This is a genomic window from Variovorax sp. GW821-FHT09B05, assembly GCF_059418265.1.
This window is the reverse complement of sequence record NZ_JBWKPN010000008.1, coordinates 335,357-417,858: the sequence shown is the minus strand read 5'-3', so window position 1 is coordinate 417,858 and position 82,502 is coordinate 335,357. Positions and strand designations below refer to the sequence as shown.

At 70.1% G+C, this 82,502-nt stretch carries 80 protein-coding genes and 1 pseudogene (1 of these 81 cut by a window edge); 33 read left to right on the top strand and 48 right to left on the bottom strand.

Annotated elements, in window-relative coordinates; all coding sequences use genetic code 11:
* Positions 1-95: 95 nt before the first annotated feature.
* From AC07RM_RS22835 to AC07RM_RS22825, 3 genes and pseudogenes are all read left to right on the top strand, one after another.
* Positions 96-2,123 carry a transglutaminase TgpA family protein gene (locus AC07RM_RS22835; protein ID WP_495335962.1) on the top strand — a complete coding sequence of 676 codons (2,028 nt, stop codon included), beginning with the start codon at positions 96-98 and terminating at the stop codon, positions 2,121-2,123.
* A gap of 57 nt (positions 2,124-2,180) precedes the next feature.
* A pseudogene (gene mltB, locus AC07RM_RS22830) lies at positions 2,181-3,266 on the top strand (lytic murein transglycosylase B); the annotation flags it as partial.
* Positions 3,267-3,456: 190 nt separating this feature from the next.
* Positions 3,457-4,098: an HD domain-containing protein gene (locus AC07RM_RS22825; RefSeq protein WP_495335961.1), complete on the top strand. Its 642-nt coding sequence runs from the start codon at positions 3,457-3,459 to the stop codon at positions 4,096-4,098.
* Between the two features lie 16 nt (positions 4,099-4,114).
* On the opposite strand, the gene AC07RM_RS22820 is transcribed toward AC07RM_RS22825, so the two are convergent.
* The 16 genes from AC07RM_RS22820 to glpD form a co-directional block, all read right to left on the bottom strand.
* The gene (locus tag AC07RM_RS22820; RefSeq protein WP_495335960.1) at positions 4,115-4,606 is read right to left on the bottom strand and encodes a hypothetical protein; all 492 of its coding nucleotides are present in this window, start codon (positions 4,604-4,606) and stop codon (positions 4,115-4,117) included.
* Positions 4,603-5,691 carry a beta-ketoacyl synthase N-terminal-like domain-containing protein gene (locus AC07RM_RS22815; RefSeq protein ID WP_495335959.1) on the bottom strand — a complete coding sequence of 363 codons (1,089 nt, stop codon included), beginning with the start codon at positions 5,689-5,691 and terminating at the stop codon, positions 4,603-4,605. Before AC07RM_RS22815 ends, AC07RM_RS22820 begins: the two co-directional genes overlap by 4 nt.
* 7 nt (positions 5,692-5,698) lie before the next feature.
* A complete protein-coding gene (locus tag AC07RM_RS22810) occupies positions 5,699-5,971 on the bottom strand; it encodes an acyl carrier protein (RefSeq protein ID WP_495335958.1) in 273 nt (90 codons plus the stop codon).
* The gene (locus AC07RM_RS22805; RefSeq protein ID WP_495335957.1) at positions 5,968-7,125 is read right to left on the bottom strand and encodes an ABC transporter permease; all 1,158 of its coding nucleotides are present in this window, start codon (positions 7,123-7,125) and stop codon (positions 5,968-5,970) included. The genes AC07RM_RS22810 and AC07RM_RS22805 overlap by 4 nt, the downstream gene beginning before the upstream one ends.
* Before the next feature lie 6 nt (positions 7,126-7,131).
* Positions 7,132-8,040 carry an ABC transporter ATP-binding protein gene (locus tag AC07RM_RS22800; RefSeq protein WP_296723490.1) on the bottom strand — a complete coding sequence of 303 codons (909 nt, stop codon included), beginning with the start codon at positions 8,038-8,040 and terminating at the stop codon, positions 7,132-7,134.
* Complete coding sequence (gene darH / locus AC07RM_RS22795; RefSeq protein ID WP_495335956.1) at positions 8,040-9,053, bottom strand: BtrH-related acyltransferase DarH; 1,014 nt, start codon at positions 9,051-9,053, stop codon at positions 8,040-8,042. Before darH ends, AC07RM_RS22800 begins: the two co-directional genes overlap by 1 nt.
* Positions 9,050-9,445 carry a DarG family dialkylresorcinol biosynthesis protein gene (locus tag AC07RM_RS22790; RefSeq protein WP_208508520.1) on the bottom strand — a complete coding sequence of 132 codons (396 nt, stop codon included), beginning with the start codon at positions 9,443-9,445 and terminating at the stop codon, positions 9,050-9,052. Before AC07RM_RS22790 ends, darH begins: the two co-directional genes overlap by 4 nt.
* A gap of 32 nt (positions 9,446-9,477) precedes the next feature.
* Entirely contained in the window at positions 9,478-10,620 is a 1,143-nt protein-coding gene (locus AC07RM_RS22785; protein ID WP_495335955.1) for a beta-ketoacyl-ACP synthase III, read from the bottom strand.
* Positions 10,610-11,593 carry a dialkylresorcinol condensing enzyme gene (locus tag AC07RM_RS22780; RefSeq protein WP_495335954.1) on the bottom strand — a complete coding sequence of 328 codons (984 nt, stop codon included), beginning with the start codon at positions 11,591-11,593 and terminating at the stop codon, positions 10,610-10,612. The genes AC07RM_RS22785 and AC07RM_RS22780 overlap by 11 nt, the downstream gene beginning before the upstream one ends.
* Before the next feature lie 234 nt (positions 11,594-11,827).
* Positions 11,828-13,558, bottom strand: coding sequence for an ABC transporter substrate-binding protein (locus tag AC07RM_RS22775; RefSeq protein WP_093354765.1), 1,731 nt, complete (start codon positions 13,556-13,558; stop codon positions 11,828-11,830).
* A 101-nt stretch (positions 13,559-13,659) separates the two neighbouring features.
* Positions 13,660-13,968 (bottom strand): DUF2160 domain-containing protein, encoded by a 309-nt coding sequence (locus AC07RM_RS22770; protein WP_093354762.1) that lies wholly within the window; start codon positions 13,966-13,968, stop codon positions 13,660-13,662.
* 13 nt (positions 13,969-13,981) lie between these two features.
* Positions 13,982-14,794, bottom strand: a complete 813-nt coding sequence (locus AC07RM_RS22765) for a carbohydrate ABC transporter permease (RefSeq protein ID WP_296777404.1) — start codon at positions 14,792-14,794, stop codon at positions 13,982-13,984.
* Positions 14,791-15,681 (bottom strand): carbohydrate ABC transporter permease, encoded by an 891-nt coding sequence (locus AC07RM_RS22760; RefSeq protein WP_203201731.1) that lies wholly within the window; start codon positions 15,679-15,681, stop codon positions 14,791-14,793. Before AC07RM_RS22760 ends, AC07RM_RS22765 begins: the two co-directional genes overlap by 4 nt.
* Positions 15,678-16,757 (bottom strand): ABC transporter ATP-binding protein, encoded by a 1,080-nt coding sequence (locus AC07RM_RS22755; RefSeq protein WP_490878028.1) that lies wholly within the window; start codon positions 16,755-16,757, stop codon positions 15,678-15,680. The genes AC07RM_RS22760 and AC07RM_RS22755 overlap by 4 nt, the downstream gene beginning before the upstream one ends.
* Position 16,758: 1 nt before the next feature.
* Positions 16,759-17,832: an ABC transporter ATP-binding protein gene (locus AC07RM_RS22750; protein WP_495335953.1), complete on the bottom strand. Its 1,074-nt coding sequence runs from the start codon at positions 17,830-17,832 to the stop codon at positions 16,759-16,761.
* Positions 17,832-19,526: a glycerol-3-phosphate dehydrogenase gene (glpD, locus tag AC07RM_RS22745; protein WP_398501307.1), complete on the bottom strand. Its 1,695-nt coding sequence runs from the start codon at positions 19,524-19,526 to the stop codon at positions 17,832-17,834. Before glpD ends, AC07RM_RS22750 begins: the two co-directional genes overlap by 1 nt.
* A 157-nt stretch (positions 19,527-19,683) precedes the next feature.
* Here glpD and AC07RM_RS22740 point away from each other — a divergent pair, with 157 nt between their 5' ends.
* Together AC07RM_RS22740 and glpK are read left to right on the top strand one after the other, a co-directional pair.
* Positions 19,684-20,469, top strand: coding sequence for a DeoR/GlpR family DNA-binding transcription regulator (locus AC07RM_RS22740; RefSeq protein WP_093354748.1), 786 nt, complete (start codon positions 19,684-19,686; stop codon positions 20,467-20,469).
* Between the two features lie 7 nt (positions 20,470-20,476).
* On the top strand, positions 20,477-21,976 hold the full coding sequence (glpK, locus tag AC07RM_RS22735) for a glycerol kinase GlpK (RefSeq protein WP_495335952.1): 1,500 nt from the start codon (positions 20,477-20,479) through the stop codon (positions 21,974-21,976).
* A 15-nt stretch (positions 21,977-21,991) separates the two neighbouring features.
* Here glpK and AC07RM_RS22730 read toward each other — a convergent pair whose 3' ends face one another.
* A complete protein-coding gene (locus tag AC07RM_RS22730; protein WP_256223038.1) occupies positions 21,992-22,408 on the bottom strand; it encodes an SH3 domain-containing protein in 417 nt (138 codons plus the stop codon).
* Positions 22,409-22,619: 211 nt separating this feature from the next.
* Between AC07RM_RS22730 and AC07RM_RS22725 the strand changes: the two genes are divergently transcribed.
* Both AC07RM_RS22725 and AC07RM_RS22720 read left to right on the top strand, forming a co-directional pair.
* Complete coding sequence (locus AC07RM_RS22725) at positions 22,620-23,096, top strand: hypothetical protein (protein ID WP_495335951.1); 477 nt, start codon at positions 22,620-22,622, stop codon at positions 23,094-23,096.
* A 106-nt stretch (positions 23,097-23,202) separates the two neighbouring features.
* On the top strand, positions 23,203-24,894 hold the full coding sequence (locus AC07RM_RS22720; RefSeq protein ID WP_495335950.1) for a phosphoethanolamine transferase: 1,692 nt from the start codon (positions 23,203-23,205) through the stop codon (positions 24,892-24,894).
* A gap of 25 nt (positions 24,895-24,919) precedes the next feature.
* Here the strand turns inward: AC07RM_RS22720 and AC07RM_RS22715 are convergent, their stop codons facing one another.
* The 5 genes from AC07RM_RS22715 to AC07RM_RS22695 form a co-directional block, all read right to left on the bottom strand.
* Entirely contained in the window at positions 24,920-25,462 is a 543-nt protein-coding gene (locus AC07RM_RS22715) for a prolyl hydroxylase family protein (protein ID WP_431509473.1), read from the bottom strand.
* Between the two features lie 29 nt (positions 25,463-25,491).
* Positions 25,492-26,448 (bottom strand): alpha-E domain-containing protein, encoded by a 957-nt coding sequence (locus AC07RM_RS22710; protein ID WP_093354738.1) that lies wholly within the window; start codon positions 26,446-26,448, stop codon positions 25,492-25,494.
* A gap of 23 nt (positions 26,449-26,471) precedes the next feature.
* Entirely contained in the window at positions 26,472-27,968 is a 1,497-nt protein-coding gene (locus AC07RM_RS22705; RefSeq protein ID WP_296794232.1) for a circularly permuted type 2 ATP-grasp protein, read from the bottom strand.
* A gap of 88 nt (positions 27,969-28,056) precedes the next feature.
* A complete protein-coding gene (locus AC07RM_RS22700; RefSeq protein WP_093354733.1) occupies positions 28,057-28,914 on the bottom strand; it encodes an oxepin-CoA hydrolase, alternative type in 858 nt (285 codons plus the stop codon).
* 145 nt (positions 28,915-29,059) lie between these two features.
* A complete protein-coding gene (locus AC07RM_RS22695; protein ID WP_495335949.1) occupies positions 29,060-31,537 on the bottom strand; it encodes a DNA internalization-related competence protein ComEC/Rec2 in 2,478 nt (825 codons plus the stop codon).
* A gap of 121 nt (positions 31,538-31,658) precedes the next feature.
* Here AC07RM_RS22695 and AC07RM_RS22690 point away from each other — a divergent pair, with 121 nt between their 5' ends.
* The 7 genes from AC07RM_RS22690 to AC07RM_RS22660 all read left to right on the top strand — a co-directional run bounded on the left by AC07RM_RS22690 (position 31,659) and on the right by AC07RM_RS22660 (position 41,280).
* Positions 31,659-35,219, top strand: coding sequence for a transglutaminase family protein (locus tag AC07RM_RS22690; RefSeq protein WP_495335948.1), 3,561 nt, complete (start codon positions 31,659-31,661; stop codon positions 35,217-35,219).
* A gap of 143 nt (positions 35,220-35,362) precedes the next feature.
* The gene (locus AC07RM_RS22685) at positions 35,363-38,218 is read left to right on the top strand and encodes a circularly permuted type 2 ATP-grasp protein (protein WP_495335947.1); all 2,856 of its coding nucleotides are present in this window, start codon (positions 35,363-35,365) and stop codon (positions 38,216-38,218) included.
* Between the two features lie 65 nt (positions 38,219-38,283).
* The gene (locus AC07RM_RS22680) at positions 38,284-39,069 is read left to right on the top strand and encodes a basic amino acid ABC transporter substrate-binding protein (protein ID WP_495335946.1); all 786 of its coding nucleotides are present in this window, start codon (positions 38,284-38,286) and stop codon (positions 39,067-39,069) included.
* Between the two features lie 15 nt (positions 39,070-39,084).
* A complete protein-coding gene (locus AC07RM_RS22675; protein ID WP_296777359.1) occupies positions 39,085-40,140 on the top strand; it encodes a transglutaminase family protein in 1,056 nt (351 codons plus the stop codon).
* Positions 40,137-40,595, top strand: a complete 459-nt coding sequence (locus AC07RM_RS22670) for a RidA family protein (protein WP_057595370.1) — start codon at positions 40,137-40,139, stop codon at positions 40,593-40,595. Before AC07RM_RS22675 ends, AC07RM_RS22670 begins: the two co-directional genes overlap by 4 nt.
* Entirely contained in the window at positions 40,559-40,936 is a 378-nt protein-coding gene (locus AC07RM_RS22665; RefSeq protein ID WP_366928589.1) for a c-type cytochrome, read from the top strand. The genes AC07RM_RS22670 and AC07RM_RS22665 overlap by 37 nt, the downstream gene beginning before the upstream one ends.
* A 14-nt stretch (positions 40,937-40,950) precedes the next feature.
* Complete coding sequence (locus AC07RM_RS22660; protein ID WP_395351449.1) at positions 40,951-41,280, top strand: Rieske (2Fe-2S) protein; 330 nt, start codon at positions 40,951-40,953, stop codon at positions 41,278-41,280.
* A gap of 29 nt (positions 41,281-41,309) precedes the next feature.
* Here the strand turns inward: AC07RM_RS22660 and AC07RM_RS22655 are convergent, their stop codons facing one another.
* Both AC07RM_RS22655 and AC07RM_RS22650 read right to left on the bottom strand, forming a co-directional pair.
* Positions 41,310-41,492, bottom strand: a complete 183-nt coding sequence (locus AC07RM_RS22655; protein WP_143129335.1) for a hypothetical protein — start codon at positions 41,490-41,492, stop codon at positions 41,310-41,312.
* A 150-nt stretch (positions 41,493-41,642) separates the two neighbouring features.
* Positions 41,643-43,223, bottom strand: a complete 1,581-nt coding sequence (locus AC07RM_RS22650; RefSeq protein ID WP_495335945.1) for a serine hydrolase domain-containing protein — start codon at positions 43,221-43,223, stop codon at positions 41,643-41,645.
* Between the two features lie 239 nt (positions 43,224-43,462).
* Here AC07RM_RS22650 and AC07RM_RS22645 point away from each other — a divergent pair, with 239 nt between their 5' ends.
* Positions 43,463-45,208 carry a GMC family oxidoreductase gene (locus AC07RM_RS22645; RefSeq protein WP_495335944.1) on the top strand — a complete coding sequence of 582 codons (1,746 nt, stop codon included), beginning with the start codon at positions 43,463-43,465 and terminating at the stop codon, positions 45,206-45,208.
* Here the strand turns inward: AC07RM_RS22645 and AC07RM_RS22640 are convergent.
* From AC07RM_RS22640 to AC07RM_RS22605, 8 genes are all read right to left on the bottom strand, one after another.
* Positions 45,099-46,133, bottom strand: a complete 1,035-nt coding sequence (locus AC07RM_RS22640) for a LacI family DNA-binding transcriptional regulator (RefSeq protein WP_057595376.1) — start codon at positions 46,131-46,133, stop codon at positions 45,099-45,101. The genes AC07RM_RS22645 and AC07RM_RS22640 overlap by 110 nt on opposite strands.
* Positions 46,130-47,128: a 2-hydroxyacid dehydrogenase gene (locus AC07RM_RS22635; RefSeq protein WP_495335943.1), complete on the bottom strand. Its 999-nt coding sequence runs from the start codon at positions 47,126-47,128 to the stop codon at positions 46,130-46,132. Before AC07RM_RS22635 ends, AC07RM_RS22640 begins: the two co-directional genes overlap by 4 nt.
* Before the next feature lie 5 nt (positions 47,129-47,133).
* Positions 47,134-48,087: a sugar kinase gene (locus AC07RM_RS22630; RefSeq protein WP_479670285.1), complete on the bottom strand. Its 954-nt coding sequence runs from the start codon at positions 48,085-48,087 to the stop codon at positions 47,134-47,136.
* A 17-nt stretch (positions 48,088-48,104) separates the two neighbouring features.
* A complete protein-coding gene (locus AC07RM_RS22625; RefSeq protein ID WP_495335942.1) occupies positions 48,105-48,848 on the bottom strand; it encodes a sugar phosphate isomerase/epimerase family protein in 744 nt (247 codons plus the stop codon).
* The gene (locus AC07RM_RS22620; RefSeq protein WP_495335941.1) at positions 48,848-49,600 is read right to left on the bottom strand and encodes an amino acid ABC transporter ATP-binding protein; all 753 of its coding nucleotides are present in this window, start codon (positions 49,598-49,600) and stop codon (positions 48,848-48,850) included. Before AC07RM_RS22620 ends, AC07RM_RS22625 begins: the two co-directional genes overlap by 1 nt.
* Before the next feature lie 19 nt (positions 49,601-49,619).
* Positions 49,620-50,417 (bottom strand): transporter substrate-binding domain-containing protein, encoded by a 798-nt coding sequence (locus AC07RM_RS22615; RefSeq protein WP_057595381.1) that lies wholly within the window; start codon positions 50,415-50,417, stop codon positions 49,620-49,622.
* A 75-nt stretch (positions 50,418-50,492) separates the two neighbouring features.
* A complete protein-coding gene (locus tag AC07RM_RS22610) occupies positions 50,493-51,146 on the bottom strand; it encodes an amino acid ABC transporter permease (protein ID WP_057595382.1) in 654 nt (217 codons plus the stop codon).
* A 27-nt stretch (positions 51,147-51,173) separates the two neighbouring features.
* A complete protein-coding gene (locus AC07RM_RS22605) occupies positions 51,174-51,845 on the bottom strand; it encodes an amino acid ABC transporter permease (RefSeq protein WP_057595383.1) in 672 nt (223 codons plus the stop codon).
* 177 nt (positions 51,846-52,022) lie between these two features.
* On the opposite strand from AC07RM_RS22605, the gene AC07RM_RS22600 reads away from it, so the two are divergent.
* Complete coding sequence (locus tag AC07RM_RS22600) at positions 52,023-53,735, top strand: hypothetical protein (protein ID WP_495335971.1); 1,713 nt, start codon at positions 52,023-52,025, stop codon at positions 53,733-53,735.
* A gap of 147 nt (positions 53,736-53,882) precedes the next feature.
* On the opposite strand, the gene AC07RM_RS22595 is transcribed toward AC07RM_RS22600, so the two are convergent.
* Positions 53,883-54,419 carry a cysteine hydrolase family protein gene (locus AC07RM_RS22595; RefSeq protein WP_495335940.1) on the bottom strand — a complete coding sequence of 179 codons (537 nt, stop codon included), beginning with the start codon at positions 54,417-54,419 and terminating at the stop codon, positions 53,883-53,885.
* Positions 54,420-54,572: 153 nt separating this feature from the next.
* Between AC07RM_RS22595 and AC07RM_RS22590 the strand changes: the two genes are divergently transcribed.
* The gene (locus AC07RM_RS22590) at positions 54,573-55,688 is read left to right on the top strand and encodes an MBL fold metallo-hydrolase (RefSeq protein WP_093354686.1); all 1,116 of its coding nucleotides are present in this window, start codon (positions 54,573-54,575) and stop codon (positions 55,686-55,688) included.
* A gap of 20 nt (positions 55,689-55,708) precedes the next feature.
* On the opposite strand, the gene AC07RM_RS22585 is transcribed toward AC07RM_RS22590, so the two are convergent.
* The 7 genes from AC07RM_RS22585 to AC07RM_RS22555 all read right to left on the bottom strand — a co-directional run bounded on the left by AC07RM_RS22585 (position 55,709) and on the right by AC07RM_RS22555 (position 63,477).
* On the bottom strand, positions 55,709-55,897 hold the full coding sequence (locus AC07RM_RS22585; protein WP_093354683.1) for a hypothetical protein: 189 nt from the start codon (positions 55,895-55,897) through the stop codon (positions 55,709-55,711).
* Positions 55,897-58,305, bottom strand: a complete 2,409-nt coding sequence (gene parC / locus AC07RM_RS22580) for a DNA topoisomerase IV subunit A (RefSeq protein ID WP_495335939.1) — start codon at positions 58,303-58,305, stop codon at positions 55,897-55,899. The genes AC07RM_RS22585 and parC overlap by 1 nt, the downstream gene beginning before the upstream one ends.
* 46 nt (positions 58,306-58,351) lie before the next feature.
* Complete coding sequence (locus tag AC07RM_RS22575; protein ID WP_431509495.1) at positions 58,352-59,470, bottom strand: Kelch repeat-containing protein; 1,119 nt, start codon at positions 59,468-59,470, stop codon at positions 58,352-58,354.
* A 64-nt stretch (positions 59,471-59,534) separates the two neighbouring features.
* A complete protein-coding gene (locus AC07RM_RS22570; RefSeq protein ID WP_495335938.1) occupies positions 59,535-60,455 on the bottom strand; it encodes a lytic transglycosylase domain-containing protein in 921 nt (306 codons plus the stop codon).
* 11 nt (positions 60,456-60,466) lie between these two features.
* A complete protein-coding gene (locus AC07RM_RS22565; protein WP_296777294.1) occupies positions 60,467-62,461 on the bottom strand; it encodes a DNA topoisomerase IV subunit B in 1,995 nt (664 codons plus the stop codon).
* A 147-nt stretch (positions 62,462-62,608) separates the two neighbouring features.
* Positions 62,609-63,061: a DUF2846 domain-containing protein gene (locus AC07RM_RS22560; protein WP_093354670.1), complete on the bottom strand. Its 453-nt coding sequence runs from the start codon at positions 63,059-63,061 to the stop codon at positions 62,609-62,611.
* Positions 63,058-63,477 carry a hypothetical protein gene (locus AC07RM_RS22555; protein WP_296794180.1) on the bottom strand — a complete coding sequence of 140 codons (420 nt, stop codon included), beginning with the start codon at positions 63,475-63,477 and terminating at the stop codon, positions 63,058-63,060. The genes AC07RM_RS22560 and AC07RM_RS22555 overlap by 4 nt, the downstream gene beginning before the upstream one ends.
* A 188-nt stretch (positions 63,478-63,665) precedes the next feature.
* Between AC07RM_RS22555 and AC07RM_RS22550 the strand changes: the two genes are divergently transcribed.
* From AC07RM_RS22550 to AC07RM_RS22525, 6 genes are all read left to right on the top strand, one after another.
* Complete coding sequence (locus AC07RM_RS22550; protein ID WP_296777288.1) at positions 63,666-64,895, top strand: MFS transporter; 1,230 nt, start codon at positions 63,666-63,668, stop codon at positions 64,893-64,895.
* A gap of 33 nt (positions 64,896-64,928) precedes the next feature.
* Positions 64,929-65,069: a hypothetical protein gene (locus AC07RM_RS22545; RefSeq protein WP_172705632.1), complete on the top strand. Its 141-nt coding sequence runs from the start codon at positions 64,929-64,931 to the stop codon at positions 65,067-65,069.
* A gap of 31 nt (positions 65,070-65,100) precedes the next feature.
* The gene (locus AC07RM_RS22540; protein ID WP_495335937.1) at positions 65,101-65,682 is read left to right on the top strand and encodes a class I SAM-dependent methyltransferase; all 582 of its coding nucleotides are present in this window, start codon (positions 65,101-65,103) and stop codon (positions 65,680-65,682) included.
* Between the two features lie 91 nt (positions 65,683-65,773).
* Positions 65,774-66,664: a 4-hydroxy-tetrahydrodipicolinate synthase gene (dapA, locus tag AC07RM_RS22535; RefSeq protein WP_495335936.1), complete on the top strand. Its 891-nt coding sequence runs from the start codon at positions 65,774-65,776 to the stop codon at positions 66,662-66,664.
* 159 nt (positions 66,665-66,823) lie between these two features.
* Entirely contained in the window at positions 66,824-67,906 is a 1,083-nt protein-coding gene (gene bamC / locus AC07RM_RS22530) for an NlpB/DapX family lipoprotein (protein WP_093354660.1), read from the top strand.
* A 5-nt stretch (positions 67,907-67,911) separates the two neighbouring features.
* Positions 67,912-68,688 (top strand): MBL fold metallo-hydrolase, encoded by a 777-nt coding sequence (locus AC07RM_RS22525; protein WP_495335935.1) that lies wholly within the window; start codon positions 67,912-67,914, stop codon positions 68,686-68,688.
* Positions 68,689-68,796: 108 nt separating this feature from the next.
* On the opposite strand, the gene AC07RM_RS22520 is transcribed toward AC07RM_RS22525, so the two are convergent.
* The 3 genes from AC07RM_RS22520 to AC07RM_RS22510 form a co-directional block, all read right to left on the bottom strand.
* On the bottom strand, positions 68,797-69,063 hold the full coding sequence (locus AC07RM_RS22520; protein WP_495335934.1) for a hypothetical protein: 267 nt from the start codon (positions 69,061-69,063) through the stop codon (positions 68,797-68,799).
* Positions 69,064-69,163: 100 nt separating this feature from the next.
* Positions 69,164-69,679, bottom strand: coding sequence for a hypothetical protein (locus AC07RM_RS22515; protein ID WP_495335933.1), 516 nt, complete (start codon positions 69,677-69,679; stop codon positions 69,164-69,166).
* Positions 69,669-70,811 (bottom strand): JmjC domain-containing protein, encoded by a 1,143-nt coding sequence (locus AC07RM_RS22510; RefSeq protein ID WP_495335932.1) that lies wholly within the window; start codon positions 70,809-70,811, stop codon positions 69,669-69,671. The genes AC07RM_RS22515 and AC07RM_RS22510 overlap by 11 nt, the downstream gene beginning before the upstream one ends.
* Positions 70,812-70,825: 14 nt before the next feature.
* Here AC07RM_RS22510 and AC07RM_RS22505 point away from each other — a divergent pair, with 14 nt between their 5' ends.
* Positions 70,826-71,350, top strand: a complete 525-nt coding sequence (locus tag AC07RM_RS22505) for an FKBP-type peptidyl-prolyl cis-trans isomerase (RefSeq protein WP_398500582.1) — start codon at positions 70,826-70,828, stop codon at positions 71,348-71,350.
* Between the two features lie 78 nt (positions 71,351-71,428).
* Here the strand turns inward: AC07RM_RS22505 and AC07RM_RS22500 are convergent, their stop codons facing one another.
* From AC07RM_RS22500 to coaBC, 4 genes are all read right to left on the bottom strand, one after another.
* On the bottom strand, positions 71,429-71,929 hold the full coding sequence (locus tag AC07RM_RS22500) for an outer membrane lipoprotein (protein ID WP_057595940.1): 501 nt from the start codon (positions 71,927-71,929) through the stop codon (positions 71,429-71,431).
* Between the two features lie 194 nt (positions 71,930-72,123).
* Complete coding sequence (gene dut, locus AC07RM_RS22495) at positions 72,124-72,570, bottom strand: dUTP diphosphatase (RefSeq protein WP_057595939.1); 447 nt, start codon at positions 72,568-72,570, stop codon at positions 72,124-72,126.
* The gene (locus AC07RM_RS22490) at positions 72,567-73,031 is read right to left on the bottom strand and encodes a hypothetical protein (protein ID WP_208513326.1); all 465 of its coding nucleotides are present in this window, start codon (positions 73,029-73,031) and stop codon (positions 72,567-72,569) included. Before AC07RM_RS22490 ends, dut begins: the two co-directional genes overlap by 4 nt.
* Positions 73,031-74,254: a bifunctional phosphopantothenoylcysteine decarboxylase/phosphopantothenate--cysteine ligase CoaBC gene (coaBC, locus tag AC07RM_RS22485; RefSeq protein WP_057595937.1), complete on the bottom strand. Its 1,224-nt coding sequence runs from the start codon at positions 74,252-74,254 to the stop codon at positions 73,031-73,033. The genes AC07RM_RS22490 and coaBC overlap by 1 nt, the downstream gene beginning before the upstream one ends.
* A gap of 179 nt (positions 74,255-74,433) precedes the next feature.
* Between coaBC and pyrG the strand changes: the two genes are divergently transcribed.
* From pyrG to AC07RM_RS22450, 7 genes are all read left to right on the top strand, one after another.
* Positions 74,434-76,116, top strand: a complete 1,683-nt coding sequence (gene pyrG, locus AC07RM_RS22480; RefSeq protein WP_208513325.1) for a CTP synthase — start codon at positions 74,434-74,436, stop codon at positions 76,114-76,116.
* Entirely contained in the window at positions 76,113-76,403 is a 291-nt protein-coding gene (locus AC07RM_RS22475; RefSeq protein WP_296777275.1) for a DUF1330 domain-containing protein, read from the top strand. Before pyrG ends, AC07RM_RS22475 begins: the two co-directional genes overlap by 4 nt.
* A gap of 28 nt (positions 76,404-76,431) precedes the next feature.
* Positions 76,432-77,715, top strand: a complete 1,284-nt coding sequence (gene eno, locus AC07RM_RS22470) for a phosphopyruvate hydratase (RefSeq protein ID WP_093354635.1) — start codon at positions 76,432-76,434, stop codon at positions 77,713-77,715.
* A gap of 116 nt (positions 77,716-77,831) precedes the next feature.
* The gene (gene ftsB, locus AC07RM_RS22465) at positions 77,832-78,110 is read left to right on the top strand and encodes a cell division protein FtsB (RefSeq protein ID WP_495335931.1); all 279 of its coding nucleotides are present in this window, start codon (positions 77,832-77,834) and stop codon (positions 78,108-78,110) included.
* A 55-nt stretch (positions 78,111-78,165) separates the two neighbouring features.
* A complete protein-coding gene (pnuC, locus tag AC07RM_RS22460) occupies positions 78,166-78,786 on the top strand; it encodes a nicotinamide riboside transporter PnuC (protein ID WP_495335930.1) in 621 nt (206 codons plus the stop codon).
* Complete coding sequence (locus tag AC07RM_RS22455) at positions 78,783-79,478, top strand: AAA family ATPase (protein WP_495335929.1); 696 nt, start codon at positions 78,783-78,785, stop codon at positions 79,476-79,478. Before pnuC ends, AC07RM_RS22455 begins: the two co-directional genes overlap by 4 nt.
* A 121-nt stretch (positions 79,479-79,599) precedes the next feature.
* Complete coding sequence (locus AC07RM_RS22450) at positions 79,600-80,595, top strand: hypothetical protein (protein WP_495335928.1); 996 nt, start codon at positions 79,600-79,602, stop codon at positions 80,593-80,595.
* A gap of 9 nt (positions 80,596-80,604) precedes the next feature.
* Here AC07RM_RS22450 and AC07RM_RS22445 read toward each other — a convergent pair whose 3' ends face one another.
* Positions 80,605-81,390 (bottom strand): helix-turn-helix domain-containing protein, encoded by a 786-nt coding sequence (locus AC07RM_RS22445; RefSeq protein ID WP_495335927.1) that lies wholly within the window; start codon positions 81,388-81,390, stop codon positions 80,605-80,607.
* Positions 81,391-81,484: 94 nt separating this feature from the next.
* Here AC07RM_RS22445 and AC07RM_RS22440 point away from each other — a divergent pair, with 94 nt between their 5' ends.
* Positions 81,485-82,276, top strand: a complete 792-nt coding sequence (locus AC07RM_RS22440; protein ID WP_495335926.1) for an SDR family oxidoreductase — start codon at positions 81,485-81,487, stop codon at positions 82,274-82,276.
* A gap of 30 nt (positions 82,277-82,306) precedes the next feature.
* A protein-coding gene (locus tag AC07RM_RS22435; RefSeq protein WP_495335925.1) for an NAD(P)-dependent oxidoreductase crosses the window boundary here: on the top strand, positions 82,307-82,502 show its beginning. 674 nt of this gene lie beyond the right edge of the window; the window shows 196 of its 870 coding nt (coding positions 1-196); its start codon is at positions 82,307-82,309; its stop codon lies beyond the right edge, outside the window.

Below are 82,502 nucleotides of genomic sequence, written 5' to 3'. Positions count from 1 at the left end.
CTTTTCTTTGGTTACTTTCTTTTGGCGAAGCAAAAGAAAGTGACTCGCCCGCCGGGGCGAGACCCGGCCAACAGCCTTCATAAGAAACCAACCTCATGAAGAAGCTAACGATGGCCACATTGCCAAGAGACACAAGAGACACCCTCTTCCTCCTGGCAGTCATAGCCCTCATCATCCTCCCCCAGGTAGACCACCTCCCCTGGTGGTGCACCACCCTCACCACAGCAGTCCTGATCTGGCGCGGCACCCTCGCCGTCCAATCCAAACCCCTCCCCTCCCGCTGGTGGCGCATCGCCCTGCTCGTGGTGACGGTCGCCGCCACCTTCGCCACCCACCGCACCCTGCTGGGCCGCGACGCCGGCGTCACGCTGATCGTGATCCTGCTCGCACTCAAGACGCTCGAGCTGCGCGCGCGCCGCGACGCCTTCGTCGTCTTCTTCCTGGGCTTCTTCGCGATGCTCACGAACTTCTTCTATTCGCAGTCGCTCGCCACCGCCATCACGATGCTGCTCGCGCTGCTGGGCCTGCTGACCGCACTGGTCAACGCCCACATGCCGGTGGGCCGGCCGCCGCTCGCGCAGGCGGCGCGCACCGCGGGGTGGATGGCGCTCGCGGGCGCGCCGATCATGTTCGCGCTGTTCCTGCTGTTCCCGCGCTTCGCGCCGCTGTGGGGCACGCCCGGCGACGCGATGGCCGGCCGCAGCGGGCTGTCGAACACGATGCGCGTGGGCACCATCGCCGAGCTCGCGCTCGACGGGCGCGTGGCAGCACGCATCAAGTTCGACGGCAACCGCGCGCCGCCGCAGAGCCAGCTCTACTTCCGCGGCCCGGTGCTCGCGCAGTTCGACGGCCGCGAATGGACCGCGCTGCCGTCCTGGCGCCGCGGCGCGGCCAGTTCCGAGCTGCGCACCAGCGGCGAGCCGCTGGGCTACGAGGTCACGCTCGAGCCCAGCAACCGTCCCTGGCTGCTCACCCTCGACGCCGCACCGCGCGCGCCCGAACTGCCGGGCTACGAGGTCACGGGCAGTTCGGACCTGCAATGGTTCGTGAACCGGCCGCTGTCGGACCTGGTGCGCTATCGCGCCCAGAGCTACACGCGCTTCGAGAGCGGCCCCGCGAACAGCGCGAACACGCTGCGCGCCTACCTCGCGCTGCCGCCCGCCTCGAACCCGCGCACCGCGGCACTCGCGCGCGAGATGCTCGCCGACCCGGCCCTGGCCGGTGCCGCCACGCCCGCGCTGGTGCAGGCGGTGCTGCGGCGGCTGCGCACCGGCGGCTACAGCTACACGCTCGAGCCCGGCGTCTACGGCAACGACACCGCCGACGAGTTCTGGTTCGACCGCAAGGAGGGCTTCTGCGAGCACATCGCCTCGGCCTTCGTGGTGCTGATGCGCGGCATGAACGTGCCGGCGCGCATCGTCACCGGCTACCAGGGCGGCGAACTCAACGGCATCGACGGCTACTGGGTGCTGCGCCAGAGCGATGCCCACGCCTGGGCCGAGGTCTGGGAGGCCGGCAAGGGCTGGGTGCGCGTCGATCCCACGGGCGCGGTGGCACCGGGACGCGTCGGCCAGTCGATGCGCCTCGTGCAGGCGCCAGGTCTGTTCGCGGGCGCCGTCATCGCGATGAGCCCGACCTTCGCGCAGAACCTGCGCGCGACCTGGGAGGCCGTCAACAACGGCTGGAACCAGTGGGTGCTCAACTACACGCAGAGCCGCCAGCTCGACCTGCTGAAGAACATCGGCTTCGAGGCGCCGAGCCTCGAGGACCTGGCCTACGTGCTGCTCTATCTGCTGGTGGGCGCGAGCCTGGCCGGCGCGCTCTGGACGTTGTGGGAACGCAGCCAGCACGATCCCTGGCTGCGCCTGCTCGGCCGTGCGCGCGCGCGGCTCGCGAAGGCCGGCCTCGCCGTGCCCGACACCGCGCCGCCGCGCCAGATGGCGGCGCTGGCCGAAGCCTTCTTCGGCATCGATGAAAGCGCGCCGCTGCGTGACTGGCTGCTGAAGCTCGAGGCCCAGCGCTATGCACCGGACGGCACCGGCACGCCGGCCGCGCTGCGCGCCGAGTTCCGTCGCCTGCCATGGCCTGCGCGCAAGGCCGGGCCCGCACTGCAACCCGGCTGAACGCAACCACATGTGTCGCCCGCCGGCCCTCGCGCGGCCGGGCGGCACAATCGGCCGATGCGATCCTCCCTTTCCACGCGGCATCAGCCGGTCCGCGCCGCTGCCCTCGCCCTTCTTGCCGCCTGTGCCGCCGGGCTCGCCACGCAGGCCGCGGCCCAGCCCCGCCCCGCGGTCAAGGCCGTGGTCGGCAGCACGCCCTACGCCACGCGCGACGACGCGATGCGCTTCGCCGACGAGGTCGCGGCGCGCCGGGGCCTGGACCGCCAATGGGTGCGCGCCACCATCGGCGGCGCGCGCTTCCTGCCCAACGTGCCGCGGCTGATGCTGCCGGGACCGGTGGGCACGGTGAAGAACTGGCAGGTCTACCGCAGCCGCTTCATCGATGCCACGCGCATCGCCGCGGGCGTGCGCTTCTGGCGCGCCAATGCCGACCTGCTCGCGCGCGCCGAGGCCACCTACGGCGTGCCGCCCGAGATCGTCGTGGGCATCGTGGGCGTGGAGACCATCTATGGCCGCAACATGGGCAACTTCCGCGTCATCGACGCGCTCGCCACCTTGGCCTTCGACTTCCCGCAGGGCCATCCGCGCGCGGCCGAGCGGCAGGCCTTCTTCCGCGGCGAGCTCGAGAGCTTCCTGAGCACCGAGAGCCGCACCGCCGACGACCCGATGGTGCCGCTGGGCAGCTACGCGGGCGCGATGGGCATGCCGCAGTTCATGCCGAGCAGCATCGCCAAGTACGCAGTGGACTTTGACGGCGACGGACGCATCGACCTGGTCAACAACACGGCCGACGTGATCGGCTCGGTGGCCAGCTACTTCAAGGCCTTCGGCTGGCAGCCGGGCATGCCCGCGATCTACCCGGTGCGCTTCGACGAGTCGCGGCTGCGCAAGGACATCCTGCTGGCGCCCGACATCCTGCCGAGCTTCAGCGCCGACAGCTTCGTGGCCGCGGGCGCGGTGCCAGACGGCGAGGGCCAGCGCCATCGCGGCCTGCTTGCGCTGATCGAGCTGCAGAACGGCGCCAACGCCGCGCCGACCTACGTGGCGGGCACGCGCAACTTCTACGTGATCACGCGCTACAACTGGAGCAGCTACTACGCGATGTCGGTGCTCGACCTCGGCAACGAGGTCAAGGCGGCGATGGGCTATGCGCCGGCGCCGCAGCCGGTGCTGGCGCCGGCCCCCGCGCCGCTGCGCTCGCAGCCGAGGCTCGATGCGCAACCGATGCCGCTGCCCCTGCAATCGACGCCGACCGAGCCGACGGCCTCGCAACCGCTGTCGCCCGCCTCCTCGCCGCGGCAACCGATGCCGCTGCCGCAGTGAGGGCCACGCGATGACGCCCTTGTCGAGCGCGGCCCTGCGGGCGAACTGGCACGCCGCCTGGCGCGCGCTCGGCATCGCGCAACCCGGCACGCCCGAGCGCGATGCGCTGTGCGACGAGCTGCAGCGCCGCTACGCCGAGCCGCAGCGCCACTACCACACGCTGCAGCACCTCGGCGAATGCCTGGCCTGGTTCGAGCGCGAGCAGGCCGCCGCGCAGCGGCCCGGCGAAGTGGCGCTCGCGCTGTGGTTCCATGACGCAATCTACGACGTGCATGGGCACGACAACGAGGCACGCAGCGCCGCCTGGGCGCTCGAGGCGCTGCGCAGCTTCGAGGCCGGCGAGGACGCGGCGCAGCGCGTGCACGAACTCGTGATGGCCACGCGCCACGATGCCGTGCCCGAGGGCCGCGATGCCGAACTGCTGATCGACATTGACCTCTCGATCCTCGGCGCCGAGCGCGCGCGCTTCGATGAGTACGAGGAGCAGGTCGGGCGCGAATACGCCTTCGTGCCGCTCGAGATCCGCCTGCCGCGCCGGCGCGCGATCCTGCAACGCTTCCTCGACCGCGACGCGATCTACGCCACGCCGCGCATGCACGCCCTGCTCGAGGTCTGCGCGCGCGAGAACCTGCGCCGGTCAATCGCGGGCTGAGCGCGCCGCCGATATCTCAGGCCGGCAGCAGCCGCCACCATTCCGAGCGCATCGGCAAGGCGCCACCGGCCTCCTCGACCTGGCCCAGCAGCAGGCCATCGGCCCCCGCGCCATGCACCACCAGTCGCAGCAGTTGCGCCGCATCGCGGTTCAGCACGAAGCTGCCGTCGCCGCGCCAGCCCAGGCAGCGGCCGACCTCGGCCAGCGCCAGCGCGGGCTGGCTCTGCATGAAGGTGAAGGGCATGGTGAGCCCCGCATCGAGCTGCTCGAGCCCGGTGCAGGTCGCGGCCCAGGGCCCGCGTCGGCTGCCGACGCGCAGGCGTGCACCGGCGGGCAGCGCGGCCTCGCCGGCCGCGTCGATGCAGCGCAGCGCGCCATGCATCGCGAGCTCGGTCCAGGTGCCGACGCGGCGCGGCCGGTAGCCGAGCCGCTGCACGAGCTGCGCGTGCCAGTCGTCCGGCAAGGGGTCGGCACCGACATGCGCGACGACGCGCCAGCCCTCGATCATGGCGCGCCCTCCCCCGCATCCTCGAGCACCAGCGCCGCATGGCCGCCACCGAAGCCCAGCACGTTGAACAGCAGATGCCGCAGTCCGTGCGGCGCCGAGGCACTCAGCGCCAGGCCCAGCGCCGCGTCGGGCGCATGCGTCGCCACCGGCCAGGCGCCGTGCGCGATGCAGCCGGTCAGCAAGGCCAGCTCGGCCGCGCCCGAGGCGCCGAGCGTGTGGCCGATCGCGGTCTTGAACGACACCAGCGGCGGCAGCGGATCGAACAGCGCGCGCAGCGCCTGCGCCTCCACCGCATCGTTGCCGGGGCTTCCCGCGGCCTGCACCTTGACCAGTCCGATGTCGCGCGGCCGCAGCCCGGCCTGTGCGAGCGCGGCTTCGCACACGGCACGCACCGCGCCCGCCTCGTTGCCCGCGGGGTTGCTGCCGTCGACCCTGTTCGCGCCGCCCGCAATGCGCCAACGCGCGGGCCGCGTGCGCAACTGCAGCGCCGCGAAGGCCTCGCCGAGCACCAGCCCGTCGCGGCCGGCGCCGAAGGGCCGCGCGCCATCGGGCGACAGCAGCTGCATCGCGCCGAAGCCCGCCACGGTGAAGCGGTTGTCGGGCTCGGCGCCGAGCACCAGCGCCTCCTCGGCCCCGCCGCCGCGCAGCAGATCCGAGGCCGCGAGGATCGCATTGAGCGCCGAGGTACAGGCCGTCGACACGGTGAAGACCGGGCCGCGCCAGGCGAGCGCGCCGGCCACGATCTCGGCGAAGTCGAGCAGGTCGCCGCCGAGCCGGCGGTCGTCCTTCTCGTGCTCCATGTGGCCGATGTCGAGCGAGGACGAGGCGACGAACAGCGGCGCGTCGCGCGACACCGCGCCGCCCGCGCGATCGGCCTGCGCCACCACCGCGCGCACGCGCCGGCGCACGCGTTCGTCCCACCCGCCATCGCTCGCCGACAACTGGTAGACCGGCCACTGCGCCTGCGCCGACACGGCCACCGGCACGGGCCGCACGCCGCCCGCGCGCAAGCTGGCGATCGCCGCGTCCAGATCGTCGCCCAGCGCGCAGGCCAGCCCCACGCCGCCGAGGTACACCGCCCTCATCGTGCGTTCATGCCCTCTGCTCGCGCAGCAGGTGCTCGGCCAGGTGCGCGACCGAGCTCAGCGCGCGGCGCGTCTCCTTGCTGTCGGGCATGCGCACGCCGAAGGCCTGCTGGATCGCCATCGACACCTGCAGCGCATCGAGCGAGTCGAGGTCCAGCCGCGCCTCCGGGCCGAACAGGGCCTCGTCGTCCGACAGGCCGCCGGGCGGCGGCTCCTTCTCGACGGCTTCGAGCACCAGCGTCTTGAGCCGGGCGATGAATTCGGGAGTGACGGGGTTCATGGCGTGCGCCTGCGAAAGAGAAAGACCGCGAGCACGAACATGGCGGCCGCGAACACCACCAGCCGCCCGACCTGCGGCAGCGTGTCGGCCACGCCGCCGCCGCGCAGCAGCACGGTCAGCAGGGCCTCGAGGCCCCAGTTCATCGGCGAGAGTTCGACCAGCCGCTGCATGAAGCCCGGCATCACGAACTTGGGCACCATGATCCCGCCCGCGGCCGCCATCAGCACGTTGACCATCGGCCCGATGGTGGCGGCCTGCGCATGGCTGCGCACCGCGCAGGCCAGCGCCAGCGAGAGGCTCACGGCCGCGAGGCTCACCGCGCCCAGCGCGACCAGCAGCGCGCCCCAGTCGATGCCCGCGAGCGACAGCGCGTCGCCGCCGATCAGCGGCATCAGCCAGATGCCCGCGGCCAGCATCAGCAGCGCCTGCACCGCGTTCACCGCGAGATAGGGCAAGGCCTTCGAGGCCAGCAGCATGGCGCGCGACACGCCCAGGCTCTGCAGCCGGCCCAGCGCGCCCGAGCCGCGCTCCTGCACCAGCAGGCTCGAGAGCGAGGCCACCACGAAGAACATGCCGAACACCAGCCAGGCCGGCACGTTCTGCTGCACCGAGGTCGGCCGCGGCCCGCTGCTCGCGAAGCGCTCGGCCTGCACCAGCGCCTGGATCGACGCGCCCTGCGCCGGCCCCGCGGTGCCCGGCACCTGCAGCGCGAGCCGCGCCTTGAGTTCGCCCGAGGCGCCGACCAGCTCGGCACGCAGCGCGTTGTGCAGGTTGCTGTCGATGCCGGGCTCGGTCAGCAGCTGGATGTAGGGGCGCGTCGAGAGCGCCACCGATTCGAGCTCGTCCGACAGCCCCGGCTGCAGCACGATCACGTACTTGAGCTCGCCGCGCCGCAGCCGCGCCTGCCAGTCGGCGCCCAGCGGCTCGGGCGCGCCATGGGCCTTGCGCCACAGCTGCAGCAGCCACTGCGCGGGCGTGCCGTTGTCGCGCACGTCGACCGCATAGTTCAGCGCGGCCAGCGGCGGGCGGTAGATGTCCTTGAGCGTGAGCGACATCAGCACGATGAAGATCATCGGCATCAGGAACAGCGCGGCCAGGCCGTGCATGTCGCGCCGCAGCGCGAGCAGTTCCTTCTTGATCAGGGCCCAAAGCATCGGTCGTCAGTCCCGCAGCGAGCGGTGGGTGAGCGCCATGAACAGCTGCTCGAGGTCGTGGCGGCCGAACTCGGCATGGCGCACCTCGATGCCCGCGGCCTCGAGCGCGGCCAGCACCGGGGCCGGACCGGTGCCCGGATGCAGGTGGATGCGCCAGTGCACGCCGCCCTGCTCCACCGTGCCGAAGCGCGAGAGCATTTGCGCATCGAGCCCGTCGGCGGCCAGCGTGAGCAGCATCGCGTTCTTCGACAGCAGTTCCTCGAGCGAACCCTCGCGCAGCACCCGGCCATGATCGAGGATCGCCACGCGGTCGGCGATGGCCTCGATCTCCTCCATGTAGTGCGAGGCGTAGATCACCGCCGCGCCCGCGCGCGCCAGACCCTTGATCGCGTCGAGCACGAAGGCGCGCGACTGCGGATCGACGCCGACGGTGGGCTCGTCGAACAGCATCAGCTCGGGCTCGGGCAGCAGTGCGATCGCGAGGTTGAGCCGGCGCTTGAGGCCACCCGAGAGCCGCTCGGCGCGCGTGCCCGCGAAGGCCTCGAGCTGCGCGAACGCGAGGCAGGCCGCGATGCGCTCGCGCTTGCGCGCGCCCGCGAGCCGGCCCGCGGCAGCGAAGCAGGCCAGGTTCTCGGCCACGGTGAGCATCGGGTAGAAGGCATGGTCCTGCGGCGCCACCGCGATGCGCGTGGGCGCCTGCGCGCGCACCTGCGCGAGCGGCACGCCATCGATGCGGATCTGGCCCGACTGCACCGCGAGCGCGCCCGACAGGTGCGAGATCAGGGTGGTCTTGCCCGCGCCGTTGGGCCCGAGCAGGCCGAGCACGCAGCCGCGCGGCACGGCCAGCGACACCGCGTCGAGCGCGTTCGCCTGGGCGTGCGGGTAGCGGTGGCTCAGTCCCTGCAGTTCGAGCATCAGGACACGGCGGCCTTGAGGTCGCGGAAGAAGCTCTGCTCGCGCTGCGCCTGCTCGCGCAGCAGCGCCGCGAGCGTCGCCGGATCGACCGCCTCGCGCCCCTTGACCATGCGCGCGGCCTTGAGCGCGAAGGCGCGCCAGTCGTCGCCGATGGCCGTGAGGCGGTCGGACATCTGCAGCAGCTGCGGCTTGCCGAGCAGCGCGGCGGCCTCTTGCAGGAAGGCCGCGTAGATGAAGCGGAAGCCGGCGCCGCCGGTGCCGATCTCCTCCTGCATGCGCACCAGGTGGCCGATGAAGGCCACGGTGCGCGGATCGGCGGGCGCGAGCTTCGCGATGCGGCCGGCCAGGGTGCGCATGCCGCGCACGCCGACGATGGGCACCGGCGCGAGCATGTTGCGCACGGTCTTCAGGATCGCCTTGCGCACCGCGCCCGCGTCGACCGCCTTGCGCTCGATCGCCTGCGGGTAGTACATGAGCCCCTTGGGCGCGAGCACGCCCTTGGCGAAGCGCGCGCGCGCCAGGTCGGCGCTGGCGCAGCGCACCGGCTCCTCGAACACCGGGTCGCTGATCAGGTACTCGTCGCCCTCCTTGCCGTAGACCAGCAGGTTGTGCGCATTGAAGTGGAAGCGCATGTTGGGCGGGAAGTACGGCAACCAGTAGACCGAGGTCTGCAGGCCCACGAGGTGGCCGTCGGCGAGCAGCGCGTCGAGCCGGCGCTGGCCGTCCTCGGGGCTTCTGAAGGTCTCGAAGCAAAAGCGCGCGGCCATCGGCGCGAGCAGGCCCTTGATCATCGCGCGCGGCGGCATGCGGTAGGAGATCAGCGGCAGGCCCGAGAGCTTGATGAACGGCAGGTAGGCGAACGACAGGCCCGAGGACAGTCCCAGCGCCATGCTCTCGGTCATCGCGGGCACGCCGTGGTGGCGCATCAGGCTCGAGATCACGCCGCTCTCGCAGTGGGCGGCCTGGCTGTGGCGGAAGCCGCTTTCGGCGACCGGTGCGGCGATGGCATTCATGGCAGTTCCTTGAGCGCGGCGACGGACAGGCCCAGCGCCTGCGCATAGCGCGCGAGCTGGTCCCCGGAGAGCGCCGCGAAGTGCCGCGGCTGCAGGTGGCGCCGCACGCGCCATTGCCAGAAGCCGCTGGTCTGCGACAGCAGCGCGACGTCCATGCGGCGGTCGTACATCCAGTATTCGAGCGGCGAGGCCAGGCCCTGCGCCACGCGCTCGCGCGCGGTCGCGGCCTGCGCCACCAGCGTGTCGACCGCATGGGTGGTGACGATCTCCTCGGCCTCCCAGCCGCGCGAGGTGGTCGTGACCACGCGGCCCTGCGCATCGCGCGCGTACATCAGCTTGGCGTGGCCCGCGAGCGTGGCATTGCCTTCCTGGGGAACTGCGTCGAGGTCCATGTCAGCGTCTCTCCTTCGCCATCGGCTTCGTGTCAGACGGCCTCGAGGTAGATGAAACCGCTCGAGAAGCGGCCGCTCTCGGGCACGAACATCAGCAGCTTGTGGCCGGGTCGGATGCGGCCCGAGCGGAACAGCTCGTCGAGCATGATGTAGGGCGAGGCGGAACCGGTGTTGCCCTTGCGCACCAGGTTGCTGAACCAGCGCTCGCGCGGAATCGCGAAGCCCATCTGCTCGAGGCAGCGCGCCACCGGCTCCACGAAGTAGCTCGACGACAGGTGCGGCAGGAACCAGTCGACGTCCTCGGGCCGCAGGCCGCGCTTCTCGACGATGGCCGCGAGCGGCTCGCCGAGCGTGGCGCGCACGATGTTCTCGTTGAGCAGCCGCACGTCCTGCTTGATCGCGAAGGTGGAGTCGCGGTGCCAGTCGCGCGGCGCGGTGCGGGCCCAGCCGGTGAGGCTGCCGTCGGCATTGCGGTCGGCGCCGGCATACATGCACACCGGCAGCTCGTGCGCGGCCGACGAGAGATCGATCCACTCGACCTTGAGCGACAGCGGGCCGCGCGGAGTGCGCTCCAGCAGCACGGCGCCCGCGCCGTCCGACAGCATCCAGCGCAGGAAGTCCTTCTCGAACGCGATCTCGGGATTCGTCTCGAGCAGGTCGATGCGGTGCTCGATCTCGGCCTCGAAGCGCGAGCCGCGCATCAGCGGCGAGGCCAGCTCCGAGCCGGTGGCCACGGCGCGCTCGGCATCGCCCGCGCGCACCGAGAGCCAGGCGTGCTTGAGGGCGGTGGCGCCGGCCAGGCAGATGCCCGCGCAAGCCACCACCTCGAGCCGCGGCCAGCCGAGCTCGCCGTGCACCATCACCGCGTGGTTGGGCATCAGCTGGTCGGGCATCGAGGTGCCGGTGACGAGGCAGTCGATGCGCCCCAGTTCCTCGGGCGTGCCCAGGTTGCGGATCGCCGCGGCGGTGAGCTCGGCATTGCTCATGGCCTGCAGCCCGGTCGCGCGGTCGATCGCGTAGTGGCGCGACTGGATGCCGTTGCTGCGCAGGATCAGGCGTCGCGCACGCGACACCCGATCGCCGACGCGGCCCAGGACTTCTTCGATGTCTTCGTTGCTGACCGGAGCAAAAGGCAGGAAGGCGGCGGTACGGGTCAGGAAGACATCAGTCGTCATAGAGATGGGAACGGTCCGTGGCCGAGCCGGAGGGCCACTCGAAATGGGCGGTCATTCTAGTCAGCCACCCTCGCAGCAGAGGGCGCAGCAGCGCCTGCAGCGTGAGGCTCACCGGGACCACGGTGACGATCAGCGCGAGCAGGAACAGCACGTACAGCAGCAGCAGCGGCTTGCGCTGCCAGGCCCCGGGGCCGCCGGCGGCCATCAAGAGCTTGCCCCAGAGGAAGAAGCTGCGCGTGCCGGCCTTCTCGCTGACCAGCAGCCGCGCATTGGCGTTGACCGCGCCCAGGCCCGCGAGCAGCGGCTCGGTGCCGCGCTCGAGCCCCTGGTGCAGCGCATCGCGCAGCGCGCGGCCGAAGCGCACGGTGCGCGCGATCTGGCCCGGCTCGAGGCCCGCGTCGGGCATGCCCCAGAAGCCGCGCTTGCGGCCCCAGACCAGCCAGGCCGGGGTGGTGAAGAAGGTCGCGAGCGTGGGGCCCGGATCGGTCAGCACCACGTTGTCGATCAGCCGCGCATCGATGGCGGCCAGCAGGCCCTTGAGCTTCTCGTGCGCGAGGTGCCACATGTTGCGGCAGGCAATCACCGTGACCACGGGCTTGCCCTGGAGCAGGCGCGCCGCCACCGGGTGCTTGAGGAAGGCCGTGATCGGCTGCGAGGGCGCGAGGAACCACACCTGGTAGGGCAGGATCACGAGGTCGAAGTCCTCCTCGCCCGTGAGCGCCAGCGGCTGCAGCGCGGGCGGCTTCATGTGCGCGGTCTCGGGGAAGGCGTCGAAGAAGCGGATGAAGCCCCAGGGGAACGGAAAGGGCCGCACCGGCCGCAGCGTCTCCACGTGCACCGCGATCGCCGGGTCGTCGCGCAGCGGCGCCACGATCCGCTCGGCGACGCTGCCGAGCTGGCCGGTCTGCGAATAGTGGATCACGAGCACGCGCTTGGCGATAGGCGGCGCGACGGCCTCGGAAGGGCTGGACAAGCTGGAATTCACGGGTGGGCGGTTCGAAGGGCCGTCGAATGTACGCGATGCCCCGGCATCGCGCATCTGCCATAGGTCATGCATCGAAAGGATGCGGCCAACCGGCGACGCGCGGCGTACGAGGACTCGTAGGCCCCGGGGCCGCATGCCCGGCGCGCATGCAAAAAAGGGGCCGCGCCTCGCGGCGCGGCCCCTTCCGGTAAGGTTCGGGCAGGATTCGGGCGATCGTCCCGATCAGCGGACCTTGCCTTCCTTCCAGGCCGTCAGCAGCTTGTTGTAGTCGATGGTCTCGCCCTTGGGCTTCTCGTTGGCCAGCTTCTTCCACGGCGCGTGGTCGTCGCTCAGGTACTTGGCCGGGTCGCCCTTGGGATTGAGCTTGGGCGCGCACTTGGCCATGCCGGCGCGCTCGAGGCGGGCCATCACGTTGTCCATCTCGTCGGCCAGGTTGTCCATCGCCTTCTGCGGGGTCTTCTCGCCGGTCACGGCCTCGGCCACGTTCTTCCACCACAGCTGCGCCAGCTTCGGATAGTCGGGCACGTTGGTGCCGGTCGGGGTCCAGGCCACGCGCGCCGGGCTGCGGTAGAACTCGATCAGGCCGCCGTACTTGTTGGCGTTCTGCGTGAAGTAGTCCGAGCGGATGTCGCTGTCGCGGATGAAGGTCAGGCCGGTGATCGACTTCTTCAGCGAGGTGGTCTTGGCGGTGATGAACTGCGCGTAGAGCCAGGCCGCGGCCGTCTTGTTGGCATCGTGGCCCTTGAAGAAGGTCCACGAGCCCACGTCCTGGTAGCCGTTCTGCATGCCCTGCTTCCAGTACGGGCCGTTCGGGCCGGGGGCCATGCGCCACTTGGGCGAGCCGTCCTCGTTGACGACCGGCAGGCCCTTCTTGGTCATGTCGGCGGTAAAGGCCGTGTACCAGAAGATCTGCTGCGCGATCTGGCCCTGCGCCGGCACCGGACCCGATTCGCCGAAGGTCATGCCCATGGCTTCCTTGGGCGCGTACTTCTTCATCCAGTCGATGTACTTGGTGAGCGCGTACACGGCGGCCGGCGAATTGGTGGCACCACCGCGCGACACGGAGGCACCGGTCGGCGTGCACTTGTCGGCCGCCACGCGGATGCCCCATTCGTCGATCGGCATGCCGTTCGGGATGCCCTTGTCGGCCGCGCCGGCCATCGACAGCCAGGCATCGGTGAAGCGCCAGCCCAGCGACGGGTCCTTCTTGCCGTAGTCCATGTGGCCGTAGATCGGCTTGCCGTCGATGGTCTTCACGTCGGTGCTGAAGAACTCGGCGATGTCCTCGTAAGCGCTCCAGTTCAGCGGCACGCCCAGGTCGTAGCCGTACTTGGCCTTGAACTTGTCCTGCAGGTCCTTGCGCGCGAACAGGTCGGCGCGGAACCAGTAGAGGTTGGCGAACTGCTGGTCGGGCAGCTGGTAGAGCTGGCCGTCGGGCGCGGTCGTGAAGCTGGTGCCGATGAAGTCCTTGAGGTCGAGGCCGGGGTTGGTGAACTCCTTGCCCGCGCCGCCCATGTACTCGGTCAGCGACATGATCTTGCCGTAGCGGTAGTGGGTGCCGATCAGGTCGGAGTCGGAGACCCAGCCGTCGTAGATCGACTTGCCCGACTGCATCGAGGTCTGCAGCTTCTCGACCACGTCGCCTTCCTGGATCAGGTCGTGCTTGACCTTGATGCCGGTGATTTCCTCGAAGGCCTTGGCCAGCGTCTTCGACTCGTATTCATGGGTGGTCAGCGTTTCGGAAACGACCGACACCTCCTTCACGCCCTTGGCCTGCAGCTTCTTCGCGGCCTCGATGAACCACTTCATTTCCTCCATCTGCTTGTCCTTGGACAAGGTCGAAGGCTGGAACTCGCTGTCGATCCATTTCTTGGCTTCGGCCTCCCCGGCCGACGCACCGTGCGCGGCGAACATCGCAGCCGCCAACGCCAACGCTGTGTAGCGCATCTTCATGAACGTGTCTCCTCGGTTGATTGCTTCCCCGGCTTTGTCGATCGCGGCTCCGGGGAGGCGGAGAGCCGGATTCGTTGTGGAAAGAAGAAGGCGCGTCGCGTTCAGCCCTTGCGCAGGATCAGCGCGAGCAGCGCCATCGACAGCACGAAGCTGATCCAGACCGAGGGCTCGGCCTCGAGGCTGAACCAGGCCTGGAACTTGTCGGCCAGGCCGACGAAGGCCAGGTTGACGTAGGCCGCCGACAGCAGGCCGATGAACAGCCGGTCGCCGCGCGTGGTGGCGATCGGCAGCCAGCCACGGCGCAGCGTGGTCGGCGACTTGAGCTCCCACACCGTCATGCCGGCCAGCATGAGCACGATGCAGATGAAGAAAACGGCCACCGGGGTGGTCCAGACCATCCAGTCGAACATCTCTGTTGTCTCCTCAGACGCGGCCCATCGCAAAGCCTTTTGCGATGTAGTGACGGACGAACCAGATCACGATCGCACCCGGCACGATGGTCAGCACGCCGGCCGCCGCCAGGGTCGCCCAGTCCATGCCCGAGGCGCTCACGGTGCGCGTCATCGTCGCCACGATCGGCTTGGCGTTCACGCTCGTGAGCGTGCGCGCCAGCAGCAGTTCGACCCAGCTGAACATGAAGCAGAAGAAGGCCGCCACGCCCACGCCGGCCTTGATCAGCGGCAGGAAGATGGTGAGGAAGAAACGCGGGAACGAGTAGCCGTCGATGTAGGCCGTCTCGTCGATCTCGCGCGGGATGCCGCTCATGAAGCCTTCGAGGATCCAGACCGCGAGCGGCACGTTGAACAGCAGGTGCGCGAGCGCCACGCCCAGGTGCGTGTCCATCAGGCCGACCGTGCTGTAGAGCTGGAAGAAGGGCAGCAGGAACACCGCGGGCGGCGTCATGCGGTTCGTCAGCAGCCAGAAGAACACGTGCTTGTCGCCGAGGAACGAGTAGCGCGAGAAGGCATAGGCCGCCGGCAGCGCCACGGTCAGCGAGATCACCGTGTTGATCGCCACGTAGATCAGGCTGTTGATGTAGCCCGAGTACCAGGACTCGTCGGTGAAGATGCGCGCGTAGTTGGCCCAGGTGAGCTGCTGCGGGAAGAACGAGAAGCTCGAGAGGATCTCCTCGTTCGTCTTGAAGCTCATGTTGATCATCCAGTAGATGGGCAACAGCGCGAACAGGATGTACAGCACCAAAAAGATGCTGCGCTTGTGGAACCGCTTGTCGTTCATTGTTCTTTCTCCACCTCTTGCGTACCCACCCGCTGCATCCAGTTGTAGAGCACGAAGCACAGCAGCAGGATGATGAGGAAATAGATCAGCGAGAACGCCGCCGCCGGCCCCAGGTCGAACTGGCCCACGGCCTTCTGCGTCAGGTACTGGCTCAGGAAGGTGGTGGCATTGCCCGGCCCGCCGCCCGTCAGCACGAAGGGCTCGGTGTAGATCATGAAGCTGTCCATGAAGCGCAGCAGCACCGCGATCATCAGCACGCCGCGCATCTTGGGCAGCTGGATGTAGCGGAACACCGCGAACTTGCTGGCGCCGTCGATGCGCGCGGCCTGGTAGTAGGCGTCGGGGATCGAGCGCAGGCCGGCATAGCACAGCAGCGCCACCAGCGGCGTCCAGTGCCAGACGTCCATCACCAGCACCGTGAGCCAGGCGTCGGTGGCGCTGCCGGTGTAGTTGTAGTCCACGCCGAGTTTCTGCAGCGCATGGCCCAGCAGGCCGATGTCGGCGCGGCCGTAGATCTGCCAGATGGTGCCGACCACGTTCCAGGGAATCAGCAGCGAGAGCGCCACCACCACCAGCACGGCCGAGGACTTCCAGCCCTTGGCCGGCATCGACAGCGCGAGCGCGATGCCCAGCGGGATCTCGACCAGCAGCACCGCGAGCGAGAAGCCGAGCTGGCGCCACAGCGCCTGGTGCAGCTCGTCATCGCGCATCACGGCGGCGAACCATTCGGTGCCGACGAAGACGCGGCGCTCGGGCGAGATGATGTCCTGCACCGAGTAGTTCACCACCGTCATCAGCGGCACGATGGCCGAGAAGGCGACGCAGATCAGCACCGGCAGCACGAGCCACCAGGCCTTCTGGTTGATCGGTTTGTTGGTGGCGTTCATGCGACCAGCTCCTCGTCCTTGTAGTAGCAGGTGTGCGCATCCAGCACGCGCAGCCACACCGTGTCGCCCACCGCGGGCGGCTGCTCGTCGGGATGCAGGCGCACCTTGAGCGGGCTGCCGTCGCCGCCCTCGGTACGGGCACTCACCATCGTGTAGGTGCCCACGTCCTGCACCTGTGCCACCGTCGCGGGCACGGCGCCGCCGGCGCCGGCCGGGGCCAGCCGCAGGTACTCGGGACGGATGCCGATCTTGAGTTCGCCCGCCGGCAGTTCGCGCGTGGGCACCAGCGGCGTGCCCGCCACCTCGATGGTGCCGTTGGCGCTGCGGGCCGCGAGGAAGTTCATGCCCGGCGAGCCGATGAAGTGGCCGACGAAGGTGTGGGCCGGGCGCTCGAACAGCGCGTCGGCGCTGCCCACCTGCACCGCCTTGCCGCGCGTCATCACCACCACCTCCTCGGCGAAGGTCAGTGCCTCGACCTGGTCGTGCGTGACGTAGATCAGCGTGAGCTTGAGTTCGCGGTGGATCTGCTTGAGCTTGCGCCGCAGCTGCCACTTGAGGTGCGGGTCGATCACGGTCAGCGGCTCGTCGAACAGCACCGCCGAGACGTCGCTGCGCACCAGGCCGCGGCCTAGCGAGATCTTCTGCTTGGCATCGGCCGCGAGGCCCGCGGCGCGCTGGTTGAGCTGGCCGCTCATGTCGAGCATCTCGGCGATCTCGCCGACGCGCTTTTTGATCTGGTCGGCCGGCATCTTGCGGTTGCGCAGCGGGAACGCGAGGTTCTCGGCCACGGTCATCGTGTCGTAGATCACCGGGAATTGGAACACCTGCGCGATGTTGCGTTCCTGCGGCGTGGCCTGCGTCACGTCGCGGCCGTCGAACTTGACCGTGCCCTGCGAGGGCACGAGCAGGCCCGAGACGATGTTGAGCATGGTGGTCTTGCCGCAGCCCGAGGGGCCGAGCAAGGCGTAGGCGCCGCCGTCGCGAAAGCTCATCTTGAGCGGCAGCAGCGCATAGTCGCTGTCCTGCGTCGGGTTCGGGCGGTAGGCGTGGGCCAGGTCGAGGTCGATGCGGGCCATCTCAGTTTCCTTTGCGCCATGCCGGCGCGCGCGCCAGCTTCTCGCCGGCATCGAACACATAGGCCCGCGCCGCGCTGAAGTACAGCGTGATCGAGGCCCCCAGCTCGAAGCGGTGCACGCCGGTGAGCTGCGCCACCAGTTCGCCGACCGCGGTCTCCACGTGCACGAAGGTGTCGGAGCCCGAGATCTCCGCCAGCTCCACGGTGCCGGGCAGCGCGATGTCGCCCTCGCCCGCTTCCACTCCGAGCGCGCTCGCGCGCAGCCCGATGGTGACCGCGCCCGCCACCGACTCGGGCAGCGCGAGCGCCAGCGCCGGCCCGCGCGCCAGCTGCACGCTGCCCGCGGCGGCGGTGCCGGCCAGCAGGTTCATCGGCGGATCGCTGAAGGCGCGCGCCACGCGCAGCGACTGCGGCGCATGGAACACCTCGGCGGTCGGGCCGTACTGCAGCAGCTCGCCGGCATCCATCACCGCGGTGTAGCCGCCGAGCAGCAGCGCCTCGCCGGGCTCGGTGGTGGCGTAGATCACGGTCGAGTCGCCGGCCGCGAACAGTTGCGTGAGTTCCTCGCGCAGGCCTTCGCGCAGCTTGTAGTCGAGGTTCACCAGCGGCTCGTCGAGCAGCATCAGCGGTGCGTTCTTGGCCAGCGCGCGCGCCAGCGCCACGCGCTGCTGCTGGCCACCCGAGAGCTCCTGCGGATAGCGGTCGAGGAACATGCCGATGGACAGCTTGTCGGCCAAAGCGCGCACGCGCGCGTCGATGTTCGATTCGCCGCGCAGCTTGAGCGGCGAGGCGATGTTGTCGGCCACCTTCAGCGAGGGATAGTTGATGAACTGCTGGTAGACCATCGCCACGTTGCGTTCGCGCACCGGCATGCCGGTGACGTCCTGGCCGTCGACCAGCACCCGGCCCTCGGTGGGCGTGTCGAGGCCGGCCATCAGCCGCATCAGGCTGGTCTTGCCGGCCTGCGTGGCGCCGAGCAGCACGGTCACCGCGCCGCTCTTCGGCGCGATGCTCTGCTCGTAGAGCCAGGTTTGCGCGCCGACCTTCTTGGTCACGCGCTCCAGTGACAGCTGCATCAGCCTTCCCTCCCTTGCATGTCCAGAATCTCGCGCTGCGCGTCCAGCCAGTCGGCCACCTGCCGGCGCTGCTGCGGCGTGTAGCGCAGCCCGAGCTTGGAGCGGCGCCACAGCACGTCGTCGGCGCTCACCACCCATTCGTCGCGCTGCAGGAAGCGCAGCTCGCGCTCGTGCAGGCCGGGCGCCACCTCGGCGCCGAGGTCGGCCATCGATGCCGCATCGCCGAGCAGCTCGCCGATGCGCGCGCCGTAGGCACGCGCGAGCCGGCGCGCGAGCTTCGCGTCGAGCCAGCCGTAGCGCTGCTGCACGGCGGCCAGGAAGCGCTCGAAGTCGCCGTCGGGCCGCTGCGCCGCGCCGATCCAGGCCGACAGGTCGCCGCCCGCGAGGAAGGCGCCCTCGGTCCAGGCCGGGCGCTGGCTGTTCGGCTGGCCCAGCATGCGGCCGACCTCGTCGGCGGCGTCCTCGGCCAGCTTGCGGAAGGTGGTGATCTTGCCGCCCCACACCGACAGCAGCGGCGCGGCGGCGGTGTTCGACTCGAGCATGTAGTCGCGCGTGACCGCCGACGGATCGCCCGAGGCATCGTCGAGCAACGGGCGCACGCCCGAGTAGGTCCACACCACGTCGCTCGGCGCGATCGGCTGCTCGAAATAGCGGCTGGCCTGGGTGCAGAGGTACTCGACCTCCTCGTCGGCGATGCGCGCCGCGCCCGGGTCGTCGCCATGCAGCTCGATGTCGGTGGTGCCGATCAGCGTGAAGTCGTCCTGGTAGGGGATCGCGAAGATGATCCGCTTGTCGGGGTTCTGGAAGATGTAGGCGTGGTCGTGCGCGAACACGCGCGGCACCACGATGTGGCTGCCCTTCACGAGCCGCAGGCTCTTGGTGGCCAGTGCCTCGCCGTTGGCGGGCTTCGCCACGCCGCGCAGGAAGGATTCGGCCCAGGGCCCGGCGGCATTCACGACCGCGCGGGCGCGTACCGTGCGGTGCGTGCCGTCGGGGCCCTCGAGCACCGCGGTCCAGCCGTCGGCCTCGCGCCGCGCATGCACGCAGCGGGTGCGCGTGAGCACCTCGGCGCCGCGTGCGCGCGCATCGAGCGCGTTGAGCACCACCAGCCGCGCGTCGTCGACCCAGCCGTCCGAATAGACGAAGCCGCGCTTGAACTGCGGCTTGAGCGGCGCGCCCGCGGCATGGGTGCGCAGGTCCACGCCGCGCGAGGCCGGCAGCACCTCGCGTTTGGCAAGGTGGTCGTAGAGGAACAGGCCGATGCGGATCATCCAGGCCGGGCGCATCGAGGGGTCGTGCGGCATCACGAAGCGCAGCGGCCACATGATGTGCGGTGCGCTCTTGAGCAGCACCTCGCGCTCCTGCAGCGCCTTGCGCACCAGCGAGAACTCGTAGTACTCGAGGTAGCGCAGCCCGCCGTGGATCAGCTTGGTGGAAGAAGACGAGGTATGGGAGGCGAGATCGTCCTTCTCGCACAGCACCACGCGCCAGCCGCGGCCCGCGAGATCGCGTGCGATGCCGCAGCCATTGATGCCGCCGCCGACGATCAGCACATCGCAGTCGGTGGCCGGTGCCGGCGGATTCTGGGAGAGATCGCTCACTGGAATGCCACCCGTCCTTTCGCCCGTCTCTTGTTGTTTCGATGCGTGACCAAAGTCACCGAAGGCGGCCATTGTATTTTCGGTTTTTTTCATTTGAGTTCCTTATGGCGCGATTTTCCTCCGAGTTTTCCCTTAGAGATGTTCGTTTTTTTTCGTTCTATAAAGTGACGCGCCCAACGCCGGGTCACCGGCCACCCCGTGTTTTTTTGCGTACTCTCGGCTTACTTTCATTCGTTCTCGCCCCCACTCAGTGAATTCCAACCCTCGCCAGATCAATCTCCTCGACACCGTGCGCGCGCGCGGCTCGGTCACGGTCGAACAGCTCGCCGACATGCTCGGCGTGACCCTGCAGACCGTGCGGCGCGACGTGCAGCGGCTGGCCGACGAAGGCCTGCTGACCCGCTTCCACGGCGGCGTGCGCGTGCCGAGCTCGACCACCGAGAACATCGGCTACCAGCAGCGCGAGACGCTGCATGCCGACGGCAAGGCGCGCATCGCGCGGCGCGTGGCCGAACTGGTGCCGAACGACTGCTCGCTGATCCTCAACATCGGCACCACGACCGAGGCGATCGCGAAGGCGCTGATGCGCCACAGCGGCCTGCGCGTGATCACCAACAACCTGAACGTGGCGACCATCCTGAGCGGCAACAGCCAGTGCGAGGTGATCGTGGCGGGCGGCTCGGTGCGCGCGCGCGACCGCGCCGTCGTGGGCGAGGCCACGATCGATTTCATCCGGCAGTTCAAGGTCGACATCGCGCTGATCGGCGTGTCGAGCATCGAGTCCGACGGCTCGCTGCGCGACTTCGACCTGCGCGAGGTGAAAGTGGCGCAGACCATCATCGCGCAGGCGCGCGAGGTCTGGCTCGCGGCCGACGCGAGCAAGTTCAACCGTCCCGCGATGATCCAGCTCGGTACCCTGTCTCAGATCGACCGCCTCTTCACCGATGCGGAACCGCCCGATCCCTTCCCGACGCTGCTGCGCGACGCGCAGGTGCGGCTCGAGATCGCCCGGCCCCATCAGACCCCGAAGGAATGACTCCCGCATGACGACCACCTACCTGCTCGCCCTCGACCAGGGCACCTCCAGCTCGCGCAGCATCGTGTTCGACCGCGGCGGCCACGTGGTGGCCATCGCGCAGAAGGAACTCAAACAGATCTATCCGCAGCCGGGCTGGGTCGAGCACGATCCGCTCGAAATCTGGGACAGCCAGCTCGCGACCGCGCGCGAGGTCATCGCCAAGGCGAAGCTGCGGCCCGAGGACATCCATGCGATAGGCATCACCAACCAGCGCGAGACCACCGTGCTGTGGAACCGCAAGACGGGCAAGCCGGTGCATCACGCGATCGTGTGGCAGGACCGGCGCGCCGAGCCGCTGTGCGCGCAGCTGCGCGAGGAGGGCCTGGCCGACACCATCCGCGAAAAGACCGGCCTCGTGATCGATGCCTACTTCTCGGGCACCAAGCTGCGCTGGCTGCTCGACAACGTGCCCGGCGCGCGCGAACAGGCCGAGCGCGGCGAGCTCGCCTTCGGCACCATCGACAGCTGGCTGATGTGGCAGCTCACGGGCGGACGCAAGCACGTGACCGACGTGAGCAATGCCTCGCGCACCATGCTGTTCAACGTGCACGGCAACCAGTGGGATGCCGAGCTGCTGGCGGCGCTGCGGATTCCCGCGGCATTGATGCCGGCGGTGCAGCCCTCGGCTTCGCACTTCGTCGACACCGACGCCGCGCTGCTGGGCCGCTCGCTGCCGGTGGGCGGCGTGGCCGGCGACCAGCAGAGCGCGCTGTTCGGCCAGGCCTGCTTCGAGGCCGGCATGGCCAAGAACACCTACGGCACCGGCTGCTTCCTGCTGATGCACACGGGCGAGGCCTTCCAGCCCTCGAGCAACGGCCTGCTCGTGACCAGCGCGGCGCAGACCGGCACGCAGCCGCAGTACGCGATGGAAGGCAGCGTGTTCGTGGGCGGCGCCGTGGTGCAGTGGCTGCGCGACGGCCTCAAGGCGATCAAGGGCAGCGCCGAGGTGCAGTCGCTGGCCGAGAGCGTGCCCGACGCGGGCGGCGTGATGATGGTGCCGGCCTTCACCGGCCTGGGCGCGCCCTACTGGAACGCCGACGCGCGCGGCACCATCACCGGCCTCACGCGCGGCACCACCGTGGCCCACATCGCGCGCGCCGCGCTCGAGAGCATCGCCTACCAGAGCGCCGCGCTGCTGCAGGCCATGAGCCGCGACGCGGTGGCCGCGGGCGGCAAGCCGGTGGCCGAGCTGCGCGTCGATGGCGGCGCCAGCGTGAACGACCTGCTGATGCAGTTCCAGGCCGACCTGCTGGGCATCCCGGTGGTGCGGCCCGAGGTGGTCGAGACCACCGCGCTCGGCGCGGCCTACCTCGCGGGGCTGTCGACCGGCGTCTACGGCGACGTCGGCCAGCTCTCCAAGCTGTGGAAGGTGGAGCGCCGCTTCATGCCCACCATGGGTCGCGCGCAGGCCGAGGAATCGATGGCGCGCTGGGAGCGCGCGGTGCGCCAGGCCACGCAGGCCTGAGCGCCTGGGCCGGGCTTACCAGCCCCAGGTGAGGCTGGTCGCGACCCAGCCGACCGCGCCGCCCTCGTGGCGCACCTTGGTCCACTTGCCGCGCCGCTCGAGCGTGCGCAGCACGTCGCCATAGCCGGCCTTCTTCACGATCGGGCTGCGCGCGCCCGGCGCGCGCCGCAGGTTCGCCACCTGCGCCTTCACCACGCGGTGCGGCACCTTGTTGGTCATCGAGCGATAGACCCAGGCGCGGTCACCCTCGAAGTCGCGCACCTGCAGCCAGTCGCCCTTGCGCTGGAGCACCTGGAACGGATAGCCGTGCGTCACGGTCCAGTGCGCGGGGTTGCCCACGCCCGGTCCGCTGCGCAGATTGAGCGTCTTGACCGCGGAGCTGACCATCTCGCGCGCCCACGCGGCCGGGGCCGAGACGAGCAGCAGGGTCATGACGAGGAGGAGTGCGGGCAGTCGGCTGAATCCGTTCATGGAGGAGGGTTTCCTTTCTCGAGCGCAAGGGTTTTCCAGAGGGCCGGCGAGGCCGGCGCGAGCCTTTCTGGGCCGCGTGCGCCGCAGAAGTTCCGCGACCGATCGATGGCTGGTCGATACTTGCGCGATGCCTCCGCCTCCCAGGAATCATCGAAACGACCGTGCGCGGCGAGTGCCGCGCCCCCTTGCATGGGCCGCCCCGGCCGCGCTGCTCGCCCTCGGCCTGCTCGTGTCGGGCTGCACCGACGGCTACCCGAGCGAGGATGCGCCGAACGTGCGCCACATGACGGGCGACCAGCACCTGCGCGCCCTCAACGGCTACCTCGCGCTCGGCGCGACCGCGAGCGGCACCGTGCACCGCAAGCTCGTGAGCCAGGACGACTGCCACGTGGTGCTCAAGAAGCGCCGCGAGGCCGGCCAGGTCCAGCGCATCGTGATCCCGCTGCTCGAGACCAGCGTGGAGATCGCCACCCAGCCCACCGGCAGCGGCCTGCGCGTGAAGCTCGCGCAGCACCTGGACGACGGCGAGCGGCAGGTCCGGCTCAAGCTCGACCTCGATCGCTGGATCGATGCGGTCGCCTGGCGCTCGCACTTCCAGCAATTGCAGATGAACTGCCGCGAGATCAGCGAGGGCGCCGCGGCCGCGTAGCCTTCCTCGGGGGCGGGCGAAGTCCTCGCGGACGGCGGGGGCACTGCCGGCGACACCGGCCCGGAGCGGCAGAATCCGCCCGCGACCCATCCTTCGTCTGCCCCGCTTGACCCAGCCGCCCGCCCAAGCCCCCGACCTGCTCCAGGCGCCGGCCATTCCCTCCCCCGATACCGCGCGCAGCAACGGCCTGCTCGCCTGCGGCGTGGTGGCCGCCACCCTGCTCGCGATGATCGTGCTCGGCCACGACGGGCGCCGCATCGCGCAGCTCGCGGTGCTGGCGCTGCCGATGGTGCTGTGGCTGGCCTGGCCGGTGCGCAGCGCGCGCGTGCGCCGCTGGCGCACCGTGCTGGCCTGCGCCTGGACCCTGGCTTTCGCCTTCGACGGCGCCTTGCGCGCCTACCTGCTCGACACCTACCAGGCCGCGCCCGACGGCGCCATGGTGCTGAGTGCCGCGGCCAACACCAATGCGCGCGAGAGCGGCGAGTACCTGCAGATGCACTGGCGCTCGGCGCTGCTGTGGAGCGGCGCGGCGGCCGCGGCCGCCCTGCTGGTGGCGGCCTTCGCGCGGCGCGGCGCCACCGCGGCGAACGACGGCCCGCGCACGCGCCCGCCGGCCTGGGCCACCGCGCTGATCGCGTTGCTGCTGCTGGTCGCCTGCGTCGGCTACGCCAGCAAGCCCTGGCGCCGGCTGCACCCGGTGGCCTTCTGGTCGCAGTGGGCGCAGTCGGTGCATGCGCTGCGCGGCCTCTGGGCCGACCAGGAACGCACGCGCAAGCAGATGCTCGCGCGCGCCAAGACCATCGCGCCCGTGGTCGAGCGCGCGGGTCCGTCGACCGTGGTGCTGGTGATCACCGACAGCATCAACCGCGACAACATGGGGCTCTACGGCTATGGCCGTCCGACCACGCCGCGCCTGCTGGCCCACAAGGCGCAGGCGGGCGCGCACATGGAGGTGCTGCGCAACGCCTGGTCGGTCGATGCCACCACCGTGCCCGCGCTGCGCAACATGTTCCACTTCGGCCTGCCCGAGAGCGAGAACCCGCCGCACCTGATCGCGCTCGCGCGCGCGGCCGGCTACAAGGTCTGGTGGATCAGCAACCACGACGACCTCGCGATCGAGCAGCAGCATGCGCGCTACGCCGACGTGGTCGACATGGTCAACCGCACGCCGGGCCGCGCGAGCGCCTCGCTCGACGGCGAGATCCTCGACTGCATGCAGGAAGCGCTGGACGACACCAGCGCCGAGCGCAAGCTGATCGTGGTGCACCTGATGGGCGCCCATCCGCACTACAGCCTGCGCTTTCCGCCCGACGCCAATCCCTTCGACGACAACATCGACGCGGTAGAGACCGGCCTGGTGAAGAACGGCCGCTCGGCCTGGGTGCGCCACTACCGCCACGAATACGACGCCGCCCTGCTCTATCACGACTTCGTGGTGTCCGAGCTGCTGCAGCAGACGCGCAGCGCGGGCTTGCCGCAGGAGCACCGCGCCTGGATGTACCTGTCGGACCATGGCCAGGAAGTGGGCCACGGCAGCGACCGCGCGGGCCACAGCCCCGCGACCGCCTCGGGCTATCGCATCCCGACCGTGATCTGGCGCCATCCGCAGACGCCGTTCGCGGGCCACACGCCGCAGCAATCGGCGCAACCGTTCCGCGCCGACTGGGCCGGCTGGACGCTGATGAACCTGCTCGACATCCGCTGGAACGGTCAGCGGCCCGAGCGCGACGTGCTCGGTGCAACCTACCGCTGGGAAGCGCCCGCGCTGCCGGTGGCGGTGGAATCGTTCGAGCGCTGAGCTCGAAGCGGTGGCGGCGGTGCGCTCAGGCCGCGCCGTACATCACGTCGGAGCGCAGCACGTACTTCGTGCCGGCCTCGATCGCCGCGCCCTCGTGCCAGGTGTCGTGCACGAACAGCAGCGCCGCGCCGGCCTCGGGCTTCACGCGGAAGTCGCGGAAATCGGTGTCGCCGCCCGTGAAGCCGTCGTTGAGATAGACCAGCAGCGTGAGCCGGCTCGTGCGACCGTCCTCGTGCCAGGGGCCGTCCTTGTGCATCTTGAAGCGCTGGCCCGGCAGGTACTTGTAGAAGCGCAGCTCGCGCGGCAGCGCCAGCGCCGATTCGCCCTCGAGCTGCGGCAGCTCGACCTGGCGAAGGCGCTGCCAGATCAGCGCCACCCATTCGGGCGCCGCGAGCATCGCGCGCTCGTTGTTGCGGATCGCGGGCATGGCCTTGGGGCCGTCGGCGGTGCGCACGCCGGCCGCCGCGAAGCCCTCGCGCTCGGCCAGCGCGATCAGCGCCGCGCATTCGTCGACGCAAAGAAATCGCTCGACCGAAAACGCGCGCGGCGAATGGACCACGAGGTTCATTCGCCGCTTTCGCTTCGGGAGGTCGCCGTTCAGTGCGCCGGCACCAGGAAGTCCTGGCTGATGCGCACGCCGAGTTCGTTCACGCGGTCGAGGAACTGCGTGAGGTAGGCATGCAGGCCAGTGGCGAGGATCTCGTCGACGCGCGCGTACTGCAGGTCGGCCAGCAGCTTGCCGGCGCGGCGCTGGGTTTCGGCGCTCTGCTCGTTCTGCACCTTCGCGAGGTTGGCCACCACCTCGGCCAGGCTCGCGTGTAGCGAGCGCGGCATGTCGGCGCGCAGGATCAGCAGCTCGGCCACGCGCTCGGGCTTGATCACGTCGCGGTAGACCTTGCGGTAGACCTCGAAGGCCGAGACGCTGCGCAGGATCGCGCTCCAGTGATAGAAGTCGTACTCCTGGTCCTCCTCGGTGGCGGCACCGAAGAACTCGCTGTTGAGCGCGTGGAACTTCACGTCGACCAGCCGCGCCGTGTTGTCGGCGCGTTCGAGGAAGGTGCCCAGGCGCGAGAAGTAGAAGGCCTCGTCCTGCAGCATCGTGCCTAGCGTGACGCCGCGCGAGAGGTGCGAGCGGAACTTGACCCATTCGAAGAACTGGCCGGGATCGCGCTCGAAGTCGCCCGCGCGCAGCATGCGGTTGACCTCGAGCCAGGTGGTGTTCTGCGTTTCCCAGGCCTCGGTGGTCAGCGCGCCGCGCACCGCGCGGGCGTTCTCGCGCGCGGCCTTGAGGCAGGAGACGATCGAGGACGGATTGCTCTCGTCCTTGACCATGAACTCCATCACCTCGTTGGGCGCGATCTGGTCGTACTTCTGGTTGTAAGAGGGCAGCAGCTCACTGATCGAGAGCACGCCCTGCCAGCCGTACTTGGCAACCTCGGCCGACTGCGGCAGCAGCGAGGTCTGGTAGTTGACGTCGAGCATGCGCGCGGTGTTCTCGGCGCGCTCGGTGTAGCGGGACATCCAGTAGAGGTGGTCTGCGGTGCGGGACAGCATGTGGTTCTCCGGGCTTCTTGCACTCAGGCCGACTGGCTCTGCGACTGGGACTGCGTCTTCGGCTTGGCCGTGCGGTCGGCCTCGAGGATCCAGGTGTCCTTGGTGCCGCCGCCCTGCGAGGAATTGACCACCAGCGAGCCTTCCTTGAGCGCCACGCGCGTGAGGCCGCCGGGCACCATCTGCACCTCGCTGCCCGAGAGCACGAAGGGCCGCAGGTCGATGTGGCGCGGCGCGATGCCGGCATCGACGAAGGTCGGCGAGGTCGACAGGCTCAGCGTGGGCTGGGCGATGTAGCCGTCGGGCTTGGCGATCACGGCCTTCTTGAAGTCCTCGATCTCGGCCTGCGTGGCGGCCGGGCCGATCAGCATGCCGTAGCCGCCGGCGCCGTGCACTTCCTTGACCACCAGGTCCTTCATGTTGTCGAGCGTGTACTGCAGCTCGTCCTTGTTGCGGCACATGTAGGTCGGCACGTTCTTGAGGATCGGCTGCTCGCCGAGGTAGAACTCGATCATCTTCGGCACGTAAGGATAGATCGACTTGTCGTCGGCCACGCCGGTGCCCACGGCATTGCAGATCACGACGTTGCCGTCGCGGTAGGCGCGCATCAGGCCCGCACAGCCCAGCGTGGAGCTCGGGCGGAACACCTCGGGGTCGAGGAAGTCGTCGTCGACGCGGCGGTAGATCACGTCGACGCGCTTCGGTCCGCGCGTGGTGCGCATGTAGACGAAGTTGTCGCGCACGAACAGGTCCTGCCCCTCGACCAGCTCGACGCCCATCTGCTGCGCGAGGAAGGCGTGCTCGAAGTAGGCGCTGTTGTACATGCCGGGCGTGAGCACCACCACCGTGGGCTCGGCCGTCGCGGCCGGCGCGCTGGCGCGCAGGGTCTCGAGCAGCAGGTCGGGGTAGTGCGCCACCGGCGCGATGCGGTTCTGGTTGAACAGCTCGGGGAACAGCCGCATCATCATCTTGCGGTTCTCGAGCATGTAGCTCACGCCGCTGGGCACGCGCAGGTTGTCCTCGAGCACGTAGTACTCGCCGTTGCCGCTGGCGTCGGGCGCGCGCACGATGTCGATGCCCGAGATGTTCGAGTAGACGTCGTGCGGCACGCTCACGCCCATCATCTCGGGGCGGAACTGGGCGTTGTTGAGGATCTGCTCGGCCGGGATGATGCCGGCCTTGATGATTTCCTGGTCGTGGTAGACGTCATGCAGGAAGCGGTTGAGCGCCGTGACGCGCTGCACCAGCCCCTTCTCCATGCTGTCCCACTCGTGCGCCGGAATGATCCGGGGCAGCAGGTCGAACGGGATCAGCCGCTCGGTGCCCGAGCCGTCCTCGTCCTTGGCGCCGTACACGGCGAAGGTGATACCGACCCGGCGGAAGATCATTTCCGCCTCTTCGCGCCGCGAACGCATCACCTCGCCGGGTTGCTTCGCCAGCCATTGGTCGTATCGCTTGTAGTGCTGCCGGATCGCGGCTCCCGCATAGGGGAGCTGCTCATACATCTCGTCGAATTTGTGCATGGAACGACCAATCTCCTTGAGCCATAGCTTAGCAAGTTCGAGGCCAGTAGAACCCCTGATGCCAAGCCCGCCAAGGCGACGGTCGGATTTATTCGCGCACTTCGGGAACAGGTTCCGCGTCGGCCGCGCGTTTCTTGCGCGGCGACAGGAAGGCCTTGATGCGTTCCCCGCTCTCCTCGCCATAGAGGCTGGCGACCGAGGACTCGCGCTCGGCATCGAGCTGCTCGCGCCGGCTGCGCCCGCGCGCCGCGTGCACCAGCTGCTTGGTGCGCGCCTGCGCCTCGAACGGGCCGCGCGCGAGCCGCTGGGCCCACGCGATCGCCTCCGCGCAGGCCTCGCCGGGCGGCACCACCTTGTTGACCACGCCCCAGCCGTGCAGCCGCCGCGCCGTGCAAGGCTCGTCGTCGAGCAGCAGCTCGAGCGCGGCCTGCGGCGGCAGCGCGCGGGCCAGCGAGTCGGTGGCGCCGCCGTCGGGCGTCAGGCCCATGCTCACGAAGGAGGTGAAGAACTTCGCGTCCTCGGCCGCCACGACCAGGTCGCAGGCCAGGGCCAGCGAGAAGCCGCCTCCGGCCGCCGCGCCCTCGACCGCGGCGATGACCGGCTGCGGCGCCGCCTCGATCGCGAGGATCCAGTCGTGCAGCGCCGCCAGGTGCTCGTGCTGCTCGGCGGCCGGCAGGCGGCGCTGCCGCGACAGGCGCCGCAGGTCGCCGCCGCCGCTGAAGTGTTCGCCCTCGCCGCACAGCACGATGGCGCGCACGGTGCGAAAGCCAGCGGCGTCGCGCATGACCTTGGCCGCGGCGCGGTAGACCGAGGGACTGAGCGCGTTGCGCGCGCCGGGGTTGCTGAGCGTCAGCACCAGCACCGGGCCGTCGCGGTGCGTCTTGAGCCGCGCGGCGGAACTGGTGCCGACGTGGCTGCTGGTGATGGCGGGGACGGCGGCGGTCATGGCGCGGTGCCCGCGGGCGAGCGCGGGAAGAAAGCCTGGCGGTGGTGCGATTTCATGGGTCCCCTGCGTCGTTGTCTTTCGCTACAACGCATGGGACGCCGCCGCGCCCGACCTGGCAAGGGTTCGTCCGGAAAATTTTTAACAACTAGTTCACAGTTTTAACCTCAACGGCCGGCGGGTGCTGCCAGTAGCGCGGCGAGCGTTCGCGCTCGCAGTCCACCTCGGCCGGGCGGGCGCTGGTCCAGTGCGCGGCGCCGCAGCGCACGTTCTCGACCAGGCGCACGTCGCGCTCGGCATGGCGCGCCACCACCTCGGGCACCGGGTGGCCGAAGCGGTTGCGGTAGCCGGCCTGGACCAGGCCGATGCGCGGGCGCACCGCATCGAGGAAGGCGGCGCTCGACGAAGTCTTGCTGCCGTGATGCGGCACCAGCAGCACGTCGGCGCGCAGCCGTTCAGGCACGCGCTCGAGCAGCGCGGCCTCCTGCAGCCGCTCGATGTCGCCAGCCAGCAGCGCGGTCGCGCGGCCGTTGCCGATGCGCAGCACGCACGAGACCGCGTTGGGGCGCGTGAAGAACAGGTAGTCGCCGGCCTGCGGATGCAGCAGCTCGAACTCCACGCCATCCCAGGTCCAGCGCCGGCCCGCCTCGCAGCGCCGCGCGGCGCGTTGCGACTGCAGCGGGTGCCCGGCCTCGATCGAGCTCAGCAGCTCGGCGCGCGGATGCATCGCGAGCACGGCGCTCGCGCCCCCGGTGTGGTCACTGTCGCGGTGGCTCAGCACCAGCAGGTCGAGCCGCTCGCCCAGCGCGCGCAGCAGCGGCACCAGCACGCGGTGGCCGGCGTCGCTCTCGAGGCTGTAGCGCGGGCCGCTGTCGTAGAGCAGGCTGTGGTTCGCGGTGCGCACCAGCACCGCGTTGCCCTGGCCGACGTCGGCCGCGAGCAGTTCGAACTCGCCGAGGGCGGGACGCGGCGGCTGCCACAGCAGCACCGGCAGCAGCAACGGCAGGCCCAGCGCGCGCAGCGACCACGGCAGCCGCATCGCGACCAGCACGCCGCCCGCCACGCCGCAGGCCGCCAGCCATGCCGGCGGCGCGGCCATCGAGACGCTGGCGAACGGCAGCGCCGCGAGCCATGACAGCAGCAGCCCGAGCCCCTGCACCGCGCGCGCCGCGAGGTCCCACAGCGGCGCGGCGACGGTGCCGAGCATCGCCAGCGGCGAGATCACCAGCGTGACCCAGGGAATCGCGACCAGGTTCGCCACCAGCCCGACCAGCGACACCTGCTGGAACAGCAGCAGGCTCAAGGGCGTGAGCGCCAGCGTGATCGTCCATTGCTCGCGCAGCAGCCGCCACAGCCGCGCGCGCAGGCCCGGGCGGGTGTCGCCGGGCCAGCCCGCATCGGTGGCGAACAGCACGCCCACTGCCACGAAGCTGAGCCAGAAGCCGGCCTGCGTCAGGGCCCAGGGATCGAGCGCGACCACCACCGCCGCGGTCAGCAGCCAGCCGTGCGGCCAGGGCCAGCGTCGCCCCGTGAGGCGCAGCAGCGCGACGGTCGCGAGCATCCAGACCGTGCGCTGCGAAGGCACGCCCCAGCCGCTGAACAGCGCATAGAGCGTGGCCAGCAGCACGCCGCCCACGAGTGCCGCGCGCTGTGCCGGCAGGCGCAGCATCAGCCGCGGGCTGCGGCGCCAGAGCGCGCCGACGATGTGCGCGGCAAGCCACGCGAACAAGGTCACGTGCAGGCCCGAGATCGACATCAGGTGGGCCACGCCGGTGGCGCGGAAGACGTCCCAGCCCTCGCGGTCGATCGCGCCCTGGTCGCCCGTGACCAGCGCGGCGATCACGCCCGCGGCAAAGCGCTCGAGCACGCGTTCGAAGATGGCATCGCGCACAGCCTCGCGCGCGCGTTCGATCGGGTGCCGCCCCGTGAGGCCCAGCCGCGCGGGCGCCTCCTCGCGTGCGCCGGTGCGCACATGGCCGCTGGCACGCAGGCCCTGCTCCCACATCCACAGCTCGCTGTCGAAGCCATGCGGATTGCGATGGCCGTGCGGCGCCTTGAGGCGCACGGTCAGGCGCCAGCGCTCACCGGCATGCACCGGGCTCTCGGGCAGGAGCGTCGGTGCGGACGCATCGGCCGGGTCGTTCCAGCGGCTGCTGCCCTCGGCATACCAGCCGAGCGCGATGCGGTCGGGCACCGCGGGGGATCCGGCCATGGCAGGGTCGGACCAGCGCGCGGACTCGACGGCGAAACGGAAGCGCGTTCCAGTCTCGCCGCGCTGCGGCATCTGCGACACCACGCCCACGAGCTGCAGGTCGCGCCCCTCGAGCGCGGGATCGAGCGCACCCGCCGCATAGACCGTGGCCCGTGCGCCCGCGAGCCCCGCGCCGATCGCCGCGCCGGCCAGCGCGGCGCAGACCCAGGCGATCCGCGCATGCCGCGGCATGCGCCAAACCCCGACGAGACCTGCGATGCCCGCGAGCAGTCCGCCCGCATACGCCATGCCATCCCACAACTGCGGCTGCCGCAGTTGCAGCGCCACGCCCGCGAGCGCCGCCGCGAGCGCGACGAACGCGCAGCGCGCGCGCAAGACGGCATCGGATGCGTCTCGCACACCCTTGGCGACCATGATGCAAACCCTCCCCCAACGACGCTCCGTGGCGCGCTAATTGCTTTGTCTTCTGGGCTAGTATGCGTCTCACCAGAGACATCTTTTCGATGCAATCTGCCAGTACTGCACACAAAAACGCATGTCCATCCACGCCGCGCTCCACCACGTCACCCACTACAAATACGACCGCCTGGTGCAACTCGGCCCGCAGGTCGTCCGGCTGCGCCCGGCACCGCATTGCCGCAGCAACGTCATCTCGTACTCGCTGCGCGTCGAACCCGCGGATCACTTCGTCAACTGGATGCAGGACCCGTTCGCCAACTACCAGGCGCGGCTCGTGTTCCCCGAGAAGACGCGCGAGTTCAAGGTCACGGTCGACCTCGTGGTCGAGATGGCGGTCTACAACCCCTTCGACTTCTTCCTCGAGCCGCAGGCCGAGAACTTTCCGTTCGCCTACACGCCCTCGCAGGCCGAGGAGCTCGCGCCCTATCTCGTCACCGAGGAGCCCACGCCGCTGCTCGCGGCCTACCTCGACAAGATCGACCGCAAGGAACAACGCACCATCGACTTCCTGGTCGGCATCAACCAGCAGGTGCAGCAGGACGTCAACTACCTGATCCGCATGGAGCCCGGCGTGCAGACGCCGGAAGAAACGCTCACCAACGGCAGCGGCTCCTGCCGCGACTCGGGCTGGCTGCTGGTGCAGCTGCTGCGCCACTGCGGCCTGGCCGCGCGCTTCGTCTCGGGCTACCTGATCCAGCTCACGCCCGACGTGAAGGCGCTCGACGGCCCGAGCGGCACCACGGTCGACTTCACCGACCTGCATGCCTGGTGCGAGGTGTTCCTGCCGGGCGCCGGATGGATCGGCCTCGATGCCACCTCGGGCCTGCTGGCCGGCGAGGGCCACATCCCGCTGGCCTGCACGCCCACGCCCTCGAGCGCCGCGCCCATCGAGGGCGGCGTCGACGAGTCGAAGGTCGAGTTCGGCCATGACATGAAGGTCACGCGCATCTACGAATCGCCGCGCGTGACCAAGCCCTACACCGAGGAGCAATGGGCCGAGGTGCTGACCCTGGGCGACGCGGTCGACGCGCGGCTGCAGGCCGGCGACGTGCGCCTCACGATGGGCGGCGAGCCCACCTATGTGGCCACCAGCGACCGCGACGCGCCCGAGTGGAACACCGACGCGCTCGGCCCCACCAAGCGCGGCTACGCCACCGAGCTGGTCCACAAGCTGCGCGCCGAGTACGGCCAGGGCGGCTTCCTGCATTTCGGCCAGGGCAAGTGGTACCCGGGCGAGCAGCTGCCGCGCTGGGCGCTGTCGATCTTCTGGCGCGCCGACGGCCAGACGCTGTGGCACGACCCCGAGCTGTTCGCCGACGAGCGCTTCCCGACCCACTACACCAGCGAGGACGCGCGCCGCTTCACCAGCCTGCTGGCGCGCAAGCTCGGCCTGACCGACCGCTACGTGCAGCCGGGCTTCGAGGACATCTACTACTACCTGTGGCGCGAACGCCGCCTGCCGGTCAACGTCGACCCCTTCGACTCCAAGCTCGACGACGAACTCGAACGCGTGCGCCTGCGCCGCGTGTTCACGCAGAAGCTCGACGCGGTGATCGGCTACATGCTGCCGATCGAGCCCGGCAACGCGAACCGCGACGCGCCCGCGCTCGAGGGCCCGGCCTGGAAGACCGGCCCCTGGTTCCTGCGCGACGACCGCCTCTACCTGATCCCCGGCGATTCGCCGATGGGCTACCGCCTGCCGCTCGATTCGCAACCCTGGGCCAGCAAGGGCGACTACCCCTACCTGATCGAGCGCGACCCGACCGCGGCGCGCGGCGCGCTGCCGAGCGCGGCCGACTACCGCGCGCGCTACACCGTGGGCGCGACCGGCGGCACCGGCGCCGACCTGGGCGCCGTGCCCTATGCCTTCGGCACGCCCGCGGCCGTGCCCGCCACGCTGCGCATGCAGGGGCCTGGCACCGGCGAAGGAATCGAAGGCAAGCCGGGCCAGGGCGATGCGGGCCCCACAGGCCATGCAGGTGACGGGGCCGATGGCGAGGCCGGCGATCCCGCGCGCGTCTCCGCCACGCGCCAGCCGCTGCGCGGCGAGTCGGCCCACTGGGTCACGCGCACCGCGCTGTGCGTCGAGGTGCGCGACCCGCGCCGCGCCAACGGCCCGGCGGCCGAGAAGAAGGGCAGCGCCTCGGGCGTGCTCTACGTCTTCATGCCGCCGCTGGCGCGCCTCGAGGACTACCTCGACCTGGTCGCCGCCGTGGAAGCCACCGCGCGAGAGCTCGGCGTGCGCATCGTGATGGAAGGCTATCCGCCGCCGCGCGATCCGCGCCTGAAGATGCTGCAGGTCACGCCCGACCCCGGCGTGATCGAGGTCAACATCCATCCGGCCCACAACTGGAAGGAACTGGTCGACCACACCGAGTTCCTCTACCAGGCCGCCTTCGAGACCCGGCTGTCGGCCGAGAAGTTCATGACCGACGGCCGCCACACCGGCACCGGCGGCGGCAACCACTTCGTGATGGGCGGCGCCACGCCGGCCGACAGCCCCTTCCTGCGCCGGCCCGAGCTGCTGGCCAGCCTGCTGCTCTACTGGCACAACCATCCCTCGCTGAGCTACCTGTTCTCGGGCATGTTCATCGGCCCGACCAGCCAGGCGCCACGCGTGGACGAAGCGCGCAACGACCAGGTCTACGAGCTCGAGATCGCGCTCAAGGAGATCGCGAAGAACCGCGAGCTCTATGGCCAGCACATGCCGGCCTGGCTGGTCGACCGCACGCTGCGCAACATCCTGATCGACGTCTCGGGCAACACGCACCGCAGCGAGTTCTGCATCGACAAGCTCTACTCGCCCGACTCCAGCACCGGCCGGCTCGGCCTGCTCGAGCTGCGCGCCTTCGAGATGCCGCCGCATGCGCGCATGAGCATCGCGCAGCAGCTGCTGATCCGCGCGCTGGTGGCGCGCTTCTGGGACGAGCCCTACCAGGCGCCCGTCACGCGCTGGGGCACCGAGCTGCACGACCGCTTCCTGCTGCCGACCTTCGTCAAGATGGACTTCGACGACGTCATCAGCGAGATGCGCCAGGCCGGCTTCGCCTTCGATCCCGACTGGTTCGCGCCGCACTTCGAGTTCCGCTTCCCGCTCGTGGGCCAGGTGCAGGCGATGGGCGTCGAGCTCTCGCTGCGCAACGCGCTCGAGCCCTGGCACGTGATGGGCGAGGAAGGCTCGGCCGGCGGCACGGTGCGCTACGTCGACTCCTCGCTCGAGCGCATCGAGGTGCGCGTGACCGGCCTCAACGAGAGCCGCCACGTGGTCACCGTCAACGGCCGCGTGCTGCCGCTGCAGCCCACGGGCGTGACCGGCGAGTTCGTGGCCGGCGTGCGCTACAAGGCCTGGAACCCGCCCTCGGCGCTGCATCCGAGCATCAAGGCCCATGCGCCGCTGACCGTCGACCTGGTCGACACCTGGATGAAGCGCTCACTGGGCGGCTGCCAGTACTTCGTGGCCCATCCGGGCGGACGCAACTACGAGACCTTCCCGGTCAATGCCTACGAGGCCGAGAGCCGGCGCCTGTCGCGCTTCACGCGCACCGGCCACACGCCGGGGCTGATGCGCACGCCGGCCGCCACCATCGAGGTGCCCGGCAGCCGCGAATTCCCGTTCACGCTCGACCTGCGGCGCTGAGCGGCGCCGCGCGCCCGCCGGCTCTTCGGGGTGGCGGGCCGGGCGACCGGCTGTGTCGTGGCGCCCACACCGATGGCTGCGGCGGGCATTTCGCACGCCATCGCCACCGGGGCCGGTGACGGCAATGTGACAATCCCAACCCTGTGGAACCCCTCAACGAATCCCTGTTCGATGCCCAGGCGCTGGATTTTCCAGCCGCCCTGGCGTCGGCGCTCGCCCCGGCCGCCCTGCCCGGCCACTTCGACGAGCTGCGCGGCACGGCGACGCCCGAGGCCGCGGCACGGCCCGCCGCCGGGCCGGCAGCGCCCGCGGGGCCGCACCTGCACGACGCGACGGCAGGCACGCAGAGCCAGTCCCAGTCCCAGTCCCAGTCCCAGTCCCAGTCCCAGTCCCAGTCCCAGTCCCAGGGCGCCGGGTCCGGCCCGACCCAGTCGCAATCGCAATCGCAGTCGCAGTCGCAATCCGCATCCCCGCCCCCGCGCGCGCCCTCCGCCGACCCCGCCTCGTCGGCCGCCGCCCCCGGCGACAAGCCCCCGCTGCTGCCCCCCTGGCATGCCTTCTTCGAACAGCTCGGCCCCGACGGCTTCGGCGACCTGCCGCGGCGCGCTGTCAGCCTGGAGCGCCAGATCCGCGACAACGGCGTCACCTACAACGTCTACGCCGACGCCAACGGCCCGCAGCGGCCCTGGTCGCTCGACCTGTTCCCGCTGATCGTCTCGCCCGAGAGCTGGGCGCAGATCGAGACCGGCGTGCTGCAGCGCATGCGCGTGCTCGACCGCGTGATGGCCGACGTCTACGGCCCGCAGCGCCTGCTCGCCGAAGGCCTGCTGCCGCCCGCGCTGGTGCGCGGCCATCCGGGCTACCTGCGCGCGCTGCACGGCGTGAAGCCGCCGGGCGACACGTGGCTGCACATCGCGGCCTTCGACCTCGCGCGCGGCCCCGACGGCAACTGGTGGGTGGTCTCGCAGCGCACCCAGGCGCCCTCGGGCCTGGGCTACCTGCTCGAGAACCGGCTCGCCATCACGCGCCAGTTCCCGCAGGCCTTCGAGGCGCTGCACGTGCAGCGGCTGGCCGCCACCTACAGCGCCATGATGGACGGCCTGCAGCGCATGTGCCCGGCCGGCGTGCCGCCGCACATCGCGCTGCTCACGCCCGGCCCCTACAACGAGACCTACTTCGAGCACGCCTACCTGGCGCGCTACCTCGGCGTCACGCTGGTCGAGGGCAGCGACCTCACGGTGCGCGACCAGCGCCTGTACCTCAAGACGCTGCAGGGCCTGCGCCCCGTGCACGGGCTCATCAAGCGGCTCGACGACCAGTTCCTCGACCCGCTCGAGCTGCGCCCCGACTCCACGCTCGGCGTGCCGGGCCTGCTGCAGGCGATCCGCGCCGGCAACGTGCTGGTGGCCAACATGCCGGGCTCGGCCTTCCTCGAATCGCCGGCGCTGCTGGGCTTCCTGCCCGGCCTGGCGCGCCACCTGCTCGACGAGAAGCTGCTGCTGCCCGCGCTGCCCACCTGGTGGTGCGGCGAGCGCGCGGCGCTCGAGGCCGTGCTGCCGCAGCTCGGCGACTGCTTCATCAAGCCCACCTACCCGGGCATCGACGGCCGCGCGAGCTTCGACGCGGTGCTGGGCCGCCAGTTCGGCCGCCGCGAGCTCGACGAATGGGCCGGGCGCATCGTGCGCGAGGGCGAAGCCCACACGGTGCAGAGCTACCTGCCGCTGTCGCAGATGCCGACCTGGGCCAGCGACCTCGGCCCCGGCCACATCGCGCCGCGCGCGGTGCTGCTGCGCGTGTTCGCGGTCAGCGACGGGGCGCAGTCGTGGCGCGTGCTGCCCGGCGGGCTGGCGCGGCTCGCGGGGCCCGATGCGCAGATCGCCTCGATGCAGCGCGGCGGCAGCAGCGCCGACGTCTGGGTGCAGACCCATGGCGAGGTCGACCGGACCACGCTGCTGCAGCCGCAGGCCACGCCGGCCTCGCTGGCGCGGCACCGCGCGCCGGTCACCAGCCGCGCGGCCGAGAACATGTTCTGGCTCGGCCGCTACACCGAGCGTGCCGAGAACGCGGTGCGGCTGGCGCGCCTCACGCTCAACATCCTCGGCGGCGAGGACCAGTCCTCGCGCCCGCTGCTCGAATGGCTGCACCGCATGGCGGCGCGCAATGCGCTGGTGCCGGCCGGCGTGCCGAGCGCGCCGCAGTCGCGCCGCGTGTTCGAGCGCGCGCTGATCGCCGAGCTCGGCGACGTGGCCCAGGGCGGCAGCGTGGGCTACAGCCTGCGCAGCATCCGCCAGGCCGCGGCCGCGGTGCGCGAGCGGCTCTCGCCCGATCACTGGAACCAGATCGTGCGCGCCGAGGCCGACTTCCTGCGCCGCGCCGCCGAGCAGGCCGGCGAAGGCAGCTTCGCCACCGGCGCGGCGCTGCGCTCGCTCGAATCGGCGAGCTCGGCGCTGTCGGCCATGACCGGCGCGCAGACCGACCGCATGACGCGCGACGATGCCTGGCGGCTGCTGTCGATCGGCCGCCACATCGAGCGCCTGAGCTTCCTCGCCAACGCCCTGCTCGCGGGTTTCCAGAACCACGCGGTGCACGAGGTCAGCGGCTTCGAGGCCATGGTCGCGCTGTTCGACAGCACCATCACCTTCCATGCGCGCTACCAGCAGCGCCGCGACGTCGCCACGCTGGTCGACCTGCTGGTGCTCGACGCCGAGAACCCGCGCTCGCTGGCCTGGGTCACGCAGACCCTGCGCGGGCGCATCGCGCGGCTCGCGGGCAGCGCGCCCGGCAAGCTCACGGCGCTGTCGTACGAGCTGCCCGACCCGGCCACCTGGACGCTCGAGCACCTGTGCGACCCCGGCCCCGCCGACGGCGAGGACGGCCCCTATGCGGCGCTGGCCGCGCTGCTCGCGCACTGCGAGGCCGCGGCCTACCACGTGTCCGATGCCATCGGCATCCGCTACTTCACGCTGACCTCCGAATCGCTGCGCTCCGTGGGCGCCTGAGCCCGCGCTGCGCGCGCCGCGCGATCGACCATTCACCAACAACGACAACCTCAGGAGGGCTCCCCATGACCATCATCCACCGACGCTTCGCACGGGCCGCCGCCGGCCTCGCCGCGGTCCTCGCGCTCGCCGGCTGCGGCAAGCAGGAAGCCGCCGCGCCCGCCGCGCGCGTGCTGGTGGTGGGCACCGATGCCGCCTACACCCCCTTCGAATCGCAGAACGAGAAGGGCGAGATCGTGGGCTTCGACATCGACATCGTGAACGCCGTCGCGAAGAAGGCCGGCATCGAGGTGAAGTTCGTCAACACGCCGTGGGAAGGCATCTTCAACACGCTGGACCAGGGCGACCGCGACTTCCTGGTGTCGGCCATCACCATCACGCCCGAGCGCCGCCAGACCATGGACTTCTCGCAGCCCTACTTCGACGCGCGCCAGCTGATCGCGATCAAGAGCGACGCGAGCGTGACCCGCTTCGAGGACCTGAAGACGCTCAAGGTCGGCGTGCAGAACGGCACCACCGGCGACGAGGTGGTCGGCAAGCTGCTGGGCAAATCGAGCGCGAACATCAAGCGCTTCGAATCGACGCCGCTCGCGCTCAAGGAGCTCGAGGCCGGCGGCGTGCAGGCGGTGGTGGCCGACAACGGCGTGGTGGCGCACTACCTCGCGAACAACGCGGGCGCGGGCTTCAAGACCGTGAGCGATGCCGGCTTCGCGACCGAGCAGTACGGCCTCGCGGTGAAGAAGGGCAACGCCGAGCTGCTCGCCAAGCTCGACAAGGGCCTGGCCGAGATCAAGGCCGACGGCAGCTACGACAGGATCTACGCCTCGCACTTCGGCGCCGCGTCGAAGTAACCCACGGCGCACGCCATGCGACTCCACGTCACCCACGAAACCCGCTACGAGTACTCGCCGCCGGTCGAGACCGCGCAGCACCTCGCGCACCTGCGGCCGCTGGTCACGCCCTCGCAGCGCCTGCTGAGCCACCGGCTCGCGATCGAGCCCTCGCCCGCGCAGCGCGTCGAGCAGGCCGACCTCTACGGCAACGTGCGCGCCTTCTTCGCGCTCGATACCACGCACGACAGCCTGGTGGTCACGGCCGAGAGCGTGGTCGAGACCTCGGCGCCCGTGCTCTCGAGCGCGGTGGCGCGCGAGCTGCCGTGGGAGTCGGTGCGCGAGCGCTTCCGCTTCCGCAAGGACGCGCTGTTCGACCCGGCCTCGGAGTTCGTCTTCCCCTCGCCCTACGTGCCGCGCCACGACGACTTCGTCGCCTATGCGCGCGCGAGCTTCGCGCCGGGCCGCCCGGCCTTCGACGTGGCGATGGACCTCACCGAGCGCATCCACCGCGACTTCGACTACGACGCCGACAGCACCGAGATCAACACGCCCGCGGCCGAGGCGCTGGCCCAGCGCAAGGGCGTGTGCCAGGACTTCGCGCACATCATGATCGCGTGCTTCCGCGGGATGGGCCTGCCGGCGCGCTACGTCAGCGGCTACCTGCTGACGCAGCCGGCGCCGGGCCAGCCGCGGCTGATCGGCGCCGATGCCTCGCACGCCTGGGTCTCGGTCTACCTGCCCGGCGAAGGCGACGGCCCCGACAGCGCCGGCGACTGGGCCGACTTCGATCCCACCAACGGCCGCCAGCCCGGCGAGGACTATGTGACGCTGGCGATCGGCCGCGACTACTCCGACGTCTCGCCGATGCGCGGCGTGCTGCACGGCGGCGCACGCCACACGCTGCACGTGGGCGTGACGGTGCAGCCGGTCGACGAGCTCGAATCGCCGCAAGCCCCCGGCGGCGCAGGGCCTTCGGCCGCGGCGTCGCCTACGATCGCGGCTTCGCCGGTACAAACGCCGGTCGATTCCCCGCAGCCGCCCTCCGCGCGGCCGCCTTCACCACCGTCTCACCAGGAGCCTTCTTCATGAGCGTCTACGACAAGCTTTCCAGCCTCGGCATCACCCTCCCGCCGGTCTCGGTTCCGGCCGCCGCCTACGTGCCTTTCGTGCAGACCGGCAACCTCGTGTTCCTGTCGGGCCACATCGCCAAGAAGGACGGCAAGGTCTGGACCGGCCAGCTCGGCGCCGACGTCAGCACCGAGCAGGGCAAGCAGGCCGCGCGCGCGGTCGCCATCGACCTGCTGGGCACGCTGCACGCGGCCGTGGGCGACCTCAACAAGGTCAAGCGCATCGTCAAGGTGATGAGCCTGGTCAACTCGGTCGGCAGCTTCACCGAGCAGCACCTCGTGACCAACGGCGCGAGCGAACTGTTCGCCGAGGTCTTCGGTCCCGAGAAGGGCGCGCATGCGCGCAGCGCCTTCGGCGTGGCGCAGATCCCGATGGGCGCCTGCGTCGAGATCGAACTGATCGCGGAGATCGGCTGATTCGCCTGCCGCGGTCCCTGTGGCTGGCACTGCCGCTCGCGGCCATCGCGCCGCTGGCGGCCGCGGCCGACGAGATCCCGGCGCCGCTGCGCGAGCCGGTCGCGCGCTATGCCTGCCTCAGCTGCCACGGCATGGTGCGCAAGCAGGTGGGCCCGGGTTTCGCGCAGATCGCGGCGCGCTACCGCCACGACCCCGAGGCACCGGCCCGGCTGGCCGACAAGCTGCGCGACGGCAGCGTCGGTGCCTGGGGCCGCGTCATCATGCCGCGCCAGCCCCACATGAGCCTCGACGAATCGCGCCGGCTCGCGCAGTGGGTGCTGTCGCAGCCCTCCCCGCCCTGAATGCCTTCACCGCCATGACCGATGCGCTGCTGATCTGCGACGCGCTGCCCGAATCCCGCGACGCGGTGAAGTTCGAGGCGCCGGGCCGCGGCCCGGCCTTCGTCGTGCGGTGGCAGGGCCGGGTCCATGGCTACCTCAACCAGTGCGCGCACGTGGGCGGGCCGATCGATTTCGAGGGCCAGGTGCTCGAGCGCTCGGGCCGCTTCCTGATGTGCGCGCGGCACGGCGCGATCTACGAGCCCGACACCGGTTTGTGCGTGGGCGGTCCTTGCAAGGGTGCGCGCCTGGTGCCCCTGGCGGTGGAAGAGTCGGCCGACGGCAAGGTCTGGCTGCGCGCGGCCTGAGCCGGAGCGGGCGCCCCGGCATCGAGGATCTAATGCGCGGCCACGCCGCGTTCAGCCGTGCGTGCCTCGGCACCGGTCCAGAAGTTCTCGGGCACGCCGCGCGGCTGCCGCTCCTCGATCTCGACCGTGACGCTGACCGAGATGTCGGCCGCCTGCTCGCGGCGCTTCAGAAAGCTTTCGAACTGGTCGAGGTAGTGATGTTCTTCATTCACGGATCGGGCCTCCATTTGGTTTTCGATACCAGAGGTTTTAATCCGTCGCAGCGTGTCGCCAAAGGTTGCGGATGCCGCCGCCGCGTGCAGGACAACAGGCCATCGCCGCCGCCGTGCCGCGCCTGCAAGGCCTACGACCTTCCGTAGTTGTCAGGCCGCCTTCACCGCGCGCGCGCCGGTCAGGGTCGGCATCTCGGTCGCGCTCGAGTTCACGTTCACGCTGCGGTCGAGCCGCAGGTAGCGCGAGGCGAAGCGGCAGGTCACGGTGTCGCGGAAGGCCGATTCGACGAAGGTCCAGCTCATCACGAAGGTGCGCTCGTCGAGCCATTCGCCACTCGCGACCACGCGCATCACCGCGGGCTGGTACTCGTGGTGCAGGCGGTTGCCGGTCATGGTGGTGTCGCCCTCGATCGGCTTCTTCAATCCCACCTGCACCGTGTGCGTGCCGCGCTCGTCCTCGAGCGTGAAGCTGCAGGCCTCGGCGCCGAAGTCCAGGCGCGCGGCCTTGATCCGGTCGGGGTTGTCGGGAAACTCGTAGCGCTGGCCCGACACGGCCGCGGCCACCGGCGACGCGGTCGGCCGCACCGGCGGCAGCAGGCGCAGGCCCGCCATGCGCCGGCGCAGCGCGGCGCTGGCCTGGCCGCCGTCGGCGGGCGCGTTCTCGAACGCGGCCGGGAAATGCTTGTAGAGCAGCCCCGCGTTGAAGCCGGCCTTCGGCGGCAGCGCCGCGTTGATCGCGAGCACCGCGTCGTGCGCGGGGAACACCACCGCGTACTGGCCGAACAGTCCGTCGGCGTTGTAGGCGCCGTTCGGGCCCAGCCACCATTGGTAGCCGTACTTGTCCTTGGTGTGCGGCTGGTGCACCGCATCGACCCATTCCTTCGTGAGCACCTGCCTGCCGTTCCACACGCCGTTCTGCGCATGCAGGATGCCGAGCTTGAGCGAATCGACGGTCTTCCAGCTCAGGCCGTTGGCGCCCGGCGAGATGCCCTCGGGCCCGACCTCCCATTCGTAGCCCGTGATGCCCAGCGGATCGAAGAAGCGCGGCTTGAGGTAGTCGGCCACCGGCTGGCCCGTGGTCTTGGTGACGATGGCCGACAGCATGTAGGTGGCGGCGCTGGTGTAGACGAACTGCGTGCCCGGCGGATTCACCACCGGGATCTTGAAGAACTCGGCGATCCAGCTGGTGCGGATCTGGCGCCACACCGAGCCCGAGGTCATGGCGGCGTGGCCGGTGCGCATGCTCAGCAGGTCGCGCACCGTCATCGCCGCGAGGTTCGGGCTCACCACCGGCGGCAGGTGCTCGGGGAAGAAGGACACCACCTTGTCGTCGAGCCCGAAGCGCCCCTCGGCCACCGCCATGCCGACCGCGCAGACGGTCACGCTCTTGGTCAGCGAATGCGTCATGTGGCGGCGCTGCGGACCGTAGGGCTCCCACCAGCCCTCGGCCAGCACCTGGCCGCGTCGCCACAGCATGAAGCCGTGCAGTTCGAAGGCGCCGCGCTCGGCCTCGTCGAGGAAGGCCAGGATCGCCGCCGACGACACGCCCTGCGCCTCGGGTCGCCCGCGCAGCAGGCCATCGGCGGGCACCGGCGCGGCCAGCCCGGTGGCGGCCCAGCCGAGGCCGGGCACCGAGGCCATCGCCATGCCGCCGAGCGACAGGCGCAGCGCGCCGCGGCGCGAGAGCGCGGGGAAGGAAGAAGAGGAGGAGGAGGAAGAAAGTGGCGGCATGGCGGCGGTCTCCGGGAGCTGTCGTTGTTCTTCGCCGAGTGTGGACCGCGCAACTGTCATTCGCCTGTCGGCCCCGCCAGGGGAAACCCCGTCGGAGGTTCCTATTACACGCGTCGCGCACGCGACAGTGCCACTTTGGTCCGACGGGAAAACGCTAGGCGCCCCGCCCCGTTTCGTTCCTACAGTCCACGGGCCGGCATCGGCGCAATCGAAGAAGAAGCAGGAAAGGACGTGGGGCGATGGAGTTCGACTACGTGATCGTCGGTGGCGGCTCCGGGGGCGCCACGCTCGCCGCGCGGCTCAGCGAGGACGCGCGCGTGCGCGTGTGCCTGATCGAGGCCGGCGGCGACGGCCGCGGCATCCTGGTGCGCGCGCCGGCCGCCACGGTGGCGATGCTGCCGGGCCGCCCGCCGATCAACAACTACGCGCTGCGCACCGAGCCGCAGCCGGGCCTGGACGGCCGCCGCGGCTACCAGCCGCGCGGGCGCTGCCTCGGCGGCTCGAGCGCGATCAACGCCATGCTCTACGTGCGCGGCCACCGCGAGGACTACGACGACTGGGAGCGCGCCGGCTGCAGCGGCTGGTCCTTCGGCGACGTGCTGCCCTGGTTCCGCCGCGCCGAGGGCAACCAGCGCGGCGCGAGCCCGCTGCACGGCGCCGACGGTCCGCTGCAGGTGGCCGACCAGCAGACGCCGCGCGCCATCAGCGAGGACTTCGTGCGCGCCGCGGTGCAGTCCGGCGTGCCCTTCAACGACGACTTCAACGGCATCGAGCAGGAAGGCGCGGGCCTCTACCAGGTCACGCAGTTCCATGGCGGCGCGAGGAACGGCGAGCGCTGCTCGGCCGCGGCCGCCTACCTGCACCCGGCGATGACGCGCCCCAACCTCGCGGTGCTCACGCACACGCAGGCGCTGCGCGTGGTGATCGAGCATGGCCGCGCCGTGGGCGTGGAGGTGCGCCGCGGCGGCAACGTCGAGCGCATCCATGCGCGGCGCGAGGTGGCGCTGTGCGGCGGCGCCTTCCATTCGCCGCAGCTGCTGATGCTCTCGGGCATCGGCGATCCCGCGCAGCTGCAGCAGCACGGCATCGCGGTGCAGCAGGCGCTGCCCGGCGTGGGACGCAACCTGCAGGACCACCTCGACTTCATCCTCGCCTACCGCTCGAAGCACCGCGACCTGTTCGGCATCGGCCTCGGCGCGAGCTGGACCCTGCTGCGCCAGGCGCTGCTGTGGCGCAGGACCGGCACCGGCCTGGTCGCCACGCCCTTCGCCGAGGGCGGCGCCTTCGTCAAGTCCTCGCCCGAGCTGCGCCGGCCCGACCTGCAGCTGCACTTCGTGATCGCCATCACCGACGACCATGCGCGCAAGCTGCATGCGGGCTACGGCTTCTCGTGCCATGTCTGCGTGCTGCGGCCGAAGAGCCGCGGCGAGGTGCGGCTGGCCGATGCCAACCCGGCCTCGGCGCCGCGCATCGATCCGCGCTTCCTGTCCGACCCCGAGGACCTCGCGCTGCTGCTGCAGGGCGTGAAGAAGACGCGCGAGATCGTGGAGGCGGCGCCGCTCGCGAAGTACCGCCAGCGCGAGCTCTACACGGCCGATGCGCGCAGCGACGAGGACCTGGTGCGCCAGATCCGCGCGCGCGCCGACACCATCTACCACCCGGTCGGCACCTGCCGCATGGGTGCGCCCAACGACGCGGGGGCGGTGGTCGATCCGCGGCTGCGCGTGCGCGGCGTCGAGGGCCTGCGCGTGGTCGATGCCTCGGTGATGCCGACCTTGATCGGCGGCAACACCAACGCACCCACGGTGATGATCGCCGAGCGCGCGGCCGACTGGATGCGCGGGCCTGCGCGCTTCGCGGCCGAAGCCGATCCGGCTACGCGGGGACAGGCGCCTTCGACGAGCCCCGCACCTGCAACTGCCCCGGCAGCAGCAACTGCCGCGGCGGGCTTTCGAGCCCCCGCAGCCGGTCGATCAGGCAGCTAGCGGCGGCGCGGCCGATGTCGTCGGTGGGCTGGGCCACGGTGCTCAAGCCCGGGCCGATCAGCGAGGCCCATTCGGGATCGTCGAAGCCGACGAAGCCGAGGTCGGCGCCGAACTGCCAGCCCAGCCGCGCCATCGCCTGCGCCACGCGCAGCGTGACGACCGCATTGCCCGCCACCACGGCCGCGCGCCGGCCGCGCCTGGCGCGCTTGCGCAGCGCCGCCAGCGCATCGTCGAGCGCCTGCTGTTCGCCCTCCACGCTCTCGAACACCTCGCCGGCCATGCGCGGCCCGTTCGCGGTCACGCAGGCGCCGAAGGCCGCGGTCCGCTCGCGCCGCGAGCTCACGCCCGCGAGCGGCTCGGTCACGTAGAGCAGCTCGCGAAAGCCGCCCTCGACCAGGTGGTCGCAGGTGGCCTTCATCGCGGCCTCGTTGTCGAGCGAGACGAAGTCGGTGTGCATGCCCGCGTGGCGCCGGTCGACCAGCACCGCGGGCTTGCCGTGCAGCGCGACCGCGTCGAACACGCCGCTGCCGCGGCCCAGGGTGTTGAGGATGAAGCCGTCGACCTGGTAGCCCGCGAGCGCGTCGATGGCCTCGCGCTCGCGTTCGCTCTCGTTGCCGAGGTTGAACAGCATCACGAGGTAGCCGGCGTCCTGGCAGGCCTTCTCGGCGCCGCGCAGCACCGCCACCGAATAGGGGTTGGTGATGTCGGCCACGATCAGGCCGATGAGCCGCGAGCGGCCATGGCTCAGCGCCTGCGCCATCGGGCTCGGCGAATAGGCGAGCTGCGCGATCGCGGCCTCGACGCGCGCCGCGATGTCGGGGCTCAGCAGCCGCTCGCGGTGGTTGAGGAAACGCGAGACCGTGGCCTTGGAGACGCCCGCGGCCTGCGCCACGTCGGCGATGGTGGCGCGGCCCGTGGGTTTCATGCGCTGGCCGTGTCGTAGGGCGCGGTCGGCCTCTCCCCGGCCAGCACCTGCAGCAGGTTGGTGGTCGCGAGCTCGGCCATCGCATGCCGGGTCTCGTGCGTGGCCGAGCCGATGTGCGGCAGCGGTGTCACGCGCGGATGGGTGCGCAGCGGCGAATCGGCGGGCAGCGGCTCCTTGGCGAACACGTCGAGGCCGGCCGCGCGCAGCGTGCCCTTGTCGAGCGCGTCGAGCAGCGCCTGCTCGTTCACGGTCGCGCCGCGGCCGCCGTTGATGAAGGCGGCGCCGGGTTTCATGCGCGCGAAGAAGGCGGCGTCGGCCATGCCGCGCGTGGCCTCGGTCAGCGGCAGCATCGCGAGCACGATGTCGGCGCGCGCCAGCAGCTCGTCGAGCGGCGTGTGCGTGGCCCGGCCCTGCAGCTCGGGCGCCTGCGCGGCCAGGTCGACCGCGCGGCGCGCGTGGTAGAGCACCGGCATGCCGAAGCCCAGGGCGGCGCGGCGCGCCACGGCCTGGCCGATGCGGCCGAAGCCGAGGATGCCGAGCGTCTTGCCGTGCACGTCGGTGCCGAACAGGTCCTCGCCGATGTTCTTCGCCCAGCGGCCCTCGCGCACCAGGGTCGAGAGCTCGACCACGCGGCGCTGCGTGGCCATGAGGATCGCGAACATGGTGTCGGCCACGGTCTCGGTCAGCACGTCGGGCGTGTGGCACAGCACGATGTTGCGGCGGCGCAGCTCGGTCAGCGGGTAGTTGTCGACACCGACCGAGACGCTCGAGATCACCTCGAGCCGCGGCGCCGCGTCGAGCATCGAAGCATTGAAGTTGACGCTCGAGCCGATCAGGCCCTGCGCGGCCGGCAGCGCGGCCGCGAAGGCCTCGGGCGACTGGCGCGCGTCGGCCACGACGACCTCGTGCGCGGCCTGCAGGCGCGCGAGCTGGTCCTCGGGCAGGGTGCGGAAGACGAGGACGTTCTTGCGGGAGGAAGACGAAGAGGAAGCCATGGCGCTCACAGCCCCGCCGCTTCGAGTTCGGCCCGCGTCGGCAGGCCCTCGGTGTCGCCGAGCACCTGCACCGCGCGCGCGCCGATCCAGGCGCCGCGGCGCACCGCCTCGGGCACGCTGCGGCCCTCGAGCAGCGCGCTGACCACGCCGGCCGCGAAGCCGTCGCCCGCGCCCACGGTGTCGATCACTTCCTTCACGGGGAAGCCCGCGACGCGGCCGGTGCCGGCCACGTCGCTGTCGTAGTAGGCGCCCTCGGCGCCGAGCTTCACCACCACCAGCTTCGCGCCGCGCTCGCGGTAGAAGCGCGCCACGTCCTCGGGCTGGTCGTGGCCGGTGAGCAGCAGGCCCTCCTCGATGCCGGGCAGCACCCAGTCGGCGCGCGCGGCCAGCTCGTTGATCCAGTGGCGCATGGTCTCCTTCGAGGACCACAGCGTCGGGCGCAGGTTGGTGTCGAAGGAGATGGTGCGGCCCGCGGCGCGCATCACGTCCATCGAACGCAGCGCGGCCTGCAGGCTGGTCTCGGAGATGGCCGCGAACACGCCCGTGGCATGCAGGTGGCGCGCCGAGCGCAGCCAGGGCTCGTCGATGTCGGCCGGGCCCATGTGGCTCGCGGCCGAGCCCTTGCGGTGGTATTCGATCGGCGGGTCGCTGCCGTCGGTGACGCGGCCCTTGAACTGGAAGCCGGTGCGCTGCGTGGCGTCGGCGATCACGTGCGAGCAGTCGATGCCCTCGGCGCGCATCGCATTGAGCAGCGCGCGGCCCATCGAGTCGGTGCCGAGCCGGCTGGCCCAGCCCACCTTCAGGCCCAGGCGCGACAGGCCGATGGCCACGTTGGTTTCGGCGCCGGCGGTGCGCTTGTGGAAGGACTGCGCATCCTCGATCGGCCCCGGCCGGTCGGCCACGAGCAGCAGCATGGCCTCGCCGAACAGGGCGACGTCGAAGGCGGTGGGTTCTGTCATCGGTGTGAGTGGTTTCGCTACGCGCGCGCGGCGCGGATGAAGTCGATCTGCGTGCGGACGACGGCCTCGAGGTCGTCGCCCACGAGCGGGTATTCGATGGCGTGCGGCACGTCGGCCGGCAACGCGCGCAGCACGGCGCGCCAGGGTGCCACGGAGTCGCCCAGCGGCACCGCCACCCACTTGTGCGGCAGGCGCTGCGCGCCCTTGCAGTGCACGTAGCGCACGCGCTGGCCGAGCGCCTGCGCGGCCAGCAGCGGGCATTCGCCGACCCAGTGCCAGTTGCCCATGTCGAAGGTCATGCCCAGCGACACGCCCGCGCGATCGGCGGCTTCGAAGAAGGCCTGCAGCGCGGGCACGGTGCCGGCGCGCACGCTCTGGTCGTTCTCGATCACGAGCTCGACGCGGGTCTCGGCCAGCTCGACCTTCAGGCCCCAGAGCGAGCCGTGCGAGGACGGCTGGAAGTCGCCGATCGACATCTTCAGCCGCTTCGCGCCCACGCGCGTGGCGGCCGCGATGCCGCGCTTGAGCGCGGCGCTGTCGAGCCAGCCGCCCTGGGCCCAGAGGCCCTCGGGGCTGGAGTAGACCGAGGCCAGGCCGTTGAGCGCCGGCAGTTCGGTCTCGGCGTCGCGCAGCATCTCGCCGCGCACCTCCACCGAATCGGCGCCCGCGCGCTTCGACAGCTGCGAGCACCAGAGCTGGCCATGGCGTCCCACCTCGGCCGCGCCGAAGGAGGACAAGGAAATCAGGACCTCGAAGGACATCAGTGGGCCTGGTGCGAGCTGAGGATCTGGCCCAGGAACTGCCGGGTCTTCTCGTTCTGGGGATTGCCGAAGAATTCCTCGGGCGGCGCCTGCTCCACGATCTTGCCCTCGGCCATGAAGATCACGCGGTCGGCCACGCTGCGCGCGAAGCCCATCTCGTGCGTCACGCACAGCATGGTCATGCCGTCCTCGGCCAGGCCGATCATGGTGTCGAGCACTTCCTTCACCATCTCGGGGTCGAGCGCGGAGGTGGGCTCGTCGAACAGCATGATCTTGGGCGTCATGCACAGCGCGCGCGCGATCGCCACGCGCTGCTGCTGGCCGCCCGAGAGCTGGCTCGGGTACTTGTGGGCCTGCTCGGGAATGCGCACGCGCGTGAGGTACTTCATCGCCACCTCCTCGGCCTGCGCCTGCGTCATGCCGCGCGAGCGCATCGGCGCCAGCGTGCAGTTCTGCAGGATCGTGAGGTGCGGGAACAGGTTGAACTGCTGGAACACCATGCCGACCTCGGCCCGCACCGCGTCGACGTTCTTGCCGCCGGCCGTGAGCTCGATGCCGTCGACCTCGATGCGGCCCTTCTGCACCGTCTCGAGGCGGTTGATGCAGCGGATCAGCGTCGACTTGCCCGAGCCCGAGGGCCCGCAGATCACGATGCGCTCGCCCGCGCGCACGCTGAGGTCGATGCCGGTCAGCACCTGGAAGTCGCCGTACCACTTGTTGACGGCTTCCATGCGGATGATGGGGTCGGTCATGAGGTGTTCCGCTCCCGGCTTACTGCATCTTCGGCAGGTCGGCCTGCAGCCACTTCTGGTAGAGCTTGTTGAGCTCGCCATTGGCGGTGTTCTTGGCCACGAAGTCGTTGACGGCCTTGGTCAGTTCGTCCTGGCCCGGGCGCATCGCGATGCCCATCGATTGCTGGACCAGCGTGAACTTGTTTTCGTAGGTGCCGGCGGGCACGCGCTTGGCGATCTGGGCGGCCACGGTCACCGAGCAGCCGATGGCGTCGACCTGGCCCGAGATCAGCGCCTGCATGGCCGACGCGTCGTCGTCGAAGCGGCGGATCTCGGTGCCTTCGGGCGCGGCCTTGGTCACGGCCACGTCCTGGGTCGAGGCACGGGCCACGCCCACGCGCAGGCCCTTGAGGTCGCCGGCGGCCTTGATCGGGGTCTTGGTCGCGCCGTACAGCACGATGGTGGCGGCCGCGTAGGGCTGCGAGAACTGCACCTGCTTCGCGCGCTCGGGCGTGATGGCCAGCGAGGCGACCAGCAGGTCGACCTTGTTGGTCAGCAGGAAGGGAATGCGGTTCGGGCCGGTCACCGGCACGATGTTGGCCTTCACGCCCCAGTCCTTGGCCAAGAGCTTGGCCACGTCGGCGTCGTAGCCGTCGGGCTGGTTCTTCGCGTCGGTGGTGCCGTAGGGCGGGAAGTCGACCAGCATGCCGATGGTGATCTCGCCCTTCTTCTTGATGTCGGCCACGCTCTGCGCCGAGGCGAAGGGGGCGAACACGGTGAGGGCGGCTCCGAGGCCGAGGGCTGCGATCGCTGCGCGGCGGGTGGTGGTGCGGGTCATGGGATGTGTCTCCTGAAAAAAGAAAGGAAGCGACGGAAAAAACGAAAGCGACGGGGAAGATGGCGAACAGGGAAATCAGCGGGCCAGCGCGCGAGCGCGCTTGCGTTCCATGCGCGCGGCCAGCAGCGACAGCGGCCAGCAGATGACGAAGTAGATGGCGGCCACCACCGAGAACACGATGAGCGGCTGGAAGGTGGCGTTGTTGACGATCTGGCCGGCGCGCGTGACCTCGACGAAGCCGATGATGGCCGCGAGCGACGTGCCCTTGATGATCTGCACCAGGTAGCCCACGGTGGGCGCGAGCGCGATCCTGAAGGCCTGTGGCAGCACCACGTCGCGCATGCGCGCGCTGTAGTTGAGGCTCAGCGCCTGCGCCGCCTCCCACTGGCCGCGCGGGATGGCCTCGATGCAGCCGCGCCAGATCTCGCCGAGGAAGGCCGCGCTGTTGAGCACCAGCGCCACGCCCGCGGCGACCCACGGGTTGATGTCCAGCCCCAGCACCGGCGCGCCGAAGAACACCAGGAACAGCTGCAGCAGCAGCGGCGTGCCCTGGAAGATCTGGATGAAGGTGGTCGAGACGCCGCGTGCCCACGCCGATTCGGACGTGCGCATGAGCGCGATCGCGAGCCCCAGGATCGCGCCGCCCACGAAGGCGATGGCCGACAGCGCGAGCGTCCATTGGGCCGCTTCGAGGATGAACAGGAATTCGGGAAAGCCGAAGGTGCGCATGGTGTGATGGTCTCCGTCGGTCGACGCTTACCGGCGGTCCGGGTAGTTGAGCGTGCGCTTGTAGATCAGCTTGAACATCGCCGAGAAGGCGAGCGCCAGCGCGAGGTAGATGGCCGCGACCACGATGTAGATCTCGAAGCTGCGGAAGGTCTGCGACTGCAGGTTGGCGGCCACCGAGGTCAGGTCGTCGGCCGAGATCACCGAGACCACCGCCGAGCTCAGCATCAGCAGGATGAACTGGCTGGTGAGCGCCGGATAGATGGCCTTGAGCGCGGGCTTGATGATGATGAAGCGGAAGATCTCCCAGGACTTGAGGTTGAGCGCGCGGCCCGCCTCGATCTGGCCCTTGGGAATGGATTCGATGCCGGCGCGGATGATCTCGGTGGCGTAGGCGCCGAGGTTCACCACCATCGCCACCAGCGCGGCCGTCTGCGGCGACCAGCGCAGGCCGATGGCCGGCAGCGCGAAGAAGAAGAAGAACAGCTGCACCAGGAACGGCGTGTTGCGGATCACCTCGATGTAGGCGTTGATCACGAAGCGCAGCCAGCCCGGTCCCGAGGTCTTGCCCCAGGCGCAGAAGATGGCCACCACCAGCCCGAGCACGGTGGCGACCAGCGACAGCTGGACGGTGATCCACGTGCCCTTGAGCAGCAGCGGCCAGGCGGCGAAGACGGCGTCGAATTGAAACTGGTAGTTCATGGTCCGGCTGCGGCGCGGGTGTACGCGCACAGTGGAAAAGCAATGCTTGCAGCTTATATGAAACCGGTTTCACGATGACCGAGGGATTACCCTAGTCGGTCTTTGCGGGGGGCCGCTGCCTACACTTCCGCGATGCTCACACCCCTGGCCGACCCCACGACCGCGCAGCTGGACGACATGGCCGAAGACCCCGGCGCCACGCTCGCCGAGACCTCCGCCCATGCCCCCGCCGTGAAGCACCTGCGCCAGGCCCTGCTGTGGCCCGTGCGGCTGATGCCGGTGCGCGATGCCAAGTCCGCGCACCAGGCGCCCTGGCACCTGCTGCGCGAGATGGGCGAAGCCTCGCCCTGGCGCGAGGAGATCGACGAATACACGGGCGACAGCAGCCGCTTCCACCAGCGCCACTACAACGAGTTCGTGAGCTTCCTGCCCTATGTGCAGCGCTTCCTCTACGGCGAGGGACGCTCGCGCGCGCAGGCCGGCGGCCCCGGGACGGGCAGCGACGGCGACTCGCCGATGCGCATCTTCCGCCGCCACGACATCGCCGCGGTGCGCGTGGTCACGCGCGCCGGCGAGGCACCGATCACGCTCGAGGTGGTGCACTGCGACCTCTACTTCTTCTTCGACGTCGACGTGGTGCTGCTGAACCTCGAGGTCGGCGTGAACGACCTGAGCCTGGCGCAGGCGCAGGAGCTGCTCTACCGCTTCGGCCGCGCCTATCCCGCGGGCTGGGATGCCGAGGGCGGCGCGCTGCACTGCATGGCCAGCGTCGAATGGCTGGCGGCCGACGGCCGCGTGCTCGCCAGCTCCGACGCGCAGCACAGCGAGGCCTTCATATCGCACGTGGCGCAGCACCGCGCGCCGCGCATCGCGGCCCATTGGGCCTACCTGATGCAGCCGCTGGTGAGCGACCATTCGGAGGACAAGGGCGCGCTGCGCTACCGGCAGATCGAGTACTACCGCATGCCGGTGATGGCCTACCTGTCGCTCGACGATCCGAAGCGGCTCACGCGCAACGACTTCATCCGCCTCGGCCTGGTCACGGGCGCGGGCGAGGCCGAGGCGGCGCTCGCGGGACGCCAGGACCACCTGCCCTATGCCGATCACCACCTGGCCGACTTCGAGAGCCGCTACTGCTACGACCGCTTCTGGGTCGATGCCGGCGCGGCCCCCCACACGCGCTACCTGTGCAACGGCCATGCGCTGATCGTGGTGGGCGACGCGCGCTCCGAGTTCTTCTGCTGCCGCGACCGCGGCGTGCTCGCGCAGTTCCGCCACCAGCACTTCCTGCTGTTCCTGATCGCGCACTTCCAGAAGGCCTCGCTGCTGATGTTCTCGGACCAGCTGGTGGAGGCGCTCAAGCGGCTGGACATCCGCAGCACGCCGAGCGTGAAGCGCTTCAAGCGCGCGATCCGCGCGAGCTTCGAGCGCTTCCTGCGCTTCACGCACCGCTATTGGTTCCACGAGATCTCGGAACAGGCGCAGGTGCGCGCGCTGTCGCACCTGTGCGCCACCCACCTCGGGCTCGATCCGCTCTACGACGAGGTCAAGGAGCGCATCGCCGACATGAACACCTACCTCGACGCCGACAGCCTGCGGCGCCAGGCCAACACCGTGGTGCGGCTCACGGTCGTGACCCTGTTCGGCCTGATCGGCACCATCACCACCGGCTTCCTCGGCATGAACCTGCTGGCCGAGGCCGAGGCGCCGCTGTGGCGCAAGGCGATCTGGTTCGGCGTGGTGCTGGTGTTCACGACCTGGCTCACGGTCTACACCATGGTCAAGTCGCAGCGGCTGTCGGACTTCATCGACGTGCTGTCGAACGACCGCATGAGCTTCCGGGAGAAGCTCGGGGCGCTGGTGCGGGTGTGGCGGCCCGGGGCCGACTGAAAACGGGATTGGGCAGCCGGACTTCTGGACGCAGAGGGCGCGAAGGATTCGCGAAGGACGCGAAAGGAAACCAGAAGACCTTTTTGAATTCTTTCGCGTCCTCTGCGTAACCTTCGCGTCCTCTGCGTCCGGCTGTTCGCTTTCCTTTCAGCCGTCGAAGGACACATCGGCGCTGTCGACCGCGCGGATCGGCACGCCGAAGCTCGTGATGTCCGCCAGCGTGGCGTTGTGGTGGGCGCGGATCCGTGCGCCCGTGGCATGCGGCTTGTCGTGCGAGGTGTGGGCATCGGCCGCGAGCGTCACCTCGTAGCCCAGCCCGGCCGCGCGGCGCACCGTGGTGTCGACGCAGAACTCCGACGAATAGCCGCAGACCACCACGCGCTTCACGCCGCGCTCCGAGAGCCAGGCATCGAGCGGCGTGCGCAGGAAGGAATCGGGCGTGGTCTTGCGCAGCCGCGCGTCGCGCGTGTCGGTGTCGAGCGCGCCGGCGAGCTGCCAGCGCTCGGAGTCGAACACCAGGTCGACCTCGTTCTCGTGCTGGATGAAGGCCACCGGCACGCCGGCCGCGCGGGCACGCTCGGTGAGCGCGTTGATGCGCTCGATCACCGCGGCGGCTTCGTGCGGACGCGGGGCGTCGTCGACGAGGCCGCGCTGCATGTCGATGACGAGGACGGCGAGAGTCATGGGGAACCCTTTCTGGTGCGCGGGACGGCAGGGCCGAAGGATCGCACAGGACGCGCCAATGCCCCTGCCCGGCGAATGTTTCTGACGTTGAAACCATTGCCCGCGCACCCGCCGCTAAGCTCGCGCCGCCCGCAGAACCACACAACACCTGCCATGACCGACCCCAACGCTCCTTCCCTTTCGCAGCGCCTGCGCAGGCGCGCCACCGCCGCCTTCGCGGCCGCCTGCGCGCTGCTGGCCGGCTGCAGCAGCAACAGCGGCTGCGAGGTCCGCTACGACGCCTCGCCGCAGTTCAAGGGCTGCACCTTCGAGAACATGGACAACCCCGACGTGCTGCCCAACCAGAGCACGTGGAAGATCTGGACCCGCTTCTTCTTCGAGACCAAGACCGACTCGGTGCCCACCGATGCGATCCCCGTGAAGCCGCTGACGCCGGCGGCGCTGGCCGCGCTCGATGCGCAGGCCAACCACGTGGTGCGCCTGGGCCATTCCTCGCACCTGCTCAAGCTGCGGGGCAAGTACTGGCTGATCGACCCGGTGTTCGGCGAGCGCGTGTCGCCGTTCTCGTTCGCGGGACCCAAGCGCTTCCACCAGCCGCCGATCGCGCTGCAGGACCTGCCGCCGATCGAGGGCCTGATCCTCTCGCACGATCACTACGACCACCTCGACGTCTACACCATCGAGTACCTCGCGAAGCGGGTGCAGCACTACTTCGTGCCGCTGGGCGTGAAGGCGCGGCTGGTCGCGATGGGCGTGCCGCCCGAGCGCATCAGCGAGCTCGACTGGTGGCAGGGCGGCGAGCACGACGGCGTGAAGCTCACGGCCACGCCGGCGCAGCATTTCTCGGGCCGCTCGCTGACCGACCGCGGCCGCACGCTGTGGGCCTCGTGGGTGGTGCAAAGCGGCGAGCAGCGCATCTTCTACAGCGGCGACTCGGGCTACTTCCCGGGCTTCAAGCAGATCGGCGAGCGCTTCGGCGGCTTCGACCTCGCGCTGATGGAGAACGGCGCCTACGACGCCTACTGGCCCGCGGTCCACATGACGCCCGAGCAGAGCGTGCAGGCCTTCGAGGACCTGCGCGGCAAGGTGCTGTACTCGGTGCACAACAGCACCTTCGACCTCGCCTTCCACAGCTGGCACGACCCGCTGGACCGCATCGCGAAGCTCACGCAGGAGCGCAAGATCGAACTGGCCACGCCGGTGATCGGCGAGGTGCTGACGGTGGGCCAGGCGCGCACCAACGTGCGCTGGTGGGAAGGCCTGAAGTAACGAGGGGGCGTAGCGAGCGGCTAGCCGCGCTCGCGCCGCTCGCGCGCGCGGCGCTGCTGGCGCGTCTCGAGCGCCTGCGCCGCCACGCGGTCCTTCGCGCGCTTCTTCTCGGCGCGCTTGCCGCGGAAGTGCCGGCCCACGAGAAAGCTCCCGATGCCGGTCACGATCGCGATGACGAAGCCGATGGTGCTGATGTCGAGGCCGCCCATCAGAGCACCCGCACGATGCTGGTCGGCTTGAAGCCCAGGTCGGCCGCCTTGCCCTTGCGCGCGCGGGCGCCGCGCGCGTTGTTGAGGGTGCGGATCTCGAGCGTCTCGTCGCGCTCCTTGCCGCCGCGGCCGATGCCCTCGATCTTCACGCTGCGCGTGTAGGCCGCGGCACCCGCGAGGGTGTCCTTGGGCTCGAGGTCGATCAGCGTGAGGCCGCGGCCGCCCTTGGGCAGGCTCTTGAGCTCGGCGATCTCGAAGGTCAGGATGCGCCCGCCCGTGGAGGCGCAGGCCACGTGCGTGGCCAAGGGCATCGGCTCGGCGCCGCCGGCACCGCCCACCAGCGAGGGCCGGCACAGCTGCTCGCCCTCGCCCACGTCGATGAAGGCCTTGCCGCCGCGCTGGCGCGACATCATGTTCTCGACCGTGGCGATGAAGCCGTAGCCGCCCGAGTTGGCCAGCAGCAGGCTGGCCGCGACCGGGCCCGCGAAGTAGTGCGTGACATGCGTGCCCGCATCGAGCTCGATCAGCGTGGTGACCGGCTGGCCGTCGCCGCGCGCGCCCGGCAGCGAGGCCACGGGCACGGTGTAGACGCGCACGCTCTTGTCCTTGGCGCTGCCGAACACCAGCAGCGTGTCGACGCTGCGGCATTCGAAGGCGCCGTAGAGCGAGTCGCCCGACTTGAAGCTGTACTCGGGCGCCGCGGCGCCGTTGCCCGCGGCCTTCTCGCTGGCCCAGCCCTTCTGCGCGCGCACCCAGCCCTTCTGCGAGACGATCACGGTGACCGGTTCGTCGACCACCTTGACCTCGGCCACGGCGCGCTTCTCGGCCTGGATCAGCGTGCGGCGCGGGTCTTCGAAGGTCTTGGCATCGGCCTCGATCTCCTTGACCAGCAGGCGGCGCAGCGCCGCGGGGTTGCCGAGAATGTCCTCGAGCTTCTTCTGGTCCTCGCGCAGGTTCTTGAGCTCCTGCTCGATCTTGATGGCTTCGAGCCGCGCCAGCTGGCGCAGGCGGATTTCGAGAATGTCCTCGGCCTGGCGATCGCTGAGGTTGAAGCGCGCGATCAGCGCGGCCTTCGGTTCCTCGGCGGCGCGAATGATCGCGATCACCTCGTCGATGTTGAGCAGCACCAGCTGCCGCCCCTCGAGGATGTGGATGCGGTCCAGCACCTTGTCGAGCCGGTGCCGCGAGCGCTTCTCGACGGTGATCTCGCGGAACGCGATCCACTCGTTGAGCATCTGGCGCAGCGACTTCTGCGTCGGCTTGCCGTCGATGCCCACCATCGTGAGGTTGATCGACGACGAGGTCTCGAGCGAGGTCTGCGCCAGCAAGGTGGTGATGAACTCCTCCTGGCTGATGCGCGAGGTCTTGGGCTCGAACACCAGGCGCACGGCGGCGTCCTTGCTCGACTCGTCGCGCACCACGTCGAGCACCGAGAGCATCGCGGCCTTGACCTGGGTCTGCTCGGTGCTCAGCGCCTTCTTGCCGGCCTTGACCTTGGGGTTGGTGATCTCCTCGATCTCCTCGAGCACCTTCTGCGTGCTCACGCCCGGCGGCAGCTCGTTGACCACCAGCTGCCACTGGCCGCGCGCGAGGTCCTCGATCTTCCAGCGCGCGCGCACCTTGAGCGAGCCGCGGCCGCTGCGGTAGGCATCGGCGATGTCGCCCGCGCTGCTGATGATCTGCGCGCCGCCCGGATAGTCGGGGCCGGGCACGATGGCGAACAGCTCTTCCTCGCTGAGCTTGCCGTTCGACTTGATCAGCGCCACGCAGGCATCGGCGATCTCGCGCAGGTTGTGGCTCGGGATCTCGGTGGCCAGGCCGACCGCGATGCCGCTGGCGCCATTGAGCAGCGTGAACGGCAGCCGCGCGGGCAAGAGGCGCGGCTCCTCGGTGCTGCCGTCGTAGTTGGGGATGAAGTCGACCGTGCCTTCGTCGATCTCGTCGAGCAGCAGGCTGGTGATGCGCGCGAGGCGCGCCTCGGTGTAGCGCATGGCCGCGGCGCCGTCGCCGTCGCGGCTGCCGAAGTTGCCCTGGCCGTCGACCAGCGGATAGCGCTGCGAGAAGTCCTGCGCCATGCGCACCAGCGCGTCGTAGGCGGCCTGGTCGCTGTGCGGATGGAAGCGGCCGAGCACGTCGCCGACCACGCGCGCGCTCTTCACGGGCTTGGCGCCCACGGTGCCGTTGGTGCCGCCGAAGCCCAGGCCCATGCGCGACATCGAATAGAGGATGCGCCGCTGCACCGGCTTCTGGCCGTCCGACACGTCGGGCAGCGCGCGGCCCTTGACCACGCTCAGCGCGTATTCGAGGTAGGCGGTCTGGGCATAGTCGGCGAGCGTGAGCGAGGTGCCGTCGCCGCCGTTGTTGTCGTCGCCGGGAGGCAGGAGATCGAGCGGGGGTTGGGAGTCCATGAAAGAGCGGGTGAGAAAACGAAAAAAGAAGGGGCGACGAAGGCGCTCAGCCCAGCGTGAAGGCCTCGTGCACCGCCGACTGCACCGAGCCGCCGAGCACGGCGCCACCGCCGGCCACGTAGATCCAGTCGCCGATGACGGCGGCACCGACGGCGTGGCGCGGCGTGGTCATGGGCGCATGGCGCTGCCAGCTGTCGGCCACCGGATCGTAGCTTTCCATCTGGCCGAAGACCTTGGCCTGGCGCGGCACGCCACCGACGAGGAAACCGCCCTCGCCGCCCATGGCGAAGAAGCGGTCGCGATAGACCACCAGGCCATGGCCCGAGCGCGCGGTGGGCAGCGGCGAACGCGGCTCCCAGGTGTCGCGCGCGGGAAGGTAGACGTGGTGCAGGTCGGTGTTGTATTCGAAGGTGTTGAAGCGGCCGCCGACCACGTGGATCAGGCCGCCGTGCGCCACGCAGCCCACGTGGTCGCGCGCGCCGGGCAGCGGCTTGCGCGCGCTCCAGCGGTCGGCCTTCGGGTCGTAGACCTCGTGCCAGCCCACGCTGGCGCGTTCGGCCGCGGGCTCGGAGGCGCCGCCGATCAGGTGCAGCTGCCCGTCGAGCACCACCGCGGCGGCCGCGCCGCGCGGGCGCGGCAGCGGCGCGATGGCGCTCCAGCGGTTGGCCGCGATCTCGTAGACGTAGGCGTTCGTGTCGGAGCGCCGGTTCTGCTCGACGAAGCCGCCGAGCGCATAGACCCGGCCGCCATCGGCCGCCACGGCCACGTGGTTGGCGCCGCGCGGCAGCGGCGCGCCGTCGAGCCAACGGTCGGCCTGCGGGTCGTAGATGTGGTGGTAGTCGCGGTTGACCGCGCCCTCGCCGTAGCCGCCGACCACGTGCATGCGGCCCTGCGCGGCCGTGGCCCAGGCCATCTCGCTGCGCGGGATCGGCAGCGCCGCGCGCGCCGCCCAGCGCCCCTGCGGGCCGCGCGGCGCGGGGCTGTCGGTGACGCGCTGCGCCTCCTGCTCGGGCGTCATGTGATGCGGCACGCCGCCCTGCAGCCGCGCATAGGGCTCGGCCGAGGACGGCACGGGCTGCGGCGCCGCGTGCGAAGCCGGATGCTGGGCGCGCGCGGCGCCGCTCAGCGCGGCGGCGCCGGCCAGGACGAAATCTCGGCGTTGCATCGCGGTCTCCTCGTTCTTGGGATGGTCGGGGCGGGCGAAGGCGCTCGCTCGCGGGACGCCGTGCTCACGAGAGCGGCGCGGCGGATCGCTCGCCGGCATCGGCCGCGGGCGGCGCGGCCGACTCGGGCACGGCCGGCATCGCCGGCAGGCCGCGCGGCGAATCCGGGGGCATGTTGCCGCGGCCGATCGCGCCGCCGGCGGGCACCGTCATCTCCATGCGGATGCGCCCCGGCGTCTTGCCGCCGCGCAGGCTGCCGCCCCGGGCCACCGAGGGCTTGAGGTAGGCATAGAGCTGCAGCACCGTCTGCACGTAGTTCTGCGTTTCCTTGTAGTTCGGGATCTTGTTGCCCGCGCGCTGCACCGCGCCCTCGCCCGCGTTGTAGGCCGCCAGCGCCAGCTCGATCTGGCCCGGGAACATCGCGATCAGGTCGCGCAGGTAGTGCGAGCCGGCGGCGATGTTGATGCGCGGGTCGAACAGCTTCTTCTCGAGGCTCGCGCGCTGGTCGCCCGCCACGCCGTAGCGCTGCGCGGTGCCGGGCATGAGCTGCATCAGCCCGCGCGCACCCTTGGGCGAGACGGCCTGCGCGTCGAAGCCCGACTCGGTGGCGATCAGCGCCTGCAGCAGCTCGTAGTCGATCGCATGCTTGTTCGAGGCATCGCGCAGCGCGCTCTTGGCGATCTTGTAGCTCGGCGAGGCCTCGAACATGGCCAGCAGCGTCTGCGAGGCCGGCGACACCTTGCCATCGAACTTGCCGTCGAGCTTGCGGTCGCCGCGGCCCAGGCGGCCGAGCGGCGAGATGCCCTGCGTGGTGTCGAAGCTCTGGCCGTCGCGGAAGAACACCTGGTAGCGCTCGTCGACCTTCTCGGCCGCGAAGTGCGCCACGCCGTTGGCGTCGATGTAGCCGTAGACGTCAGCTGCGCGCGCCGGCCCCTGCAGCGCGAGCAGCAGGAAGGCCAGGAGCAACGAAGGCTTGAGGAGAGACATGCGGGGTGGAATCAAACATCGATGTCGACGTCGTCGGCGCGCAGTTCCATCAATTCGCGCCGCGCCGCCGCTTCGCCCTTGCCCATGAGCTTGGTGATCTCGCCCTGGGTGGCGCTGAAGTCGAAACGGCCCAATTGGACCTGCATCAGGCGCCGGGTGTCCGGATTGAGCGTGGTTTCCCACAATTGTTCCGCGCTCATTTCGCCCAGGCCCTTGAAGCGGCTGATGCTCCAGGCGCCTTCGCGCACGCCGTCCTTGCGCAGCTTGTCGAGCGTGGCGGTCAGTTCGCCCTCGTCGAGCGCATAGACCTTGGAGGCCGGCTTCTTGCCGCGCGCGGGCGCGTCGACCCGGAACAATGGCGGCTTCGCGACATACACGTGGCCGGTTTCGATCAGCTTCGGGAAGTGGCGGAAGAACAGCGTGAGCAGCAGCACCTGGATGTGCGAGCCGTCCACGTCGGCATCGGAGAGGATGCAGATCTTGCCGTAGCGCAGGCCGCTGAGGTCGGGCGTGTCGTCGGGGCCGTGCGGATCGACGCCCACGGCCACCGAGATGTCGTGGATTTCGGTGTTGGCGAACAGCCGGTCGCGCTCGACCTCCCAGGTGTTGAGCACCTTGCCGCGCAGCGGCAGGATGGCCTGGCTTTCCTTGTCGCGGCCCATCTTGGCGCTGCCGCCGGCCGAGTCGCCCTCGACCAGGAAGACCTCGTTGTGGCTGATGTCCTTGCTCTCGCAGTCGGTCAGCTTGCCGGGCAGCACGGCCACGCCCGAGCCCTTGCGCTTCTCGACCTTCTGGCCCGCGCGCTGGCGCGTCTGGGCGGCCTTGATCGCCAGTTCGGCGAGCTTGCGGCCGTAGTCGACGTGCTGGTTGAGCCACAGCTCGAGCGCCGGGCGCACGAAGCTCGACACCAGCCGCACCGCGTCGCGCGAGTTCAGGCGCTCCTTGATCTGGCCCTGGAACTGCGGATCGAGCACCTTGGCGCTCAGCACGTAGGAGGCGCGCGCGAACACGTCCTCGGGCAGCAGCTTCACGCCCTTGGGCAGCAGCGAGTGCAGCTCGATGAAGCCCTTGACCGCCGTGAACAGGCCGTCGCGCAGGCCGCTCTCGTGCGTGCCGCCGGCGCTGGTGGGAATCAGGTTGACGTAGCTCTCGCGCACCGGCTGGCCGTCCTCGGTGAAGGCCACGCACCAGTCGGCGCCCTCGCCCTCGGCGAAGTTGTCGGCGTTCTTGTCGGCATGGCCGCTGCCTTCGAACAGCGGGATCACCGGATCGCCGTTGAGCGTCTGCATCAGGTAGTCGCTCAGGCCGCCCTTGTAGAGCCACTGCTGCGTTTCCTTGGTCTTCTCGTTGACCAGCGTGACGCTCACGCCGGGCATCAGCACCGCCTTGCTGCGCAGCAGGTGGGTGATCTCGCCCATCGGCAGCGCGACGGTCTCGAAGTACTTGGCGTCGGGCCAGGCGCGCACCGTGGTGCCCTGCTTGCGCTCGCCGGCCTCGAGCTTGCGGACCTCGAGCGCCTCGATCACGTCGCCGCCGCTGAAGGCCAGCCTGGCGACCGAGCCTTCGCGGTGCGTCGCCACCTCGAGCCGCTTCGACAGCGCATTGGTCACCGACACGCCCACGCCGTGCAGGCCGCCCGAGAAGCTGTAGGCGCCGCCCGAGCCCTTGTCGAACTTGCCGCCCGCGTGCAGCCGGGTGTAGACCAGCTCGATCACGGGCGCCTTCTCTTCGGGATGCAGGCCGAACGGGATGCCGCGGCCGTCGTCCTCGATGCTGACCGAGCCGTCGGCGTGCAGCGTGACCTTGATCTTCTTGCCGTGGCCCGCGAGCGCTTCGTCGGCCGCGTTGTCGAGCACTTCCTGGATGATGTGCAGCGGGTTGTCCGTGCGGGTGTACATGCCCGGGCGCTGCTTGACGGGCTCGAGGCCCTTGAGCACGCGGATCGAGCCTTCGGAGTAGCCGGAGGCGTCGGAGGAACTGGTTGGAGTCTTGGGGGGAGTCGCCATGGGGGCGGATTGTAGTCAGTCGCCGCCAAACAACTGGATGCCCGTACAGGACAGCCCTCGTGCGCGGCGGCAAGCTCGGGGAGCGCCAGCGCGCGAAGCGGGTCCGGCATGGGGCGCGATGCCCGCCGGACCCGGGAAATGCAGGCCTTACTTGGCGGCTGCGACCGTGCCGGTGTAGCTCAGCGATTGCAGCTCGGCCTTGGCCTTGTCGGCCGACTCGAGCTCGACGACGATGCGCCCGACCATCAGGCCCATGCTCGGCGAGGTGCGCAGGTACTTGATCTCGTTGGGCGCGAGCGTGAAGCTGGCGGTCTTCTCGGTCTCGGTCGCGGCCGCCGCCACGTAGTTGCCGGCCGGCCGGTCGACGTAGAAGAAGCCGCCCGGCTTGGAGGTGCCGACCACCGTGTCGTTGAGACGGATGTCGGGCTGGATCGCGGCGCCGAACATCGAGGACGAACGGAAGAAGTAGATGCGGCCCTCGCCGGCCTTGACGCTGGGCATCGAGGCGGCCATGTCCTGGTACTTGACGCCGCTGGCGCAGCCCGCGGCAAGCACGACGACGGCCGCGAGCGCGGCGAATTTCAGAACGGTTCTTCTCACGGTTGAGTTCCTTTTGGAAGTTGTACTGGGGGATCGAGCAGGGAGAAGCGCGCCTCGGCAGGCAGGTAGAAGCCTTGCAGCACGCCATTGCGAACGACCAGCCAGGCCTCGTGGACCTGCTGGCCTTCGATGCTGAACACGAGATCGACGGGGCGGTACACGGAGCCTTCGCTCAGGCGCCCGGCCGGCACCCAGCGGCTGCTGGCGGGGATCTGGCGTCCGTAGCCGGTCGGCAGGCGAATCTCCAGCGGCGCGGTGAAACGCAGGTCCGCCGGTTTGCTCGATGGATCCACCGCCGAGAGCTGGGTCGGCACGCTGCGCACCGCGGGTGCGCAGGCGGGAAGCAGGCTTGCCGCCGCGGCGGTGGCAAGGATGGCCAGCAACGCACGCAGGGCGCGGCGGTTCGTTCGCTCCATGGGAATCCCTCCCCTCGTCTTTTTGTGTTGCCCGCAAATGTAATCAATTGCGACCAAAAATTTCTATACGGCAGCATGAAATATTTCCGCTTTGATGCCGTTCCGGCATTGAAACGCCGCCGATAAATCATCAATGGCTGTCGCCGGCGGCGCGCATGCCAAAGCCGGCTCTTGGCTACAGTCGCCGCATGCAATCGCCTTCCACTCCCACCCTCTCGATCAGGCAGGTGCTGTTCTGCGGCGCCATGATCGTCACGCTCTCGATGGGCATCCGCCATGGCTTCGGGCTCTGGCTGCAGCCGATCACGCAGGCGCAGGACTGGAGCCGGCAGACCTTCTCGTTCGCGCTGGCGATACAGAACCTCTCGTGGGGCATCTTCGGGGTGTTCGCGGGCATGCTGGCCGACCGCTTCGGCGCGTTCCGGGTGCTGATCGGCGGCGCGGTGTTCTATGCGCTGGGCCTGCTGGGCATGGCGCATTCGCCGACGCCGCTGCTGTTCACGCTGAGCGCCGGCCTGCTGATCGGCGCGGCCCAGGCCGGTACCACCTACGCGGTGATCTACGGCGTGATCGGGCGGCAGATCCCGGCCGAACGGCGCTCGTGGGCGATGGGCGTGGCGGCCGCGGCCGGCTCCTTCGGCCAGTTCCTGATGGCACCGGTCGAGGGCCGGCTGATCGGCCAGTTCGGCTGGCAGACCGCGCTGGCGGTGGTGGCCGTGCTGGTGCTGGTGATCGTGCCGCTGGCCTTCGGGCTGCGCGAGCCGCGGCGCGAAGCGGCGGCCGCGCAGCGCGAGCAGTCGGTGCTGCAGGCCGTGGGCGAGGCCTTCCGCTACCCGAGCTTCGGCCTGCTGATGGCCGGCTATTTCGTCTGCGGCTTCCAGCTCGCGTTCATCGGCATCCACATGCCGACCTACCTGCGCGACAAGAGCCTGCCGGCCGACGTGGCCGGCTATGCGCTGGCGCTGATCGGCCTGTTCAACGTGTTCGGCACCTACACGGTGGGGCTACTGGGCCAGAAGCTCGCCAAGCGCAAGATCCTGGCCGCCATCTATTTCGCGCGGGCGGTGTCCATCGCGCTGTTCCTCGTGGTGCCGACCTCGCCGCTGAGCGTCTACCTGTTCTCGGCCGCGATGGGCTTCCTCTGGCTCTCGACCGTGCCGGCCACCAACGCGATCGTGGCGGGCATCTTCGGCGTGGCCCACCTCTCGATGCTCAGCGGCTTCGTGTTCCTGAGCCACCAGGTCGGCTCCTTCCTCGGCGTCTGGCTCGGCGGCTACCTCTACGACACCACGGGCAGCTACGACGTGGTCTGGTATCTCGCGATCGCGCTCGGCGTGTTCGCGGCGCTGGTCAACCTGCCGGTGCGCGAGAGCGCGATCGCGCGCCCGGTGGGCCGGCCCGCCGCGCACGCGGGCTGATACGCGGGCTGAGCCGGGATCACAATGGCGGCCATGACACCCCTCTCGCGCCAACGGCTCGCACGCACCGGCTGGTTCGCCGCCGCGGCGCTGGCGCTGGCGGGCGTGTTCAGCCTCTACACCCACCCCGAATTCGCGGTGATGCTGGTCGACCAGATCTGGTCGTGCTTCTGACCGATCGCGCGCCCGGCGGGCGCAAGGCGCCATGAAAGATGTAACCAATCCCCCTTCTCCGCTCCACGGGCTGTCGGCGCCCTCGGAATGGATCGTGCGCTGGAGCCACCTGCTCGCGCCGGGCACCACCGTGCTCGACGTGGCCTGCGGCGCCGGCCGCCACATGCACTGGTTCGCGCAGCGCGGCCACCCGGTCACGGGCGCCGACCGCTCGCCCGAAGCCGCCGCCGCGGCAGCCGCCTTCGGCGCGGTCGTCACCGCCGACATCGAGGACGGCCCCTGGCCCTTCGCCGGCCGGGGCTTCGGCGCGGTCGTCGTCACCAACTACCTGTGGCGGGCGCGGCTGCCCGACATCGTCGCGGCCGTCGCGCCCGGCGGCGTGCTGCTCTACGAGACCTTCGCGGCGGGCAACGAGAGCGTGGGCAAGCCCTCGCGGCCCGACTTCCTGCTGCGCCCGGGCGAGCTGCTGGCCGCCTGCGACGGGCTGCGCGTGGTGGCCTACGAGGACGGTTTCCTGAGCGAGCCGGCCCGCTTCGTGCAGCGCATCGCGGCGGTCCGGGCGCCCGCTGCCGCGGCGGACCTGCCGGCGCGCCATCCGCTGAAGGCCGCCTGACCACCCCCTCGGGACCCGGGGCCGCCCGGGTGGCGGGCAGGGGGTGCGCTATTAGAATGCGTGCTTTCGTCCACGACAAAGAGATTCCCCCTTGGAGCAACTCACAGGCAGCATCGTCGCGCTGGCCACGCCGATGCACGACGACGGCAGCGTTGACTATCCCGCGCTGCGCCGGCTGATCGACTGGCATATCGACGAAGGCACCGACTGCCTCGGCGTCGTCGGCACCACCGGCGAATCGCCCACGGTCGACGTGGAAGAGCACTGCGAAATCATCCGCGTGTCGGTCGAACAGGCCCGGGGCCGCGTGCCCGTCATGGCCGGCTGCGGCGCCAACTCGACCAAGGAAGCGATCGAGCTCGCCAAGTTCGCCAAGGGCGTGGGCGCCAATTCCCAGCTCCAGGTCGTCCCCTACTACAACAAGCCCACGCAAGAGGGCCAGTACCAGCATTTCAAGGCCATCGCCGAAGCCGTGGGCGACCTGCCCACCGTGCTGTACAACGTGCCCGGCCGCACCGTCGCCGATATGGCCCACGGCACCGTGCTGCGCCTGGCCCAGGTGCCCGGCATCATCGGCATCAAGGAAGCCACCGGCAACATCGAACGCGCCCAGTGGCTGATCCGCGACCTGCCCGAGCGCTTCGCCGTCTACTCGGGCGACGACCCGACCGCCGTGGCGCTCATGCTGTGCGGCGGCAAGGGCAACATCAGCGTCACGGCCAACGTGGCGCCGCGCAAGATGCACGAGCTGTGCGTGGCCGCGCTCGCGGGCGACGTGAAGCGCGCGATGCAGATCCAGTTCGAACTGATGCCGCTGCACCGCAACCTGTTCGTCGAACCCAATCCGATTCCGCTCAAGTGGGCCATGTCCCGCCTCGGCCTCTGCGGCGGTGCGCTGCGGCTGCCGCTGACCGAGCTCTCCGAGGCCAGCCGTCCGGCGGTCGAGGCCGCGCTGCGCGCGACCGGGCTGCTCAAGGACTGATGCGCGCCACCGCGCCCTCGCCACCTCCACATTCCCTCCACGATCTTCTTTTACCCTGCCGCGTCCGAGGTTAAGCAACCTTTTGCCTGAACCGAGCTCAGAACGGGCGGGCACAGCGGCCCATCGATTGACCGAACCATTCCAACAAGGAAGACGACGTTGAAGTACCTCTCGCGATTCGCACTCCTGGCCCTCGTCGCCAGCCTCGCCGCCTGCTCCGTTCTCGAGAGCGACAAGATCGACTACAAGAGCGCCGGCAAGGCCCCGACGCTCGAAGTGCCGCCCGACCTGTCGCAGCTCTCGCGTGACAACCGCTACAACATCCCCGGCGGTGCCGTGACCGCCAATGCCTACCAGACCGGCGTCGCCAACGCGCCGGGCGTGCCCACCGCCGTCTCGAACCTCGGCGACGTGCGCCTGGAACGCACCGGCACGCAGCGCTGGCTGGTCGTCAACCGCTCGCCCGACCAGCTCTGGGAGCCGGTCAAGGACTTCTGGCAGGAAAGCGGCTTCCTGCTGACCACCGAGCAGCGCAACCTCGGCATCATGGAAACCGACTGGGCCGAGAACCGCGCCAAGCTGCCGCAGGACATCATCCGCGGCACGCTGGGCAAGCTGGTCGACTCGATCTACTCCACCGGCGAACTCGACCGCTTCCGCACCCGCATGGAACGCACGGCGAACGGCACCGAGATCTACATCAGCCACCGCGGCATGCAGGAGGTCTACACCAACACGCGCCAGGACCAGACCGTCTGGCAGCCGCGTCCCTCCGACCCCGAGCTCGAAGCCGAATTCCTGCGCCGCCTGATGGTCAAGCTCGGCGTCTCGCAGGAGCAGGCCAAGCAGGTCGCGGCCACCGCCGCCGCAGCACCGGTGCAGACCGCCCGCGTGGCCAACGTCGGCGGCCAGCCGATCGTGCAGCTCAGCGACGGCTTCGACCGCGCATGGCGCCGCGTCGGCCTCGCGCTCGACCGCACCGGCTTCACGGTGGAAGACCGCGACCGCAGCGCCGGCGTCTACTTCGTGCGCTACGTGCCGCCGAACCCCGACAAGAAGGAGCCCGGCTTCTTCGGCAAGCTGTTCAGCTCGAGCAAGACCGAGTCGCCGCTCAAGTTCCGCATCCTGATCAAGAGCCAGGGCGAGAGCAGCACGGTGTCGGTGCAGAACGAAGCCGGCGCGCCCGAGACCTCGGCCAATGCCGAGCGCATCGTCAAGGTCATCGCCGACGACCTGAAGTAAGTCCCATGCTCCGCTTCCGAAGCCTCGGCAGCGGCAGCACGGGCAATGCCGCGCTGGTCGAGGCGACCAGCGGCGGCCGCACCTCCCGGCTCCTGATCGACTGCGGCTTCGGCATCCGCCAGCTCGATCAGCGGCTGGCCCGCGCCGGGCTCGCCGCGAGCGACATCGATGCCATCTTCGTCACGCACGAACACGGCGATCACATCGGCTGCGCCCACACCCTCTCGCGGCGCAACCGCATTCCCGTCTGGATGAGCGAAGGCACCTGGCTGGCCACGGGCGGGCGCGACTTCGAAGGGCAGCTGCACATCGCGCGCGACGACGAGGATTTCGCGGTCGGCGAGCTGTCGGTGCATCCCTTCACCGTGCCGCACGACGCGCGCGAGCCGCTGCAGCTGCGCTGCACCGACGGCAACCGCACGCTCGGCGTGCTGACCGACCTCGGCCATGCCACCGCCCATGTGCTCGCGCGCCTGAGCGGCGCGCATTCGCTGCTGCTGGAGTTCAACCACGACAGCGAGCTGCTGGCCAACTCGGCCTACCCGCCGTTCCTGAAGATGCGCGTGGGCGGCAACTACGGCCACCTCTCGAACCAGGCCGCCGCGGAGATCGCGCGCGCGGTGCTGCACGACGGGCTGCGCCACGTGGTCGCGGCGCACCTGAGCGAACAGAACAACCGGCCCGAGATCGTGCGCCAGCTGATGGCACAGGCGCTCGGCGGCAACGAGGCCGAGATGCTCACCGCGAGCGCGGCCCAAGGCTCGCCCTGGCTCGACGTCTGAGCGCACGCCTTTCGATCGGTAGCCGGTCGAAAGGCAATTGAAAGGCGATTGAAAGCCCCATGAAGAAAGCCGCCCTGGAGGCGGCTTTGCTTCGTGTGCGGCGACGGCTTACTTGCTCGGCGCTTCGCCCTTCTTCGCGGCTTCGGTCGCGGCATTGGCCGCATCGAGTGCCGACGATGCGGCGGCCGATGGTGCCGAGGCACCCGCCGACGGCGCCGATGCGGCAGGTGCGGGCGCGGGGGCCGGTGCGGGCTCGGTCACGGGCGCGGGCGGCGGCGTGGTCACGGCGGGCGCCGCATCCTCCTTCTTGCCGCAGGCCACCAGGGCGGAAGCGGCGAGCAGCGAGGCGAGCAGGATGGACGTTGTCTTCTTCATGAAAAGGCTCCTTTGGCAATGAAGGTCTTGAGGGACGAAAAAAATTCTAGACCCGCATGCTGTCGCTCTTATGTCTGGCCGCGGGATTCGCGGCATTGGCTTACAAGCCCAGCGTGCTCGCGGGAAAGGCGGGCCGGGCCTGGCGCCAGCATTCCTCGATCGATTCGCGCAGCGCGCTGCGCGTGCGCGCATCGGCACTGGCGAGACCGCGGCCGCGCTCGACGTCGATGCGATGGAGGAACCACGACGGTGTCCACAGCGCGCTCGGCACGCCGCTGCCGGCCTGTGCCGGCGACACGCGCAACGCGCGGCATTCGACGATGTGGTCCCAGCTGCGGCGCCAGCCGACGAAGCGCGCATGCCGGCGCTCCACGCCATCGAAGCGCTCGGCCAGCAGCACCAGCCTGCGGCCGCTGGCCGACCAGGCCTGCAGCGCCTCGATGCTCGCGCGCTCGCCCAGCGGCCAGTCGGCGAAGTCGGGGTCGCTGAAGATCAGTTCCTTCCAGCCCTGCTGCGCCGCCGACGCGAGCGCGGTACGCAGCAGGCGGTCGAAGTCCTCGCGGCCGTCGAAGCGGCCCTCGGGCAGCGGCGACGGCAACGCGGTGTCACTCGGCATGCAGCCAGCCCGCCTCGCACCATTCGGCCAGCAGCGACAGCGCATCGTCGCTGGCCTTCGCGAGCTCGCGCGGCCCGAGCGCGCGTCGGTCGGCGAGGCGCCGCATCAGCGTGGCATCGGCCCCGCCCGCGCGGAAGCTCTCGCCGTTGATGTAGAGATGGCGCGCGTCGTAGAGCATGCGCGTGCGGCGGTCCAGCCGCACCGCGCGCAGTGCGTCGGGCGCCTCCCCGCCGTCGTCGAACCAGGTGCTGGCCTTGGGCTCGGTCAGCGATTCGCCGAGCGCGCGGTCGATCGCGTCGGGATCGCGCAGCGCCATCTCGACCGCCTTGCGCGCGAAGGCCTGCAGCGCGGCGGGCATGGCACCGGGCGCCTCGACCGCGGGCTGCGCGGGATCGCGATAGCGCACGGCGGCCGACGGGCCCGCGTCCTCGAGTTCGTCGGCATGGGCCTGCGCGATGCGCGCCAGCAGGTCGGCACCGAGCTCGCCCGCGGACGGCGAACGCAGCCCGATCGAGAAGGTCATGCAGTCGCCGCCGACCGCCACGCCGTCGTGCGCATAGCGCGGCGGCAGGTAGAGCATGTCGCCGGGCTCGAGCACGAAGCTCTGCTCGGGCTCGAAGCGCTCGAGGATCTTGAGCGGCACGTCGGGCTGCAGCCGCAGGTCGCCCTGCTTGCCGATGGACCAGCGGCGCCGGCCCTGCGCCTGCAGCAGGAACACGTCGTAGCTGTCGAAATGCGCGCCCACGCCGCCGCCGTCGCTCGCGTAGCTGATCATCAGGTCGTCGAGCCGCGCGTCGGGCAGGAAGCTGAACTGCCGCAACAGCGCATGGATGCCCTCGTGGTGCAGGTCCACGCCCTGCACCAGCAGGGTCCAGGCGGCCTGCTTCAGCGAGGGCAGCGAGCGGCGCGGCAGCGGGCCGTGCTTCAGGCTCCAGCCGGTCTTGCCATGGCGGATCAGCCGGGACTCGACCTCCTCGCGTTCGGCCAGCGCGAACAGCGCGGAACGGTCGATGGGTGGCACCATGTCGGGTACCGCCTGTCGCACCAGCAGCGGTTTCTTCTGCCAGTGCCGCCGCATGAACTGCGCGGCGCTCAGGCCGCCCAGCAGGGGCAGCGGTGTTGTGATCTCCATGGGAGAATTCTGCAATGGAAATCTCTGAACAATGCGTGGTCGGCCTGACCTGGACCCTGAAAGACACGCTCGGCGATGTGCTGGACGTGCTCGACGAACCGGTCGAATTCCTGATCGGTGGCGACGATCTGTTCGACGTGATCGAGGCGGCCCTGCAAGGCCATGAGCCCGGCGACCGCGTCCAGTTGCAGGTCGAGCCCGAACAGGGCTTCGGCGACTTCAACGACCAGTTGCTCTTTCTCGAGCCGCGCGCCCTGTTTCCCGAGGGCACCGAGGAAGGCATGACCTTCGAGGGCAGCGCGCTGCCCGCGGGCGTGAGCGAGAACATCCCGAAGGATGCGATGTACACGGTGTCCGAGATCTACCCCGAGCACCTCGTGCTCGACGGCAACCATCCGCTGGCGGGCATCGCGATCCGGCTCGACATCCTCGTGCGCTCGGTGCGCGAAGCCACCGAGGAGGAGATCGGCCGCGGCACCGCGGGCACGGCCTTCTTCAAGGTGCAGCCGCTCTCGCCGGGCAACGACACCCTGCACTGAGTCCCTCGGCGCATCAACGACAAAGCCGGGCATTGCCCGGCTTTTTCTTGGCTGGCGCGACGTGACGCCGATGCCGACCTACATGCGCGAGAGCTGGCCGTTGTCGATGCGCACGCGGTCGCCGATGCGCAGGTCGCCCGGGTGCTGCACGTCGAAGGCACGGTAGCCGCCGCGGTCGGTCTGCACCGAGATGCGGTAGCTCTCGTAGGCACGCGGACCGTTCTGCTGCGCCTCGATGGTGTTGCCCAGCAGCGCGCCGCCGATCACGCCGAGCGCGGTGGCCGCCGCGCGGCCGTTGCCACGGCCGAACTGGTTGCCCACCACACCGCCGATGACGCCACCGGCCACGGCACCGCCACCGGTGGTGCCGGTGCCGGCGGTCTCGCTGCGCAGCACCTCGATGTTCGCCACGTGGCCGTACTCGACGTAGGCGGCCTCGCGGTAGGGCACGGCCTGCGGCGGCGGCTGGTAGGGATAGCGGGAGGTCTGGTAGACCGGTGCGGGTGCCACGCAGGCGGTGAGCGTGGCCAGGGCCAGCACGGATGCGGTGACGGAAACGAAGCGCATTGAGATCTTCATGTTGAAAGGCTCCTCGGAAAGAACGGTGCGCCATGCGATGGAGCGGCGCACCCGCCTGTATGTTCAACGCCGCAGTGGCCACGGCGATGACGCAAGGACACAAGCTGAAACCTGTGAGCCCCGCCCCGCTTCCGAGGTTCCTTTCTTTACCGCCGCGATACGCGCCGTTGCGCATCGCTGCAGTCAGCTGCCGGTCAGTGCTTGCCGGTGGAACCGTAGCCGCCCTCGCCGCGCTGCGTGGGCGCGAACTCGGTGACGACATGGAACTTCGCCTGCACCACCGGCACGATGACCAGCTGCGCGAGCCGCTCCATCGGTTGCAGCACGAAGGGCGTGTCGCTGCGGTTCCAGGCGCTGATCTTGAGCTCGCCCTGGTAGTCGCTGTCGATCAGTCCGACCAGGTTGCCCAGCACGATGCCGTGCTTGTGGCCCAGGCCCGAGCGCGGCAGGATCATCGCCGCATAGGCCGGGTCGCCGAGATGGATCGCGATGCCGGTGCCCACCAGTTGCCAGGCATTGGGCTCCAGCGTGACGGGCGCATCGATGCAGGCCCTGAGATCGAGCCCCGCGCTGCCGGGTGTGGCGTAGGTGGGCAACTGCTCCACCATGCGGGGATCGAGGATGCGGACGTCGACTTTCACTTGCTTGCTTTTCCTTGTTGAGATTCTGTCTCGCGGCGGTTCGCCTGCTCGAGCACCTGCTGCCACTTGGCCGCGCCCGGGAAGGCCAGCGTCTTGAGCTTGCCGGCGAACCAGAACGCCAGGCCGGCCAGCACCACCAGCACGTAGATCGGCACGCCGACCGACCACAGGATCACGAAGGCCACGCCGGCCGCGCCGAGGAGGGGCTTGGTGAGCGCGCCGAAGGGCCCGCCCTGCGCGGATTCGGACTTGGCGGCATTGGTGGCCGCGGCGCGCGCGCGGGCCTGCGCCGGCGGCACCACCGCGCCCGGTCCCGCGCTCGGCGTCATGCCGACGTCGAGCCCGTGTTCGCCGGTCACGTCCGTCTGGCCGCGCCCGAGGTTCCTCGCGGCCTGGGCCGTCAGCCCCTCGACATAGCGCACGAAGTCGCCATTGGGCGGGGTGTTCCATTCAGCCTTCATCAGACCCTCCAGTCGGGCAGCCGCGCCGCGATCTCCGTCATGAGCTCGCGCGCCAGCGTGAGCTTGGGCGCGCGAGGCAGTTCGCGCACGCCATCGGCGTCCACGAGCAGCAGCGCATTGTCGTCCTGGCCGAAGGTCAGCGGGCCGATATTGCCCACCAGCAAGGGGATGCCCTTGCGCTCGCGCTTGGCCTTGGCATGCGCGACGAGGTTCTCGCTCTCGGCCGCGAAGCCCACGCAGAACAGCTTCTTCGCCTGCGCGCGCTCGCTGCGCGCCACGGTCAGCAGGATGTCGGGGTTCTCGACGAACTCGAGCACCGGCGTCTTGCCGCTGCCGTCCTTCTTGATCTTCTGGTCGCTCTGGGTCGCGGGGCGCCAGTCGGCGACCGCCGCCGTTGCTACGAAAACGCTAGCACGCGACGATGCGCCGACGGTCGCCGCGAGCATCTCCTGCGCCGAGCGCACGTCGATGCGGGTGACGCCGCGCGGCGTCGGCAGGTGCACCGGCCCGGCCACCAGCGTGACCTCGGCGCCGGCTTCGCGCGCGGCGCGGGCGATGGCGAAACCCATCTTGCCCGACGAGTGGTTGGTGATGCCGCGGATCGGGTCGAGCGCCTCGAAGGTCGGCCCGGCCGTCACCAGCAGGTGCTGGCCCGCGAGCAGCTTGGGATGGAAGAAGGCGGTGATGTCCTCGAGCAGCTGGGCCGGCTCGAGCATGCGGCCGTCGCCGGTCTCGCCGCAGGCCTGCCAGCCGTTGCCCACGCCGAGCACGGTGGCGCCGTCGGCCGCCACCTGCGCCAGGTTGCGCTGGGTCGCGGGATGCATCCACATCTCGCGGTTCATGGCGGGCGCGAGAAGCAGCGGCACGCGGTCGCGCGGGCGCGCCAGGCACAGCAGGCTCAGCAGCTCGTCGGAGCGGCCCTGCACCAGGCGCGCGATGAAGTCGGCGCTGCAGGGCGCGAGCACGATCGCGTCGGCCTCGCGGCTCAGGTTGATGTGCGGCATGTTGTTGGGCTCGCGCGCGTCCCACTGCGAGGTGTAGACGGGGCGGCCCGACAGCGCCTGCATCGTCACCGGCGTCATGAACTGCTCGGCCGATTCGGTCATGACGACCTGGACCGTGGCCCCCGCCTTCACGAACAGCCGGCACAGCTCGGCCGATTTGTAGCAGGCGATGCCGCCCGTGAGTCCCAGAACGATGTGTTTGCCGGCGAGGTCTTGCATGGTGGGGCGGAGTGTAATGACCCGCGCATCCCCGCCGCGCCCTGGGGCGAACGGTCGTTCGCGGCGGCCCCGATGTCCCGCGCCGGGCGAGGTAACAGTGTCCACCCGCGCCGGGTGTCGCCGGGGGCACACCTATAATCTCAATTTCCCACTGCCCGGTCCTCGCGTCCGGAACTGGCATGACCAAATTTGTCTTCGTCACCGGTGGTGTGGTGTCTTCCCTCGGCAAGGGAATCGCCTCCGCCTCGCTGGCCGCGATCCTCGAATCGCGCGGCCTCAAAGTCACCCTCATCAAGCTCGATCCCTACATCAACGTCGACCCCGGCACGATGTCGCCGTTCCAGCACGGCGAGGTGTTCGTCACCGACGACGGTGCGGAAACCGACCTCGACCTCGGCCACTACGAGCGCTTCATCACGACGCGCATGCGCAAGGCCAACAACTTCACGACCGGCCAGATCTACAAGACCGTGCTCGAGAAGGAACGCCGCGGCGACTACCTCGGCAAGACGGTGCAGGTGATCCCGCACATCACCAACGAGATCCAGGAATACGTCAAGCGCGGCGCTGGCATCGGCACCGCGCACGAGGTCGACGTGGCCATCGTCGAGATCGGCGGCACCGTGGGCGACATCGAGTCGCTGCCCTTCCTCGAGGCCGTGCGCCAGATGAGCCTGCGCATGGGCCCGAACAACTCGGCCTTCGTGCACCTGAGCTACGTGCCCTGGATCGCCGCCGCCGGCGAGCTCAAGACCAAGCCCACGCAGCACACGGCGCAGAAGCTGCGCGAGATCGGCATCCAGGCCGACGCCCTGCTGTGCCGCGCCGACCGCCCGATCCCCGACGACGAGCGCGCCAAGATCTCGCTGTTCTCGAACGTGCCCGAATGGGGCGTGATCTCGATGTGGGACGTGGACACCATCTACAAGGTGCCGCGCATGCTGCACGAGCAGGGCCTCGACGGCCTGATCTGCGACAAGCTGCGCATCAACACGCCGCCGGCCAAGCTCTCGCGCTGGGACGAACTGGTCTACGAGGTCGAGCATCCGCAGCAGGAAGTGGCGATCGCCATGGTCGGCAAGTACGTCGACCTGTCGGACAGCTACAAGTCGCTCAACGAGGCGCTGCGCCACGCCGGCATGAAGAACCATGCGCGCGTGAAGATCGACTACGTCGACTCCGAGACCATCACCGCGCAGGACGTCTCGCGCCTGGCCAAGTACGACGCCATCCTCGTGCCCGGAGGCTTCGGCCAGCGCGGCGTCGAGGGCAAGATCCTCGCGGCCCGCTTCGCGCGCGAAGGCAAGGTGCCCTACCTCGGCATCTGCCTGGGCATGCAGGTCGCCACCATCGAGTACGCGCGCCACGTGGCCGGCCTGCCCGATGCCAACAGCACCGAGTTCGACCCCGAGACCTCCTGCCCCGTGATCGCGCTGATCACCGAGTGGAAGGACGCCGATGGCACGATCAAGGTGCGCAACGAGAAGTCCGACCTCGGCGGCACCATGCGCCTGGGCGCGCAGAGTTCCGACGTGACCGACGGCACGCTGGCCCACAGCATCTACGGCGACGTGGTCACCGAGCGCCATCGCCACCGCTACGAAGCCAACGTCAACTACCTCGACCAGCTGCGCAAGGCCGGCCTCGTGATCTCCGCGCTCACGCAGCGCGAACAGCTCACCGAGATCGTCGAGCTGCCGCAGGACGTGCATCCCTGGTTCATGGGCGTGCAGTTCCACCCCGAGTTCAAGTCCACGCCGTGGAGCGGCCATCCGCTGTTCAACGCCTTCATCAAGGCCGCGCTCGACCACAAGGGCCAGGGCGCCGGCAATGCGGGCAAGACGCTGAAGGCCGTCGCGTGACCAGCGCCTACATCATCGCCAACGTCGAAGTCACGAACCCGACCCAGTACGAGGAGTACAAGAAGTGGTCGACCGCCGCCATGCAGGCGCATGGCGCCGAGGTCTGCGTGCGTGGCGGTAAGGTCGAGGTGCTCGAGGGCGACTGGGCGCCGCAGCGCATTGTGATCCTCAAGTTCCCGAGCGTCGAGGCCGCGAAGCAGTTCAACAGTTCGCCCGAATACGGCAAGGCGCGCGAGTCGCGCCAGGGCGCCGCGATCATGCGCATGGTCGTCGTCGAAGGTCTGTGATCCGTTTTTACTGGAGAAAGAAAAGAAGATGAGTGCAATCGTTGACATCGTCGGCCGCGAGATCCTCGACAGCCGCGGCAATCCCACCGTCGAGTGCGACGTGCTGCTCGAATCGGGCACCATGGGCCGCGCGGCCGTGCCCTCGGGCGCATCCACCGGTTCGCGCGAAGCCATCGAGCTGCGCGACGGCGACAAGAAGCGCTACCTCGGCAAGGGCGTGCTCAAGGCGGTGGAGAACATCAACACCGAGATCTCCGAAGCCGTGCTCGGCCTCGATGCCAGCGAACAGGCCTTCCTCGACCGCACGATGATCGACCTCGACGGCACCGACAACAAGGGCCGCCTGGGTGCCAACGCCACGCTGGCCGTGTCGATGGCCGTGGCCCGCGCGGCCGCCGAGGAATCGGGCCTGCCGCTGTACCGCTACTTCGGCGGCATGGGCGGCATGCAGATGCCCGTGCCGATGATGAACGTCATCAACGGCGGCGCGCACGCCAACAACAGCCTGGACCTGCAGGAGTTCATGATCATCCCCGTGGGCGCACCGAGCTTCCGCGAAGCCGTGCGCTACGGCGCCGAGGTGTTCCATGCGCTCAAGAAGATCCTGGGCGACCGCGGCATCAGCACCGCCGTGGGCGACGAAGGCGGTTTCGCGCCGAGCGTCGAGAGCCATGAAGCGGCGATCCAGCTGATCCTCGAAGCCATCGACAAGGCCGGCTACGTGGCCGGCGAGCAGATCGCGCTGGGCCTGGACTGCGCGGCGAGCGAGTTCTACAAGGACGGCAAGTACGTGCTGGCTGGCGAGAACCTCTCGCTGTCGGCCGAGAACTGGACCGACATGCTGGCGACCTGGGTCGACAAGTACCCGATCATCAGCATCGAGGACGGCATGCACGAAGGCGACTGGGACGGCTGGAAGCACCTGACCGAACGCCTGGGCAAGCGCGTGCAGCTGGTGGGCGACGACCTGTTCGTCACCAACACCAAGATCCTGCAGGAAGGCATCGAGAAGGGCATCGCCAACTCGATCCTGATCAAGATCAACCAGATTGGCACCCTGACCGAGACCTTCGCCGCGATCGAGATGGCCAAGCGCGCCGGCTACACCGCCGTGATCTCGCACCGCTCGGGCGAAACCGAGGACAGCACCATCGCCGACATCGCCGTGGGCACCAACGCCGGCCAGATCAAGACCGGCTCGCTCTCGCGTTCGGACCGCATCGCCAAGTACAACCAGCTGCTGCGCATCGAGGAAGACCTCGGCGACATCGCCGTCTACCCGGGCCGCGGCGCGTTCTACAACCTCAAGTGATGCCCCCTCCCCGGCCCGAAGAGCCGCGCGCATTGCCGCTTTTTCCGCATTTCGCGGATCGGCGATGCGCCGTCCCTGGCGGGCCGTGCGGGGAGCGCGGGTAAAGTCCGCGGACCATGCGCGCGCGCTTCATTCCTCCCATCGTTCTGCTCGTGCTGCTGGGCATCCTCCAGTGGCAGCTGTGGAACGGGCGCGGCAGCGTGCGCGACGTGGCGCAGCTGCAGGCCAAGCTGGCCTCGCAGAAGGAGTCGAACGCCAAGGCCGCCATCACCAACGAGCGGCTGGCCTCCGAGGTCAACGACCTCAAGGACGGCCTCGAGATGGTCGAGGAACGTGCCCGCCAGGAGCTGGGCATGGTCAAGCCCAACGAGGTCTTCGTCCAGATCGCCCACTGATCCACGCGGGCCGCTCTCGCCGAGCCCTCGGCGCGCCGTGCACGCCGCCCTGCCGATGCCCGAACTCCTCTCCGCCCCCGCCTTCGCGCTCTGGGGCTCCCCCGTCACCTGGCTCGAATGCGTGGCCGCCGTGCTGGCACTGGCCATGGTCGGCTGCAACATGCGCGAGATCCACTGGGGCTGGCCGCTGGCGATCGTCAGCTCGCTGCTCTACGTGGGCGTGTTCGCGCAGGCGAAGATCTATGGCGATGCCTCGCTGCAGGTCTTCTTCGCGGTCGTCGCCTTCTGGGGCTGGCTGCAATGGCTGCGCGGCCACCGGGCCGACGGCTCGGCGCTGCGCGTGAGCCGCCTCTCGCGCCGCGGCCTCGCGCTCGCGCTGCTGGCCTGCGCGCTGGCCTGGCCCGCGGTCGCCCTCTTCCTGCGCCGCTTCACCGACACCGACGTGCCCTGGTGGGACGGCTTCGCCACCGGCCTGAGCCTGGTCGGCCAGTTCCTGCTCGGGCGCAAGTTCATCGAGAACTGGGTCGTGTGGCTGGCCGTCAACCTGGTCAGCATCGGCCTCTTCGTGCACAAGGGCCTGTGGCTCACGGTCGGCCTGTACGCCGTGTTCGCGGCGCTCAGCGTGGCCGGCTACCTGGCCTGGCGCCAGCGGCTGCCGAGGGCGGCCGGCGCATGACGCCCGTGCTGCCCACCGGCTGCATCGTGGCGCTGCTCGGCGCCGAGAGCACCGGCAAGACCGAGCTCGCGCGTGCCCTCGTGCAGCGCATGAACGAGCGCGGCCTCCACGCCACCTTCGTCGGCGAGTACCTGCGCGAATGGTGCGAGCGCGAGGGCCGCACGCCGCGTGCCGACGAGCAGCAGGCCATCGCCGAGGAGCAGACCCGCCGCATCGATGCCGCGGCCGCGCTCGGCGTGGCGGTGGCCGACACCACGGCCGTCATGACCGCCGTCTACAGCGAGCTGCTGTTCGCCGACACCACGCTCTACCCCGATGCGCTCGCGGCCCAGCAGCGCTGCGCGATCACCCTGCTGACCGCGCTCGACCTGCCCTGGGTGGCCGACGAGATGCGCGACGGCCCGCATGTGCGCGAGCCGGTCGACGCGATGGTGCGCAGCGCGCTCGCCAGTGCGGGCGTGGCCTACACCGTGGTGCATGGCAGCGGCAGCGAACGGCTGGCCAGCGCCTGGCGCGCGATCCAGAGCGTGGCCGACCGCGGCGGCCTGTCGCGCGACGGCGGACGCGATGCCGTAGCACCCGATCGCAGCGCCGCCACGGCGGGCGAAGGCTGGACCTGGTCCTGCGACAAGTGCTCCGATCCCGAGTGCGAGCACCGCCTGTTCACCGACCTGCTCGCGCGCCGCGAGTGAGGCCGCCGCGCCCGCGCGGTGCCCTCCGACATGACGCCGGCCGGCGCTGCGCCATCCTCTAAGCTTCGGCGTCCGTTGCCCGCTGCCGTTGTTTCCCCTCTTCCTCTTGCCTGGAGACCCGATGCCTCTTCGCCGCCGCTTCCGCACCGCCGCCCTCCTCGCCACCGCTCTCGCGGCCTCGGTGCTGGTCGGCGCCGCCGCCAGCGCGGCCCCGTTGCGCGCCACGGTCGAGAATGGCACCACGCCCACCGCCTGCGCCGAGGAGGACAACGTCTCGCTGGTGCTGCGCGGCGAAGGCATACGGCGGCTGCGCATCGAGGCGCTGCAGCCGTCCTACCTCGACAGCATCGGCAACGACGTCACCGCACCCGACTTCTCGGGCTGCAACTTCGACGGCGGCGAGCATCCCACCGACCCCGCGCACCGCTTCGAGCCGCGCACCGTGGTGCTGCTCGACAACGCGCAGTGGCGCATCGTCGGCATGACGCTCGCGAGCTTCTGGCGGCCGCAGCGCGTGCCGGTGCGCGTGGGCACCGTCAGCGACCGCGGCTTCCACCTGCTGCAGGTGTTCCGCAAGGAGAACGGCAAGGCGCTCGAGGCGCTGGTGCTCTATCCCTCCGACGGCTACTGGCGCATCAAGCCCCTGCCCGAGGCGCGCTTCGGCGACGGCGTCTACGGCTCCTCGTTCCTGCTCGGCCCGGTCGAGCAGGCCGGCCGGCCGGTGGTCGACATCGCCTCGATCCGCATCGTGCCGAAGCCGCTGTCGATCCACCTGCGCTTCGCGCGCGGCGGCAGCGCCGTCGCCAACGTCGAGGAGATCAGCCGCGCACGCACCGCGCTCGACGTGCGCTTCTCGGCCCCCACGCGCGAGGCACGGCCCTTCGCGGTGCTGCGCTCGATGTACGTGACGCCCGACAACGCCGACGTCAGCGAAGTGCGCTGGCAGGCCGCGCCCGATGCGTCGTCGATCGCAACGCCGCTGCCCGAGGTGAAGACGCTAGAAGGCTCGGAATTTCGCTTCGGCCGCAGCCTGCCGTCGAAGCACAACACGAGCGCGCCCGACATCTTCTTCGGGGGGTTCGACAGCGCGAACCCGCGCGAAGCCAAGGCGCGCTGAGCGCCCCGTTCAGCCCGCGCGCCGCACCTCGCCCGGCGTCACGCCGAGCACGCGCCGCATGCAGCGCGCCATGTGGCTCTGGTGCGAGAAGCCGCTCTCCAGCGCCACCTGGCTCGCGGGCAGGTCGCTGCGCAGCAACAGGCCGCGCGCGCGGTCGACGCGGCGGTGCACCACGTACTCGTGCACCGGCAGGCCGGTCGAACGCTTGAACAGGGTCTTGAGGTGCGAGGCGCTGAGGCCCGCCACGTCGGCCAGCGAGGACAGCGAAAGGTCGCCGTCGAGGTGGGCCTCGATGTGCTCGGTCACGCGGCGCAGCTGCGGCCGCGTGAGGCCGCGCGCGGGCTCGGTCTCGGGGCGGCGCTGGCCGCTCAGCAGGTGCACGGCGAGCGCGGTGCCGAGGCTGTCGGCATACAGGGTGCCGTTGGCAAAGCCCGCGCGGCGCTCGGCGTCGAGGGCCCAGGCGATGTGCTCGATGTGGGCATCTCGGAACTGGTGGCGCTGCGCGAGCGTGGCGCACTCGGCGGGCAGCCCCATCTCGTCGGCCGTGCGGCGCAGCAGCGCGGTCGACACGCGCAGCATCAGCGAGGTGCTCGCTGCCTCCTCGTGCCACACGTCGCTCACGCCCGCGGGCACGATGTCGAGGTCGCCGCGCGTGTAGAGGAAGCGGTGGAACTGGCAGGCACCGGCCACCGGTGCGCCCACGTGGAGCTTGATGCGGTGCTCGGGCAGCGGCTCGTAGCCGACGATGCCGGCGGGCGTCTGCCGCAGTTCGATGCGCAGGTCGGTGTCGCTCATCGGGCCATTATCGGCCGCGCGCCGTCGTCCGTTCGTGCTCGGGGCTGCCCGATCGTGCGCGACCGCGCGCGATGCGCGCGGAATCATCGCGGCCATGAACACCTCTCTCCACCAAGACAGCAACACCCGCTACCGCGGCAAGACCGCCGTCATCACGGGCGGCACCATCGGCATGGGCCTGGCCACGGCCCAGGCGCTGCTCGCGGGCGGCGCCCGCGTGATCCTGACCGGGCGCAATCCGAAGAACCTCGAGGCCGCGCGGCACGCGCTGGGCCCGCAGGCGCAGGTGCTGGCGAGCGACGCCGCCTCGCTGGCCGACATCGATGCGCTCGCGGCCACCGCGCGCGCGACGCTGGGCCACGTCGACCTGCTGCACATCAACGCCGGCATCGCCACGCTCGAGCCCTTCGAGCAGGTCACGGAGGCCGGCTACGACCGCGCCTTCGCGATCAACACCAAGGGCGCCTTCTTCACGGTGCAGAAGCTCGCGCCGCTGATGAAGCCCGGCGCGTCCATCGTCTTCACCTCGTCGATCGCCGACGAGGGCGGGATGCACGGCATGGGCGTCTACAGCGCGACCAAGGCCGCGCTGCGCTCCTTCGCCTCGGGCTTCGCGGCCGAGCTGGTCGGGCGCGGCATCCGCGTCAACGTGGTGAGCCCGGGCTTCATCGACACGCCCACGCTCGGCGTGGCCGATGCCACGCCCGCCGAGCGCGCGGAGTTCGTGCGCCTGGGCGACCAGATCACGCCGATGCGGCGCCACGGCAGCGCCGAGGAAGTGGCGCGCGCGGTGCTGTTCCTGGCCTTCGACGCCACCTTCACCACCGGCGCGCGGCTCACGGTCGACGGCGGCCTGGGCCAGAACCTCAGCCCGGCGCACGACTGAATGCATCCCCGATCCATGCAGGAAGCAACCATGACCCCTACCGACGTCTCCCTCATCGGCCTCGGCCCGATGGGCATCGCGCTCGCGCGCGCCCTGCAGCGTGGCCACACGCTCACGCTGTGGAACCGCACGCCGAGCCGCGCCGAAGCGCTGCTCGGCCAGGGCACCGTGCTCGCCGCCGATGCACGCGCGGCCGTCGCCGCCAGCCCCATCGTGCTGGTCTGCG

Coding starts and splice junctions, on each gene's coding strand:
- AC07RM_RS22835 (WP_495335962.1), top strand. CDS start 96: ATGAAGAAGCTAACGATGGCCACATTGCCAAGAGACACAAGAGACACC.
- AC07RM_RS22825 (WP_495335961.1), top strand. CDS start 3,457: ATGACGCCCTTGTCGAGCGCGGCCCTGCGGGCGAACTGGCACGCCGCC.
- AC07RM_RS22820 (WP_495335960.1), bottom strand. CDS start 4,606: ATGATCGAGGGCTGGCGCGTCGTCGCGCATGTCGGTGCCGACCCCTTG.
- AC07RM_RS22815 (WP_495335959.1), bottom strand. CDS start 5,691: ATGAGGGCGGTGTACCTCGGCGGCGTGGGGCTGGCCTGCGCGCTGGGC.
- AC07RM_RS22810 (WP_495335958.1), bottom strand. CDS start 5,971: ATGAACCCCGTCACTCCCGAATTCATCGCCCGGCTCAAGACGCTGGTG.
- AC07RM_RS22805 (WP_495335957.1), bottom strand. CDS start 7,125: ATGCTTTGGGCCCTGATCAAGAAGGAACTGCTCGCGCTGCGGCGCGAC.
- AC07RM_RS22800 (WP_296723490.1), bottom strand. CDS start 8,040: ATGCTCGAACTGCAGGGACTGAGCCACCGCTACCCGCACGCCCAGGCG.
- darH (WP_495335956.1), bottom strand. CDS start 9,053: ATGAATGCCATCGCCGCACCGGTCGCCGAAAGCGGCTTCCGCCACAGC.
- AC07RM_RS22790 (WP_208508520.1), bottom strand. CDS start 9,445: ATGGACCTCGACGCAGTTCCCCAGGAAGGCAATGCCACGCTCGCGGGC.
- AC07RM_RS22785 (WP_495335955.1), bottom strand. CDS start 10,620: ATGACGACTGATGTCTTCCTGACCCGTACCGCCGCCTTCCTGCCTTTT.
- AC07RM_RS22775 (WP_093354765.1), bottom strand. CDS start 13,558: ATGAAGATGCGCTACACAGCGTTGGCGTTGGCGGCTGCGATGTTCGCC.
- AC07RM_RS22770 (WP_093354762.1), bottom strand. CDS start 13,968: ATGTTCGACTGGATGGTCTGGACCACCCCGGTGGCCGTTTTCTTCATC.
- AC07RM_RS22765 (WP_296777404.1), bottom strand. CDS start 14,794: ATGAACGACAAGCGGTTCCACAAGCGCAGCATCTTTTTGGTGCTGTAC.
- AC07RM_RS22760 (WP_203201731.1), bottom strand. CDS start 15,681: ATGAACGCCACCAACAAACCGATCAACCAGAAGGCCTGGTGGCTCGTG.
- AC07RM_RS22755 (WP_490878028.1), bottom strand. CDS start 16,757: ATGGCCCGCATCGACCTCGACCTGGCCCACGCCTACCGCCCGAACCCG.
- AC07RM_RS22750 (WP_495335953.1), bottom strand. CDS start 17,832: ATGCAGCTGTCACTGGAGCGCGTGACCAAGAAGGTCGGCGCGCAAACC.
- glpD (WP_398501307.1), bottom strand. CDS start 19,526: ATGAAAAAAACCGAAAATACAATGGCCGCCTTCGGTGACTTTGGTCAC.
- glpK (WP_495335952.1), top strand. CDS start 20,477: ATGACGACCACCTACCTGCTCGCCCTCGACCAGGGCACCTCCAGCTCG.
- AC07RM_RS22730 (WP_256223038.1), bottom strand. CDS start 22,408: ATGACCCTGCTGCTCGTCTCGGCCCCGGCCGCGTGGGCGCGCGAGATG.
- AC07RM_RS22715 (WP_431509473.1), bottom strand. CDS start 25,462: ATGAACCTCGTGGTCCATTCGCCGCGCGCGTTTTCGGTCGAGCGATTT.
- AC07RM_RS22710 (WP_093354738.1), bottom strand. CDS start 26,448: ATGCTGTCCCGCACCGCAGACCACCTCTACTGGATGTCCCGCTACACC.
- AC07RM_RS22705 (WP_296794232.1), bottom strand. CDS start 27,968: ATGCACAAATTCGACGAGATGTATGAGCAGCTCCCCTATGCGGGAGCC.
- AC07RM_RS22700 (WP_093354733.1), bottom strand. CDS start 28,914: ATGACCGCCGCCGTCCCCGCCATCACCAGCAGCCACGTCGGCACCAGT.
- AC07RM_RS22695 (WP_495335949.1), bottom strand. CDS start 31,537: ATGGTCGCCAAGGGTGTGCGAGACGCATCCGATGCCGTCTTGCGCGCG.
- AC07RM_RS22690 (WP_495335948.1), top strand. CDS start 31,659: ATGTCCATCCACGCCGCGCTCCACCACGTCACCCACTACAAATACGAC.
- AC07RM_RS22680 (WP_495335946.1), top strand. CDS start 38,284: ATGACCATCATCCACCGACGCTTCGCACGGGCCGCCGCCGGCCTCGCC.
- AC07RM_RS22675 (WP_296777359.1), top strand. CDS start 39,085: ATGCGACTCCACGTCACCCACGAAACCCGCTACGAGTACTCGCCGCCG.
- AC07RM_RS22670 (WP_057595370.1), top strand. CDS start 40,137: ATGAGCGTCTACGACAAGCTTTCCAGCCTCGGCATCACCCTCCCGCCG.
- AC07RM_RS22660 (WP_395351449.1), top strand. CDS start 40,951: ATGACCGATGCGCTGCTGATCTGCGACGCGCTGCCCGAATCCCGCGAC.
- AC07RM_RS22650 (WP_495335945.1), bottom strand. CDS start 43,223: ATGCCGCCACTTTCTTCCTCCTCCTCCTCTTCTTCCTTCCCCGCGCTC.
- AC07RM_RS22645 (WP_495335944.1), top strand. CDS start 43,463: ATGGAGTTCGACTACGTGATCGTCGGTGGCGGCTCCGGGGGCGCCACG.
- AC07RM_RS22640 (WP_057595376.1), bottom strand. CDS start 46,133: ATGAAACCCACGGGCCGCGCCACCATCGCCGACGTGGCGCAGGCCGCG.
- AC07RM_RS22635 (WP_495335943.1), bottom strand. CDS start 47,128: ATGGCTTCCTCTTCGTCTTCCTCCCGCAAGAACGTCCTCGTCTTCCGC.
- AC07RM_RS22630 (WP_479670285.1), bottom strand. CDS start 48,087: ATGACAGAACCCACCGCCTTCGACGTCGCCCTGTTCGGCGAGGCCATG.
- AC07RM_RS22625 (WP_495335942.1), bottom strand. CDS start 48,848: ATGTCCTTCGAGGTCCTGATTTCCTTGTCCTCCTTCGGCGCGGCCGAG.
- AC07RM_RS22620 (WP_495335941.1), bottom strand. CDS start 49,600: ATGACCGACCCCATCATCCGCATGGAAGCCGTCAACAAGTGGTACGGC.
- AC07RM_RS22615 (WP_057595381.1), bottom strand. CDS start 50,417: ATGACCCGCACCACCACCCGCCGCGCAGCGATCGCAGCCCTCGGCCTC.
- AC07RM_RS22610 (WP_057595382.1), bottom strand. CDS start 51,146: ATGCGCACCTTCGGCTTTCCCGAATTCCTGTTCATCCTCGAAGCGGCC.
- AC07RM_RS22605 (WP_057595383.1), bottom strand. CDS start 51,845: ATGAACTACCAGTTTCAATTCGACGCCGTCTTCGCCGCCTGGCCGCTG.
- AC07RM_RS22600 (WP_495335971.1), top strand. CDS start 52,023: ATGGCCGAAGACCCCGGCGCCACGCTCGCCGAGACCTCCGCCCATGCC.
- AC07RM_RS22595 (WP_495335940.1), bottom strand. CDS start 54,419: ATGACTCTCGCCGTCCTCGTCATCGACATGCAGCGCGGCCTCGTCGAC.
- AC07RM_RS22590 (WP_093354686.1), top strand. CDS start 54,573: ATGACCGACCCCAACGCTCCTTCCCTTTCGCAGCGCCTGCGCAGGCGC.
- AC07RM_RS22585 (WP_093354683.1), bottom strand. CDS start 55,897: ATGGGCGGCCTCGACATCAGCACCATCGGCTTCGTCATCGCGATCGTG.
- parC (WP_495335939.1), bottom strand. CDS start 58,305: ATGGACTCCCAACCCCCGCTCGATCTCCTGCCTCCCGGCGACGACAAC.
- AC07RM_RS22575 (WP_431509495.1), bottom strand. CDS start 59,470: ATGCAACGCCGAGATTTCGTCCTGGCCGGCGCCGCCGCGCTGAGCGGC.
- AC07RM_RS22570 (WP_495335938.1), bottom strand. CDS start 60,455: ATGTCTCTCCTCAAGCCTTCGTTGCTCCTGGCCTTCCTGCTGCTCGCG.
- AC07RM_RS22565 (WP_296777294.1), bottom strand. CDS start 62,461: ATGGCGACTCCCCCCAAGACTCCAACCAGTTCCTCCGACGCCTCCGGC.
- AC07RM_RS22555 (WP_296794180.1), bottom strand. CDS start 63,477: ATGGAGCGAACGAACCGCCGCGCCCTGCGTGCGTTGCTGGCCATCCTT.
- AC07RM_RS22550 (WP_296777288.1), top strand. CDS start 63,666: ATGCAATCGCCTTCCACTCCCACCCTCTCGATCAGGCAGGTGCTGTTC.
- AC07RM_RS22545 (WP_172705632.1), top strand. CDS start 64,929: ATGACACCCCTCTCGCGCCAACGGCTCGCACGCACCGGCTGGTTCGCC.
- AC07RM_RS22540 (WP_495335937.1), top strand. CDS start 65,101: ATGAAAGATGTAACCAATCCCCCTTCTCCGCTCCACGGGCTGTCGGCG.
- AC07RM_RS22525 (WP_495335935.1), top strand. CDS start 67,912: ATGCTCCGCTTCCGAAGCCTCGGCAGCGGCAGCACGGGCAATGCCGCG.
- AC07RM_RS22520 (WP_495335934.1), bottom strand. CDS start 69,063: ATGAAGAAGACAACGTCCATCCTGCTCGCCTCGCTGCTCGCCGCTTCC.
- AC07RM_RS22515 (WP_495335933.1), bottom strand. CDS start 69,679: ATGCCGAGTGACACCGCGTTGCCGTCGCCGCTGCCCGAGGGCCGCTTC.
- AC07RM_RS22510 (WP_495335932.1), bottom strand. CDS start 70,811: ATGGAGATCACAACACCGCTGCCCCTGCTGGGCGGCCTGAGCGCCGCG.
- AC07RM_RS22505 (WP_398500582.1), top strand. CDS start 70,826: ATGGAAATCTCTGAACAATGCGTGGTCGGCCTGACCTGGACCCTGAAA.
- AC07RM_RS22500 (WP_057595940.1), bottom strand. CDS start 71,929: ATGAAGATCTCAATGCGCTTCGTTTCCGTCACCGCATCCGTGCTGGCC.
- AC07RM_RS22490 (WP_208513326.1), bottom strand. CDS start 73,031: ATGAAGGCTGAATGGAACACCCCGCCCAATGGCGACTTCGTGCGCTAT.
- coaBC (WP_057595937.1), bottom strand. CDS start 74,254: ATGCAAGACCTCGCCGGCAAACACATCGTTCTGGGACTCACGGGCGGC.
- pyrG (WP_208513325.1), top strand. CDS start 74,434: ATGACCAAATTTGTCTTCGTCACCGGTGGTGTGGTGTCTTCCCTCGGC.
- eno (WP_093354635.1), top strand. CDS start 76,432: ATGAGTGCAATCGTTGACATCGTCGGCCGCGAGATCCTCGACAGCCGC.
- ftsB (WP_495335931.1), top strand. CDS start 77,832: ATGCGCGCGCGCTTCATTCCTCCCATCGTTCTGCTCGTGCTGCTGGGC.
- pnuC (WP_495335930.1), top strand. CDS start 78,166: ATGCCCGAACTCCTCTCCGCCCCCGCCTTCGCGCTCTGGGGCTCCCCC.
- AC07RM_RS22455 (WP_495335929.1), top strand. CDS start 78,783: ATGACGCCCGTGCTGCCCACCGGCTGCATCGTGGCGCTGCTCGGCGCC.
- AC07RM_RS22450 (WP_495335928.1), top strand. CDS start 79,600: ATGCCTCTTCGCCGCCGCTTCCGCACCGCCGCCCTCCTCGCCACCGCT.
- AC07RM_RS22445 (WP_495335927.1), bottom strand. CDS start 81,390: ATGAGCGACACCGACCTGCGCATCGAACTGCGGCAGACGCCCGCCGGC.
- AC07RM_RS22440 (WP_495335926.1), top strand. CDS start 81,485: ATGAACACCTCTCTCCACCAAGACAGCAACACCCGCTACCGCGGCAAG.